Origin of the sequence: Pseudorhodobacter sp. E13 (genome assembly GCF_003991405.1) — a bacterium.
Classification (GTDB): Bacteria; Pseudomonadota; Alphaproteobacteria; order Rhodobacterales; family Rhodobacteraceae; genus Pseudorhodobacter.
Genome location: NZ_RPEN01000159.1, coordinates 1 through 112,127, shown reverse-complemented (window position 1 = coordinate 112,127; position 112,127 = coordinate 1). Strand labels below are relative to the sequence as shown.

Sequence of the window (112,127 nt, the reverse complement as noted above, 5' to 3'; positions counted from 1 at the left end):
GGGGTTCTGGAACAATATGCCCAAAAGGCCCAGCATCGCCTTGCGGTCCTTGGCCGGGTCCACACCGCCCACGGTGACTGACCCGGTGCTGGGCGCAATCAACCCCGCCAGCAGACGCAAGAAGGTGGTCTTGCCCGACCCATTGCGCCCGATAATGCCAATCCGCCGCTCGGTCAGATGCAGGTCCAGCCCTGACAGGATCACCCGCCCCGACAGCGCGAAACTAGCGTCGCGCAAGATCAGGCCCGGATCATCGGACAAGGGCGAGAGGTTGGGCATGGGCTACCTTGAAAGGCTGCAAAGTTGCGCGCTTCTACCGGGTTCACCTTGCCTTGCCAAGCAAACAGAAAAAAGCCGGGCCGCTCTCAGAGCGCCCGGCAGTTTGGGACACGGGGAAGTGTCGACAGGAACAGGGAGCGCAGCCTCAGCAGGCAGCGATAAAGCGTTCGCCGCGGCTGTTGCGGTAATAGCACTGGTTGTTGCCGGGCGCGGTGCCGATCAGGGTAGAGGCGGCAACACCAGCGGCAGCGCCGAGGGCGGCCCCGGCCAAACGGTCTTCTTTGCTGGACACAGCAGCCCCGATCACACCACCGGCTACGGCACCGGCGGCGGCGTTCTGATTGGCGGTCTGGCAACCGGCAAGGGCAAGGGCAGCAACGGGAAGGGCGAGCATGAACTGTTTCATTTGAACCTCTTTCTGGCGGTTTGCAGCGGTATTTCAATAGTAACGCAGAAAAGGCGCAAAGGGTTCCACAAATCGCAAAAGAAAAAGGGGGGCGACAGCGCCCCCCTTTGAATTGCTGTTATTGCGCCAGCTTACACTTTGCGCGCGGCGGCGACGGATTCCTCCAGAATCGTCATGGCTTCGGCGAAATGGTCGTCGGGGATGGTGATCGGAGCCAAAAAGCGGATCACGTTGCCGTAAACGCCGCAGGTCAGCAGAATCAGGTTCCGCTTCAGCGCCTCTTGCCGCACACGGTTGGTGAAATCGGCATCTGGTTCGTGTGTGTTCGGGTTGCCGAATTCCACCGCGACCATGAAACCGGGGCCGCGAATGTCGATCACCTCGGGCGTGATCGAGCGGATCGCCTCCAGCTTCTGGCGCAAGCGGCTGCCCAGTTCGTTGGCGCGATTGCACAGGTCTTCTTCCTCGATCACATCAAGCACCGCATTGGCGGCGGCGATGCCCAAGGGGTTGCCCGCGTAGGTGCCCCCCAAACCGCCGGGCTTGGCCGCATCCATCAGGTCGGCGCGGCCCGTCACAGCGGCAAGCGGCAAGCCACCGGCAAGCCCTTTGGCCATGCAGGTGATATCGGCGGCCACATCATAGCCATTCATCGCAAACATGGTGCCGGTGCGGGCAAAGCCGGTTTGCACCTCATCCGCGATCATCACGATTCCATGTTCATTGCAAAACGCGCGGATGCTGCGCAGCAAATCCGGCGGTGCAGGGTAGAAACCGCCTTCGCCTTGCACCGGTTCAAAGATGATGGCGGCCACGCGGTCCGGGTCCAGATCAGACTTGAACAGCTTGTTCAGCGAGGACATGGCATCCGCAGTGGAAACGCCATGAACATCCTGCGGGAAGGGCACGTGATAGACATCGGGCATCATCGCGCCGAAGCCCTTTTTGTAGGGTTCCACCTTACCTGTCAGCGACATGCCCATGAAAGTGCGGCCATGGAAGGCACCGCCAAAAGCCACAATCGCCGGGCGGCCCGTGCCTGCACGCGCGATCTTGATAGCGTTTTCAACGGCTTCGGCGCCCGTTGTTACAAAGATCGTCTTTTTCGGGAAATCGCCGGGCACCAGATCGTTCAGACGCTCGGCCAGACGGATATAGGGTTCATAGGGCATGACCTGATGGCAAGTATGGGTGAAACGGCCCAACTGCTCGGTCACGGCGGCCATGACCTTGGGGTGGCAATGGCCCGTGTTTACCACTGCAATGCCCGCCGCAAAGTCGATATAGCGGTTGCCTTCAATATCCCAAACTTCGGCATTCAAGGCGCGGTCGGCATAGATTTGCGTCATCATGCCCACGCCGCGCGAAATCGCGCTGTCCCGGCGCTTTGCCACATCTGCGTTTAACATCGTCATAACCCCGATTAGAAATTTGGGGGAGTTGACCTTTTTTTGGGCGCAGCTTCAACTGCTGATCGCGGCGATTTAGGGCGAATGACGACAGGAAGGCCGCAAGTTTGCGGTAACATGGAAGATTATTCTGCCAATACCGCGCCGGCGGGCAAAAGATCGTGGCAAAAACCGCTGAACGGGCGCGAAATCGCAACAAATTTGCGGCGCATCATGCCTCGGGCGGGGCGGCTTTCATCAAACGGTCGGCTTTTTTGCGCACCAGAACCGACCGCAAGTCGTGCATGGCCAGCAAAAGCGCGTCTGTCACCTGTTCCAACTGTTCGTCACTGGCGCGGGTTTGCACCCATTGCGTCGTCAGGTTCATGTGGTCGACCGCGCGCAAGATGTCATCCACCTCGCGCTCGGCCAGTTGATGCGAGCGATGGGCGATCCAGGCCTGAATCTCATCCAGATCCTCGGGTGAGAGGGTTCTGTCGCCATGCGGCTTCACTTCGCCGTTGCGGATGTTGATGGTGGCGATCTGGTCCATTTCAATGCGACGCTGGCGGTTTTCGGTATCAACCCGAAACACCAGCGCCCCGTTCTCACGGATTCGGAAATAGTAATCCGGCAGATCGCCCGCCATAAATCCCCCTCGTTACACCAGACCCGCGCAGAACTTCTGGATGCGCGTGCAGGCCTCTTTCAAGGCCGCGTCCGAGGTAGCGTAGCTGACGCGGAAGTTTGGCGAAAGCCCGAAGGCGGCCCCAAACACCACCGCAACGCCGGTTTCTTCCAGCAAAGCGGTTGCAAAGGCTTCATCATCCACGATTTTCGCGCCAGCAGCACTGGTCTTGCCGATGCAGCCCGAAATATCGGGATAGACATAAAACGCGCCTTCGGGCTTGGGGCAGGTGATGCCCTTGGCTTCGTTCAGCATGGAAACCACCAGATCGCGGCGGCGCTGGAACAGGGCTTTGTTTTCGGTCAGAAACTCTTGCGGGCCGTTCAAACCTTCAAGCGCTGCATATTGGCTGACCGAACAGGGGTTCGAGGTGGATTGCGATTGCACCGTTCCCATCGCCTTGATCAAGGCCACCGGCCCCGCTGCATAGCCAATACGCCAGCCCGTCATCGCATAGGCTTTGGACACGCCGTTACAGGTCAGCGTGCGGTCATAGAGGCCGGGTTCCACCTGCGCGGGGGTGCAAAATTCGAAATCATCGAACACCAGATGCTCATACATGTCATCGGTCATCACCCAGACATGCGGATGGCGCATCAGCACATCGGTCAGGGCTTTCAGCTCGTCGCGGGTATAGCCCGCCCCGGTGGGGTTGGAGGGCGAGTTGAAGATGAACCACTTGGTTTTCGGCGTGATTGCGGCTTCCAACTGCTCGGGCTGCAATTTGAACTGGGTTTCAATGCCTGCGGGCACGCAAACCGGGGTGCCGCCAGCCAGCAGCACCATATCGGGGTAAGACACCCAATAGGGGGCGGGGATAATCACCTCATCCCCCGGATTGCAGGTCGCAATCAGCGCATTATACAGAATCTGCTTGCCGCCAGTGCCAACCGTCACTTGGTTCGGCGCGTATTTCAGGCCGTTTTCCCGCTCAAACTTGGCGCAGATCGCCTTTTTCAATTCGGGCAAACCATCCACGGCGGTGTATTTGGTCTTGCCTGCATCAATCGCCGCCTTTGCCGCGTCCTTGATGTTTTGCGGGGTGTCGAAATCCGGCTCTCCGGCCCCAAGGCCGATGACATCCTTGCCTGCGGCCTTCAGCTCATTGGCTTTGGTGGTCACTGCAATGGTTGGAGAAGGTTTAACGCGGGCAAGGGTATCTGACAAAAAGGCCATGGGTGGCTCCGGTATAAAGGGGCGCATTGCCGCAGCGCCCCGGTTTGTATTTGGCGGCAGTTTGTCATAGGTTGCACTGGAAATGCGTTCAAGCATTAAGACGACCAAAAGGAAATTCCCGATGACCGATGAAAACAGCGCAGACTGGTATAGCGCCGATGCTGCAACCTTTGGCGACCGCGTTGCGGCCGCACGCGAGGCGGCGGGACTTACGGCGGCTGCCTTGGCGCGGCAACTCGGTGTGAAGCTGGAGACGGTGCAGAACTGGGAGAACGATCATTCCGAACCGCGCGCCAACAAGTTGCAGATGATGTCAGGGATGCTCAATGTTTCCATGCGTTGGTTGCTGACAGGCGAAGGCGACGGCATCGACAGCCCCAATGCGGGCTTCGACAACAGTGACTTGACCAAGGCGCTGGCCGATCTGGCGCGGATGCGCGCGCAGGCCTTGGCCTTGTCGCAAGACATGGGGCATCTGGAAAAGCGCTTGCGCGCTATGATCCGTGAAGGGGTGTTGTGATGGAAACCGCCGAGGCGCAACTGAAACGGATGGCGATGCGGTCATGGCGCCGGGGCACCAAGGAAATGGATATGATCCTTGGCCCCTATGCCGACCTGCATCTCAAGGATATGGATGCAGAGCGGCTGGCGCTGTATGACCGTTTGTTGTGGGAAAATGATCAGGATCTGTTGCCATGGGTGCTGGGTCAGGTGGCCCCCCCCGCCGATTATGCGACCCTGATCGCCGAGATCGGTGTTTTCGCCCGCGCGCGGCTGAAGGTCTGACCGGATCTGTCGGGGTTATGGCCCCGGCAAACGCTTTTTTGGCAAATTAGCGGCTAAACTGGTTCGAGTTTACGGAATGTTTGTGTTTTGTGCTGATTCTACCCCCATCTATTCCCGGGGCGGAGACGACAATGACAGTACACACGAATCTGATCGATGGCTCGCAAAAGGCACTGATGGCGAGCTATCTGGAAAGCCTTGCTTTGGTGGAACGATTGCACCGGCTGCTGCTGGATGTGGTGAAGGACGAATTCGAACGCTTGGGCATTCTTGAAATCAACTCGGTTCAGGCGCTGCTTTTGTTCAATATCGGTGAAAACGAGGTGACGGCGGGTGAGTTGAAATCGCGCGGCTATTACCAAGGCTCCAACGTCAGCTATAACCTGAAAAAGCTGGTGGAACTGGGCTATATGCACCACCAGCGGTCAGAGATTGATCGCCGCTCGGTGCGGGTGCGGTTGACCGAAAAGGGCCGGCACATCCGCACAGTGCTGAACGAACTTTTTGAACGGCATACCGAAGGGTTTGAAAAGCGCGGGATCATCAAGGCCGAAGGCATGGAAGACATCAATCAATCGCTCAAACGGATGGAGCGGTATTGGACGGATCAAATCCGCTACATCTACTAAGGTTGCTTTTGGCACGATAGGCTAGCGCCAAAGATGCGCGTGGCTTGCCAGTTTTCCTTGCAGTTTTGCCAGAAGGCGATGCGCAAGGGAGGGGCGTGGAATAGCCCCACTCCGCAATCTCTCCATCACCACTTCCACCGGGCAGGGCAAGCCGCTGACCGGGTCGAAATAGCGCGGATAGGCGATCAGCGTGGCATAGGCCAGCGCGAGTAGCGAGGGATCAAAGCGTCGGTTTTTGCGCCGGTCTGGAATGGGGCCAAGGTCTGTCGTCAGGCCCCAGCCTGCATAGAAGGGTGCGCCAAGGCAGGTCACGGATTTGCCACGCAACAGGGCCTCAAACCCCATAAGGGAAGTCATGGTCCAAACCGCATCGGCCGCGTCCAGCAAGGCGGCAGGGTCTGCTTTGCGGGCGATATGATCGACCAGCGGCGCCAGCTCGGCCTCTGGAATCTGGCCGGGGCGTAGGCCCGCCTCCACATCAGGGTGAGGCTTATAGATCAGCACAGCATCGGGATTGGCGGCGCGGGTCGCCTGAACCAAGGCCAGATTGGTCCGCACCGACCCAGCGCCGAGGCGGATAGAGGCATCATCCTCTACCTGACCGGGTATCAGAATCCGGCGGCCTTCGGGCAGGTTGGGCAGGCTGTTGCCGGACAGGTTGTATTTGGTGATCCGATCCGCGATCAGCGCGGCGATGACACGGCGCGCGCGGTCCTCCGCGCCTTCGGGCAAGGGGGCCATGATCAGGCTCTCAAGGCGGCTGGGGTGCGTCGGGTCGTAGTAAATCCCCAGATCATCGGACACAAGGCTCAGCGGCGGCACCAGTTCTGCCCCCAAACCGCGTGAGCGCAAAAAGCCATCCTCCACCCGTCGCAGCGGCGTTGGCCCTGCGGTGTCGGCCAGCGCGGCGGGCAGCTTTCCCGCCCAAACCAGCACACCCGCGCCAGACCGTTGCGCGCGGCGCAGCGCCTGTGTCGCATCCTCCTCAAACACCAGCGGTTTGATGCGGCCAAACACCGCTTGCAACCGCCCACGTTTCCACAACCGCATCCCCAGCGCCACATGGCCAAACCGATCTTCGCGGTAAGCGCGGGTTTCGGCTTCCAACTGGTCCACCGCTTCCTCAAAGCTGCACAGCCGGTCGCGGCAAGGGTCATACCAGACCGGAGCCAAGATCATCGCCGCCGCAAAAAGCTGTTCCGGCGACAGGTTGCGCCCCCGGCGGGGCAAGTTTGATGCATCCACCGTCAGTCCCCACCCGGCATAGAAAGGCTGGCCGAATACATGCGGGCGATGCCCTGCAAGGATCGCTTCAAACCCCATTTGGGACGACAGGGTATAGACCGCTGCCGCCCCTTCCAGCAAACGCCAGGGCGAGACGGGGGCGGTCAGCAATTCATAGGCCGCGCTGGGCACAAAATGCCCTTTGCGCAGGTTCAGGTTGGTTTCGGGATGGGATTTCACCACGATCCGCTTGCCCGGATGATTCCGTTGCGCCGCTTGCAACATCGTCTCAAACCCTGCTGCTCCGGCTCCGCTGCACCGCACCGAGGCATCACCCGCCGTTTGGTCAATCAGCAAGACATAGCCGGGTTCCGGGCAGGGCAGGGCAGAATCGTGGATGTTGTATTTTGACAAATCGGCGGCCTTCAGCCGTGCAATACCCGCCTTTGCGCGGGCCAACAGGTTCGGATCATCCAAGGGATGCGTTGCCAGCAGGGTTTCCAGACGCGAAGGCTCTGCGGCATCGAAATGCACACCTTGGCCGTCGATCAACAGGCCCAATGGGGCCTCGCCCGCACGGCCGGGCCGGACTGATCGCAAAAAGGCATCCTCGACCCGCACCAATGGCACGCCGCGTTTTCGCGCAATCGCTTCGCCTCGGGCGGCATAGGGGCTGCGACCCCAGACCACCACAGCATCGCCCGCGCGAGGAAGGCCGACCCGCAGATCATGGCCCGAAAGTGCCAAGATGCGCGCGATGCGGCGGTTCCGCAAAAAGCCTGCGGTGTAAAAGAAAAGCCGCCGGGGAAGGGCCCCGGCGGCGTCTTGGTCTGGGGCCTCTGCCACCATCCGAAGCTTATTCGGAAGAGGTCGCCGAAGACAGCGAGCTTGCCGCGCCCACGGTGCCGGTGACGGCCGAGATCGTCTTTTGCCACTGCACGAAAGGTGCTTCGGTCACATAGACCGTATCGCCATCCCGCACGAGGAAATCACGGGCTTCGAACATGCCGGTCGGCTGTGTCAGGTCCAGCACATAGACCATGCGCTGATCGCCTTTCAGGTCACTGCGGCCAAGCACCACATTCGCAATCTCGGCAGGCTCGTTGCGGAACACAAACACACCTGTCGGATCGGCGAGGCTGGTGTTCAAGCCACCGACCTGCGCAATCGCTTCAATCGCCGACAGGGTTTGCGTTTCAAACGGCACCCGGTTTTGCGAGCCTGTCGCGCCCAAAGCGACAAAGGCGCGGGTGTCGCGTTCAACCACGATGCGGTCACCGGGGCGCAGCGCGATATCAAGCGAGGGGTTAGCATAAAGGTCTTCGAGCCAGATCTGCCCGGTTTGCCCGCCGCGCGACACACGCACAATCGCAACCGCTGGTTCAATGGCCACACCACCCGCGCGGGCAATCATCGCGCTGAGCGTGCGTGTCGGGCGTTCGATCGGGTAGACACCTTGGCCGCCAACCATGCCCGAGACAGAAACGGTAGACCCATCGCCTGCCAGCCGCTGCACCGTCACCTGCGGATCGGGGGTCTGTGTGTCAAGCTTGCGGGTGATGGCCCGGCGCAGCCCTTCGGGGGTTTGTCCGGCAGCCTTGATCCGGCCCGCGTAAGGCACAAAGATATAGCCCGCGCCATCGACCTGCACCTGTTCCAACACCGAAACCCGCTGCCCGGTATTGCCCAGCAGCGGGTCATCCTTGACGTTTTCGAACACAGTCAGCCCCAGCGTATCACCCGGCGAAATAGTATCGGACCCCACAACGCCCGCGTTGCGGAAGTTGGAGCCAAAGCCAAGCGCAGGCGTGACCGAGGTTGCGCGGGTAACCCGGCTGTTGACCGAAACGACGAACGCGTCGCCCTCTTTCAGCACAGACCCTGCAAAGATTTCTTTTTTATTGGGGCCGGAACGCGGCAAACCGCAAGATGCCAAAGCCGTAACAAGAAGAACAAGGGCCAAGCCCTTGGCCCCTTTGATTGCCGTAATTTTCACTGCCCGGGCTCCTTTTTTGGATATTGCCTCAGATTTTTTTTTACAAAGTTACACAGGGGCCGCAGAAATTTCCAGTATTCCGGGCGTTTATCCTTTCACGAGTTGCAACTGTTGCCGTGGTGCCGCGCTTCCTTTGGTCAGCGCATCATAGGGATCGTCGGGCAAAAGCATCATATCTACTACCTGTCGTAGCAACTCGCGCCGCCCCCGCGACGAGTAGAAGCCACCCGGCACTTGGCTGGTTTCCAGCAAATAGTGGCGGTAATCGCGATAGGCGCGGCTGTCGGGCCGGGTTGGGCGGGCAAAAAACGCCTCCAAGGGCTGCGCCGAGACGAATTCCGGCTTGGCATAGACTGCCGCCCCGAACACTTTCAGCGGCAAGCCGCGCCACAGCACCTGCTGGGCGGCGGTGGAATTCACCGTGACGGCCGAGCGCGCATGATTGAGCAATCCGGCAAGCTTGCCCCCCCGAACGAAATGCACGCGGCCACTGACGCCATGCAGTTTGGCAAGGCGCCGGATCTCGCGTGCGACGGGCACGCGGCCATCCTCCAGCGGGTGGGCCTTGAACACCAGATGATGATGCGGCGAGGCACCTTTGGCAAAGCCTTCCATCACGATGGCCAGAAACTCTGTCATCGTTGAAAAGGGCGAGTGCATCTGAAAGCTGCTGTCATGTTCCAATTGCAGCAAGACAAGGTGATAGGGAAAGCCGCCGTGCTTGATGCGGAAACTGGCGAGCATCCGTTCCCAGCGGTGAAACGGCAGCAGGATCAGACGGCGGCAATAGAGCAGGAACTCTTGCCAGACGGTCAGCGCGCGATGCGGGCGATAGCGGCGATAATCCCAAAAGCCGGTCAGCACGAACCAGTGATAAATTGCGCCCCAGAACATATGCTGACGCATATCGCCCCAGCGGGCGGGGGCATCGGGCAGGTCCATATCCGAATGGGCCAGATCACTTTGCATTTGCGCCAGCGTCAGGTCCATCAGCCGCGAATTGCCGTTGGAACCGCCGCGTTCATAAGTGACCCAATGTGGCCGCAGATAGCCTTCTTCAAACACATGCACGGTAAGGCCCGCCTGTTTGGCAAGGCGCACGGCATGCGCGTGGATGGGCCGCGTATCGCCATAAAGCACGATATCGGTGATCTGCATCCGGCTGATCATGGCATCGAAGGTTGCGGGCCAATCTTCGACCCGGCCTTTATACGGGATATATCGGCGCGAGTCTGACCAGAAGGCCCGGTCGCCCCGGTTAAAGCCCACGCGCCAAACCTCGGCGCCGGCTTGCCCAAGCATCCGCCCCAACCGCTGAAAAAACGGGCCGTGCGGGCCTTGCAGAAACAGAAACCGCCGATTTGCACCTGAAACGCGCATAAACACCCTACTGATTACCCCGCACTGTTTTTTGCAGCACAGGGCCGAAGTTATACAGATCGCCATAACTCTGCCAGAGAAGACGGGCGAAAATAAGGCCGCCATTCGCCGTCTTGCCAGCACAGCACGAGGAGGATAGGCCTAATGTATTAAGAAAGGGGCCTCGCTATGTTTACGGGCATTGTCACGGATATCGGCACGGTGTTGGAGCTGGAGCAGAAGGGCGACCTGCGCGCCCGTATCGGCACCGGTTATGAGGTGGATGGGATCGACATCGGGGCCTCGATCGCTTGCGATGGGGTGTGCCTGACGGTGATCGCGCTGGGCCGCGCGCCGCAAAACTGGTTTGATGTGCAGATCAGCGCGGAAACCGTCAGCAAGACCAATCTGGCGGCATGGGTGCCGGGCAAACGGCTGAACCTTGAGCGGGCGCTGAAAGTGGGGGATGAGCTGGGCGGCCACATCGTTTCCGGCCATGTCGACGGTTTGGCCGAGGTGGTGGCGATGCGCCGCGAAGGTGACAGCACGCGCGTTACCTTCCGCGCGCCGCATACGCTGGCAGGGTTCATCGCGCCCAAAGGCTCGGTGGCGCTGAACGGCACGTCCCTGACGGTGAATGAGGTGGAGGGCACAGATTTTGGCATCAACTTCATCCCGCACACGCAGGCCGCAACCACTTGGGGCGCTGTGGCCGTGGGGGACCGCGTGAATCTGGAAATTGACACCATGGCCCGCTATGTCGCCCGTCTGCGCGATTGGGCGCAGCAGTGACGGCGATGATCGGCCATAATAACGGCCCCACCATGGAGCCGGGCCAGTCTTGGCGCAACCATTGCTGGGGGGCTGCGCGCAAGGCCCTTATGCCGCATTTACCGATTGAGGTGCTGCGCGGGCGGTTGAAACGCGCGGCTGAACTGGGGCTGGATTACAGCACCTATGCGGGCATCCGCGCGACCACGGGGCGTGATGTGGTGGCGGTGTTGTTTTCGTCAAATGCATTGGATCTGCGGCGGGGCCAGTTGGCGCTTGCCGCCGCCAAAGCCGCAAAGCTGGAACAGATGCAAGCGGATCGGCATGGGCTGGCAACTGCCCCTTTGGCGGCAGAGGTTTTGCTGGCAAACGCACCTTTGCACGCGGCCTTTCCCGCGCCACCGGCCTTTGCCGGTTTTGGCGCGCAGCGCACGGCCATTCGCGCGGCTCTTGGGCCCCATCTGCCCGACCAGACGATCCTTGTTGGCGCTTACAGCGCCGAGGCCGAATGGTGCGCGGCGGGGCGTCTGGCAGGCTATGTGCCCGCCGAAAGCTTTTTCCGCGTCGCCCCCTGAAGGCGACGTGCCGTCCCTTGCCCTTTGTCCGCTTGGTCAAAGAAACGGTTGACGCAGGGCAAGATTCTCGCCCAGTCTCAAACTTGTTACAAAACTGTCGCAAAACATAGACGTGATAGGCATAGATAAACCTATGTCCGACAGAACAAGGGAGGAAATTTAATGAAACATCTGATGCTTACGGCTGCGGCCATGGTGCTGTGCGCAGGGGCTGCGCAGGCGGAATTCACGCTGGATAGCCGCTACACCGATGCCGATGGCGATATGATCGCCGATATTCCCACCGATCCGGCGCAACTGGTGGACCCGGACACCCTGATTTTTGCCTATACCCCGGTCGAAGACCCGGCGGTTTATGCGACCGCTTGGTCTGATTTCCTGACCCATATGGAAAAGGAAACCGGCAAGAAGGTGCAATTCTTCCCGGTCGGCAACAACGCCGCCCAGATTGAGGCGATGCGCGCAGGCCGTCTGCATATCGCGGGCTTCAACACCGGGTCCAACCCGCTGGCCGTGGCCTGCGCGGGCTTCCGCCCCTTTACCATCATGGCCGCCAAGGATGGCTCTTTCGGCTATGAGATGGAGATCATCACCTATCCCGGTTCTGGGATTGAGGATGTGCCCGGCATCAAAGGCCGCAAGATGGCCTTTACCTCGGAAACCTCCAACTCTGGGTTCAAGGCCCCTTCGGCGCTGCTGAAGGCCGAGTTTGGCATGGAAGCGGGCAAGGATTTTGAGCCGGTCTTCTCGGGCAAGCACGATAACTCCATCCTTGGGGTCGCCAACAAAGACTATGATGCGGCGGCGATCGCGAATTCGGTGAAAACCCGGATGATTGACCGCGATGTGGTGAAGGCCGACCAGTTCAAGGTGTTGTATACCTCGCAAACCTTCCCGACGACGGGCTTTGGCGTGGCGCATAACCTGACGCCGGAATTGCAAAAGACCATCGAAAACGCCTTCTACAATTTCGACTGGGAAGGCACGACGCTGCAAACCGAGTTTTCCAAATCAGGTGAAGAATCCTTCATTCCGATCACCTTCAAGGACAATTGGGCCGTGATCCGCCAGATCGACGAGGCGAACGGCGTTTCCTACGCTTGCCAGTAAGTCTTTGACATCACGTTACAACCGGGGCCATTCGCTTGGCCCCGGCTGGATTTATTCTGTGGGGGTGCCATGCTGAACGTCGAACATCTGACCAAAACCTACAAGACGGGCGACAAGGCTTTGTCCGATGTCTCTTTCACCGTGGAAAAGGGGCAGGTGGTCGGGTTGATCGGGCCATCGGGGGCAGGGAAATCCTCGCTCATCCGCTGTGTGAACCGGTTGGTGGAACCCACGTCGGGGGCGATCAAGCTGAACGGGACGGATCTGGTGGGCCTTGGCGCCGGGGATTTGCGGCGCGCGCGGCGGCGCATTGGCATGATCTTTCAGGAATACGCCTTGGTCGAACGCCTGACCGTGATGGAAAACGTGCTGTCGGGGCGGTTGGGCTATGTGTCGTTCTGGCAAAGCTTTTCACGCCGCTATCCCGGCACCGATATCGAACGCGCCTACCGTTTGCTTGACCGGGTCGGGCTGATCGACCATGCCGACAAACGCGCTGATGCGCTGTCGGGTGGGCAGCGACAGCGGGTCGGCATTGCGCGCGCGCTGTCACAAGAGCCGGAGCTGCTTTTGGTCGATGAACCGACCGCCAGCCTCGATCCGAAAACCAGCCGCCAGATCATGCGCTTGCTGATCGAGATTTGTCAGGAACGCGATCTGCCCGCGATTGTGAACATCCATGACGTGCCGCTGGCCCAGCAGTTCATGCAGCGCATCATCGGCCTGCGCGCCGGGCAGGTGGTGTTTGACGGCACGCCCGACCAATTGACCGAAGACGTGCTGACCACGATTTACGGCGCCGAGGATTGGACCGCCATGCGCCAAGGCGCGCAAGAGGACGCGCAGGCAGAGCGTGACGCCGCCCGTGAAATGGCTAGGCTGGGCGCATGAGCAGCTATCCCACCACATGGAAACGCCCGCCGCAGATTTTCACGCATCGCGGTTGGCGCATCGGTTTGCAGATCGGGGTTCTGGTCTGGTTCGTGCTGGCCATCGGGTCGATTGACGCGAATTGGGAACGCATCATCGCCGGGGCGGAACGCGGGATGCGCTTTGTTCAGGGCTTCTTGCAGCCCAATTTCACCTCGCGCTGGTCGGATATCTATGGCGGCTTGATCGAAAGCCTGACGATGACCTTCACCTCGACCATCGTCGGCATCGCGATTTCGATTCCCATCGGCATCGGGGCCGCGCGCAACCTTGCGCCTGCGCCTGTCTATTACGTTTGCCGTGGCATCATCGCCGTCAGCCGCGCGCTGCAAGAGGTGATCGTGGCGATTTTCTTTGTGGCGATGTTCGGCTTTGGCCCCTTTGCGGGCTTTCTGACCCTGTCTTTCGCGACCATCGGCTTTATCGCCAAGCTGCTGGCCGAAGATATTGAAGATATTGACGAATCCCAGGCCGAGGCGATCCGGGCGACCGGGGCAAGCTGGTGGCAGCTTATCAATTACGCCGTGCAGCCGCAGGTGATGCCGCGCCTGATCGGCCTGTCGCTTTACCGCTTTGATATCAATTTCCGCGAAAGCGCGGTGATCGGGATCGTGGGGGCCGGCGGCATTGGCGCCACGCTGAACACGGCGATTGACCGCTATGAATATGACAGCGCGGGGGCGATTTTGCTGATCATCATCGGCATTGTTCTGGTCGCTGAATACGGCTCTTCTTACCTGCGGAAGTTTTTGCAATGACCGGTGATTTCCCGAAAGAGTGGCAGTATCGCACGCCGAAAACCAAACTGCTGATCTGGGCTTTCTGGCTGTGCATGGTGGCGGGCTTTGTCTATTGCTGGCAGGTGATGAACGAAGGCACGATCTGGTTTTTCGTGCAGGATGCGCCGAAACAGGCCGCCGATATTGGCGGGCGGATGTGGCCGCCGAAACTTTCTTATGTGCCGGAATTGATGCGCCCCTTGTGGGATACGCTGAACATGGCGACGCTGGGCACCATGCTGGGGGTTATTCTGGCGGTGCCGGTGGCCTTTCTGGCCGCGCGCAACACCACCCCTTCGGCGGCGATCTTGCGGCCCATTGCGCTGTTCATCATCGTGGCCTCCCGCTCCATCAACTCCTTGATCTGGGCGCTGTTGCTGGTGGCCATTCTGGGGCCGGGGATTTTGGCGGGCATCATTGCCATCGGCTTCCGCTCGGTCGGGTTTGTCGGCAAGCTGCTATACGAGGCGATTGAGGAAACCGATGTCACCCAGATAGAGGCGATCCGCGCCACCGGGGCCAGCCCGTCACAGGTGCTGAACTATGCCATCGTGCCGCAGGTTTTGCCCGCCTTCTGGGGGATCACGGTGTTTCGCTGGGATATCAACATCCGCGAAAGCGCCATTCTGGGGCTGGTCGGCGCGGGCGGGCTGGGGTTGAAGCTGCAAGCCTCGCTCAACGTGCTGGCATGGCCGCAGGTGACAACGATCCTGCTGTTGATCCTGTTGACCGTGGTGCTCTCGGAATGGGTTTCGGCCAAGGTGCGCACCGCGTTGATTTGACCGCTTAGCGCTTTGCGCGCGGTTGGCCTCTGGCATTTGGGTGCAAGGCGCGGTATGGGCAAGGCAACCACGCGTGAGGCTGCACATGACCGATACCGAATTCACCGCCGATATTTCTTCGATCGAAGAAATCATCGAAGATGCGCGCCAAGGCCGCATGTTCATTCTGGTCGATCATGAAGACCGCGAGAATGAAGGCGATCTGGTGATCCCCGCCTCCAAATGCACAGCGCAGCATATCAACTTCATGGCGACTCATGGCCGCGGGCTGATCTGCCTGACGCTGACCGAAAGCCGCATCGACGCGCTGGGCCTGACGCTGATGAGCCCCAAGAACTCCTCCCGCCACGAAACCGCCTTCACCACCTCGATTGAGGCGCGCGAAGGCGTCAGCACCGGGATTTCGGCCGCAGATCGCGCGTTGACGGTGGCCGTGGCGATTGACCCTGCCAAAGGCCCGCAGGATATCGCCACGCCGGGCCATGTGTTTCCGCTGCGCGCGCGCAATGGCGGCGTGTTGGTGCGCGCGGGCCATACCGAGGCTGCGGTGGATGTGTCGCGTCTTGCAGGTCTCGACCCGTCGGGCGTGATCTGCGAGGTCATGAACGATGATGGCACCATGGCGCGCTTGCCCGACCTGATCGGCTTTGCGAAAAAGCACCAGATGAAAATCGGCACCATTTCCGACCTGATCGCCTATCGCCGTCGCAACGATAACCTTGTGCGCGTCAGTTCGGAAACCACTGTCACCTCGGAATTCGGCGGCGACTGGGTGATGCGGATTTACACAGATGATACCGAGGGCGCCGAGCATGTCGTGCTGATCAAGGGTGATATTTCCACCCCCGACCCGGTTCTGGTGCGGATGCACACAATGGACCCGTTGTTGGATGTGGTCGGCCTTGGCCCCGCAGGCCGGACGGGCGAATTTGGCGATGCCATGCGACTGATCGCTGCCGAAGGGCGCGGGGTTCTGGTCTTGCTGCGTGATCTGCATTCCAAGATGGTATCCGATGCCGAGGTCAGCCCGCAAATCCTGCGTCAATACGGGCTGGGGGCACAAATCCTGTCCAGCCTCGGGATCAAGGATCTGGTGCTGCTCACCAACTCTCCCCGGCCCAAAGTTGTGGGGCTGGATGCTTACGGCCTGACCATCACCGGCACCCGTGCCATTCCGAAAGGATAAATCATGGCGAGTTCTGAGGCCCATTACACCCTGCCATTGCCAGAATTTGACAAGCCGGTGAAATTGCTGTTCGTCGTCGCCCCCTATTACCGGGCGATTGCCGACCAGTTGATCGCGGGGGCAACCGCCACCGCCGAGGCGTGCGGGGCCAGCTTTGAGGTGATCGAAGTCCCCGGCGCGCTGGAGGTTCCGACCGCCGTTGCCATGGCCGAGCGTCAAAGCAATTTTGATGGCTATGTTGCGCTGGGCTGCATCATTCGCGGCGAAACCACGCATTACGATACGGTCTGCAATGACAGCAGCCGCGCCTTGTCTTTGCTGGGTCTGCAAGGGGCCTGCATCGGCAACGGTATTCTGACCGTCGAAAACATGGAGCAGGCCGAGGCCCGCGCCAACCCTGCCAAACAGAACAAAGGTGGCGGTGCCGCCGCCGCCGCCCTTCACCTGATCGCCTTGTCGCGCCGCTGGTCCAGCGCCCGCAAAGGCATCGGCTTTCGCCCGTCCGAGGATAGCTTTCGCGCATGACCAAGACTGACCCCAGAAAAGACGAAAAGAAGCAGAAGAAATCTGCCGCGCGGCTCTATGCAGTGCAGGCGCTGTTTCAGATGGAAAGCTCTGGCCAGACGGTTGAGGCTATCCAGCGTGAGTTTGAAACCCACCGTTTCGGCGCGGTCTATGATGGCGACGAAATGGTCGAAGGCGATGTGACGCATTTCCGGCATCTGGTGAACCATGCGGTGAACCGGCAAGCGCGCATCGACCAGATGACCGACCGGGCGCTTGCCGTGGCTTGGCCGATTGACCGGATCGACCCGGTCCTGCGCGCGCTGTTCCGGGCCGCCGGTGCGGAACTGGTCGAACTGGCCACCCCGCCGAAAGTGGTCATCAACGAATTTGTAGATGTCGCCAAGGCGTTCTTTCCCGAAGGCAAAGAGTCGAAATTCGTGAATGCCGTGCTGGACCATATGGCGCGCGAGGCCAAGCCCGAGGCGTTCTGACCCGCGACAAATCACCCGCTGGAAACCGGGGCGGGGCGTGCTACACTTCCTCTATTCACACCGGAGGTCGCCATGCCCAAACTCATCCGCCTGTATATCGTCAACGTCGCCATCGGGTTCGCGCTGGCTTTGGCTTTTGTGTCTGCGGTGGTCTGGTTCGATGTCGGCGGATTGTGGCATCTGGTGACGGAAACCGAGATGGGCTGGCTGGCCTTCATCATGATGGTGGTGTTCAACGGCATCGTCTTCGCCGGGGTCCAGTTCGCCTATGCGGTGATGAGCCTGGCCGAGCCGGAGGACGGCCCCAAAGGCGGCAAAAAGCAAGGCGTGACTGCCCAGCTTGCCCCTGTGCATGTCGGCGCGAAAAAGCGGTAAAAGTGGCGGGAACCGCAGCAGCCGTGTTCGCGTGAATTTCCCGAGAGCCTGAGTTTTCAGGTGGTCGCCAGATACTTGGACCAGGATCCAGGCAGAGCCAGCTCCCTCGGAGATGCTTATGGGCCACTGGAAATGTGCGACGCACGAACCGAGCAGAACCCGCCACCCCAAAAGATAGGGCTCCTTTACCCCTAAAACAAGGGGCTGCAATCGCGCCGTGAATCGCGCGCGATTCATCCGCTAACAATCTGAAAACAAACAAACCCGCCTTAAAGATTTACCCAATCTTAACCCGCCCTGCCTGCTTTCTTTTCGGCAAAAATATCCTCAGGGGGGTCAGGGGGGCAGAATGCCCCCCGCGCGAGCCGTCACAGGCGCAGTTGCCAGCCCAACAGCGCGCGCAAGCACAACAGCGCAACAAGGCCAAAGGGCAGGGCGGCAGCACTGCTGGTAAGCGCGCCCGCAATCGCCCCTGCCGCCGCGCCAAGTGCTGCGGCGCTGGCCCAGCCAAACCAGCCATGCCGCAGCATGACCCATAGCAGCGGGGCTGCGACCAGCCATCCCACCCATGAAAACAGTGGTGAGAAGAACAACAGATACGTCCATCCATACAAGTAAAGCTGCGCCTCAGAGGACAGGAAGGGCTTGGCCATCGGGGCCAGTGCCGAAAACAGCCAGCCCAGCAGCAAAGGGGCCGCCCAAAGCGCCGCGATGCCGCCAAAGAACAGGGTCTTGGGCACAGGGTCTTGCGGCGCAGAGCGGAACAGCCGCATCACGCCGCCGAACCACCCACCGTCAGCCCGCCGATCAGCAGCGTGGGTTGACCCACGCCCACCGGCACCCATTGGCCTGCCTTGCCGCAATTGCCGATACCGGGGTCCATCGCCATATCATTGCCGATGGCGCGGATTTTTTGCAAGGCGGTGGCCCCATCCCCGATCAGCGTGGCGCCTTTGACCGGGGCGCCGATCTTGCCGTTCTGGACGCGGTAAGCCTCGGTGCAGGAAAACACGAATTTGCCATTGGTGATATCAACCTGCCCGCCGCCAAAGCCCACGGCATAAATCCCGTCTTTCAGGCTGGCCACGATTTCACCGGGGTCGGTGTTGCCGCCCAGCATATAGGTATTGGTCATGCGCGGCATCGGGATATGGGCATGGCTTTCGCGCCGCCCGTTGCCAGTGGGGGCCACGCCCATTAGCCGCGCGTTCTGGCGGTCTTGCATATAGCCCACCAGCTTGCCGTCCTCGATCAGCACATTCTTGGCCGAAGGCGTGCCTTCATCATCAAAGGAGATCGACCCGCGACGATCCGGGATGGTGCCATCATCCAGCACCGTGACCCCTTTGGCCGCGATCTGCTGGCCCATCAGCCCGGCAAAGGCCGATGTTTTCTTGCGGTTGAAGTCGCCTTCCAGCCCGTGGCCAATTGCCTCATGCAGCAAGATGCCGGGCCAGCCGGACCCCAGCACCACATCCATCACGCCTGCCGGGGCAGGCACCGCGTCGAGGTTCACCAAGGCGATTCGTAGCGCTTCGCGGGCAAGGCCTTGCCAATGCGCAGGCTCCATCAGCCGTGCGAGGCCATAGCGACCCCCGCCGCCCATGCCACCGGATTCGCGCCGCCCGTTCTGTTCCACGATGACCGAGATATTGAGCCGCGCCATCGGGCGGATATCGGACAGGCGCAGGCCTTCGGGGCGCAGAATTTCCACCTCTTGCAGACCTGCGGCGATGGTGGCGGAAACCTGAATGATGCGCGGGTCCAGCGCGCGGGTGAAGGTATCGATTTCCCGCAACAGGTCGATTTTCCCGGCAAAACTGGCATCGGCCATCGGGTCGGCATCGGTATACAGCTTTTGATTGGTGCCTTTTGGCGCATCGGCCATGCTGCCGCCGCCTGCACCCACGGCAAGGCGGGTTGTATCCAGCGCGCGGCGCAGGGCGGCTTCGGAGATTTCGGTGGAATGGGCATAGCCTGCCACCTCGCCCAGCACGGCGCGCAGGCCGAACCCTTCAGAGGCGTCATAGCTGGCGGTTTTCACACGGCCATCATCCAGCACGATCGCTTCAGAGCGTTTTCGCTCTAAAAACAGCTCTCCATCCTCGGCGCCATGGGTGGCTTGGCGCAGGATGGCAAGGGCTTGCGCCTCATCCAGATGAGTCTCAAAGGGGCGGAACGGCGCTTCGGTCATGAAAAGTCCTTGATTTACATCAAACGGCGTCGGTTTGCCGCAATGGTTTCTCTTGTCGTCTTGGCCTTAATATGGTTTCACCGGAACTGGAAACAACGGGATTCTGCCCTAGAGTCGGGTAAACCCAAACGCAGGCTGAAAAAGCCGCATAACGAACGGGATATGCAGATGCGCATCATGACAGGTTTTTCCGGCATCGCCGCTGGTTTTGCAACGCTGTTGGGGGCCGGAATGGCCGCCGCACAGGATTTGGAAGTGGTTGGCCGCCCGGTTCCGCGCGGCACCGGGTTTCAGCCCGCCGCAACCGAACTGGCACGGGATTTGCAGTGGCTGGATCACTTCATCCTGATCATCATCACGGTGATCACGATTTTCGTGACGGGGCTGCTGGCCTATGCGGCATGGCGGTTCAACGCCAAGCGCAACAAGGTTCCGGCAACCTTCACGCATAACAGCCCGCTGGAAGTGGCGTGGACCATCGTGCCGATTGTCATTCTGGTGTTCATCGGGGCTTTCTCGCTTCCGGTTCTGTTCAAGCAGCAGGAAATTCCGAAAGGCGACATCAATATCAAGGTCACGGGTTATCAGTGGTATTGGGGCTATGAATACACGGATGAAGAATTCGGGTTCGAAAGCTTCATGCTGGCCAAGGATGCGCTGGCTGAAAACGGCTATGACGAATCTGATTATCTGTTGGCCACCGATACTGCTGTTGTCGTCCCGGTTGGCAAGACGGTCGTGATGACGGTGACCGGCGCAGATGTGATCCATTCCTGGACGATCCCAGCCTTTGGCGTGAAGCAGGATGCCGTGCCGGGCCGTTTGGCGCAGCTTTGGTTCAATGCCGAGCGTGAGGGCGTTTATTTCGGTCAGTGTTCGGAGCTGTGTGGCAAGGACCATGCCTATATGCCGATCACGGTAAAGGTTGTGTCCGAAGCGGCTTATGCCGAGTGGCTGGCCGGAGCCAAGCAGGAATATGCCGGGATCGCGGCTGCCCCTGTGAAGGTTGCTGCTGCCGATTAAGGCGGATGACAGATGGTTGGGGCCAGTGCGCTGGTCCCGGCCTTTTTTCTTGAAGGACCAAGGCAATGCGTGACGCACAAGCAATCGGACAAAGCGGAGAGGCAGGATTTAGCGATTACGTCGCCCTGCTGAAACCGCGTGTCATGTCGCTGGTGGTGTTCACCGCTTTGGTGGGTGTTTTGGTGGCACCGGGGCAGGTGCATCCCTTTGTTGCCATGACCGCCATTTTGTTCATCGCGCTGGGGGCAGGGGCCTCGGGGGCGCTGAATATGTGGTGGGATGCCGATATCGACGTGATCATGAAGCGCACGGCCAAGCGGCCCATTCCTTCGGGCCGCGTGCAGCCCGGTGAGGCGTTGGGCTTTGGTCTGGCGCTGTCTGGCATTGCGGTGGTGATGCTGGCGCTGGCCACGAACGTGCTGGCGGCGGGGCTGCTGGCCTTTACCATCTTTTTCTATGCCGTTGTCTATTCGATGTGGCTGAAACGCTCGACCCCGCAGAACATCGTGATCGGGGGGGCGGCCGGTGCCTTCCCGCCGATGATCGGTTGGGTCGCGGTGACGGGCAGCGTTTCGATTGAGGCGGTGTTGATGTTCATGCTGATCTTCATGTGGACGCCGCCGCATTTCTGGGCCTTGGCCTTGTTCATGAACGAAGATTACAGCAAAGCGGGCGTGCCGATGCTGACGGTGACGCATGGCAAGAAAGTCACGCGGAACCATATCCTTGTCTATACGATCGCGCTGGTGCCGTTTGCGATTGGCGCAGGGTTCACCTCGATCGGGGGGCCGATTTATCTGGTGGTGTCGGCGCTGCTGAACGCTGGTTTCCTGTGGGGTGCGTGGCGCATCTGGCAGCGGGATGAGGCGCAGGCCGAGGCTGACAGCTATGCCGTTGAAAAGCAGGTGTTCAAGTTCTCCTTGCTGTATCTGTTCCTGCATTTCGGGGCATTCCTTGCCGAAGCGGCCATGAAACCTTACGGGTTGGGGGGCTGGTAAAATGGCATTTCGCGCAGAGCATGAAATTCACAAGCGCCGCCTTGGCCGCAACCTTGGCCTTGGTGCAGTGTTGGTCGCCTTTGTCGCCCTCGTCTTTGGGCTGACAGTGGTGAAGGTGACGAATGTCGGGCAGGTGCAGGGCTTTGACCATGTGGTCCGCCCCGAACTGGTGCCCGCAACGGATGGGGGCAAACCATGACGCCTATTCAGAAAACTGCGGCACAACTGGCTGGTGTGGCTGTGCTTATGGTCTCACTCTCTTTTGCCGCGGTGCCGTTTTACGACTGGTTCTGCCGTGTCACCGGGTTCGGTGGCACCACCTCGACGGCGGCTGCCGGATCAGACCAGATTTTGGACCAAACGATCACCATTCGCTTCGACGCCTCCAAGGAGCGCGATATGCCTTGGGAATTCAAACCCATGCAGCGCGAGATGGAAGTGCGTATCGGTGAAACCGGGCTTGCCTTTTATGAGGCTTATAACCCGACAGATCGCGCCGTGGGGGGCATGGCCAGCTATAACGTGACGCCGGATGCGGCGGGCGGCTATTTCACCAAGATCGCCTGTTTCTGCTTTACCGAGCAGGTCTTGCAACCGGGTGAACGGGTGCAAATGCCGGTGACATTCTATGTCGACCCCGAGATCGTGAAGGATCGCGAAGGCAAATTCGTCAAGGTGATCACGCTGTCTTACACCTTTTATGAAGCAGATATTCCGGTGGAACAGCAAGCAGGCCTTGCCCAGCCCACCGCCGAGACCGTAAACTAAGAGAAACCGCCGCGCTGTATCTGTGCGGCGTCGAAAAAAACGAGGGAATGACCACAATGGCCCACGCCAAGAACCACGACTACCATATCCTTCCGCCATCCATCTGGCCCTTCATGGGTTCGGTAGGGGCGTTTATCATGCTGTTTGGCGCGGTGCTGTGGATGCACGGCTCTGGCCCCTGGATGGGCCTGATCGGGCTTGCGATGGTGCTTTACGTCATGTTCGCATGGTGGTCCGAAGTGGTGCATGAAAGCCAGGTTGGCGATCATACCCCGGTGGTGCGGATTGGCCTGCGCTATGGCTTCATCATGTTCATCATGTCGGAGGTGATGTTCTTTGCGGCTTGGTTCTGGTCGTTCTTCAAGCACGCCATGTATCCGATGGGGCCGCTGTCGCCTGCGGTGGATGGCGTCTGGCCCCCCGCCGGGATTGAGACGTTTGACCCGTGGCATCTGCCGCTGATCAACACGCTGATCCTGCTGTGCTCGGGTGCGGCGGCGACTTGGGCGCATCACGCGCTGGCGCATGAGAACAACCGCAAGGATTTGAAGAACGGTCTTATTCTGGCAATCGTGCTGGGCGCGTTCTTTACCGTCTTGCAGGTGTATGAATATAGCCACGCGGCCTTTGGCTTTGCGGGCAACATCTATGGCGCCAACTTCTTCATGGCGACCGGCTTTCACGGCTTCCACGTTGTGATCGGCACGATCTTTCTGACCGTCTGTCTGATCCGCGCCTACAAGGGCCATTTCACCCCGGAAAAGCACATCGGGTTTGAGGCGGCAGCTTGGTATTGGCATTTCGTTGACGTGGTCTGGCTGTTCCTGTTCGCCGCGATCTATGTCTGGGGCCAATAAGCCCGATTAGGGGAATGCCCTGTTGAAATGAAGGGCGCGGGCCGCAATGGCTCGCGCCTTTGTCTTTGAGGCGGAGATGGAAAGCATATGACGCGGCGCATGATTATACCGCTATTGTTCGGGGTCGTCGGGGTGGCGATTTTGCTGTCGCTGGGCTTTTGGCAGGTGCAGCGTTTGCAGTGGAAAGAGGCGGTTCTGGCCGAGATTGACGCCCGCATCGGCGCGGCGGCGGTGGATTTGCCCAGCACCCCGGACCCGGTGGCCGACAAGTTCTTGCCGGTCAAGGCGACGGGCGTTTTGACGGGGGAGCAGTTGGATGTGCTGGTCAGCCGCAAGCAGATCGGTGCCGGCTATCGCGTGATCGCGGTGTTGGAGCTGATGGATGGGCGGCGCGTGCTGGTGGATCGCGGCTTTCTGATCGAGGCCGCGCGCGGATTGCCGCGCGAGGTGACAACGCTGAGCGTGGAGGGCAACCTGTTGTGGCCGGATGAGGTGGACGGGTTCACGCCTGCGCCGGATGCGGGCCGGGGCATCTGGTTTGCCCGCGATCTGCCCGCAATGGCGGCAGCGTTGAAGGCCGAGCCGCTGCTGATCGTGGCCCGGACCGAGACAGGCGACGGAATAGAGCCGATGCCGGTGGACAGTTCCGCCATTCCGAACGACCATTTGAATTATGCCGTGACGTGGTTTTTGCTTGCGGTGGTCTGGTCGGGGATGACAGTTCTGTTGCTGTGGCGTATGAGGCGCAAGGTGGAATAAAGGGGGCGGTTCATGCGCTATATCTCAACCCGGGGTCAGGCCCCAGTTCTCAGCTTTTCCGAAGCGATGATGACGGGGCTTGCGCGCGATGGCGGGCTGTATGTGCCGGAAAGCGTGCCGGTGATGCCGGCGGCCGATATCGCGGCGCTGGCGGGCCAGAGTTATGAAGAGGTGGCGTTTCAGGTGATGTGGCCGTTTCTGGGCGACACCTTCACCGAGGATGAGTTTCGCGGATTGATCGCGAAGGCCTATGCCGGTTTTGGCCATGCGGCGCGGGCGCCCTTGGTGCAGCTTGGCCCCAACCATTTCCTGCTGGAATTGTTTCACGGCCCGACCCTGGCGTTCAAGGATTTCGCCATGCAGTTGATCGGCCAGATGATGCAGGCCGCCTTGGCCAAATCGGGAGAGCGGATCACGATTGTCGGCGCGACCAGCGGTGATACCGGCTCGGCGGCGATGGAGGCGTTTCGCGGCTTGTCGAATGTGGATGTGTTCATCCTTTATCCGCATGGTCGGGTGTCCGAGGTGCAGCGTCGCCAGATGACAACGCCGGTGGAGCCGAATGTGCATGCGATTGCGATGGACGGTGATTTTGACGATTGCCAGGCCCGCGTGAAGGATATGTTCAACGATCTGGCGTTCCGCGATGGGGTGCGGTTGGCGGGGGTCAACAGCATCAACTGGGCGCGGGTTCTGGCGCAGGTTGTTTACTATTTCTCCTCGGCGGTCAGTCTTGGTGCACCGCATCGCAAGGTGAGTTTCACCGTGCCGACTGGCAATTTCGGAGATATTTTCGCGGGTTATATTGCGCGGGCCATGGGCTTGCCGATTGAAAAGCTGGTGATCGCCACCAACCAGAATGACATTCTGGACCGCGCGATGAAATCGGGGGAATATCGGACCGATGGGGTGAAGCCCTCGATCAGCCCCTCGATGGATATTCAGGTGTCGTCCAACTTTGAGCGTGTTCTGTTTGATGCCTATGGGCGCGATGGGGCGGCGGTTTCCAGTTTGATGGCAGAGTTGAAGGCGGGCGGGTTTGCGATTTCCCAAGGCGCGCTGGAGATGCTGCGCGAGCAATTCGCCTCGGGCCGCTGTTCCGAGGAGGAAACCCGCGCCACGATCAAGGCGGCCTATGCCGGAACGGGAGAGGTGTTGTGCCCCCATTCGGCAGTGGGAGTTTGGGTGGCAGCAGGCCATTTGGGCGCGACCCCGATGATCACGCTGGCCACGGCGCATCCCGCCAAATTCCCCGATGCGGTGGAGGCCGCGATGGGCACCCGGCCAAGCCTGCCGCCCCGCATGGCCGATCTGTTTGACCGCGATGAGCGTGTGACGCGCTTGCCCAATGACCTTGCCGCGCTGCAAGCCCATATCCGCAAAGGAATTGCCAATTGACCAGCCGCCTGACGACCTTGCCCAACGGCTTTCGCATTGTGACCGAGGCGATGCCCGGCCTGAAATCGGCGAGCGTGGGAATCTGGATCACGGCAGGCGGGCGGCACGAACGGCTGGAACAGAACGGCATCGCGCATTTTCTGGAGCATATGGCCTTCAAAGGCACCGAAAAGCGCAGCAGCTTGCAGATTGCCGAAGAAATCGAGGATGTTGGCGGCTATATCAACGCCTATACCAGCCGCGAGATGACGGCTTATTACGCGCGCGTGTTGGAAAATGACGTGGCGCTGGCGCTGGATGTGATTGGCGATATCGTGCTGAACCCGGTGTTTGACCCGAAAGAGATCGAGACAGAACGCCATGTGATCTTGCAGGAAATCGGGCAGGCGCTGGATACGCCGGATGATATCATCTTTGATTGGTTGCAAGAGGCCTGCTACCCCGATCAGCCCTTTGGCCGCACCATTCTTGGCCCGGCAGAACGCGTCAGCAGCTTTACCCGCGATGACCTGACCGGTTTTGTCGCCGAACATTACAGCCCCGACCGGATGATCCTGTCGGCGGCGGGTGCGGTGGATCATGACGCGATTGTCGCGCAGGCCGAGGCGCTGTTTGGCGCGCGCAAGGCGGTGGGCGGTGGGCTTATTCAACCCGCGACGTTCAAAGGCTCGGAGCGGCGCGAGGTCAAGACGCTGGAACAGGTGCATTTCGCGCTGGCCTTTGATGCGCCCAGCTATCTGGCCCCCAATGTCTATGATGCGCAGATTTATGCGATGGCCTTGGGCGGTGGCATGTCCAGCCGCCTGTTCCAGAAAATCCGTGAGGAGCGGGGGCTGTGCTATACCATCTTCGCGCAATCGGGTGCCTATGAGGATGCGGGCCAGATCACCATCTATGCCGGCACATCCGAGGCCGAGATTGCCGATCTGACCCGTCTGACGGTTGAGGAACTGAAGCGCGCCGCCGATGACATGTCCGAGGCGGAAGTGGCGCGGGCGCGGGTGCAGTTGAAGGCCGGGATGTTGATGGGGCTGGAAAGCCCATCCAGCCGCGCCGAACGACTGGCGCGTTTGCTGCATATCTGGGGCCGGGTGCCGACGCCCGAAGAAGCCGTGGCCAAGATTGACGCGGTTACGACCGCCGATGTGCGCGCCTATGCGGCGGAAATGGTGACGGCGGATGCGGCTGTGGCGCTTTACGGTCCTTTGGGCGATGCGCCGGGGCTGGAGGATATCCGCGCCGGGCTTGCCGCCTGATGCTGGGGTTTCGGCGGAAGGTCCGGATTGAGACGGAGCGGATGACGCTGCGCCTGCCGATGCATGGCGACTGGTGCGACTGGTCGTCCTTGCGGTCGGAAAGTGCCACCTTCCTGACCCCGTGGGAGCCGGTTTGGGCGCCTGACCATCTGTCGCGCCGTGCCTTTACCAACCGGGTCTATTGGGCCGCCCGCGCGCAGGTGCAGGGCACCGCTTTGCCGATGCTGATGATCCGGCGCGACGATCAGCAATTGGTGGGCGCGATCACGCTGGACAATATTCGCCGTGGTCCGGCACAGGCCGCCACCGTTGGCTATTGGATCGGTGCGCCCTTTGCGCGGCAAGGGCTGATGCGCGAGGCGATCCGGGCGATGGTGCATCACGCCTTCACCCATCTGGACCTGAGCCGGGTCGAGGCGGCCTGCCTTCCCGAAAACACTGCCTCTCGCGGGGTGTTGGAAAAGACCGGGTTCAAATACGAAGGCGTGGCGCAAAGCTATCTGCAAATTGCCGGGCGCTGGCGCAATCATGTGCTTTATGCCAATTTACGCGGCGATCGGCGCGGGCGCACGGATGTCGGCTAAACCTTGGGCGAAAAACCGCGTGACTTAGGGGCAAGCCGGGCTATCCTTTTTCAGATGAAAAAGGGGGCTGCCGATGATCCGCTTTGTTCTTCCGCTTTTGCTGTTTGCCGCGCCTGCACTGGCGCAAGACCGCGTGCCAAGCCATTGCATCGCTTTGGCAGATGCCGGGGTTCCGGTGCATCGGGTGGCCTTTTCAGACCCGGTTGCGGAAGGCGAGGTGCGCATCCGCTATCTGGACCACGCCAGTTTTGCGCTGCGCACGCCGCAGGGCAAGGTGTTGGTAACCGATTACACCGGCTTTATCGGGGGCGGTGAAACGGTGCCCGATGTGGTGACGATGAACAATTCCCACGGCACCCATTGGACGGCGAACCCCGATCCGCGCGTGCCGCATGTGTTGCAAGGCTGGGCCGCCGATGGCAGCCCGGCGGAACATCACCTTGATCTGGGCGAGGTTCTGGTGCGCAATGTGCCGACCGATGTGATGAACCGGGGCTTTCTGCGCGAGGATGGCAATTCTATTTTCATCTTTGAGGTGGCGGGCCTGTGCATCGGGCATCTGGGCCATTTGCATCATATTCCCGATGCGGCGCAATTTGCGGCCATCGGGCGGCTGGATGTGCTGATGGTGCCGGTGGATGGCGGCTATACGCTGGATTTGCCGTCGATGATGGCGGTGGTGCGGCGGTTGCGATCCTCGGTGGTGTTGCCGATGCATTGGTTTTCCGGTGCCTCGCTGGAGGTGTTTCTGGCCGAGATGGCCGGGGAGTTTGAGGTGGTGGAACCGGAGTTGAGCCAGATTGATCTGTCGCTGTCACGCTTGCCCAAACGCGCCACGATCATCGTCTTGCAGCCAGAGCTTTTGCCCTGAACCGGCTTTTCCCTTGGTCCCCTGCAGGCTATGACGGGGGCAGATGAAGGAGCCGCCATGCTGAACCCCGCTGATCCTGCTTTTCTGGAAACCTTGGCCGCAGCCTTGCCCGTGGGCAGTTTGATGCAGCCCACGCCGAACTATCTGGCCGACCCGCGTGGGCGTATCGGTGGGCAGGCGGCGGCGGTGGCGCGGCCCCGCACCGTGGCCGAGGTGTCCACCATTCTTGCGGCCTGTAACGCGGCAAAGGTGGGGGTGGTGCCCTTTGGCGGCGGCACGGGTTTGGTGCTGGGGCAGGTGATGGCCGAGGGGCCTTTGCCCTTGGTGCTGTCGCTGGAACGGATGCGCGCGGTGCGGGCGGTGTATCCTGCAGAAAACGTTTTGGTGGTAGAGGCGGGCGCCACCTTGGCCGAGGTGCAGGCCGCTGCCGAAGGGGCGGGGCGGCTGTTTCCCCTGTCGCTGGCCAGTCAGGGCACGGCCCGCATTGGTGGCAACCTTTCCACCAATGCGGGCGGGGTGAATGTGCTGCGCTATGGCAATACGCGCGATCTGTGTCTGGGGCTGGAGGCGGTGCTGCCCGATGGCACGATCTGGCACGGGCTGAAACGGTTGCGCAAGGATAACACCGGCTATGACCTGCGCAATCTGCTGATCGGGGCCGAAGGGACGCTGGGGGTGATTACTGCGGCCAGCCTGAAACTCGCGCCCATTCCGGCGGCCATGGCAACGGCCTTGCTAGTGGTGCCAAGCCCTGCGGCGGCGCTGGACTTGCTGGCGCTGGCGCAGGCGCGTCTGGGTGGCATGATCTCGGCGTTTGAGCTGATCTCAGGCATGGGGCTGGCTTTTCTGGCCGAAAAACTGCCCGAGCAGCGCCAACCCTTTGCCGAGGCCCCGGCGTGGATGGTGTTGGTTGATCTGGGCTTGCCCGAAGGCATCACCCCCGATGACGCGCTGGAGGGGGTGTTTGCGGCGGGGGCCGAGGCGGGGTGCGTGCTGGACGGTGTTATCGCGCAATCCCATGCACAGCGGGCCGAGTTCTGGGCGCTGCGTGAGAATATTCCCGAAGCCAACCGCCGTATCGGGGCGATTTCCAGCCATGATATCTCGCTGCCGCTGGGCGAGATTGCGGGATTCATCACCGAGGCAGGCCCCGCGCTGGCGGCTTTGGGGCAATGGCGCATCAATTGCTTTGGCCATCTGGGTGATGGCAACCTGCATTACAACGTCTTTCCCATCCCCGGTGAAACCCGCGCCCAACATGAACCCCGGCGCGAGGCGATCAAGACCCTGGTGCATGATATGGTCCATGCGCGCGGCGGCTCTGTCAGTGCCGAACATGGCATCGGGCGGCTGAAGGTGGATGATCTGGAAAAATACGGCGACCCGGCCAAACTGGCCGCGATGCGCGCGATCAAGGCCGCGCTGGACCCGAATGGCATCATGAACCCCGGCGCGGTGCTGCGCGGCCCCGCCTGATTTCATCTTGGCATAAATACCTGCCTGCTTTTGCCACAAGCCCCCATGCCAAAGATGCGAAAACCCCGCCGGGGTGAACCGGCGGGGCTGGGGGTTTGGGGTTGAGTGGTCACGTGTTTTGCAAGCAGCGACCGGTCATCCCGGTTCCTTCGTTCTAGAGTGATTCCGTTACCAAAAGGTTATCAGCAGCCAAACTTCGGCCCATCCGGTCAATGTCCGTCAAAGGCGCACAGCGCATGCACCTCCATCCCCATCTTTTCCAGTTTGGCGCGGCCGCCAAGGTCGGGCAGGTCCACCACAAAGGCGCAGCCGATGACCTGCGCGCCAAGGCGTTCGATCAGCTTGATACCGGCCTCGGCGGTGCCGCCTGTGGCCAGAAGGTCATCAACCAGCAACACTTTTTCGCCGGGTTGAAAGGCATCGTCATGCACCTCGACCACCGCCTCGCCATATTCCAGCTTGTAATCCTGCGCGATGGTGCGGCCCGGCAGCTTGCCTTTCTTGCGGATCGGCACGAAACCGGTGGACAGCTGATGCGCCACCGCGCCGCCCAGAATGAAGCCGCGCGCCTCTAGCCCCGTCACCTTGTCGATGCGCATCCCGGCATAGGGCGACAGCAACTGGTCAATCGCCATGCGAAAGCCGCGCGGGTCGGCAAAGAGCGTGGTGACATCGCGAAACAAGATCCCCTCATGCGGGAAATCGACGATGGTGCGGATGTAATCTTTGACGGTTTTGGTCATGGCGGGCCTTTCTAAAAGCCGAAACTGGGTTTCACGATCATCAGCCCATAGACCCCGACCAGCAGGCCAAAGGCAGGCCAGCCCAGCAGGAACCACAGGCGGAATTTGCGCTTTGCAAGGTCGGGAAGTGGGGTGCCTTCGTCAAGGGCGATTGCGGCAAGGTCGCGGATCTGGATTTGCAGAAACACCACGGGGAGCCAGCAGGCAAAGGCAAGGATATAGGCAAGATAGGTCAGCAGCAGCCACGGCTCGGCCAAGGAATAGCCGGCGGTATGGGCCAGCCAGACCCCGGTGACGGGCTGCAAAATTCCGGCAGGCGTGGTGAACAGCCAATCGGCCACAACCACGCCGGAGGCAACGGAATGCACGGTTTCCACCTTGCCGGTCTGCATGGCCCAGACCATCTGGAACGCCGTGCCGATGCCAGTGCCGAACAGAACAGTGGAACACAGGATATGCAGCCATTTCGCAAGGTGGTAGGCGTCCATCATCTTTCCTCGATCAAGGCGATATGGGTGGCGATCAGCATCAGGATCGGCAGGTTCTTAAGCAGCTCGCCAAAAGGGGCAAGCCATAGGGCCGGCAGCAGAACACTCAGCGCCAGCGTATAGCCTGTCACCATCGCCAATTGCGCCCAGCCAATAGCGCGCGGGGCGATGTTGCGCAGCAGCGCCCAGCCAAGCGCAAGGTCGATCAGCCCGGTGCCGCGCGCCAGCAGGGTCAGCGACACATCGGGCAGCGGCAATCCGGCGAACAGCGGGCTGAACGCCGCGACCGGCAGCAACAGGCCCAGCAGGCCAGAGGCCAGCCACATCACGGCAAGGGTCAGCCGGATCAGGGGTTTCAGAAGGTAAAGCCGGGCTTGCCACAGGTCTTGGGTGCCTGCGGGGCGGGCGTTGATAAACTGGCTGACGCCGCGCGGCCGCGTGGGCAGTTTGGCCAGCAAAGCCGCCGGATCGGCCAGAAGCGAATGGTTCAACTGCGCCACCGCCGTGGCCGATATGGGGCCAAGGCGCAGGGCATCCCCCAGCCGCCCCACCGCGCCCGCCAACTGGTTGGGCATGGCCCAAGTGCGCGTCTGTGGCAGGCCGAACCAGCGACGGAGCATCGCGATCAACTCTGCCTGACGGATCACCTCGGGGCCGCCAATCTCCCATGCGCCATTGGGGCGCGGGCCGGGGCCGGGTGGGGTGGCAAGGCAATCGGCGATCACTTGGGCAAGGTCTTGGGCGTGGATCGGGTTCACGGGCTGCTGGCCGCCACCGATCAGCGGTGTTACCATCGGCAAAACCGCCAAAGCCCTTAACAGCGAGGAACCACCGTAGGAGCTATCGGCCAGCACCAGCCCGGCGCGCAGGATGGTGGCGTTGTGGCGCTGCGCCACGGCCTCGCCCTCGCGGCGGAAGGCGGCAAAGCTGGTGTCGGCCTCTATCCCTACGGCTGACAGCAGCACCGATTGCCCGCCGTCCAGTGCGGCCATCGCGGCGTCTGGGGCCGCTATGTGAACCGCGCGGAAGGCGGCATCGCTGCCGGTCAGCAGGCCCGCCGCATTGACCAGATGCACGCCCGCCGCCAGATGCGGTGCCCAGAAGGCAGGCTGGTGGCAGGCGGGATCGGTCAGATCAACGGCAAGGGTTTTGAACCCCATCCGGGCAAGGCGCTGCGGCGCGCGGGCGCAAGCGGTCACGTCATAGCCTTGTTCGCGCAGGGCAAAGGCGATGTGCCGCCCGATAAAGCCATCGGCCCCAAGGATCAGAACCGCTTTGGTCACGCGCCCAAAACCCGGCCCAACACCCGGCCCGACACTACGTCCAGCTTTGCCAAGACCTCGGGGTCGCGGGCGGAAGGGGCTGTCATGATGGCATGGTCCAGCGCGCGGTCGCAGCCATGCGGGCACGGCGCGCGATCAGCACCCAGAAGGGCGGGCAGACCGGCGACCATGGTTTTGGCGTGGCCGGAATTGGCCGTCAGGGTTGCGATCACCTCGGCCACATCCACCGCGCCATGCGCCTCGTGCCAGCAGTCGTAATCTGTCACCATCGCGACAGAAGCATAGCACAGCTCTGCCTCGCGGGCGAGTTTGGCCTCGGGCATATTGGTCATGCCGATCACATCCGCGCCCCATTGCCGGTAAAGCCGCGATTCGGCGAGGGTGGAAAACTGCGGCCCTTCCATCGCCAGATAGGTGCCGCCCCGATGCACCCGCACCCCGGTTGCCGCCTGCGCGCAAGCCGCGCCCAGCCGGGGGCAGGTGGGATGGGCAACCGAAACATGCGCCACGCAGCCTGCGCCGAAAAAGCTTTTCTCGCGCGCGAAGGTGCGGTCGATGAACTGATCGACGATCACGAAATCCCCCGGCGCGTAATCTTCGCGCAACGACCCGCAGGCGGAAACAGAGATGACATCGGTGCAGCCCAGCCGTTTCAGCGCGTCGATATTGGCGCGGTAGGGCACATCGGTCGGCGACAACCGGTGGCCGCGCCCGTGGCGGGGCAAGAACGCCATCGGCACGCCGCCCAAGCGCCCGACCAGCACCTGATCTGACGGCGCGCCCCAAGGGGTTTTGACCTTGACCCAGGACGCGCCTTCCAGCCCGTCAATCTCATATAGGCCAGAGCCGCCAATCACGCCGATCATCGTTTTCATCATACTGCCCTTTGCGCGGCCCCGCTGCCGTTGTCGCAAGAATAGGGGGCAAGCCTTGGCGGTGAAAGGCTAAAAGCAGCTTTCTGCGCCGCTGCCCAATTAACCCTTGCAAGGATCGCGCCTGCATGTTTTTTGCAACTGGGATTCACGGAGGAGGCCGCCTTTGTATCGGTTGGACGAAGAAACCGAGGCCGACTGGTGGGAGGTCGAAGCACTGTATGACCTGTGTTTCGCGCCGGGTCGCACGGCTTTGTCGTCTTATCGTTTGCGCGAAGGGGTGCCGACGATTGCCGCCCTGTGCCTGCTGCTGCGGGATGAGGCCGGGGTGTTGGCCGCCGCCATCCGCTATTGGCCCGCCAAAGTGAATGGGCGCGATATTTTGCTGTTGGGGCCGGTTGCGGTGCACCCGACCCGGCAGGGCGAAGGGCTGGGGGCCTTGCTGATCACCGAAAGCCTGTCACGCGCGCGCGGGCTTGGCTGGGCGCGGGTTTTGCTGGTGGGGGATGCGCCCTATTACCGCCGCTTCGGCTTTGCCAAGCTGGACCATGTCGAGATGCCGCCCCCCACCAACCCCGACCGCGTGCTGGGCAAAGAGCTGCGGGCAGGCGCATGGGACGGTGTGACCGGAGAAGTGACGCGCGCTGTCGCCTGATGTGCCCGCGGGTGCTTGTTTTGTGGCCCTGCGCAGCTTACCTCTTGTTGCATGGAAGATGATGTCACGCACCCTTTGCCTGCGATCCTGCCCCCGACTGCCGGGCCAGAGATTGCTGCGCTGGCGGCACGGCAGATGCGGGCCAATGGGCCGCTGATGCGGATCATCAACAAATTTGGCGGCAAGATCGAAGATCAGATGGGGCATCTGCCCGATGGGCTGCGCAAGCAGATTGAGCGGATCACCTCTGACGCGTTGCAGCGCGCCGTCAATCTGGCCGATCATGGCCGCCATGCCCCCGATTTTGGCCCGCGCGGCGCACCGGCGCTGGCGGCGCTGACTGGGGCCGTGGGGGGCGCGGGCGGGCTGGCCACGGCTTTGGCGGAATTGCCTGTTACCATCACCGTGATCTTGCACGCCATTCTGCGCGCCGCCGAGGAGGAGGGGTTTGACACCCGCCTGCCCGAAGTGCGGGCCGAAGCCTTGCGGGTGCTGTCGGCAGGTGGGCCACTGGCCGAGGATGACGGCATCAACACCTCTTTCCTTGGCGCGCGGATGACCTTGACGGGGCCTGCACTGCACAAGCTGCTGGCCAAAATCGTGCCGGGCTTTGCCTCGGTGCTGACGCAAAAACTGGCGGCGCAAGCGGTGCCGGTGCTGGGGGCCGTGACGGGGGCGGGGTTGAACACCGCCTTTCTGACCCATTACCGCGAATTGGCGCATATCCGTTTCGGCCTGTTGCGATTGACGGTGCTGCATGGGGCGGAACCGGTGCGCAAGGCCTTTGAGGCGGAATTGAAGCTGCTGAAAATCGCGAAATAGGCGCGGGGGTCAGCCCTTTATCCCATAGCGGGCCATCTTGTCGGCAAGGGTGCGGCGCGGCACCCCAAGCGCCTGCGCCGCGCGTTCGACCGATTGGCCATAGCGATCCAGCGCGGCGGTGATTTCGCGCGCCTCATAATCGGCCATGCGTTCGGGCAGGGTTTCACCTTTGGGCAAATCGGCGGCAGGGCCGACGCCCAAGCCAAGGGCAAAGCGTTCGGCCATGGATTTCAGCTCTCGCACATTGCCGGGCCAGTCACGCCGCATCAGATCACGGCGCAGGCCGATGGTGATCTCGGGCGCATCGCGGCCATAGCGGCGGGCGGCAAGGCTGACATAATGCGCAAAGATCAAGGCGATATCGGGGCCAAGATTGCGCAGAGGCGGCAAGGCCACCTCAGCCCCGGCAAGGCGGTAGAACAGATCGGCGCGAAAGCGGCCTTCGGCGCAGGCCGCGCGCAGATCGGTTTTTGAGGTGGTCAGAATACGAATATCCAGCGGGCGCAGGTGGTTCTCGCCGATGCGTTCGACCTGCCGTTCCTGAAGTGCGCGCAGCAGCTTGCCTTGCAGCGGCAGTGGCATCGATTCCACCTCGTCCAGCACAAGGCTGCCGCCATTGGCCGCCTCCAGCTTGCCGGGTTTTTCCTGCGCGCCGGGAAAGGCGGCGGCAGCATGGCCAAAGACCTCCAGTTCGAACAGCGCCTCGGGCAGGGCGGCGCAGTTCAGTGCGACATAGGGGCCTTGCGCGCGTTTGGAGGCGGCATGCAGCGCGCGGGCCGCAAGTTCCTTGCCGGTGCCGGTTTCGCCCGTCAGGATCACATCCACATCCAAGGGCGCAAGCGCGGAAAGCCGTTCGTTCAGCGCGGTGATGGCGGGGCTTTCGCCAAGGATCGCGCCGGATTTCAGCGACAGTTCCTTTTGCAGCCGCGCCACTTCGGCCCGGGTGGCACGGGCGCGCAAGGCCCGCGCCAGAACCGACAGCAGATGCGCCGCGTCATAGGGTTTTTCCAGAAAATCCTCGGCCCCGGCTTGAATGGCGCGCACCGCTTGGGCCACATCGCCGTGGCCCGTCAGCATGATGACGGGGATGTCGCGCGCCTGTGTGGCAATCGCGGCCAGCAGGTCCATGCCATCCATCCCCGGCATCCGCAGATCGGTCAGGATGGCATCGGGCGGGGTTGCGGCGGCGGCCTCTACCGCGTCTTGCGCCCGTTCAAAGGCGCGCACGCTATGGCCGCCCACTTCGACCAGATCGGCCAGCGCGGCAAGGTGGTCGGCATCATCATCGACGATAAAGACAGTCATGCGGCGGTCTCTTCCTGGCTTTGCGGGGTTGGCAGCGCCAAGGTGACTTCGGTGCCTTGGCCGGGGGCAGAGGTGATGCGGATTTCCCCGCCGAATTCCGCGATGATCGCCTGTGAGATGGACAGGCCCAGCCCCAGCCCTTCGCCGCTGATTTTGGTGGAAAAGAAGGGTTCGGCCACGCGCGGCAGGTCTGCGGGGTCGATGCCTGTGCCGGTGTCACGCACGCGGATCAGCGTTTGGGTGTCGGTCGCCTCGCAGTGCACGGTGATGCTGGCGCCGTCGCAGCCTTCGACCGCGTCCAGCGCGTTCAGCAACAGGTTGACCAGAACCTGTTCCATGCGGATGGCCCCGGCGCGCAGGTGCAGCGGGGTTTCGGGGGGCGCGAATTGCGGCGTCACCCCCACGGCCTTGGCGCGGGGGGCGACCAGATCCATCGCGTTTTCCACGATCTGGGTGACGCTGACCAGTGAAAGCTGCCCCTGTTCCTTGCGGCTGAAGCTTTTGAGATGTTTGGTCGTGCGCTGCATACGACGCACAAGCCCGCGCACGGTTGCGATGCGGGTTTTGGTTTTTTCCTGACCCTTGGGCAAGGCAATTTCGGCGGCACCCAAGGTGGCCTCCATCGCGGCGAGGGGTTGGCTGATTTCATGCACGATGGCAGCAGACATGCGGCCAAGCGCGGCCATTTTTTCGGAATGGATCAGACCTTCTTGTGCGGCGCGCAATTCGGCCTCGGTCTGGCGGCGGGCCTGCACCTCATGCGCGAGATCGCGGGTGCGTTCGGCGACGCGGGTTTCCAGCAGGGCGTTCTGACGCAGGCGCAGGGCGACAAGCTGGCGGCGCTGATGCGCGATCTTGGCAAGCCCGGTGGCCAGCAGCGCCAGCAACGCCGCCCCCAGTGCCGAAAGCGTGGCCGTGGTGGCAACCGGGGCGATGGGGGCACCCGCCATCAGCATCCAGCCGTCATCGGTCAGGGGGCGCGCGCGGATCAGCATGGGGCCATGGGCCGACGCGGCACGGTCCGGGGCTGTGAGGATGGCATCGGCATCGACGAGTTCCACCCCGTCATAGGTGCGGGCCTCGCGGATGCGGGCCACGGTTTGCGGCGACAGGGCCGTGGTGGGCCGATAAAGCCATTCCGCAGCACCCGACAGAAAGGCCACGCCATCCTGGTCGATGATGGCGGTGGCAAGGCCCGCCTCCAGCCAGGTTGCCTGCAAGGGCCGCAGATCGACCTTGACCACCAGAACCCCGCGCACGCTGCCCATGGTGACAGGGGTGGACAGGAAATAGCCCGGCTCGCCCGTGGTGGTGCCGATGGCGTAATAGCGGCCGTTGATGCCTTGCATGGCCGCCTTGAAATAGGGGCGGAAATCGAAGTTCAGCCCGACGAGGTTCAGCGCGGTCTGATAGTTGGAGGCTGCCAAGGTGGTGCCATCGGGGGCAATCAGGAACAGCAGCGAGGCCCCGGACAAGGCGCTGAGTTTGGCGAGATATTGATTGGCGGCGTCAATATGGGCCGGGTTTTGCGGCGTGTTTACTGCGGCAAGGATGCGGGCATCCTGTGCGGCAATGGCAGGCAAGGAGCCAAAGCGCGCGATTTCGGTTTCCACGGCGCGGGCGGTCAGGATCAGGGATTGGTCCAGTTGCGAGCGCAGCGCCTCTTCGCCCGCGCGATAGGTCAGGTGATAGGTCAGCGCTGCGGCACAAAGTGCCAGTGCAATTGCTGCGATCAGGGTGCGAGGCCCGGTCATGCATCCCCCAGCAAACGGTCGACGATATGGGCGGCGATGGGAAGGGCCGAGGTGGCCGCCGGCGAAGGCGCGTTGCAGACATGCAGGCTGTGGCGGCTGTCGACAAACAGGAAATCATCAATGATGCGGCCATCGCGGGCCACGGCCTGTGCGCGGATGCCGGATTTATAGGGGGCGAGATCGGCCAGTTCGATGCGCGCGCAATAGCGTTGCACCTTTTTCAGATAGCGCTTGCGCGACAGGGCCGAGGCAAGCTCATCTGCCGCTGAGGCGGCATTCTTCGCCAGCAGTTTCCAGAACCCCGGATAGCTGAGCGCGGCGGCAAGGTCTGTCGGATTGAGGCTGGTTTTGGCATAGCCTTCGCGCGCGCCTGCCAGCACGGCAGAGGGGCCAACGGTGAAGCCCCCATTCATCTTGCGGGTGAGATGGACGCCAAGGAACGGGCGTTCCGGGTCCGGGATCGGGTAGATCAGGTGTTGCACCAGATCGGCGGGTTGGTTCTTGATGGCAAAGTAATCGCCGCGAAAGGGGATGATGCGAAAATCGACCTGTGCCCCGAAGCGGGCGGCCATGCGGTCGGCTTGCAGCCCCGCGCAGAACACGGCTTTGCCGGCCGAAATTGTGCCATGGGTGGTGTGCAAGGTGACGCCTTGGGCGGTTTCATCGCCGCCCGTGACTTGGGTGCCCAGTTGCAGCATCCCGCCGCGGCTGGTGAACAACGCGGCCATCTTGCGGGCCATTTCGGCGTAATCCACGATTCCGGTGCTGGGCGACAAAAGCGCGCCTATGGCCGAGATATTGGGCTCCAGTTTCCGCGCATCGGCGCCGGAAAGGCGTTCGATACGGATCCCATTGGCGCGGGCGCGGGATTCGAGGGTTTCCATGCGCGGCAGTTCAGAGGCGTCAGTGGCGACGATCAGCTTGCCGCAGGTTTGGGTGGCGATGCCATGTTCGGCGCAAAAGGCATTGGTGGCGGCCACGCCTTGCGCGCAGAACCGCGCCTTGAGGCTGCCAGGCGCATAATAGACCCCGGCATGAATGACGCCGGAGTTGCGCCCGGTCTGGTGCAGTGCGGGCTGGGGTTCCTTTTCCAGCAGGGTGATTTTGGCGCGGGGATGGCGGGATTGCAGATTAAGGGCGGTGGCAAGGCCGACAATACCGCCGCCGACAAGTGCGAAATCTGTGGTGGTTGCGTTTGTCATACGGGTCGCCTTTGCGTGGAAGGGGCGCGGGGGCTTTGCCCCCCTTGGCCTTGCGGCCAATTCCCCCCAGGATATTTTCACCGAAAAGAAAGCGGAAGTATTCAGGTTTTTGGGCAGGGTTTCAGGGTGATGGGTTTGCCTGCCGCTGTGCCGAGGTCCTGGCAGGTGCCATCTGCGCAAAGATGCCAGCCGCCGCCGGTGGCCCCTGAGGCGGCGAGGGTGAGGCTGGGCAGGGTTTGATTGGGGGACCAGACCCACCAGCCGTTTTCCAGCTTCGCGCTATCGGCGGGTTCCATGCCTGCGCCGGAGCCTTTGATCGCGGCGCGGGTCAGGGTGAGGGTTTGGCCCGTGATCTGGTAGGTTTCGACCCAGTCGATTTTCTCGACCGAATGGGTCCAGCGCAGGGTGAAGCTGGGTGAGGTGAGGGCGAGCAGCGCCGCCCCGACCATGAGGCAGGCGGTCATGCCGGGGCCTTTTTGCGCAGCCAGAGGGCGGCGGCGAAGGCAGCGACAAGGGCGAAGCCAATCTCATCGGTGATGGGCAGCGCGGCGATCAGCGTGCCTGCGGCGGCCACGGCCAACGCGCGTTCCCACAGGGCGAGCGGGCGGCCCAGCCAGCCGATGACCGCCGCGCCCCAGAGAGCAATCGCGATGCCTGCCTTGACCACGATATAGGCCACGGCAGGGGCAAAGCCGATCGCCTCGGCTAAGGCGCCGCCGGGTTGCAGCATCAGGGCGGGGGTATAGACGGCCATATAGGGAATGACGAAGCCTGCTGCGGCGATTTTCACCGCCTGCATCGAGATGCGCAGACCGCTATCCTTGGCAATCGGGGCGGCGGCGAAGCAGGCCAGTGCCACGGGCGGTGTCAGGTCGGCCAGAATGCCGAAGTAGAACACGAACATATGGCTGACGATCAGCGGCACGCCGAGTTCCAGCAGCGCGGGGCCAGCGATGGCCGAGGTGATGATGTAATTGGGGATGGTGGGGATGCCCATGCCAAGGATGATGCAGGTGATCATGGTCAGGATCAGCGACAGGATCAGGCTGTTTTGCCCGACCGAGACGATGAAGCTACCGAAGGTATTGGCAACCCCGGTCAGCGTCATGGTGCCGATGATGATGCCCACCAGCGCGCAGGCGATGCCCACGGGCAGGGCGGTTTTTGCGCCATCGGCCAGCGCGTCGCGGCAGATGGCCAGCGTTTCGCGCCCGCCTTTGTTCAGCGCATTCCATACGACCAATGCAATGATGGCGGACATCACGACCCAGATGCCCAGTTCAAAGAAAGCTGCTGCGATCAGGCCCAGACCGATCCAGAAGATCACGCGGATCACGCCTTCGGGCAGGTTCAGCACCGCCGAGGCCCCGAGGATCAGCATCACCGTCAGCGCCAGCCCGATGGTGCCCGCGAAAAGCGGCGTGTAGCCCGAAAACAGCAGGTAAACCAGCACCGCCAGCGGCAGGATCAGGTGCCAGCCTTCGCGGATCGCCTTGCGGGGGGAGGGGAGTTGATCTTTGGCCATGCCGACCAGATTGGCGCGGCCTGCCTCGAGATGCACCATCCAGAAGGCGGAGGCGAAATACAGGATGGCGGGGATGAGGGCGGCGGTGACCACCTCAAAATATTCGACCCCCAGCGTTTCGGCCATGATGAAGGCCACAGCGCCCATGACGGGGGGCATAAGCTGGCCGCCCATGGAGGCCGTTGCCTCCACCCCGCCAGCAAAGGCGGGGCGGTAGCCGAAGGATTTCATCAGCGGAATGGTGAATTGCCCGGTGGTCACGACATTGGCAACCCCAGAGCCAGAGATGGTGCCCATCAGGCCAGAAGACAGCACCGACACCTTGGCCGGGCCGCCTTGTTTATGGCCGACAAGGCCCAGCGAGACATCGGTGAACAGTTTGATCATCCCGGCTTTTTCCAGAAAGGAGCCGAAAAGGATGAACAGGAAGATATAGGTCGAGGAGACATAGATCGGGATGCCGTAGATGCCTTCGGTGCCAAAGGCCATATGGTCGACGACTTGGGAAAAGTCATAGCCGCGGTGGTTGAAGGGGCGGGGCAGGTGCTGGCCGAACAGGCAGTAAGACAGGAACAGGCCCGAGATGATGGGCAGCGCGGGGCCCATCAGCGCCCAAGCGGCGGCGAACACGGTGAACAGCGCGATGCAGCCGATGACGATATCGCTGGTCAGCGGGTCGCCTGCGCGCATGATCAGCGGCACATATTCCCACCATTGATAGCCTGCAACGATGACCCCAAGGGCGGCCATGATCCAGCCGATAATCCGCGCAGGGCGGGAGCCACCTTTCAAAATGGCGAGCAAGGGAAAGCCCAGCAGCGCCAGAAAGCCAAGGTGAAAGGCGCGGGTGATCTGGCTTGCGAAATCAATCAGATGCGCGGCGGTCGCGATTTGAAACACCGAAAAGGCGACGGCGATCCAGAACAGGATGCGCCCTTCCATGCCGGGGGGGAAACCAGAGGAGAGCGGATCATGATGCGCTGTGGCCTCGGCCGTGTTCGATAGATTGTCCTGCATGAATGACGCCCTCCCCTGCGGTCATGAAACGGGCGGCCCCCTTGGTCAGGGGCCGCCCTATTGGTCCGTCTGGCGGATTACTTGATCAGGCCGACTTCGCGGTAATAGCGCTCGGCGCCCGGATGCAGCGGGATCGGCATGCCAGTCAGCGCGGTGTCCAGCGTGATGTTTTCAGCCGATTTATGCGCGGCCACCAGCGTGGGCAGGTTTTCAAACATCAGTTTGGTCATCTGATAGGCGGTTTCTTCGGACACATCCTCATGCGTGACAAAGAAGTTCATCACGGCCACGGTCGCGACATCTTCGGTCTGGCCTTCATAGGTGCCCGCCGGAATCACACCCGGCACAAAGGGCGCGCCCAGCTTTTCCACCACATCGGCAGGAACCGAGACGATTTGCGTGGGCATGGCGGTTGCCAGATCCTTGATCGAGGCCACACCGATGCCCGCCGATTGCAGCGTGGCGTCAAGCTGACGGTTCTTTTGCAATTCGACCGATTCCGCGAAGGGCAGATATTCCACCTTCGCCATATCGTCATAGCTCATGCCTGCGGCTTCCAGAATGGCGCGGGCGTTCAGCTCGGTGCCGGATTTGGGCGCGCCGACCGACAGGCTTTTGCCTTTCAGATCGGCAAGGGTTTTTACGCCGCTGTCAGCGGTTGCCGCGATCTGGATATAGTTCGGATAGGCCGCCGCAATACCGCGCAGCTTTGCCAGCGGCTCTTTGAAACCGACATCGGCATTGCCTTCCCAAGCGAATTTCACCGAATCGCCAAGCGCCAGCGCCAGTTCGCCTTTGCCCTGTTGCAGCAGGTTCAGGTTTTCCACGCTGGCTTTGGTGGATTGCACCTGCGCCTGCACGTTCGGAATTTTCTCGCCGTAAAGCGTGGCGAGCGCCGAGCCGACCGGGTAGTAGACGCCGGATGTGCCGCCAGTCAGGACGTTGATGAATTCTTGCGCATGCGATGCAACGGGGGCCGTTGCGATCACGGCGCCAGCGAACAGCCCGCGCAGGGTTGCGGTCATTTTCGTCATAGGGTCCTCCTCCAAGGTGTATATGCCATGCTATTTTGCATGATCTGTGGAGGAGTTTGGGCGAGAGGGTCGCAATCCTCAACCCTTTTCGGGCCGGTCGCGGGCATTTAGCCTGCAAAGGGTCGCCAAACGGCTGGCGAAAACCTGCCAGAAGCGGGGTCAGCCTTGCTGGCGGGCAAAGAAATCCATCACGGCGGGGCGCACGGTTTCGGCCCCTTCGGCGCAGGCGCTTTCAATCACCTCGCGCAGCGCGGTCAGATCGGTGCGGCGGATCAGGCTTTTGACCGGACCAATGGAGGCGGGGCGCATCGACAGGCTGCGCAGGCCCATGGCGGCAAGGCACACGCCTTCCACCGGGCGGCCCGCGTCTTCGCCACAAAAGGACAGTGGCGTATCGGTTTCCGCGCAGCGCGCCACGATCTGACGGATGAAGCCAAGGAATGAGGCGTTCAGCGTATCATAGCGGCGGCGCACGCGTTCATTCTCGCGGTCGGCGGCAAAGAAGAATTGCTTGAGGTCATTGCCGCCGATCGAAATGAAATCCGCCGCCTCAAAGAAGGCGCGGGGGGCAAAGGCAAGGCTGGGGGTTTCCAGCATCGCACCGATTTCAAAATGGGCGGGAACGGTGTGCCCCATCGCCTTTTCGCGTTCATACTGGCCCATGACATGCGCGCGCGCGGCCACGAATTCCGCATGTTCGGCGATGAAGGGAAACATGATCGACAAGGGGCGGCCATTGGCCGCGCGCAGCAGCGCCTGCGCCTGCATCCGCAACACACCCGGCTTGTCCAGCCCCACGCGGATCGCACGCCAGCCCATCGCGGGGTTGGGTTCATCCTGCGGTTTCATATAGGGCAGCACCTTGTCCGACCCGATATCCAGCGTGCGGAAGGCGACGCGGCGGCCTTTGGCGGCATCCATCACGCGGGCGTAAAGCCGGGCCAGTTCATCCCGTTTGGGCATCTGGTTGCGGATCAGGAATTGCAATTCGGTGCGGAACAGGCCCACGCCTTCGGCCCCCGAGCCTTCAAGGCTGGGCAGGTCGGCCATCAGGCCCGCGTTCATTTGCAAGCTGATCGTGGTGCCACAGGTGGATTGGGCAGGTTTGTCGCGCAAGCCTGCATAGCGCTGCTGCGCCTCGGCCTGCATGGCGATCTTGTCGCGGAAAGCGGCGGCCACCGTTTCCTCGGGGCGTAGGTGTGCGATGCCCTGATCGCCATCCACAAGAATGGGATCGCCGTTCAGCGCCTCTTCGATGATGCCTTTGGCATTGATCACAAGCGGGATAGCCAAAGCCCGCGCCACAATCGCGGCATGAGAGCCGACAGAGCCTTCGGACAGCACAACGCCGCGCAGTTTCTTGCCGTAATCCAGCAATTCCGCCGGGCCGATGTTGCGGGCCACCAGCACCGGGTTTTCCGGCATCTCGGCCCCGGTGTCCTTGCCTTGCCCGGTCAGGATGCGCAGCAGTCGGTTCGACAGGTCATCCAGATCATGCAGGCGTTCGCGCAAATAGGCGTCCGGCACCTGGCCCAGCCGCACCCGCGCGGCGGATTGTTCCTTTTCCACAGCGGCTTCGGCCGACAGGCCCGCCTGAATATCCTCTTCCATCCGGCGCAGCCAGCCGCGCGAATGGGCAAACATCCGATACGCCTCCAGCACCTGCTTTTGGTCCTTATCAAGGCTTTGCGCCGCCAGCAGGTCATCGACCGAGACGCGCAATTCCCCTACGGCGGCGCGGATGCGTTCGATTTCGGCTTGCGGATCATCGGCCACGGGGTTGGTGACAACCACGCGGGCCTCATGCAGCCAGACATGGCCTTCGGCTGCGCCTTCCTGCCCGGTGCCGCCGCGAAACATCACCGGTTGCTTGTGCAGCGCGCCCAAAGCCTCCCCCTCGCCAAGGAAGGCGCCAAGTTCCGTCATCTCGGCCAGAACCATGGCGACGACTTCCAGCGCGTAGACCTCATCTTCGGAATATTGCCGCGCGGCTTTGGATTGCACCACCAAGACGCCCAGCTTTTCGCCAACGCGCTGGATCGGCACACCAAGGAAGGACGAAAAAATCTCCTCCCCGGTTTCGGGCATGAAGCGGAACCCTTTTTCCTTGGGCGCATCCGCAGAGTTGACGGGAATACCGGTGCGGGCAACGCGGCCCACAAGCCCTTCGCCCAGCCGCAGCCGGGTCTGGTGCACCGAGCCGGGCAACAGCCCTTCGGTCGCACAGAGTTCCAGCGTTTCGGCATCGCGGAAGAGATAGATAGAACACACCTCGGTGCCCATCGAATCCGCGATCAAACTGGTGATCCGGTCCAGCCGCTCCTGCCCCTCACCACGTTCGGCAAGGCTGTCGCGCAAGCGCTTCAAAAGCTTGCGACTGTCGCTTTCACTGCGTTCCGGCATGTTCCCCCGCTTGGGATAGGCGGGTCAGTCCGCCTTTTCCAATTCAAAGGCATCATGAAGCGCTTGCACCGCAAGTTCCATATATTTCCGGTCGATCAGCACAGAGATTTTGATCTCGGACGTGGAAATGACCTTAATATTCACATTTTCCGAGGAAAGCGCCTTAAACATAGTCGCCGCAACCCCCGCGTGTGACCGCATGCCAATGCCCACAACGGATACTTTGGCCACATCACTGTCGACGTTCAATTCGTCATAATTGATCTGGCCAGCCGCTTTGGCATCTTCCATCGCCTTGCGGGCGCGGGCCACCTGGTTGACCGGGCAAGAAAAGGTCATGTCGGTCACGGCGCCGGGGTGATCGTCATAATCCTTTTCAGAGATGTTCTGCACGATCATATCGACGTTCACACCTGCTTCGGACAGCGGGCCAAAGATGGCGGCGGCGATGCCGGGGCGATCCTCGACGGTGACGAGGGTGATCTTTGCCTCGTCCCGCGAATAGGCGACGCCAGAAACTACTTTCGATTCCATGATTTCATCCTCGTCACAGACAAGAGTGCCAGAGTTTTCATCCGTATCCTCGAAGGAGGACAGGACGCGCAGACGCACCTTATAGCGCATCGCCAATTCGACCGAGCGGGTTTGCAGAACCTTCGCCCCAAGGGACGCCAGTTCCAGCATTTCCTCAAACGCGATGCGGTCCAGTTTGCGCGCCTTGGAGGTGATGCGCGGGTCGGTGGTATAGATGCCATCGACATCGGTATAAATGTCACAACGCTCGGCCCCGAAGGCGGCGGCAAAGGCCACGGCTGTGGTATCCGACCCGCCGCGCCCCAGCGTGGTGATGCGGCCTTCGGGCGACACGCCCTGAAACCCTGCAACCACCGCCACCTTGAAGCCTTCGGCGAATTTCGCGTTGATATGGTCCGGCGGGATCGACACAAACCGCGCCGACGCATGGGCCGAGGTGGTGTTGATCGGCACTTGCCAACCTTGCCAGCTGCGGGCCGGGATATCCATTTCCTGCAAGGTCAGCGCCATCAGGCCTGCGGTCACATTTTCGCCGCTGGACACAACCGCGTCATATTCGCGGGCATCATACAGCGGCGAGGTGCTTTCGACCCAGCCGACCAGTTCATTGGTCTTGCCCGACATCGCGCTGACAATGACGATCACGTCATAGCCACGCTCTACCTCGCGCTTTACCTTCTGCGCGGCATTCTTGATGCGCGCCAGATCGGCAACCGAGGTTCCCCCAAATTTCATAACGAGAAGCGGCATGGATCCCTCCCACGGCCCCGAAGTTCGCGCGCTTCTTATGCGGCAAACCTTGCGGGCGCAAGAGGTGCATCATGCCGCAGGCGTTCTGATTTCATCTTGGTCTAAATACCTGATTCCAAGATCGCCTTCGCCGCGCGCTTTGGGGTTACAGCGCCCGCCAGCCAATATCGCGGCGGCAAAAGCCGCCCGGCCAGTCAATCGCATCGACCATGGCATAGGCGCGGGCCTGCGCCTCGGCCAGCGATGCGCCGCGTGAAGTGACGTTCAGCACGCGGCCGCCCGTGGCAATGACATCGCCATCGCGGGCCGCGGTGCCTGCATGAAAGACCATGTTGAAACTGTCTTCGGGCAGGGCGTCCAAGCCCTTGATCACGGTGCCTTTTTCTGGCGTGCCGGGGTAGCCGTTCGCCGCCATCACCACTGTCAGCGCATGATCCTCGGCCCAATTGGCCTGTGTGTCTGCCAATGCGCCTTTGGCGCAGGCCAGCAGCAGATCCAGCGCCTGCGCGCCAAGCCGCATCATCAGCACCTGACATTCCGGGTCGCCAAAGCGCACGTTATATTCCACCAGCCGCGCGTGGCCGTCCTTGATCATCAAACCGGCATAAAGCACGCCTTCAAACGGGGTGCCGCGGCGCGCCATTTCGGCCACGGTCGGGCGCACGATTTGATCCATCGCCTGCGCCAGCACCGCCTCTGACAGCACGGGTGCCGGGCTATAGGCCCCCATGCCGCCTGTGTTGGGGCCGGTATCGCCTTCGCCCACGCGCTTGTGGTCTTGCGCGGTGCCGATGGGCAATACATTGGTGCCATCGGACAGGATGAACAGGCTGGCTTCCTCGCCCTCCATGAACTCCTCGATCACCACTTCGGCCCCGGCAGCGCCGAAGGCCCCGCCGAAAATCTCGTCGATTCCGGCCAAGGCCTCGTCCAGCGTCATGCCCATGATGACGCCTTTACCCGCCGCCAGACCATCGGCCTTGATGACCAAAGGCGCGCCGTGTTCTGTCACATAGTCCCGCGCGGCCTGCGCATCGGTAAAGCGGGCATAGCCTGCGGTGGGGGCGGCGCAGGCGTCGCAAATCTCTTTGGTAAAGGCTTTGGAGGCTTCCAGCCGTGCCGCCGCAGCCGAAGGCCCGAAGGTCAGCAAGCCTGCGGCGCGGGTGGCATCGGCCACGCCTGCGGCCAAGGGTGCCTCGGGACCGACGACCACGAAATCTACGGCGTTTTCTTCGCAAAAGGCCACCACGGCGGCCCCGTCCATGATGTCGAAACTGGCACATTCGGCCAATTGGGCGATGCCCGCATTGCCCGGTGCCACGATCAGCCGGTCACATTTCGGGTTTTGCTTGATCGCCCATGCAAGGCTGTGTTCCCGCCCGCCGCTGCCCAAAATCAAGATATTCATCGCGCGCCCCCGCTTGGCCTTTGTTGGCAAGCGTCATAGTCTGTGCAAAGGGTCGCGACAACCGCTTAGACGCGACAAGAGGGCAGCAAAAGGAATTTGGATGAGCTTGACAGATGCGGCCCTGTGGAACCGTCTGATGGCGTTTCACTATGAAACGCCGGCGGCGGGTGGGCTGGTGGAACAGGTCACACAGGCGCTGGGCCTGACCAAGCGCGAGGCGCATTCGCGGGTAGAGGCCTATTTGCGGTTCATTTATTTGGTGGCCGTGTCGGATGAGGTTCTGGCCCCGTCAAAGCCAGTGGATGAGGTGTGGCACCTGCATCTGGAAGACGTAGCGCGCTATGAGGGCGCTTTTTGCCTGCTGCTTCTGGGCCGGGTTATCAACCACCACGAAGGCCGGCCAGCCCCTGCCAAAGACCCGGCCTACAGGCGCACCCTGGCCCGGTATCGCGCGGAATTCGGGGGCAAACCGCCGACCGCCCTGTGGCCTGCGCCGGCGCGGCCATCGGGCAAGCCGGTGGCGCTGATGGTCGGCGGGGTGGCTTGCCTTGCGGGCTCGGTTCTGGCGGCGGCGCCGATCTTGGCGCTGCTTGGGCTGTTGTTGCTGGTTGTGGGCTTTGTCTTGCTGCTGGACGGGTTCGGTGCGAAAAACGGCAAAGACAGCAGCGGTTGCGGCGGGTCCGGTTGTGGCGGGCGCGCGACATGCGCGTCAAACCACAGCGGGGGCGACAGCGGCGGTGACAGCGATGGCGGCGGCTGCGGCGGTGATTGAAAGGCTAAGGCATGAGTGACCTGTTCGAAGACGGCCCCGCAGGTGGTGCCAGTGGAAACTCCCCTGAATTCACGGTGTCTGAACTTTCAGGCGCGGTGAAGCGGGTGATCGAAGGGGAATTTGGCCTTGTCCGCGTGCGTGGCGAGATTGGGCGCGTGTCGCGGCCTGCCTCGGGGCATATGTATTTCGACCTGAAGGATGACCGTTCGGTCATCGCCGCGATTTCGTGGAAAGGGCAGGTTGCGAAAATGCAGGTCCGCCCGGAGGAGGGGATGGAAGTGGTGGCCACGGGCCGCATGACCACCTTTCCGGGTCAGTCGAAATATCAGTTGATCGTGGAAGATATCGCCCCAGCGGGTGCTGGTGCCTTGATGGCCATGCTGGAGGCGCGGCGAAAGGCACTGGCCGCCGAAGGCTTGTTTGATGCGGGGCGCAAACGGCCTTTGCCGTATTTGCCGAAGGTGATCGGGGTTGTCACCTCGCCTTCGGGTGCGGTGATCCGCGATATTCTGCACCGCCTGCGCGACCGTTTTCCGCGTCATGTGTTGGTGTGGCCGGTGGCTGTGCAGGGTCAAGCCTGCGCGCCCGAAGTGGCCGCCGCGATCCGTGGCTTCAACGCGATTGCGCCGGGGGGGCCGATCCCGCGGCCTGATCTGATTATCGTGGCGCGGGGCGGTGGGTCGCTTGAGGATCTGTGGGGCTTCAACGAGGAAATCGTGGTGCGGGCCGCGGCAGAAAGTGACATTCCGCTGATCTCGGCGGTGGGGCATGAAACCGATACCACGCTGATTGATTACGCCAGTGACCGCCGCGCGCCTACCCCTACGGCGGCGGCAGAAATGGCCGTGCCGGTGCGGATGGAATTGTTGGCGGCGCTGGACGGGCAAGGCGCGCGGCTGTCCCGCGCCATTGCGCAGATGGTGGGCCTGCGCGGTCAGCGCCTGCGCGATCTGGGCCGGGCCTTGCCCCGGTTGGACACGCTGACCCAAGCGTCTGCGCAGCGGTTTGATCTGTGGTCAGGCCGTTTGGGCGGTGCTTTGGTGATGGCTACCAGCACCAAACGCAGCGCGCTGGACCGGGTGGCCGCCCCGATGCGCCCGCGCCTGTTGCTGGATCTGGTGGCGCGGCGGCGTGACCGGCTGGACGAACGCGCCCGCGCCTTGGGAATGGCGCAAGCGCGGCGGGTCGAACGCGCGGGGGAGCGGCTGGACCTGCTTGCCGCCCGCCTGCCGCGCGCGTTGGACCGTGCCTTCGCCGATGCGGGGCGCGACATCGCCCGGTCGCGCGAAAAACTGACCGGGCTGGAGACGCGCCTGCAATCGGCCCAAAGCCTGCGCCTTGCCGACCTTACCAAACGGTTGGAGGCGCTGGACCGCACGCGGCAGACCTTGGGCTATGCTGAAACCTTGCGGCGCGGCTATGCCGTGGTGCGGGGCGAGGATGGGGTTGTCACCTCCAAAGCCATGGCAGAGCGGGCAGGGGCCTTGGAGATAGAGTTCCACGATGGCCGCCTTGGCCTGAAAACGGAGGCAAAGCCTGCCAAAGCCACGCCGCCCAAAACACCACCCGCCGGGCCAGACGGGCAGGGCCGTTTGTTCTGACGATGTTCGCTTTGTGATGTTTACTCGCAAAGCCCGCAGGGTTTTCCGGTGATAAATCGCGCAGCGCGCAGGGCGGATGTTGGGAAAGTGAAACTACACGCCCACATCCGGCCCGGTGCAGGCCAAAGGCTCATCGGTTTGGTTGACCTCTGACAGCTCGGTTCTGGGCGGGTCCGCGATGAAGCGCGCCTTCAGCTTGCCGTCGATCAGATGGAAGGTCCAGCATTGCGGGGTGGCATCATGTTCATAGACGAAACAGATTTCCTCGCCCTGTTCATACCAATGCCCGATGCGGCAGGTATCATCGACAAAGGCCCAGCGGACGCGCCGGTTGGATAGATATTGCTCTACCCCATACACCTCGCCGTTGGAGGCATAAGTCAGGGTTTTGCCGGTGGAATAGGCTTCAAATTCCGCCCCCGTCATCGGGTCTTCGCCCGCCAAAGCGGGAGAGGCGAGCAGCAAGGCAGACAGCAGAACAATGCGCATGAAACGGGCCTTTCGGGGTTCGCTTTGCCGCAGCATGTCGCAAAATCGCGCTGACTTCCAGTCACGCTTGCGTTGGTGGTGCTTTGGTTTGGGCGGTTGTGTGCCACTGGTCAAGGCGGCGGGTCATGACGCGTTTCCAGCGGCGCGGGGCAAGCGCCAATGTGCAGCAGATGGGCAGCGGATAGGGCAGGTAGGGGGCATCGCCGCGCGCGGGCAGGCGCAAGGCGGCATAGGGGCGCGAGGGATGGGCGTGATGATCGGAATGGCGCGGCGCGTTCAGCATCAGCGCCGAGGAGAACCAATGCGGCGCGTTCCAGCTATGCCGCTCGGACACGGGTTCAAGGCTGCCATCGGGGCGGGCATCGCGCAGCAAGCCATAGTGCTGAACGTAATCGGCCAGCAGCAACTGGCTGTGCCCATAGACGGCCAGCGCCAGCCAAGTGACAGCCCCGGCCCCCCCCGCCAGCGCAAAACCCAAAGCCAAGGATGCCAGCGAAATCGCGCCATATATCAGATAAGGGTGCAGCCCCGGCTTGCCCTGCCGCCGCGCCGTCTCTGCCAGCCAGCCCAGCCGGAAAGAGCCTGCCCAAGCCCGTGGCCAGAACTGGTAAAAACTCTCGCCCGCCCGCGCCGTGTTCGGATCGGCCAAGGAGGCTGCGTGGCGGTGGTGCACCAATCGGTGCGCCGAGGCGTGATGCCCGAACAGCATCGTCGCATAAAGCGTCACGCCCAGCCAATAGAGGCCCCGATTGCCACGGTGGATCAGCTCATGTGCGCAGGGGTTGGAAACCTGACCAAACCATTGCCCCGCCCCCAGCGCCAGCACCGCGCGTTCCCAGCCAGCCAAACCGCTTGGCCCCGCCACGGCCCAGACCACCAAGGGAAAAGCCACCAGATGCGCCAGCCCCAAGACCAGCAGCAAGGCATCGGCGGCGGGAAACTCGGTCCCCTCTGGCGCATCAAGGGCAACCATCGGGCTGAGTTGATCCAGAAGCGCCGTCAGCGCCCCCATATAAACCAGCGCGGCCAAGGCCCAGACTCCGCCAAACCCCGCGCCCAAGGCCAACAGGCCAAACGGGGCAAGGGCGGCCAAGGCAAAAAGGGGCATTTTGGGCATTGGTCATTTCCTGACAGGCGGCATTCGGCCATAACATAACCCTAACGGCGGTTCAGGCCAAAGGTTTAGGGGCAAGTGATGAATTTTGATTTGCTGCGTCACGATGTCATCCCATTGGGGCTGATCGCCGGGGCTTTGATCTGCTTTGTCGCCTATTGGCTGGTCTGGTCGGGGCGCGATACGGTCAGCCTGACGGGCGCTTGGGTGAAGGCGGGGGCGGCGGGCTTGGTGGCCCTGATGCTGTTGCTTGATGCGGCGCTGTTTTCCTCTCGGCTTCGGGCAGATGGTTTGCTTTGGCTCATGCCCTTGGGGTTGTTCTTCGGGGCGCTGGGCGATTTTGCCCTTGCCCGCCCTGCGGCGCGGGCCTTTCTGGCCGGCATGGCCGCCTTTGCGCTGGGCCATTTGCTGTATGCTTTCGCGCTGTGGCAGCGGACGGCTGATCTGAACGACCAGTTTGCCGCCTTGGGGGCGGCAGCACATGGGCTGTCCATCGGCCAAGGCCTTGCGCTTGCTGGTCTGCTTGGGCTTCTGATCTCTACCGAGTTTTGGCTTGCGCCCAAGACCGGCACATTGCGCTGGCCCGTGCGCGGCTATGTGCTGGTGATCGGCGTGATGGCGGCGGTTGCCATTCTGCTGGTGGAGTATCGGTTTGCAAGGGTCGTGCAAGCGGGGGCCGCGCTGTTTGTGCTGTCTGATCTTTTGCTGGCGCTGCGGCTGTTCGTGGTCGCCTCCCCCAAGGCAAAGCGGGTGCTGTCGTTGATGCTCTGGCCCGCCTATTGGTGTGGCCAGATGCTTTTGATGCTGGGGGCGCTGGGCTATTGGACCTTGCTCAAAGGCTAGGCCCTTTCATTAGCCGCCGGAATTGACTAGGTGAAGGAAAAGCATTCCCAAGCCGGAGGCCCGATGTCCTTTTTCAAAAAGCTGAAAGACCGGATGTTCCGATCCTCGGACAAAATCGGTGATGGGCTGGAGGCGCTGGTCAACACAGCCGGGGACCCGGTGGCCGAGGCACCGCCTGCCGCCAGTGCCCCCCCGCAAGCGGTTGAAATAGCGCCCCCTGCGGCGCCCAAAGCGGCACCCCCTGCTGCAAAACCCGATCCCAAACCCGGCATCCTTGGCCGCCTGATGGGCCAAACCCCAGCCGAGGCAAAGCGCGTCTTTGATGATGCCATGCTCGAAAGCCTTGAGGAATTGCTGATCGAGGCGGATATGGGCGTGGATACCGCCCTGCGCGTTACGGCCAATATCGCCGAAGGCCGCATGGGCAAACGCGTCAGCGCGACCGAGATCAAACAAGCGCTTGCCGCCGAAGTCACCCGGATCATGGACCCTGTGGCCAAGCCGATGCCGCTTTACGCCAAACGCCCGCAAGTGGTGCTGGTGGTGGGCGTCAATGGCTCTGGCAAGACCACGACCATCGGCAAGCTGGCCAGCCAGTTCAAAGCTGCGGGGAAATCGGTGGTGATCGCTGCGGGCGATACGTTCCGCGCCGCAGCGGTGGAGCAATTGCAGGTCTGGGGTCAGCGCGCTGGCGTGCCCGTCCTCACCGCGCCCGAAGGCTCTGACCCGGCCAGCCTTGCCTTTGATGCGATGACCAAGGCACAGGAAAGCGGCGCTGATCTGTTGATGATCGACACCGCAGGCCGCTTGCAAAACCGCGCCGATCTGATGGAAGAACTTACCAAGATCGTCCGCGTGATCCGCAAAAAAGACCCGGAGGCCCCGCATAACACGCTTTTGGTGCTGGATGCGACAACCGGCCAGAACGCGCTTAATCAGGTGGAGATTTTCCGAAAACTCGCCGATGTTTCGGGCCTTGTGATGACCAAGCTCGACGGCACGGCAAAGGGCGGCGTGCTGGTGGCTTTGGCCGATAAATTCGGCTTGCCGATCCATGCCATCGGTATCGGGGAACAAATCGACGATCTTGCCCCCTTCGACCCCGAAGAGTTTGCAGCGGCTTTGGTTGGCCTTGATGCGACCCCATAGGCGGGTCTGCCTGTTGGATACCGTTAAGGTTTACCGGATGTATCGCAGCCCCGCCCGCGCTACGGAATAGGCGAGCCGAAACGACACCGCATCATCGGCCACGCCCGCGCCGCCGCTTACGACATCTTCGATCAGGGTCGCCGCGACAATTGCCGCGGCGGTTGTCACCGCAACGCCCGCGACCAGCGTTCCGTTCTCCTGAAACCAGATTTCGATGCGATCCGCCATTGTCAAACTCTGCGCGGCACCCGCACTTGGTGGCCTGCTTTCGTTTTCAGGATCGACAGTGATCCGGCAAGAAGCGTCTATTCCCAACTCGCCAATCATGTGAAAGCCTTGGTAATGAAAGTCGACCATTTTGGGGGTAATATTCACCGTGAATGTTCCGTCTTTGCCGACGACAAACTTTGCTTTCCAACCCGTGCGCGCAATTTCACTGGTAAAAGACAGCTCTTTTACACCGAGCTTGTCGCATTTGATCGCGGTGGCAAAGGCCTCGGTTGCGATTGTGGCCTCTCGCTCATGTCGGCTATAGGCAAAGCCTGCCGGTAAAGAGCCGTCCTTGCGGACTTTGATCTTTCCCTTGAGAGCCACGCTGAGGACCGCAGTCACCCCACGTGCCCGGATGGTTGTGGTCGTGATGTTGCGCGACCCGCTAAAGAACATTTCGAGCGTTGGAAACCTGACCGTGCGCGCCGGACGCCGTGCATTCGCTGGCGCGCTGGCGGTCTTGATTGCTGGAACAAGGTCAAGGTCGGCAAGCGTGTCAATACTCGGAAGCGACAACCCTATTCCGGCAAGGATGAAGTTTCCATCTGACACCATAAAGGGGTTTTCGCTCTCAATCGCGGGCCAGTAGAAGCCACTGCCATAGTGCCGCTCGGCTATCTGCCAAATTGTTTCATCGGGCTTGACCTGATAGGTTTTTCCGCCCTTGCGATCGCGCCGAAAAGTAGCAGTGACCACGACCGTGGCATTCCACGAGCGCCCCTTCATCTTGTAGTTTACGGTCCAGTTGACCGTCGCTCCCCGCGCACCGCGACAGAACCGGGTCGTGGCGGCGTCCAAGGCCTCCTCATAAATGCGCAGAATGGGGCGGGGCGGCGTGCGGGTCGATTGCCCGGTTTCCGCGTCCACGCGCCGTTGAACTTCGCGGGTTTGGAGAGCGTTGGTCAAAAGTTCGGACGCATCGTCACAGAACTTGCTTTCGGCAGCAGCTATCAGCCGCTCAGCGGCAACAAAACGCATTTCAATACTCTCAATGAGAAGAATGGGCCGTGTCTGCGGACGATAATTCCTTGATGATATACTAGAGACTTGTCGATTCGCAATTGATTTGCATGTATGTCCAGCAGCGACGCTAGGGGCGAGATTTTGCTGGATTCCGGGCTGGATGCGGTGATCTGGCCCCGAATTGTGCCATTTCAACCCGCAACAAAGCCGTGTAAACGCCGTCCATAAGGGGCGTTCTGGCGTTTTGCCATGGCGGCGCTTCAGACCTATTGACCATTCGATCCGGGGTAAACATTGCAGATGGCCGAATGGCTGATCAATCTGGAAGGGTCAGAGGCGGGGCATGACCTTGCCTTGGGTCTGGCCTTGATGGCGGCTGTATTGCACGCGCTGTTCGGGGCCCTGCAAAAGGGCAAGCACGATCCCTGGATGTCGCGCACTGCGATAGATATTTCCTACGCCCTGATCGCCGCCCCCTTTGCCCTGTTCATCGTGCCATGGCCGGAACCGCATATGTGGCTGATCTTTCTCGGGGCGATGGTGATCCATGCAGGCTATAAATACCTGCAAGCCATGACCTATAGTCGCGGCGCTTATACGGTGGTCTATCCGGTGGTGCGCGGGACGGGGCCACTGTTTGCAGTGCTGGGCGCGATGCTGTGGTTTGACGAACATTTCACACCCGGGCAATGGCTGGGGCTTGCAACCTTGCTGGCGGGGATATTCGGTCTGGCGGCCTATAATCTGCGCTATGTGGTGGTGGCGCGGGAAACGCTGGTGCAGGCCTTGGTGCTGGCGGTGGCAACGGGATGCTTTGTCGCGCTTTACACCACTTATGACGCATACGGCATCCGCGCCACCTATGACCCCTTCACCTTCCTTGCGTGGTTTTTCATGCTGGATGGGTTTTTCATGCCGCTGGTGATGCGGCGCGAATTGGCGGCGTTAAGCTTTCAACAGGCGGTGCCGCTGTTCAAGCGCGGCATTCTGGGGGCCTTTGTTGCATTTTTCAGTTTCGGGTCCATCTTGATGGCAACCCGGCTGGACAAGGTCGGCGAAGCGGCGGTGTTGCGCGAAACCTCAACCGTCTTTGCCGCGCTGATTGGGTGGCTGGTGTTGAAAGAGCGGGTGACAAAGGTGCAACTGGGCCTGATGGCGCTTATCGCGGCGGGGGCCGTGATTGTGGAAATGATGGGATAGGCTATGGCGGAAAAGAAGATCAGCGGCGGGTTGAAGCTTTTGTTGGAACTGGGGCCGGTGGCTGCCTTTTTCATCGGCTATGTGAAGCTGAAAGATCAGGTTTTTACCATCGGCGGCACGGATTATGACGGTTTTATCGTTGTCACGGCGGCCTTCATTCCGTTGATGCTGCTGTCTACCGGTATCCTCTGGGCGCTGACGGGCAAACTGTCAAAGATGCAGGTGATGACGGTGGTGCTGGTCGTGGTGTTCGGCGGGCTGTCGGTCTGGCTCAACGATGAGCGGTTCTTCAAGATGAAGCCCACCATGATCTATGCGCTGTTCGCCGGTATTCTGGGCTTTGGCCTGCTGCGCGGCGAATCCTATCTGAAGGCCGTGATGGGAGAGTTGTTGCCCATGCATCCCGAAGGATGGCTGATCCTGACGCGCCGCCTGACCCTGTTTTTCATAGCCCTTGCCGTGTTGAATGAGGTGATCTGGCGCGGGTTTTCCACCGAGGCTTGGGTGAATTTCAAAACCTTCGGGCTGACGGCAGCGATGTTTCTGTTTTTCATGACGCAAAGCCGGGTCTTTGCCAAATACGCTTTGGAAGACCCGGCGCAGACCCCCGACAAAGACTAAGGCCCGGCGGCAGCCTTTACCGGCTGGCGGGGGCCGCCAGCGCGCCTTCTACTTCGGCGCGTTGTTTGACGCGGTCCAGCGGGGTTTCGTCGCGCACCAGATGGGTCTGAATCTCGAACGGAATATCGATGCCATTCGCCTCCAGCGCGGCTTTGACCTGCTTGAGCACGGCAACACGGGTGCCCAGCACCGGGCCGCCTTTTTTCACCCACCAGCGCAGCCGGATCGTGACCCAAGACGCATCCAGCGACCATGGCAGGGCTTGGGGCGCAGGGTCGGTTTCCACCCCATCAATCCCGGAAATGGCGTCCAGCATCACAGTGCAGGCGGTGTCGATATCATCATCATAGCCGATGCCGAAATCCATTTGCAGCCGTCGCGCATCATAGGCGGTGATGACCTGAACGACATCGGTGTAAAGTTCGGCATTGGGAATAATGACGCGCTGGCCGTCATAGGTGCGGATCAGGGTGGCGCGGCTTTCAATCCGCTCAACCGTGCCTTCATGGCTGCCCACGATGATATCATCGCCGACATCAAAAGGCTGGCGCAGCAGGATCAGCATTCCCGCCAACCAGTTTTGCAAAATATCCTTGAAGGCAAAACCAATCGCAACTGAGCCGATGCCAAGCCCCGCGACCAGATCGCCGGGTTTCAGGCTGGGCAAGACGATGGTCAGCGCAATCATCGCGCCAAAGGCAAAAACCGCCCAGCGGATAAACCCGCCAAACACATCGCCCAGATTATCGCGCCCCCGCGTGGCGGCGGTTCTGCGCACGAAATAGCCGACAACCCGCGCCACATACCACATCAGCACCGCAAAGATCAGCGCGACGATGATATTGGGCAGCAGGCGGGTTGTCGTGTCGAGCCAACTGTCAATCTGGGCCAGCGCTTTTTCGGGATTCAGGTCAATGGTTGCTGTGGTGTCGGTGGTTTCGCTGGCCATATTGTCGCTATTCGCTTTCCCGTTGATCGCTCGTGTTCCCCGAAGGGCCCCGAATTTGGGGTCTGCCTGTGCAACGCCCCGGCTTGCCGATGGGTTCCCAAAAAACTGCGGTAACTGCGGGCTGGTGCCGCGCCGGTTGCAATTTCGCCCTAGTGTCGCCCGATTTGGCTGGCACTTCCTGCGGTGGGGCGAAATGGAAAGGGAGGCACCGATGGGCGGGCGCATCTTGCTGACACTGCGCATTTTCGTGGCGTTGTTTGAAAATATTCCGATGATCGAGGCGCGCAGCATGTTGCCTTCGGCGGTGTTGCTGATCGCCTTTCCGGTGTTCAATGCCTTTTGGCCGGACACGCCGGAATTTGCCTTCGTCATGGCCTTCATCCTGTGCCAGATTGCTCGCTTTGCCCTGCGCTGGCGCGACCAGTTCGCGCGGGAGCAGCGGCGCGACGGCCCGATGGCCGGGCGCAAGCGGATTGTGGGGGCCTTGCTGATCCCCGGCGCGGTGCTTGTGGCGGCGCAGCATCCGCTGTTGTGCCAGCATGTGCCAAGCCTGATAAGCGCGGGCTTTGTGTTCCTGTTTGCCGTCGATGCGCTGGATGGCAGCCATTCCACCACGCGGGCCTATTGGCCGGGCAAGACCTTTGCCCCCTATGCCAAGGAATTGACGCAGGCGATGTTGGTTCTGCATCTGACCTATATTCTGTTGAATGAAACCATGATCAAAGCTGTCTCGCTTGAAGGGTGGATGGTCTACTACGCTTTCCTGCCCATCGTGCATCATGTGATCCTGACAGCGGTATTCCGCGCCGTGTTCTGGTTGACACCGGAGCCGGGAGAGCGGCAGCGTTGATGCCACCCTGCAGCCCCGCCTCCTTGTCGGGCGGGGTGTGCAAGGGGCGTTGACGTTTGGGCCTTTGGCGCGTAATTGGGGTGTCGTGGCGCTTTGTTACCGGATTGCGGGCCACGTTAAACAAACCGCTAAAGAGGGATCGGGATCAGCCCGGCACCTTTGGGTAGCCGGGTTTTTTAATGGGCTGTTTTGGGCAGCAAGGGGCCGAGCGCATGACGAAAGATTGGAAAACACGCACGCAACTGGTGCATGAGGGCAGCCGCCGCAGCCAGTATGGCGAGATGGCCGAGGCGATCTTTCTGACGCAGGGCTTTGCCTATGACAGCGCCGAACAGGCCGAGGCGCGCTTTATCCAAGCGGGCGCGGATGAGTTTATCTATGCCCGCTATGGAAACCCGACCGTGCGGATGTTCGAAGAGCGCATCGCCGCAATCGAAGGCACCGAAGACGCCTTTGCCACTGCCAGCGGCATGGCGGCGGTGTCGGGCGCGCTGACCTCGATGCTGCGGGCGGGGGATCATGTGGTTTCCAGCCGCGCGCTGTTCGGGTCTTGCCTGTATATTCTTGAAGAAATCCTGACCCGTTATGGCGTCAAGGTCACCTTTGTGGATGGGCCTGATCTGGCCGCATGGGAGGCGGCCTGCGTGCCCGGCACCAAGGCGGTGTTCTTTGAATCCATGTCCAACCCCACGCTGGAACTGATTGATATTGAGGCGGTTTCCGCGATTGCCCACAAGGTCGGCGCGCTGGTGGTGGTGGATAACGTCTTTGCCACGCCGATCTTTTCGCGGGCTGTGGCGCAGGGCGCAGATGTGATCGTCTATTCCACGACCAAGCATGTGGACGGGCAGGGCCGCGCACTGGGCGGGGTGATCTGTGGCACCAAGGCCTTTATCCGCAAGGTGGTGGAACCTTACATGAAACACACGGGCGGCTCCATGAGCCCCTTTACCGCTTGGATCATGCTGAACGGCATGGCCACGCTGGACCTGCGGTGCCGCGCGATGGCCGATAGCGCGGCCAAGGTCGCGGCGGCGCTGGAAGGCGATGCGCGGCTGGCGCGGGTGATCTATCCGGGGCTTTACAGCCACCCGCAGGCCGATCTGGCGGCGCGGCAGATGGGGTCCGGGGGCACCATGCTGGCCTTTGACATCAAAGGCGGCAAGGAGGCGGCGTTCCGCTTTATGAACGCGCTGGAAATCATCAAGATTTCCAACAATCTGGGCGATGCGAAAACCATTGCCACCCATCCGGCCACGACCACCCACCAACGCCTGCCCGATGATCAAAAGGCCAGCCTCGGCATTACGCCCGGTCTGATCCGCCTGTCCGTCGGGCTGGAAGACCCGGCCGATTTGATCGCTGATCTGCAAAGCGGGCTTGCTGCGGTATAAGGGCTGGGTGGCCCCTGCGGCGCGCGCCCGCTGGTTTGACAAAACGGAGGCGTGATGCCGGAACCGGAAATGACAGCCAAGCAAATCTCGGAGGATTTGCTGGACCGCAGCGGCAAAGGGTTGATGACAGGGAATTTCGACCTGTTCGCCCCCTGTTTCGCGCTGCCACACCGCGTTGTCAGCTTTGACGGGGAACGCGATCTGACCTCGGTGGACGAGCTGCGGCAGGTGTTTGACGGGGTGCGCAAGCATTTTGCCGAGCGGCAGGTCACGCTGTTGCATCGCACCTGTGTTTCGGCGGCCTTTCTTGATGCAGATACGGCGCAGGCCACCCATGAAACCCGTTTGATCGCGCGCACCACGATTGTGCAGCAGCCTTATCCGGTGCTGTCGATCCTGCGGCGGATCGGCGGCGTCTGGCAGGTGGCGCGCAGTGAATATGCGATTGTCGATGCACCAAGCCACAGCAAAACCCTTGGCACGGCCCATTGACCGATGCCCATGCCGTTGCGTCATTTCCCTTTGTGGTTTGCCCGTGTTATCGTAGCAAAGAAAAATGCTCTGCGGCGGCTGGCAGGGTTTGCTATTTGGCGGGAGCGCCTTAAATCGACCTTTGGTCAGGGAATTGCCGGGCCGCGACCCAGAGGGGCTAGCCATGAACATGCACACGCCAAAGACTGAATCCGCACCCAGCAAGGCCGAAGCCGAAGCGGCCTTGGCCGTCTTGCGCCGATGGGCGAATGCGGTGCCATCGGCGGATGCGGCACAAATGGGGGCCCAAGCAGTGCTGGAAAGCGCCTATCCCTTCCTGACCGATGAATACCCGGCGGATTTCAAGGCGGATGCGGCCTATAAGGCGGGCCTGCCCGATTTGCAGAACGGCCCGGCCAGCCTGATCCGGGGCGAAAAGGCGCTGATCCAGCATGTCGGCATTTCAAACTTCCGCCTGCCGATCCGCTATCACACCCGCGATGGGGCCGATGTGATGCTGGAAACCAGCGTCACCGGCACGGTCAGCCTTGAGGCGGAAAAGAAGGGCATCAACATGAGCCGCATCATGCGGTCATTCTATGCCCATGCCGAAAAATCCTTCAGCTACAAGGTGATCGAGCGTGCGCTGGAAGATTACAAGCGCGATCTGGACAGTTTTGATGCGCGTATCCAGATGCGGTTTTCCTTTCCGATGAAAATCGAAAGCCTGCGGTCGGGTCTGTCGGGTTGGCAGTATTATGACATCGCGTTGGAACTGGTCGATGTGGGCGGGCAGCGCAAATCCATCATGCATCTGGACTATGTCTATTCCAGCACCTGCCCCTGCTCGCTGGAACTTTCGGAACATGCGCGTCGGGTGCGCGGCCAGCTTGCAACGCCGCATAGTCAGCGGTCGGTCGCGCGGATTTCGGTGGTCTTGACCGGTGACACATGCCTGTGGTTCGAGGATCTGATTGATCTGGCCCGCGCCGCCGTGCCGACCGAAACGCAAGTGATGGTGAAGCGCGAGGATGAACAGGCTTTTGCCGAGTTGAACGCCGCGAATCCGATTTTCGTCGAAGATGCGGCCCGCAGCTTCTGCGCGCAATTGCAGGCCGATCCGCGCGTGGGCGATTTCAGAATCATCGCCAGCCATCAGGAAAGCCTGCACAGCCATGATGCGGTCAGCGTGCTGACCATCGGTGACACCTTTGCCGCTGACAGTCTGGACCCCAAGCTGTTCACGACTTTGTTTCATGTCGGTTAATTTCGGCGGTTAAGGGGCGTTTGAACCGGGGCTTCACAACCCCGATTGACGTTTCTGCGCCGCAGGATTACCGCTAGCGCCATCATGATCGACATACGCCCCGTTGCCTATGTGATCGGGCGTATCCTGATCGTGCTCGCCATTCTGATGATGGCGCCTGCCGTGGTTGATTTGCGCAGCGGGCTGGACAACGGCACCCATATTCTGGAATCCGCGCTGGCCACCGGCTTTGTCGGCCTGTGCATGATTCTGACCTCGCAGAACGCGTTGCGCGGCAACTTGTCGGTCAAGCAGGCTTATATCCTGACTGTTGGTATCTGGGTTTTCGTCCCCGGCTTCGGGGCGCTGCCGTTTTATCTGGGGGAGCCGCATCTGCAATTCTCGGATGCGTATTTTGAAGCGGTGTCGGGTATCACCACCACCGGGGCCACGGTGATCTACGGGCTGGATGATCTGCCGGCAGGCATGAACCTGTGGCGCGGCATGTTGAACTGGTTGGGGGGGCTGGGCATCGCCTTTATCGCGATGATCTTTCTGCCCGTGATGCGGGTGGGGGGGATGCAGTTTTTCCGCACCGAAGGGTTTGAAACCTTTGGCAAGGAACTGCCGCGCGCCACCGACCTCGCCTTTGAACTGGCGCGGGTCTATGTGCTGCTGACAGCGATCTGCATCCTGACCTATGGGTTGATCGGGATGTCGGCGTTGGATGCCATTGTGAACGGGGCCGCGACGATTGCCACAGGTGGGTTTTCCCCGTCCGATGTGTCGTTTGAGAAGTATTCGGGCATTGGTGAATATGTCGGCACGGTTTTCATGCTGGCAGGCTCATTGCCCTATTTGCGCTATGTGCAGATGTTGCATGGCGATGCAAAGCCGTTGTGGCGTGATGTGCAGGTGCGGGCCTATCTGTTGTGGCTAGGAACGGCGGTGGCGATGGTGACTTTGTGGCAGGTGGTGCGCACCGATATGCCGCTGGAACCGGCCTTTCGGCAAAGCCTGTTCAACCTTACGTCGATCATGTCCAGCACCGGGTTCTTCTCCGGGTCTTTTCCGGCTTGGGGCGGGTTCATGCTGATCGTGGCGTTTGTGATCGGGACGATCGGCGCCTGTTCGGGGTCATCGGCGGCAGGGCTTAGCGTGTTCCGGGTGCAGGTGGCGCTTTCGGCCCTGCGCGCGCATCTGACGCAAATCACCAGCCCGAACACGGTTGCCTTGGTCAAATATGATGGGCGAAGGGTAGAGGAGGACGTGCTGAACGGGCTGATCCTGTTCTTTACCGGCTACATTCTGCTGCTGGGGCTGATGACGGTTGCGGTGTCGCTGACCGGGGTGGATACAGTATCGGCCTTTTTCGCGATCTGGACCACGCTGGGCAATGTTGGCTATGGCTTTGGTCCGCTGGTCTTGCGCACCGGAACCTTCATCGACTTTCCGCAAGGGGCGATTGCCATCATGACGGTGGCGATGCTGCTGGGGCGCTTGGGCTTGCTGGCGATTTTGGTGATATTGCTGCCAGCCTTCTGGCGCCGCTGATGCCACAGCCTGCCACAGGGAGTTGACAGGCAGGCCCGCGCGCTTCAAGTCTGCGCCATGCTGAATATACGCCCTGTCGGATACATCATCGGTCTGCTGATCGCCACTTTGGGGGCGATGATGCTATTTCCGATGATGCTGGACTATCTGTCCGGCGATGACAATTGGATGGCCTTTCTGGAAGCGTCGGTTCTGACCTGCCTTGTCGGGGCGATGCTGTCGCTGGCCTGTGCCAACAGCACCGAGAAAGGGCAGGGGATCACGCTGCGGCAATCCTTTGTGCTGACCACGGGCACATGGGTTGCCTTGCCACTGTTCGGGGCCTTGCCGTTCATCTTCGGTGCGCCGGATGCCAGCCTGACCAATGCCGTGTTCGAGGCGGTTTCGGGAATGACCACCACCGGCACCACGGTGTTTTCCGGGTTGGATAGCTTGCCGCCGGGGGTGAACCTGTGGCGCGGCATCCTGCAATGGCTGGGCGGCTTGGGGATCGTGATCGTGGCCCTGATCTTTTTGCCGGTGATGAAGGTCGGCGGGATGCAGTTTTTCCGATCCGAGGGGTTCGACACCTTGGGCAAAATCCTGCCGCGCGCGCTGGATATCTCCTCGGCGCTGATCCAGATTTACATCATCCTGACAGTGGCCTGCGCTGCGGCCTATTTCGCCCTGGGGATGAGCGGGTTTGACGCGGTGGTCCATGCGCTGACCACGGTATCCACGGGCGGGTTTTCCAGTTCCGACATTTCCTTCGGCAAATTCCCACATTCGATGGAGGTGGTCGCCATCATCTTCATGTTGCTGGCCAGCTTGCCCTTTATCCGCTTTGTGCAGGTGGCGCAGGGCAATTTTGGCCCCTTGTGGCGCGATGCGCAGGTGCGGGCCTATGTGCGCTGGAACGCCTATGCCGCGCTCGCCGTGACGGCCTATGAGATGTATCACTTTGATCGCCCCTTTCTGGAATCGATCCGCGAAAGCAGCTTCAACATCGTATCCACCTTTTCCGGCACCGGCTTTGCCTCGGTCGATCTGTCAACTTGGGGGCCGTTTCCCTTTGTGGTGCTGATCATGGTGGGGTTGATCGGGGGCTGCACCTCCTCCACCGGCTGTTCGGTCAAGGTTTTCCGCTATCTGATCCTGTTTGAGGCGATCAAGGTGCAGGTGCGCCGCTTGCACAGCCCATCGGCCATGATCGACGTGCGCTATGAGGGGCGGCGCGTGGGGAATGATGTTATCAACTCGGTCATCGTGTTTTTCACGCTGTTCATCCTGACCTTTGGCGTCGTCGCGGTGGCGCTGTCTTTCACCGGGTTAGAGATGAAAACCGCCTTTACCGCCGCATGGACGGCGGTGGCCAATGTCGGCCCGGCCTTTGGGCCAGAGGTGGGGCCGACAGGTGCGGTGGATGGGTTTCCGGCGTTGGCGCGGTGGATCATGATCGCGGGGATGCTGGTCGGGCGGTTGGAACTGCTGTCGGTTTATGTGCTGTTCCTTGCCCGCTTCTGGCGCAGTTGATTGGCCTTCACGGTGCTGTGCGGGTCCGGGCGGGGTAACGGCCGCCCGAACCCAAAAGGCTTATTCCCAGCAGGATACCAGAACCGTCATCGAGGTGGCCAGATCGGTCAGATCCTCGGGCGGCAGCGCACCTTGGCGGCTGGCGGTGGCGGGGGTGATCCCGGCCTGACGCAGCAGCGCCGTGATGCTGCCCGCATTGGCAAGGAAGGACACTTCTGCCGGCAGCACGCGACCATCGGTTGCGGTGGCCGGGATCAACATGCCCAGCACCGCACCCGTGCCATCCACCACCGGCCCACCCGCATCACCGGGCAGCGAGGTCAGCGACAGCCGCGCGATGCCGGTTTCCCCGGCAAGGCCGGTTGTTGCCTCCAGCGCGCCAAAGGTCAGCGTGGGCGAGGGCAGCGCATCCTCATAGCTATAGCCCGCCAAGGCGACTTCGGTGCCGACCCGCAGGTCCTTCGCCTCAAAGGCGGCGACATGGCGCGGGGCGAGTTGCTTGTTGGGCGTCAGCAGGGCAAGGCCGCTGGCATCATCCTGCGCCGTGATCTTTGCCTCGATATCGCGGTCCAGTGTGATGCGGCTGCAATTTTGCAGCGCCTCGGTCGTTGTCAGCACGGCCCCATTGGCCGAGACAAAGAAACCGCTGCGCGACAGGCGGGGCTTGCGCACTTCCATCCCGGCCAGCAGGCTGCGGCGCTGCGCGTCATCCAGCGAGACAAGGCCCGGATCCAGCGCGCGCCCGCCGATGGTCTTGAAGCTGGCCTCGATCGCCGCCCGCGCCCGGCCCGCTTTGTCGGCGGCCTTGGGTTCCCAGATCAGGATATAGCCTTTGATCAACCCGCCGCTCAGCTCGGCAAAGCTGTGCGAGGCGATGCTGTCATTCGCCGCGTCGATGGTGAAACCCCGGTCTGTCAGGCTCCGTTCGCCTGCGGGGGGCACCACTTCCAGCGTTTGCAAGATGTCATACAGCCCGCGCAGCACCGCCCGGTCGCCGGGCTCGGAAATCAGCACGACCCGCATGCCCGACCCGTTCTTTTCAGCAAAATGCACGAAAGGCGGCTCGTAATGGTCGAATTCCACAAGGGCGAGGGGCAAGGTCACTTCGATGCCGGCTTCTTCCTCGGTGATGGGTTCCAAGCCCAGTTCCGCGATGATGGCATTCTTTTCGGCAAAGATCTGGTCGCGCTGCTTGGTGGTCATCACGCCTGTCGGCTCATGGCCTTTCGCCTCTTGCCAGGCAGACATGGAGGCACGGGTGCCCCTGCCAAAAGCACCATCAATCGCGCTGTTGTAAAAGCCGAACCATTGCAGCGCCTCTTGCAGGGCCATCCGCTCATCCCGGCTAAGGGCGGCTTCGGAACGCTGCGCTTCGGCAAGGGTTTCCTGCGGTTCCACAACGGGTTGCGGTTCAACGACAGGGGCCGGTTCGGTCACGGTTTCGGGGGTGGCTTCGGGCGCGGGTGCGTCAATCGCTGCGGTTTCCACCGGGGCCACGGTGGCATCGGTGGTGATATCGGGCGCGGCGCCCATCACCGGGGCTGCAGCGGGGTCAGCGCCCACCGGCCAGAAGGCTTGGCGGAACAGATCGCCGCCCGCGATAAAGCTGTCTGCCGGGATCAGATTGTCGCGCCGCAATTCGCCCAGCCGGGCCAGGGCCGCATCCGGCGTATAGGGGCCAAGCGCAATAGCATACCAGCCCGAACTCATCCGAAAGCCTGCAACATCGGTGAAGGCCGCCGCATAAGCGCGGGCACGTTCTTCGGCTTGGGCCAAGGTCGGCTGCGCCTCAATCTGGACCCATGCCCGCTCTTGCGCGCGTGCGCCCACCGGGGACAGAATAACCAACAGTAGGGCGAAAAGAGAAAGGTAATGTCGCATGCGGCTCCCGTTCCGGTGAAATCGTCAATGTATTCCCCTGCGAAACCACAATTTCTACTGATTTACCAGAGTGTGACGCATTTTTGACGGCATTTCTCGCGGCACAAGGGGGGCTGCGACGCCTTGGGTGCATTGACCCTTTGCTGCCCTTTGCCTATGGAATGGCCAACACGTCCAACGGACCAGCCCCAGAGGGACAGCATGACCCAGACGCCCACCGCCCCGCGCAGTTTTCAAGAGATCATCTTGCGGTTGATGACCTATTGGGCCTCCAAAGGCTGCGCCGTGATGCAACCCTATGACATGGAGGTGGGCGCAGGCACGTTCCACCCGGCCACCACGTTGCGGTCGCTTGGGGCAAAGCCTTGGGCTGCGGCCTATGTGCAGCCGTCGCGCCGCCCGACCGATGGGCGCTATGGCGAAAACCCGAACCGTTTGCAGCATTACTATCAGTATCAAGTGCTGATCAAACCCAGCCCGCCGGATTTGCAGGCGCTGTATCTGGGGTCGCTGGCGGCGATTGGCATTGATATGGAAATGCATGACATCCGCTTTGTCGAGGATGACTGGGAAAGCCCGACGCTGGGCGCTTGGGGGCTTGGCTGGGAAGTGTGGTGTGATGGCATGGAAGTCAGCCAGTTCACCTATTTCCAACAGGTCGGCGGCCATGATTGCCACCCCGTTTCGGGAGAGTTGACCTACGGGTTGGAGCGGTTGGCGATGTATATCCTTGGTGTCGATCATGTGATGGACATGCCGTTCAACGACCCGGATGCCCCGATTGCCCTGACCTATGGCGATGTGTTCCGCCAGACCGAACAGGAATACAGCCGCTGGAACTTTGATCAGGCCGATACCGACACGCTGCTGCAACATTTCAAGGATGCCGAGGCGGAATGTCTGCGCAGCCTGAACGCCCCGGTCAAGGACAGCGCGGGCCGGGCCATCATCATGGCCCACCCGGCCTATGACCAATGCATCAAGGCCAGCCATCTGTTCAACCTGCTGGACGCGCGCGGCGTGATTTCGGTGACCGAACGGCAGGCCTATATCGGCCGCGTGCGCGCCTTGGCCAAGGCCTGCGCCGATGCCTTCGTGCGCACCGAGGCAGCAGGGGGCACCCCCGAGGCCCCTATGGCTGAACTGGAAACGCTGTGATTGGCAAAATCTTTGTAGGTGTGATCGTGATCTCAGCTCTCTTGGCAGGCGCAGGCGTCTATTATCTTCAGGTATACGGCTATTACCGCGAAATCGCGGCCAATGCGCCCGCTGCCGAAATCCGCATGACCACGGTGGATGGCATCGCCGAACCCATCCTGATCGAAGGGTTTGAAGGGATTGACGCTGACAGCTCTCCCATCCGGTTCCGGGCTTGTTTCCGCACGCCGCAAAGCATGGCGATGCTGACCGAAACCTACAAGATTTATGATGAGGCGGTGCCGCTGAACGCGCCAAGCTGGTTTGGCTGCTTTGACGCACAAGCCATCGGGGCCGCGCTGGAAGAAGGGCGCGCCGTGGCCTATCTGGGCGAAGAAAACATCAGCTATGGCATCGACCGCGTGGTCGCCATCATGGATGATGGCCGCGCCTATGCCTGGCATCAGATCAACCATTGCGGCGCCGTTGTCTTTGACGGCAAACCCGCACCAGAAGGCTGCCCCACCCCGCCCGCAGCCGCGTCGGAGAAGTGACCCATGCCCGATCTTTTGCTTGAACTGTTTTCCGAGGAAATCCCCGCCCGCATGCAGGCCCGCGCCTGTGCGGATCTGAAAAAGCTTGTCACCGATGGGCTGGTGGAGGCGGGGCTGACCTATGCTTCCGCTGGCGCCTTTTCCACGCCGCGCCGTCTTGTGCTGACGGTAGAAGGGCTGCTGGCCGAATCCAAACCCGTGCGTGAGGAACGCAAAGGCCCCAAGGCCGATGCCCCCGACGCCGCCTTGCAGGGGTTTTTGCGCTCTACCGGTCTGACCAAGGACCAATTGGAACTGCGTGATGACAAAAAGGGGCAGGTCTATTTCGCGGTGATCGAAAAGCCGGGCCGTGCCGCCGCCGAGATTGTGGCCGAAGTGGTGGAAGCCACGATCCGCAATTTCCCGTGGCCAAAGTCGATGCGCTGGGGCGCGGGGGCTTTGCGCTGGGTGCGCCCGCTGCAATCCATCCTCTGCCTGCTGAATGACGAAGCCGGGGCCGAGGTTGTGCCCGTCACCGTCGATCACTTGACAGCGGGCAACACCACCGAAGGCCATCGTTTCATGGCGCCCTCGCGCTTTGCCGTCTCCAGCTTTGAAGATTACCGCGTCAAGCTGCGCCGCGCCCATGTGGTGCTGGATGCCGCCGAACGCGAAGCCGCCATCTGGCAGGACGCGCAAAATCAGGCCTTCGCGCAGGGGCTGGAAATTGTGCCGGATGCGGGCCTGCTGGCCGAAGTCGCGGGGCTGGTCGAATGGCCCGTGGTGCTGATGGGCAAGATCGGCGAGGCCTTTCTGGGCCTGCCGCCCGAGGTGCTGCAAACCTCGATGAAGGAACATCAAAAGTTCTTCTCGGTCCGCAACCCCAAGACGGGCCGGATTGAGGGCTTCGTGACTGTTGCCAATCGCGAAACAAAAGATCACGGCGCGACGATTCTGGCGGGCAATAACAAAGTGCTGTCGGCCCGGCTGTCAGATGCCAAATTCTTCTGGGAAAACGACCTGCGCATGGTGAAAACCGCAGGGCTGGAAGGCATGGGCGCAGGGCTTGCGAACGTCACCTTCCACAACAAGCTTGGCAGTCAGGCCGACCGCGTGAAACGGATCGAGGCGCTGGCCCGTGAAATCGCCCCCATGGTCGGCGCGAAACCCGATCTGGCCGCCGAGGCGGCGCGCATCTGCAAGGCTGATCTGCAATCGGCCATGGTCGGCGAATTTCCCGAACTCCAAGGCCTGATGGGCCGTTACTACGCGCAAGCCGCAGGCCATGACGATGGCGTGCCAGAGGCGTGTGAAATGCATTACAAACCCCTCGGCCCCACCGATGACGTGCCAACCGACCCTGTCTCCGTCGCCGTTGCGCTGGCCGACAAGATCGATACGCTGACGGGCTTCTGGGCAATTGATGAGAAGCCCACAGGGTCGAAAGACCCCTACGCCCTGCGCCGCGCGGCACTGGGGGTTATAAGGTTGGTGCTGGGGAATGGGGTTAGGATTCACGTTTTGAATCCAACAGCATTTGGTGTGGGCTGCCACGCTGCCACACGGCAGGGCTTTGACATTCGAGATCAAGCGCGGCAAGTGGCGCAATTTGCGGCGAGCATTGGAGAGCCAGTTTTCGCTCAAAAACTGCTGAAGGAGGCTTTTAAGGCTTCTGAGAACGAACTTTCTCCCGAAGTTGGGGCACTAACGGCTAGTATTTACGACCTCCTCGCTTTCTTCCACGACCGCCTAAAAGTCTTCCTGAAAGACGAAGGCATCCGCCATGACATCATCGACGCCTGCATCGCTATGCCCGGCAATGATGATCTGACTCTGCTGGTCAACCGCGCCCGCGCGCTCAATGCCTTTATCCAGTCCGAGGATGGCACCAACCTTCTGCAAGGTTTCAAACGCGCCAATAACATCCTGACCCAAGCCGAAACCAAGGACGGGGTGGAATATTCCTACGGCGCCGATATCAAATTCGCGGAAACCGATGCCGAACGCAGCCTGTTCGCCGCACTTGATGCCGCCGAATCCTCCATCGCCCCGGCCATGGCGACCGAGGATTTCGCAGGCGCCATGGCAGAACTCGCCAAGCTTCGCGCCCCGATTGATGCGTTTTTCGAAACAGTGCAGGTGAACGCGGACTCCGAAGTCATCCGCCGCAACCGCCTGAACCTTTTGCACCGCATCCGCGCCGCCTGCGCCCCTGTCGCAGACCTGACAAAGATCGAAGGCTGACCCCTTTCATCTATTTGAAAATATCCCACGGGGGTCCGGGGGTGTGAAACCCCCGGCGCAGAACATCCGCCCGGGGGCGTGATCCCCCCGACCCTTGGCCACACAAGACCATCGTAACGCTTGCGTGACTGCCCGATCCGCGTATGCTGCGCCTGAAAATACAAGGGTGCCGCAGTGCAGAAACTCCAGCCGATCACCGACTTCACCGAAATCAGCCCCTCGGCCAAAATCACAACCGAGTCGCATGGCTGGCGCGCGAAATGCCTGCAACGGCTGGTGCGGTTGGATATGCCGGTGCCGCGCACGGTGGCGCTTTCGGCGCAGACGGTGCAGGACATAGCGGCAGGGCGCAGCCTGGATTGCGAAGGGGTGCTGGCCTGTTTCGGCGCGGCCCCTTTGGTATCGGTCCGGCCCAGCCCGGCAGAGCCGGATTGGGGCGGCCCCTCGACCGTGCTCAATATCGGGATGAATGCCGCGCGACATGCCGAACTGGTCAAGACCCAAGGCCAAGCGGCGGCAGATTCGCTCTATCTTCGCTTTGTGCAAGGCTATGCCGTGCATGTCGCCCGGCTGGACCCCGATATGTTCGAAATTGCCGAACCTTCGGCAGAGGCCCTGCGCGATGCCCTGCGCGCCTACCGCGACGAAATGGACGAAGACTTCCCCGAAGACCCGGCCCGGCAACTGGCCGAGGTGCTGCGCTCCATGGCGCGGGCATGGGGGGGCACTTCGGCACGCCTGCTGCGCCAATCCAAAGGCGCGCCGGAAGATGCGGCCCTGGGGCTGGTGGTGCAGGAAATGGCGCAAGGCATCGGGCAAGGTATTTCCGGCAGCGGCGTCATTCAATTCATTGACCCCGTGACCGGGCTGGAACAAGTGACCGGGCGCTTTCTGGGCCAAAGCCAAGGGACCGAGATCAAGGATCGTGTGAAAGATGCGATCTACCTGACCCGCGATCCGCGCGGCCCCTCGCTGGAAGACCTCGCGCCCGAGATTTTCGAAAGCCTTGCCCGCCAAGGCAGCGCCTGCCGCACCAAGCTGCGCGAAGAGATGCAGATCGAATTTACCATTGATGACAGTAAGTTGGCGGTGATTGACGCGGTGCGCGTCCCGCGGTCCAGCCGGGCAGGGCTGCGAATCGCGGTCGATCTGGCCAAGGATGGCATCATCACCCGCGAAGAAGCACTGCTGCGGGTGGAGCCGCGCGCCTTGTCCGAACTTCTGCACCCGCAGGTGGACCCGCGCGGCCCTCGCGATGTGGTCGGGCGTGGTATTGCGGCCAGTCCGGGGGCGGCGACGGGGCGGATCGTGTTTTCCTCGGCGGCGGCGCAGGCCAGCGCCTCACGCGGGGAGCCGTGCATTCTGGTGCGCCGTGAAACCGCGCCTGAGGATATTCGCGGCATGCATTCCGCCGCCGGGGTTCTGACCGAACGCGGTGGCATGACCAGCCACGCGGCGGTGATCGGTCGCGGGCTGGGCCTGCCTTGCATCGTGGGGGCCTCGGACCTGAGCTTTGATGCCAAGGACCTGAAAGTCACCACCAAATCCGGGCGTGTGTTCAAGGAAGGCGATATCATCACCGTTGATGGCACCACCGGCGAGGTGCTGGCCGGCGCGGCGGAAATGTTGCCCCCGGCGCTGGATGATGCCTTCCGCACGCTGCTGTCCTGGGCCGATGATGTGCGCGATATCGGCATCCGCGCCAATGCCGATACGCCCGCCGACGCCCAGACCGCCCGCAATTTTGAGGCGCAGGGCATTGGGCTGTGTCGCACGGAACATATGTTCTTTGAAGAGGCGCGGCTGGTCGCCATGCGCGAGATGATCTTTGCCGACACACCTGAAGACCGGGCCACGGCGCTTGCGCGTCTGTTGCCGATGCAGCGCGCCGACTTTGTGCAACTGTTTGAAATCATGCAGGGTTTGCCGGTTTGTATTCGTTTGTTTGACCCGCCGCTGCATGAATTCCTGCCCCATTCCCGCGAAGGGATGCGCGAATTGGCCGAGGCGCTGGACAAGCCTTTGTCCGAGGTCATGCGCCGGGCCGAGGCGTTGGCCGAATTCAACCCGATGTTGGGGATGCGGGGCGTTCGCTTAGGCATTGTGCTGCCTGAAATCTATGACATGCAGGCGCAGGCGATTTTTGAGGCAGTGATCGAGGTGGCCCGGCGCGGCGGCTCTATTGTGCCGGAAATCATGATCCCGCTGGTGTCGGCCAAGCGCGAGGTGGAGCTGGTCAAGATGCGCATGGATGCGGTGGCCGCCAAGGTGCGTGCAGCCAAGGGGATGGATTTCGCCTTCAAGCTGGGGGTCATGGTGGAAACGCCGCGCGCGGCTTTGCGCGCTGGCGATATCGCGCAGCACGCGTCTTTCCTGTCTTTTGGCACCAATGACCTGACGCAGATGACTTATGGTCTGTCGCGCGATGATGCCGGGCGCTTTATGAACACCTATGTGCAGCAAGGCGTCTATCCCGAAGACCCCTTCCATATGCTGGATGTGGACGGGGTGGGCGAGTTGCTGTTGATCGGCGCCGAGCGTGGCCGCCAGATGCGCGAGAAACTGACCCTGTCGATCTGTGGCGAACATGGCGGCAACCCCGAATCAATCGCCTTTTGTCGCAAGGCGGGCTTTGACTATGTGTCCTGTTCCCCCTATCGGGTGCCCTTGGCACGGCTTGCCGCAGCACATTTGGCCCTGTTGGATCGCTTGGATGAAAGTGTCGATGAAACAATGCTTTAGCCTGTCTCGTGTGCAGGGCATCGGCGGAATTCGTCTCATTAATGTTGCATAAATATCACTATATGTAGACTCTCGGGAAATTTTCGTCTATGCGTTCGGCCTGTTACCCTTGGGGGGCTGGTGATCCGGCGCCGGGTAGACCGACGAAACAAACCGGGATTAAACCGAATGAATGCGCGATTAAGCTGGATGAGCAGCATTGTTTTGCTGCTTGCCATGAGTGGGGCCGTGGCTGCCGAAACGACGGTCAGCCGTTCCAACAACCCGACCGAGAAGCTTGGCTCTTTGATCGGGGCGGAACAGCGGGCACTGAATGCTTTGCCTGAATCGAAAATTGTTGCACAGCGCCCGAAGGCGAATGTTGTGCCCGTGGCTTACGACCGCAGCTTTATCTCCGGCCTGCCCTCGGCAACCGGTGGCGACCAATGGGCCTGTCTTGCCAAGGCGCTGTATTTCGAGGCGCGTGGCGAATCCGTGAAAGGGCAATTTGCCGTTGCCGAAGTGATCCTGAACCGGGTCGACAGCCGCAAATATCCGAATTCTGTCTGTGCGGTTGTCAATCAAGGCGCGCATCGCCGCAATGCGTGTCAGTTCTCCTTTGCCTGTGATGGCCGGGCCGATACGATCCGCGAAAAGGCGGCCTATGCCCGCGCGGCCAAGATTGCCCGCCTGATGCTGGACGGTGCGCCCCGCGAATTGACGGGCGGTGCCACGCATTTCCATACCACAGCCATTCGCCCGCGTTGGGCAAAGCGTTTTCCGAACACAGCAAAAATCGGTAGCCATTTGTTCTACCGTCAGCCGTCCTGATCGGGCGGCACGCGTCCCTTGTGCAAAGGGGCGCGAAACGGCTATGCACGGGACAAGTGCGATAAGCCGAGTGGAGCGCCATGACATCTGACCCTGAAACGGCCTTTGGGCATCCAGAGGAACGTGCTGCCGCGCTTGCGGGGGCAGACCCTCTCGACCGTATTTCGGTGCGCGACTATGTGGTCGAAGTGGAAATCGGGGCCTTCGCGCAAGAGCGGGGCCTGCGGCAGAAGGTGCGGTTCAACATTGTGGTCGAGGTGCTGCCAGTGCCGCAGCCCCTGAACGATGATGTCGATCTGATCCTGTCTTACGATCGTTTGACCGAGGCTGTCGGCCATGAATTGCAGGCAGAGCGGATCAACCTGCTGGAAACCCTTGCCGAACGTGTGGCCCTGCGGATCTTGCGAGAGCCGCAGGCGGTGCGGGCCTTTGTGCGGATCGAAAAGATTGATCGAGGCCCCTATGATCTGGGGGTGGAGATTGTCCGCTCCAAGGATGCTGTAACGCGGGCGCAGGCCAATGTGATGCCGCGCCCTCGGGTGGTGTTTCTGGGGGCGCAGGTCGATGTGGCGGCGTATTTGGCGCAGTTGGGGCAGGATGCCGCTTTGATCCTGACGGTGGCGGGACTGGGCCTGCCCGTTCCGCGCAGCAGCGATGCGGGAGCGCAGCGACGAATAGAGCTGTTGGCCATGGAGCAAGCAGCTTGGGCCGTTTCGGCGCAGGATGCGCGGTTCTTTGTGGTGGGCACCCGCACGGAGCTGGACTGGGCGATGCGCAACGGGCAGATCAGCGTCTGGGCACCGTCGCGGATGGTGATGGATTCCGTGCATCCGCCGCAGGGCGATGGCTTGGCGCTGGCGGTTTGGCTGGCCGAGGCGCTGCATGCGGTGGAACTGGTGGTGATCGGCGCGCCCCGGCCCGAAACCAAACTGCCGCTGCGCCTGATGGAGGCCTAGCCGATGGCGCGTGTTCTCGGCCCGGTTGCCCGCTTGGGGCAGGGCGCAGGCCTGCCTTTGGCGGGCAGTGCCTTTGCGTGGTTCGATACGGTGGTGCTGCGTGATGCAGGCGGTGCGACCGTCACCCAAGCAGCTGCAAAGCTTGCGACCGAGGATCAGGCGCGGCTCTCTGGCGCGCGCGCGCCTTTGTGTGGTTTGTCGCTGGACCGGCCCCGGATCATGGGCATCGTCAATGTCACGCCCGACAGTTTTTCGGATGGCGGCGATGTGACCAATGCCGCCGCCGCTGTGGCGCGGGCCAAGGCGATGGCGCGGGCCGATATTCTGGATATCGGCGGTGAAAGCACGCGACCGGGGGCCGACACGATTTCCATTGCCGAAGAAATCCGCCGCGTGGCCCCGGCCATCCGCGCCATTCGCGATGCCGGCATTACCACCCCGATCAGCATTGATACCCGCAAGGCCGCCGTGGCCGAAGCCGCGCTGGACGCCGGGGCGGATATTGTCAACGATGTTTCGGCCTTTGCCTATGACCCAGAGCTTGCCGATCTGGTGGCCGCGCGCGGGGTGCCCGTCTGCTTGATGCATGCCAAAGGCGACCCGGCCACGATGCAGCAAAATCCACAGTATGACGATGTGTTGCTAGAGGTTCTGGACCATCTGGCCGAACGCGTGGGCTTTGCCCTGTCACGCGGGGTGGCGCGGGATCGGTTGATCGTTGATCCCGGTATCGGCTTTGGCAAGACCCAAGCGCATAATCTGGCATTGCTGGCGGGCCTGCCCTTTCTGCATGATCTGGGCTTGCCAGTGTTGCTGGGCGTGTCGCGCAAGAAATTCATTGGCACGATTGGCGGGGCCGAGGCCGCGAAAGACCGCATGCCCGGGTCGCTTGCCGTGGCGCTGCATGGGGCGGCCATGGGCGCGCATATCCTGCGGGTGCATGATGTGGCCGAAACCGCGCAGGCGCTGGCCTTGTGGCAAGCGGTGCAGGGGCAGGTTTAGCGCGGCAATTTGGCTGCAATGCCCGGGTTTCTTGCGGCAAAGGGGTGTCTTGTTTAGGGCTTGTCCCTATGGTGTGGGCAACCAAAAAAACAGTGAGAGGTGGGCACAGTGCGCAGAAACGAACAACAAGAGCGGCAGGCGTGGACCCCTGATGTGCCGAAAGAGTTTCCGGCGCATTACGCCTTGGGCGGATATTCGGACCATCAGATCAGCCGCATCGCGCTTAAATATCTGGCGCGGACGGAAAACATCAAACGGGCTTGGGCGCGGATTCACCATCACTTCCCCGAAACCCTTTCAGGCGCGGCGCCGTTGGATATTCTGGAGCTTTCGACAGCGCATGGTGCCATGCTGGAGGTGTGGCGGCATTTTGGCCACCGGGTGCGGGGCACCGATTTCGGCGGCTGGTCCAAGGATTATAACAAGAACGCCAAGCGCCCGAAATTTCTGGATAAATTGACGGCCAAGTCGCATGACAACCCGCGCGGCGATAAGAACCTTGGCTGGATTTATCAGCCAATCATCGAAAGCCTTGGGCTGGAGGTGGATTTGTTCGATGCGGGCTGCCTTCCCTATCCTTACCCCGACAAATCCTTTGACGTTCTGTGCTGCTATCAGGCGATTGAGGCTTATGCCGCGCCGGAGCATTGGGGCACCATCGCGGATGAGTTTTGCCGGATCGCGCGGCAATCCATCGTGATCGGCTTCAACCCGCCCGCGATCAAGCTGCGTGAAGATGAGGCGCATATGGCCATTGTGCGCGAGGCGACAGAGGCGCTGCGGTCGTTCAACCGCAACGGGTTCAAATGCGTCTTTATGGAATTTGGCGAAACGCGCGCGGGCTTTCACCCGACGGCGGTCAAGCTGATGGCTTGCGCCCCCGCTGCGACAGGAAAAGCCCGGCCAAAATCAGCGCCAGCGCTGCCAAAAAACGTAGGGGCAGTTGTTCTCCCAAAAACAGACCCCCAAAAATGACGGACCAGACCGGAACCTGATAGCTGGTCAGCGTCATGAAGCCAGAGCCCGCGCTGCGAATGACCGACACCCGCAACAGCGCGGCAAGGGCGGTGGGCACAAGGCCCAGCAGGATGATGGCAAGGCCGGGTGTGCCGCCTTGCCAGTTCGGCCACCCTTCCAGCCACAGCATCATCGGCACCATCGGCACCGCGCCAATCACCAGACTGGTCGCGGCAAGGGTGATGGGGTCAATGGTCGGGCAGCGCCGCGTCAGGATCGAGGCGCAGGCATAGCACAGCGCCGCCGCAATACAGGCCAATCGCGGCAGCACCAAAGGCCCCCCGCTTAAAATATCCGGCCCCAGCAGGATCAGCGTGCCGATAAAGCCAAGGCCAAAGCCCATCGCCTTGTTGCGGCTCAGCGTCTCGCCCGCGAAAAGATAGGCAAGCGGCAGCACGAATAGCGGCACAGAGGCCATCGACAGGCCTGCAAAAGCCGAAGGCACATAGCTTTGCCCCCAGCTCAGCAATGAGAACGGCACGGCAGAGGACAGCAAGCCGATGGGCAGCAAATAACCCCAAAGCCTTGGGTCAAGGCGCGGCAGCTTGCGCCCCATCGCAATCGCAACGCAGGTCAGCGCCAGCGCGCCCAGAACCACGCGGGCCGCCGCCACCGTAACCGGGCCATAGCTGCGCAGCGCCAGTGACACCACCATGAATGTGCCGCCCCAGACCACGCCGAGAAACAGGATCGAAAGCCAATCGGCGCGGGTGGGTTGGGTCATGTTGTGCTTTGCGAGGTTGGGTTTTGGTCGGCTAACAGGGGCAATGCGGTGCGGCAAGTGTTTGTTTGCCCACAGCCGCGCCAAAGCCTGGTGCAAGGCCAACCTGTCGGTCGCGTGGGGTCGGGGCAGGGGCGTGCCAGATTTCACAGGCCAAAGGGGCGCCCCCCGCAAAAAAAACGGGGCGCGACCTTGTCGCGCCCCGTTTGGTTTTTGATCAGTTACGGGCCTTGTCGACCATCTTGCCCTTGGAGATCCACGGCATCATGTCGCGCAGCTTTTGACCGACGAGTTCGATCTGATGCTCATCATTGGAACGACGCGAGGCTTTGATCGTGGGCTGGCCAACAGCGTTTTCCAGCATGAAATCGCGCACGAATTTGCCGGACTGGATGTCGGACAGAACCGCTTTCATGCGGGCCTTGGTCTCATCATAGGGCAGAATACGCGGGCCGGAAACATACTGGCCGTATTCTGCGGTGTTGGAGATGGAGTAATCCATGTTGGCGATGCCGCCTTCATAGATCAGGTCAACGATCAGCTTCACTTCGTGCAGGCATTCGAAATACGCCATTTCAGGCTCATACCCGGCCTCAACCAGCGTTTCAAAGCCCATGCGGATCAGTTCGACCAAGCCACCGCAAAGCACGGCCTGTTCGCCGAACAGGTCGGTTTCACATTCCTGACGGAAGTTGGTTTCAATAATGCCGGAACGGCCGCCGCCGATGCCCGAGCAATAGGACAGACCGATTTCCATCGCCTTGCCGGTAGCGTCCTGATGCACCGCGACGAGGCAGGGCACGCCGCCGCCTTTGGTGTATTCGCCGCGCACAGTGTGGCCGGGGCCTTTGGGGGCCATCATGATGACGTCAACGCCGGGCTTCGGCTCAATCAGGCCAAAATGCACGTTCAACCCGTGAGCAAATGCGATGGCAGAGCCTTCTTTCAGATTGTCATGCACATATTTCTTGTAGGTTTCGGCCTGCAATTCGTCGGGCATGGTGAACATGATCAGATCGCACCAAGCCGCAGCTTCGGCAATACCCATGACCTTCAGGCCTTCGCCTTCCGCTTTCTTGGCCGAGGGCGAACCTTCGCGCAGGGCGACGACAAGGTTCTTGGCGCCAGAATCGCGCAGGTTCAGCGCATGGGCGTGGCCTTGCGAACCATAGCCGAGGATGGCGACTTTTTTGTCCTTGATCAGGTTGATATCGCAGTCACGATCATAATAGACGCGCATTGGTTTTTCCTTTTGGTTTGGGCTTTCGCCTTTGATGGGCGCAGGATAGGGGTTCTGCGCGGGTATCCCCTGCAAAATTTGACGAATTGCGGTTTATATCCTAAAAATCATTCGTGATATAATGCGTTGGTGAAATTTTCATGCAGATAGATGATACGGATCGGCGCATCTTGCGGCATTTGCTGGCCGATCCCGGCTTGCCCAACGCCCAATTGGCCGAGCGTGCCGGCGTGACCGGGGCGACCTGTTGGCGGCGGTTGGAGCGGATGCAGGCCGCAGGGTTGATTGCGCCGCCTGCCGCTGTGATCAACTGGCGGGCGATGGGGTATGAGGTGGAGGTGTCTTTGCGCTTTAACCTCGACAAGACCGAGCCGCGCGCCTTTGATGAATTTCTGGCGGCAGCGCGCGAGGTGCCCGAAGTGATCGCGATTGAAACCTTTCTGGGGCGGGTCGATGTGCGGCTGAATGTGATTGCCCGCGACATGGCGCAATACCAAGAGATCTATCGCAAGCGTATTCTGACGCTGCCGCATATTGCTGATATCGAAGCCCTGATGCTGATCGCCACGATCAAGGAAGAAAGTGCCTTGCCGCTATGATGGATCTTGATGACCTTGATCGCGCGCTGTTGCGCAGCCTTAGCCGCGATGCCACCACCAGCGCAGGCGAATTGGGCCGCCGCTTGGGTCTTAGCCAGCCTGCGGCTTGGCGGCGGGTCAAACGGCTGGAGGAAGCGGGAATCATCGCCGGGCGCCGCGTCGCGGTGGACCGCCCGGCGCTTGGCTTTGGCGTGACGGTGTTTCTGGGGGTCAAGCTGGCAACCAAGGGCCGGGTGAGCCTTGAGGATTTTGAGCGCGCGGTGACAGCCATCCCCGAGGTGCAGGTGGTGCAGCACGTTCTGGGCTTGTTTGATTACCGCCTGCGCGTGGTCGCCCGTGATATCGCGGATTTTGAACGCGTGCTGCGGCGGCGGATCATGACGCTGCCCGGCGTGGGACAGGTAGAGGCGAATGTGCTGTTGACCGAAGAGGCAAGACCGGGACCATTGGGGTGAGGTGATGCGCAAACAGATCAAGGAAATCGGGGCCAAGCTGCCCCCCGGCCACCCGCAGTATGCGCTTGTTCAGCAGGCCTATGCGGCGTTTCGCTGCGACAAACCGCAAGATACAGAGAGCTGCACCTGTTGCATGGACCCTGATATCCGGGCCGATTTCTTTGGCCCGGATATTGATGCGCTTCCGCTTTACTATGTTCAGGATTGGTATAGCGGGGCCTATGCCCCACCCCTGAGCCATGCGCTTTGGGCCTATCTGTTGCCGCGCGTGATGGAGGTTGTCTTGTGCGGCGAGGAGCCTTCCGGCATCGGGATTGAGGTCACGTTGCGCGGTGCTACGGGCGACCCAGCGCTATGGACGCAGGCGCAATGGCAGGTGCTGGATGCGTTTCAGCGCGCGGTATTTCAGATGCCGCCAAACGCCTATCAATGGTCACTGGATGCGCTGATCTGTGCCTTTGTGAGGGGTGGCTGGTCTGTTGAGGCGCTTTGGGCGCAGGTTTTGACCTGGCCGGATGCGGATCTGGTGCGCCGATTGCACCGGGATTGGTGTTGCAATGCCTATCTGTCGATTGGGGTGACGGCGTTTTGGGGGAAGGACATGCAGATGCACGCCCGCTACCGCGACCCGGCCCTTGCTGATCGGTTTGAGATGTTTGCCTATGCGTGTGACACGCCTGTGCTGGCCGATCAGGCGCTACAGGTGGTTGAGGCGATCCGGCGGGGGTAAGGCGGGGGCAGGGGGCATTCTGCCCCCTCTTTTCCGTGCGGAAAATTCACCCCCTGAGGATATTTGGACCGAAAAGAAAGCGGTTTGGGCCTTTTGCCTTAGTCGGTATGGCGTTCCAATGGGGCGGCGAGCCATTCCCGGCCTTTGAGCATGGCGTTCCAATACAGCCAGGGCAGGAAATTGGCCTTGAGTTGCCAACCGAGCCAGCGGGGTTTTGTGCTATCCCACGGGAAAGAGGGCAGAAGTTTGCCGCCATAGCCGAACTCGGCCACGATGGCGCGGCCGTGTTCCACCGTCAGCGGGCAGGAGCCGTAACCATCATAGGCATGGGTTGCCGGGGCGCCGTCCATAACCGAGAGCAGGTTCACGGCGACGATTGGCGCTTGTTTGCGTGCGGCGGCGGCGGTTTTGGAATTGGGTGTGTTGCAGCCATCGCCGATGCCAAAGATATTGCTGAAACGGGTGTGTTGCAGGGTCTTGGCGTTCACCTCGACAAAGCCGGTGGCATCGGCCAGCGGGCTTTTGGCAACAGCGTCAACCGCGCGCTGCGGTGGCGTGACGTGGAGCATGTCATATTCCAGTGTCACTTCTTGGGTGGTGCCATCGGCACCTGTCTGGGCGAAGGTTGCCTTTTGGTTCGGGCCATCCACTGCGATCAGTTTGCTGCCGAAATTCAGATGGGCGTTGTAGCGTTTGATATAGTCCATCAGCGGCGGCACATAGTCTTTCACGCCAAAGAGCGCGGGTCCGGCATTGTGGAACTGCACGTCGATATTGCCCAGAGCCCCTGCCTTTTCCCATAGCGAGCAGGACAGATACATCGCCTTTTGAGGTGCGCCGGGGCATTTGATCGGCATCGGCGGCTGGGTAAAGATGGCGCGGCCGGATTTCAGGTTTTGGGCCAGTTTGTAGGTATAGGGTGCCAGATCAAAGCGGTAGTTCGAGGTGACGCCGTTCTTGCCCAAGGCCTGCTCCAGCCCCGGTATGGCATCCCAGGCCGGGGCGATGCCGGTGGCGACGATCAGCATGTGATAGGTCACGCTGCGGCCATCTGACAGGGCGACTTGGTTTTCTTCGGGCTGGAAACTGGCAGCGGCGCCTTTGATATGGGTGACGCCTGCGGGCATCACGCTGGCGGTGCTGCGTCTTGTGGTCGGGGCTTGAAACACGCCGCCGCCGACCATAGTCCAGCCGGGTTGATAGAAGTGATCCTCGGATGGTTCGATGATTGCGATATCCAGGCCCTTCCGGCGCTTGAGCAAGCTGGCCGCTGTGGCGATACCTGCGGCACCGCCACCGACGATGACAATCTGATGTAGCGTCATGTTAGGTTCTTTCCCCTCCCTAAAAGATTGTCACATATGAATGTGTTTTATCGCTTGAAGTCACGCGGAATCTGCCGTGAAATTGCGAAAACCGCCATGAATTGGAGAGATTATGCCCGCTTTGCACCCCGAGATTGACCCGAACGGGTTGGAGGAATTCTCTGTCGTCTTCACGGATCGGTCGCTGAACCATATGTCTGCCAAGTTTCAGGCGGTGATGCGTGAGATTTCGACCACCCTGCGCGAGGTTTACGCAGCGGAGGCTGTGGCCGTGGTTCCGGGGGGCGGGACCTATGGCATGGAAGCCGTGGCGCGGCAGTTTGGCCGGGGTGCGCGGGTGCTGGTGGTGCGCAATGGCTGGTTTTCCTATCGTTGGAGCCAGATTTTTGAGGCTGGCGGCTTTGCAGCCCATGTCGATGTGGTGATGGCGCGGCAAACCGGGAATGACCCGCGTGCGCCTTATGCGCCGCCCCCTATTGCGGATGTGGTGGCGCGTATCCGCGAGGCCAAACCAGAGGTGGTTTTTGCCCCGCATGTGGAAACCAGCGCCGGGATCATTCTGCCCGATGACTATATCACCCAGATGGCACAGGCCGCGCATGAGGTTGGGGCCTTGATGGTGCTGGATTGCATCGCCTCGGGCTGTATCTGGGTGGATATGGCAGCCACAGGGGTGGATGTGCTGATTTCAGCGCCGCAAAAAGGGTGGTCGGCCAGCCCGGCGGCAGGATTGGTGATGATGTCAGCGGCGGCGCTGGCGCGGTTGGAGGCAACGGCATCGGACAGTTTCGCGCTGGACCTGAAGAAATGGCGCAGCATCATGGCGGCCTATGAGGGCGGTGGGCATGCCTATCATGCCACCATGCCGACGGATGCTTTGGTCGATTTTCTGGAGGCCGTGCGCGAAACCAAGGCTATGGGATTTGCCGAGGCGAAAGCCGCGCAATGGGCGCTGGGCGAGGCGGTGCGGGCGATGTTCGCGGCGCGGGGCGTGCGATCGGTCGCGGCGGAGGGTTTTGGCGCGCCGGGGGTTGTGGTCAGCTATACCGATGACCCTGCGGTGCAGAACGGGGCCAAATTCCGCGAGCAAGGGTTGCAGATTGCCGCAGGTGTGCCGTTGCAGGTGGGCGAAGGGGAGGCGTTCAAGACCTTCCGCATCGGCTTGTTCGGCTTGGACAAACTGGCCGATGTGCCGGGCACAGTCGCCCGGTTGGAGCGGGCTGTGGCGGCGGTGCTTTAGCCGCCCGGTGGCGCTGTGGTCTGCCGGGGGATCAGGTATTTTTGCCAAGATGAATGAGGGGCGTCACCGCAGGCCGAGCCCCGCTTTCATCAAGGTTTTGCGCACGGGGGCGGCTGAATACAGCGCGCCCAGCATGGAGGCGCGCAGGTCGCGCAGAACGGGGGCCGCGACCATCGAGGCCCGGTTCAGCGCGTCAATCCCGGCAACACGGGCCTGCACCTCGCGGTGGCGGGCCTTGTGATAGGCATCGAGCATTGCGGCAGAGCCAAGATCATCGGGGTTTTCAAGCGCAAGGCGGCGCAGGGCGGCAAGGTCGCCCAGGCTCATGTTCAGGCCTTGCGCACCGATGGGGGGCACAACATGTGCTGCTTCGGCCATCAAGGCGGTGCGCTCCCCGGCCATACGCTCGGCGATCTGGCTGATGATGGGCCAGATGGTCAGCGGGCTGATGCGCGACATCGGGCCAAGCTGGTGGCAGGCGCGCAGGCTCATCTCATGGTCGAACTCTGGCAGGGGCAGGGCTTGGAGGCGGGCGATCTCGGGCCCGGTTTCCATCCAGACCACGGCAGAGCAGGGCAGCCCCTCATGATCGGGCAGCGGAACCATGGTGAAGGGCCCGCCGGAGCGATGCACCTCGGTGGAGACATTGTCATGTGGGATGGGGTGCGTGGTGGTAAAGGCGAGTGCTTTTTGCCCGTAGCGAGTGGTTTTTACAGGTATGTCAAGCGCTTGGCGCACGGCGGAATTGCGGCCATCGGCACCGATCAACAGGCGCACGCGCCATGCACTGCCGTCTGACAGCGTGACAAGCGCCTCGGTGGAGCGGGTGGTGACGCGCGCGGTTGCCACACCGGGACGGAAGGTCACGCCCGGCAGGGTTTCGATCTCGGCCAGCATTTCGCGCCGCAGCAGCCAGTTGGGCAGGTTGAAGCCGAACGGGTGTTCGGAAATCTCGGCCGCGTTGAAATCGCGGGTAAGCCGCGCCTCACCCGGGGCGCCGCCTGCATCGACGATGCGCATGATTTGCAGCGCAGCGGCATGGGGGGCAAGCCTGTCCCACAGGCCGATCTCTTGCAGCAAGCCGACCGAGGGCATCAGGAAGGCCGTGCTGCGCAGATCGGCGCCAGCCGCACTGCGGTCGGTTACGGGGGCCGTAGGATCAACGCAGAGCACCGAAAAGCCAGCGCGACCAAAGGCGACGGCGGCACAGAGGCCGGCGACACCGCCGCCGGAAATAAGGATATCAATGCTGTCTCGTTGCATCACGGCCCCCTTTGTTGTGCTATAGATAGGGCGAAAGCGGCCCCGCGTCCAAGCGACAAAGCGCGCAGGCTTAGCCGCGTGTGATCATCAGCAACAGCACAAACATGATCGGCACCAGCGCCAGCGCCGACATGGCAAGGGCGACGAGGCCCCATGTCTTGACGGCCAGCACGACCACGGTGACAAAGATCATCAGGGCGTAGAAAATGCTATCCTTGTCGGTCGCGATGTCGCGGGCGATCCGGCCCAACAAGGGGATGGCATAAAGAACACGCAGGCCAAGCGGCGCGCGATTGGTTTGGGGTGTCATTGATATTCTCCATATTCGCATTGCTGCAAATAGGCGCTTTGCGGCGGCCAAACAGATGGCAGGGTGACGCGGCGTGACAGGCTGCCGCAGCTAGGCAATCAATTGCCGCAGAAAATCTGTCAGATCATCGGTATGATGGTGGATATGGGCCTCCGGCTCTGGTGCGGGGGCGACATGGACCGTGCGCATCCCCATCGCGTGGGGGGCGGCGAGGTTGCGGCTGTCATCCTCAAACATGGCGCCTTTGGTCGGGTCCAGCCCATCGGCGGCAAAGATGGTTTCAAAGGCCGCGCGTTCGGGTTTTGGGCGGAAACCGGCATGCTCCACCCCGTAAATCGCGTCAAACAGACCAGACAGGCCGCGCGCCGCCAGCACCCGTTCGGCATAGGGGGCCGAGCCGTTTGTGTAGACGATCCGCCGCCCCGGCAGCGCCCGGATATAGCTGGCAAGGGCGATATCTGGTTGCAACTGCTCCAGCGAAATATCGTGCACATCGGTCAGATAGGGGGCAGGGTCCACCCCATGTTCCTGCATCAACCCGGCCAGCGTGGTGCCATAGGTCGCCCAGTAATGACGGCGCAGATGGTCGGCTTGCGGGCGGTCCACGGACAGGGTTTGCATCACCCAATTGGTCATCCGCACCTCGATCTGGTCAAACAGGCGGGCCGAGGGCGGATAGAGCGTGTTATCAAGGTCAAAGACCCAAGCACGCACATGGGCAAAGGACTGTGCTGGCATGTTGCGACACCTAAACCTTTCCTCAGACGCGTGCTTTCGCGCGCCGCCTTGTTTTACAGCTTTCGCCTATGGGCTATAGGTCGCACTGCGGCGCTTGTCCATGCGATTGCGGTTGAGGTGCGCGGCCTTGCCCGCTAACCTTTGCGGCGGGACAAGACGAAAGGCCATCCGGTGCAGAAAGACGCTTATAGCCTGATCCTCGAGGCGATTGACGCCGGGGTTTACAAGCCCGGTGACAGGCTGGTGGAATCCGAATTGGCGGACCGTTTTGGCGTGTCACGCACCCCGGTGCGCGAGGCGTTGCAGCGTTTGGAAACCCAATCCATGCTGACCCGCGATGGTCGCAGCCTGATTGTCGCCTCGCTCGATCATAACCAATTGGCAGAGCTGTATGCCGTTCGGACAGAATTGGAAGGGCTTGCCGCGCGCTTGGCCGCGCGCCATGCCACCGAGGAGGAGATCCGCGTGTTGCGCGGAATGGTGGCGGAGGATTACGCGCTGCTGGGGGGCGATCCGCGCGCGCTGAGCCGGGCGAACAAGCGGTTCCACAAACAGATCCACCTTGCGTCTCACAACCGGTTTTTGGTGACTCAGTTGGATCTGGTGCATCGTTCCATGGCGCTGATGGCGACAACCTCTTTCGCTGCCGAAGGGCGCGATGCGGTGGGTCTGGCGGAACATGATGCCATCGTCCGTGCGATCGAGGCGCGGGATGGTGAAGCCGCCTATCAGGCGCTGCGCGGCCATATTTCCAAAGCGTTCGAAACCCGGCTGCGCATTGATGCCGGAGAGTTGAAAACGCGCTGACTGCGGCTTTTGGATTTGGCCTGCGCGGGCCCGCTATGGCCAAGCGCCTTAGTGATCGGCTTCGCTTGGGTCAAAATGCCCGTGGCTGGTTTTATCCCAATAGAACGGTTTGCTAACCATTTCCCAAGCCGCCTTGTAAGAGGCGAGCGCGCCGAGCGGAAAGTAGAAATGCAGCGTGCCAACCCAGAGCGGGTTGAGCTTGTGATTTGTCTTGCGCAGCCCGATCACGTTCAGCGTTATATTGATCACCTCGGTCAACAGATACAGCCCCATCAACCCCAGCATCACCACGGGCGGCAGCGCGGTTGCCAGCGGGTGGGGCACACCCAGCGGCACCAGCCAAAAGCTCCACAACACCGGGGCGAGCAGGAATTGAGAGAGGGTGCAGAGAAACAGGATCTGGAAGCCTATGAACTTGCGCGGGCCAAGTTGGCGCCAGAGCAACATCGGATCGCGCATATGCACCGCCCAAGTCATCATATACCCTTTGAGCCAGCGAGACCGTTGCCGCACCCAAGGCAGCGCGCGGCAATTCGCCTCTTCCTCGGTCACGGTGTCAATGATTTCGGCGCTATAGCCATAGCGGGCAAGGCGCATGCCCAGATCGGCGTCTTCGGTGACGTTGTGGGCATCCCAGCCGCCCAGTTCCTCTAGCGCGGCGCGGCGGAAAAACAGGGTCGTGCCACCCAAGGGAATCGCCATGCCCAGCTTTTGCAAGCCGGGCAGGATGACGCGGAACCATGCTGCATATTCCATGGTGAAACAGCGCGAAAGCCAGTTGGTGCGCGGGTTGTAAAAATCCAGCACACCTTGAAGGCAAGCCACATCGGCACCCCGTTGGTAAAACCGGTTCACGACCTTGTGGATCTGGTCGGGCTCTGGCGCGTCTTCGGCATCATAGACCCCGATGATCGAGCCCCGGCACAGATCCAGCCCGAAATTCAGCGCCCGGGGTTTGGTTTTCAACGGCCCATCGGGCACCACCACCACCCGCATCCAAGGCGGCAGATCGGCGGATTTCAAGGCATCACGGGTCAGATGGTCCTTTTCCTCGACGACCAGCAGAATATCGAGCAGATCGCGCGGGTAATCCAGCCTGCTCAGGCGGCGGATCAGGCGTGGGGCGATGTTGCCCTCTTTGAACAGGGCGACCATGATCGAGACGGTGGGCAGCCGCGCGATGATCGGGTCGGGGGGCGGGGGGGCGGTGTTGCGCAGGGCGGCAAAGACGGCCCCGGCCCGCAGCGCCGTGGAAAGCGCCAAAGTAAGCGTGGCCCAAAAGGTAAAGGCCAGCGCCATGAACGCGGGCGAGAGCCATAGGCCAAGGCCAAACACGCCAAGAATAAGCGCTACCTTCACTGCAAGGCCGTCACGCCCCCAGTCGCGGCAGCTTTCGGCCTCTGCAACGCGGTTCTCGGCGGCATGGTTCAGCGCAGCCGACCGCGCGCGCAACACAGCCGCCTCAATCTTGGATGCAGGCGCGATGGCCATGATCACCGTGCCGAAGGCCGCGCGAAGCCTGGGGTAATGGCTGGCGAATTCTTCGGGGTGGGCGGTGGCGACGACAACCGCTTTTCCCACCCTTTGCCAAGGGATCAACCCGTCGCGCAGGCAGGTAGCCGCGCCGATATCATCAATCAACCGGGGGTCTGCGGGCTGGTCCATAGGGTCCAGCAGCCGCACATTCCAATGCCGCGCCTGCGCCTTATACAGCGTTTCCTCTGCGACCATCTGGCGGGACAGAAGAATATCGCTCAACCGGCCGCGATGGCGTTTTTGCAGCGACAGCGCCGTCACCAGATCATGGGCAGACAAGGCCCCTTCGCGCAGCAGGGTGACGCCAAGGCTTCGGACCGAAGGCGCGGTGACGGAATAGCGCTTGCCGCCATTGGGTTTGGGGCTGGTTGCAACGGACGCGCCCTTGTCAACAGCCGCATCCGCAGGCTGCAACAGGTCAGGTGAAAGGAAAGGAGTTGATGCTGTCATGGGCCCCCCGCCGGATCAGGTTTGGCGGGTAAAGCTTAACAGTTGGTTAATATTGGATTTTTCTAAAACTTAGCAGGCGGTTTTCATAAAACGCGCCTTTTAAATGGTGGCCGCTGCGCACAGGGCCACCAGATATAGTGGAGGTCTATGGCGTTTCAGGCCGCGCGGCGGGCCTTCATCGCCTCTGCGAATCGCTCAAACAGGTAATAGCTGTCTTGCGGGCCGGGGCTGGCTTCGGGGTGGTATTGCACCGAAAACACCGGCTTGCCCGTCACCGCGATGCCGCAGTTAGAGCCGTCGAACAGGCTGACATGGGTTTCGCGCACGCCATCGGGCAGCGATTGCGCATCCACGGTAAAGCCGTGGTTCATCGAGGTGATTTCCACCTTGTTGGTGTCATAATCTTTGACCGGGTGGTTGGCACCGTGATGCCCGTGGTTCATCTTGATGGTCTTGCCGCCAAGGGCAAGGGCAAGCATCTGATGGCCAAGGCAAATCCCAAAGACGGGAAGATCAGCGGCCAGAACGCCCTTGATCATGTCAACGGCATATTCGCCAGTGGCCGCCGGGTCGCCCGGACCGTTGGACAGGAACACCCCTTCAGGGTTGAGGGCCAAAACATCCTCGGCGGTGGCGGTGGCGGGCAGCACGGTTACATCGCAACCGGCAGACGCCAGACAGCGCAGGATATTGCGTTTCGCCCCGAAATCGACCGCGACAACCCGCAGCCCCTCACCGGTGCGCTTGCTGTAGCCCGCAGGCCATGCCCAACGCATTTCATCCCAGCGATAGCTTTGTGCGCAGGTCACATCCTTGGCGAGGTCAAGCCCCTCCAGCCCGCGCCAGGCACGGGCGGCGGCAACGAGCGCCTCGATGTCGAAAACCCCATCCGGGTTATGCGCAAGCGCCACATGCGGCGCACCTTGCTGACGGATCGCGCGGGTCAGACGGCGCGTATCCAGCCCGCCGATACCGATGCGGCCCTTGGAGGTCAGCCATTCGGTCAACTCGGCCGTGGCGCGCCAGTTTGACGGATCAGTCGGGTCCCATTTCACCACCATACCAGCGGCAACCGGTTCGCCGGTTTCATCATCCTCGGGGGTGACGCCGGTGTTGCCGATATGCGGGAAGGTGAAAGTGACAACCTGCCCTGCATAAGACGGGTCTGTCATGATTTCCTGATAGCCGGTCATCGCGGTGTTGAACACCAGTTCGGCAACCGCTTCCCCGGTCGCGCCAAAACCGCGCCCGTAAAAGATTGTCCCATCAGCAAGCGCAAGGCAGGCGGTGGGTTTTGCGGTGGTCGGATCGATATGGGGCATGGTACGACTCTCTCTGGCCGGATTTCGCGGAGACTACGGGCCAAGCGCGCTGGGGTCAAGACGTAGGGTCAAATGGAATTTTTATACTTTTCAAGGGCTTGCAAATTTTACGCTTGGTTGCCTCGGCTTTCGCTTCGCGCTATTGTCGGCAGTTGCTGAAACTCTGGGGAAAGACAAGAAGATGGTATTGCGTGATCGGCTGCAAGCAGCCCTGAAAGATGCGATGCGGGCAAGAGAGGCGGAGCGGCTGTCGACGCTCCGTCTGATCAATGCTGCGATCAAGGACCGCGATATCGCCCAGCGGGGGGAAGGCGGCGAGGGTGTGGTGTCGGACAGCGATATCACGGCAATCCTGTCCAAGATGGTGAAACAGCGGCAGGAAAGCGCGCGTGTCTATGAAGAAGGCGGGCGGCTGGAACTGGCGGAAAAAGAACTCGACGAAATCAAGGTGATTGAAGAGTTTCTGCCGCGCCAGTTGGAAGGCGAGGAAGTGGATGCTGCGATCAAGGCTGCCATAACGGAGGCGGGCGCAAGCTCTATCCGTGATATGGGCAAGGTGATGGCGGTGCTAAAAGGCAAATACACCGGTCAGATGGATTTCGGTGCAGTTGGTCCGCGGGTCAAGGACTTGCTGGCCTGAAGCGGTTTGCACCAAATGGAAATAACGCCCTGCACCGCAGTGTGCAGGGCGTTTCTGTTTGAAAACAAGCATTTCAAAAAACCCGACGAACTTGGGGACAAAAAGGGCCCGCCGCAGCTTCGCTCTATGAGGGCAGTCTGGCCCGGTTGTGCGACAGTGGCGTGACGCTGCGCGCAAGGTTTTGTGACGGTTTCCGCGTGGATTACGTGCGCTGGTTATGGGCGCGCAGGGCCTGCCGCAATTCCGGGGCAAGTTGCTTGCGTTCCTCCTCGGACAGAAAGGCGCCCAATTCCACCGCGCGCGGGCCGCCGGCAAGGGTAATATATTCGGCCACGGGCCCACCGGTTTTATGTTGCTCGACCCGCACCCAATGCGGGTTTGCTTCCCATTCCTGCCGCTTGCCGCGCGGGCCGATACGGGCAAGGTGCAGACGGTTTTCGCTTAGGGTCAGAGTCTCGATGATTTCAGCGTCACGATAACTGCGTTCCAGCGCCCAATACATGCCAGAAACGGCCAGCACCAGAAAAGGCAACAAACCCCAAAACACCGGAGAGCCCATGACCGCAAGCAGCGGCACTGCGATCAGGCAGGCCGTGCCACCGATGAACCAGACAAACCCACGCCGCGGAAGCGAGCGATAGGGCCACAGATGCAGGGCTTTGATCTCGGTTGTGTCGGACCATTCGTAGGGCATGTCAGGCCTTTTGATGGGGTTTACAGGCAAAACCTAGCAAGGTTTTGTGATCGGGCAAGTGCGGAATGGCCTGAAATGCCAGCCCTGCAGATCACAGCAGCCCGCAACCGATGCGGGGCCTGCCATGAAAAAGGGCCCCGGCATTGCTGCGGGGCCCTTTGGGTTTGTTTCTGCTCGGCCTGCCGCTTAGTGGGCGTGGCCTTTGTCCCAGTCGGACTGCTTCGGCAGCTGCTCGAACGTGTGTTCGGGCGGCGGGCAAGGCAGGGTCCATTCCAGCGTATCCGCGTATTCGTTCCAGTAGTTCTTTTCGGTGACGCGCTTGCCTGCACGCAGGCTGTAGAAGATGACACCGATAAAGAACACGAACGAAGCGAAGGACAGGAAGGCACCAAGGCTCGACCAGAAGTTCCAGTAGGCGAATGCCTCGGGGTAGTCGATATAGCGGCGCGGCATGCCCTGACGGCCAAGGAAGTGCTGCGGGAAGAAGGTCAGGTTTGCACCGATGAACATCATCCAGAAGTGCAGCTTGCCTGCCCATTCAGGGTATTCGCGGCCCGACATCTTGCCGAACCAATAGTAGATCCCGGCGAAGATCCCGAACACCGCACCAAGGGACATCACATAGTGGAAGTGCGCCACGACGTAATAGGTGTCGTGATAGGCACGGTCCACGCCAGCCTGGCTGAGAACGATGCCGGTTACGCCGCCCACGGTGAAGAGAAACAGGAAACCAAAGGCCCAGAGCATCGGAGTCTTGAACTCGATGGAGCCGCCCCACATGGTCGCGATCCACGAGAACACTTTGATACCGGTTGGCACCGCGATGACCATCGTGGCCAGCATGAAGTAGGACTGCTGCGTCAGCGACATGCCAACGGTATACATATGGTGCGCCCAGACGACGAAGCCCAGAACACCAATGGCAACCATGGCGTAAACCATCGGCAGATAACCAAAGATCGGCTTGCGCGAGAAGGTTGCGATGACCTGAGAGATGATGCCGAAAGCGGGCAGAACGATGATATACACTTCCGGGTGGCCAAAGAACCACAGGATGTGCTGATACAGGATCGGATCACCGCCACCCGAAGGCTGGAAGAAGGTGGTGCCAAAGTTCCGGTCGGTCAGCAGCATGGTGATTGCCCCTGCCAGAACCGGCAGAGCCAGCAGGATTAGCCAAGAGGTGACAAAGATCGACCATGCGAACAGCGGCACTTTGTGCAGGGTCATCCCCGGTGCGCGCATGTTCAGGAAGGTCGTGATCATGTTGATCGCGCCAAGGATAGACGAGGCGCCCGACAGGTGAACCGCGAAGATCGCGAGGTCCATCGAATAGCCGCCTTCATTGGTCGACAGCGGCGGGTAAAGCACCCAGCCCACGCCAGAGCCAAGCTGGTCATTGCCACCCGGCGACAAAACCGATGCAACTGCCAGCGCGGTGCCCGCAACGAACATCCAGTAGGACAAGTTGTTCATGCGCGGGAAGGCCATATCCGGCGCGCCGATCTGCAATGGCATGAAATAGTTGCCGAAACCACCGAACAGGGCAGGGATGACGACAAAGAACATCATCAGGATGCCGTGGCCCGTGATCAACACGTTCCAGAGGTGACCGTTGGGCGTGCAAACATCGCCAGCAGCAGCGGCGGTAAAGCGCGCGCCTTCCATACACATGTATTGAACACCGGGGTGCATCAATTCCATGCGCATGTAAACGGTGAAGATAACCGAGATCAGCCCGACAAGGCCCCCGGTGAACAGGTATAGAATACCGATGTCTTTATGATTGGTCGACATGAACCAGCGGGTAAAGAACCCGCGTTCGTCATGTTCGTGGCCATGAATGGCTGCGTCGGCCATGCCTGCCTCCCGATTGCGTTTCCAGATTTCAGCGCACGGGAAAAGTAGATTCCCGCCGCCACTTGTATTCATGTTCTAGAATGCCCAAGCGGCGGCGGCAATCGGTGACTTTGACGCAGATCAAGAAAAACCGCGTCAAAGTCGTTTTTTAGTGGGTCAGTTCGCCGCAGGGACGACCGAAGCCAGATAGGCCGCAAGGTCTTCGCCGCCTTTCGAAAGTTTGAAGGACATCTTGGACTTGGCCGCAGCATCGCCCGTCGCTTCGATCAGGAAGGCTTTGGGGTCAGCGAGATAGGCGACAAGGTTCGCTTCATCCCAGACCACGCCAGCCGCGCCGGCCGCAACCAAGGAGTCGCCGTTCTTGAAATCGGTGGTGCCAGCAGCACGGCCGATGACGCCATAAAGGTTCGGGCCGGTTTTGCCGCCTTTGACAATCTCGGTGCCGTCATCGGCGATGATTGCGTGACAGGCTTTGCATTTCTTGAATTCCTTTTCACCTTTTTCAGCGTCACCAGCAAAGGCGGGTGCGGACAAAGTGAGAAGGGCAGCAGTGGCGATAAGGCTAAACTTCATTTTCTTTCCTCGTCTTTGAATCGTGTTGCCGCGGTCTGACCGTGATCGGCAGGTGCAACATCGCGCCTGCTTACCATATGTGCAGCGGCTGCGACATAACATAGGTCAAGCTGTCACGCTTTCTTTGCGGCAGTTTTTCCGCGGTTCGGGTCGGAGAGGTATCAAAACTGTAGCCTCCTCGCGTTATTTTGAGTCTCGAAGCCGGGTGGCGAAGCGCTTACGTTGGCTCAAAGCCAAGGTTGGGCGGCATCGGGACCCTTGGTGACATAAAAATGAAAAGGTTAAGTGTCATGGTCGATATGACATTCACAGAATTGCGGAATGCCGAGAAACTTCGGCAAGCGGCCCGTCTTGTTGAAGATGTGGCCTATGCACGCGCGGGCATCCATTCAAAAGAAAAAGTCGCGCATCTGATGCTGATCGCGGCCAGCCTTGAACGCGTCGCAGGCATTACCCCGGTGATGGGTGATACCGCCAACGATTGCTGATCTGACAAAACGACCCTTCGCGTCTTGATTGACCGGCGTATTCGTATACACTTTTTCGGTGTAATTTCGGGTGAGCCGATGTCTGTTTTGAAAGTGTTCGGGCAAAATCTGCGTGCCCTTGCAACAGAGCGTGGCACTCTGGCGCAGGCCAGTGGCGATCTTGGCTTATCCAAAATCCAGTTCCAACGCTTCTTGCGCGGCGAGAGCTTTCCGAAACCCCATATCCTTGAGCAGATATGCGCGTATTTTAACGTTGATGCCCGGATCGTCACCGAAGCCCTGACGCCCGCGCTTTTGTCGCGTATGCGCAACGAAACGGCGGCACCGACCGCAGGGCAAAGCAGCATGGTCGAAGCAATCCGCTTTGCCTGTGCCAGCCAAGATTACTTTGCCCGGGGTTACGATGATTTGCCCGATGGTTTTTATAGTATCCTGCGGCCTTCCATGGCGGTGATGGACAAGTTTGTCCGTTTCCCGGTGTTCATCAAGACCCATAAAGGCGCGCGGGTGGTGCGTGGGTTTGACGCGCCGGAAATCTATACACAGCAGGTGAAGCTGTTGCGGCGGGAATTCCGGGGCGTGCTGCACCACCATTCCGATGGGTTTTCGATCGTTTTCTATCACCAGCCGCCCGCGCAGAATGTCTCGCATCTTTTCATCAGCCCTTTGTCGATGATGAACAGTGTTTCCGGTTTCTTTGGCTTTGCCACGGTCGGGCGGGCAGAGGTGCCGGGACGGCGCCGGATGTGCCGCGTGTTCATGGAACATTTGCCCAACGGTTTTCGCGAGGCGCTGGCGCTGCGGCGTCAGCCCACCTTTGTCGGCGAGGGTGAGGTTGCGCTGCCGATCCGCCAGATGTTGAACCTGCCGTTGAACTAGCTGCGATCCGTCGGGCCGAATTGCTGTTCAAAGCTGCTGTGCAAGGCAACATCCAGATCATCCATCGTGACCGGAAGGCCCAGATCGACAAGGCTGGTGACGCCGTGGTCGGCAATGCCACAGGGGACGATCCCGGTGAAATGGCTCAGATCCGGTTCGACATTGATGGAAATGCCGTGAAAGCTGACCCATTTGCGCAATTTGACGCCAATCGCCGCAATCTTGTCCTCGGCAAGCTGCCCGTCGATACCGCGCCGATCGGGGCGCACCACCCAGACGCCGACACGCCCGGCCCGGTGCTCGCCCGTGACGTTGAAACTGGCCAGGGTCTGGATCACCCAGTTTTCCAGTGCGCAGACGAATTTGCGCACATCGCGCCCACGCCGGTTCAGATCCAGCATGACATAGGCCACACGCTGCCCCGGACCGTGATAGGTGTATTGCCCGCCCCGGCCCGCGACATGCACCGGAAAGCGCTCTGGCTCCACCAGATCGGCAGGTTGGGCGCTGGTGCCTGCGGTGTAAAGCGGCGGGTGTTCCAGCAACCAGACCGCTTCGGGGGCTGTGCCCGCCGCAATCTGGGCCACGCGCGCCTCCATCGCGGCAAGGGTTTCCGCATAGGGCGCCAGCCCATCCAGAACGCGCCATTCAACGGCGTGGCCGGTTGGGGGTGTGGGCGCTGGGGCAGGGCATGTTTGCGGCATGGGCGCGTCCTTCACGGCAGGAAAAACAAAGGGGCGGGACAGGCAGGAATAGCCTGCCGCCAAGTGAAAACGCTTAGCAACTTTGGCACAGCGTGCTAACCTTTCACATGGTTTGAGTCGATCTAATTATTCAGGACGGAGTTTTCAAATGCATTTCAAACGAATTGCAAGCACATGCGTTGCCGCCGCGTTGGTGTTTTCGCCGGTTCCCGCCTTGGCCGGGGACGCTTTGGTTGGTGGGATCATTGGCGGTATTATCGGCGGGGCCATCGTGAATGGTGCCAATAAACAAAAGCGCACGACCACCCGCAAAGCCGCGCCGCGCAAATCCACCAAGCCTTCGGTTTCGTCCAGCCAACGCGAAGCCAATCGCGAAGTGCAGGTTGCGCTGAATTACTTTGGCTTCCCTGTTGGCACGCCGGATGGGTCCATCGGGCCGAAGTCACGGGCGGCCATTTCGCAATATCAGGCGCTTTTGGGCTTTGCGCCAACGGGAAACCTGAACAGCTGGGAACAAGACCTGCTGGTGCAGGGCTATTACCGGGCGCAGGCGGGGGGCGCGATGACGCTGCAACAGGTCGCCAGCGATCCGCGCGGCACCAAGGCGTTGTTGTTCACCTATCGCGATGAAAAACTTGGTGTGCCCGCCGCCGGGGGGCAAATGGCCGCAGTGCAACCCGGTGTGCAACCCGGTGTGCCGCAACTTGGCTTTGCCGCCGGAACCAACCCTGTCGCAGCCGCTGTGCCGCAATTTGGTGCCGCCGCCACCGCAGCAACGGCTCTGCCGTCCTTCATGGGGCAGGGGGCGACACAAGCCTCGCTTGCCAGCCATTGCAACAAGGTGTCGTTGGTCACAAATTCCAACGGTGGTTTTGTCACGCAAGTCACGATGACAGACCCGGCCTTCACCTTGTCTGAACAATTCTGCCTTGCCCGGACCTATGCCATCGCGCAGGGCGAGGAGTTGGTGGCCAAGGTTGCAGGCTTTACCCCGCAGCAGATCGCCCAGCAATGCGAAGGGTTTGGCCCGGTGATGAAGGAACATGTCGCCGCGCTGTCGCTGAAATCCCGCGAAGAGGTGATGCAAGGCGTTTCTGGCTTCGTGCTGGGGTCTGGCATGGCACCTGCGCAATTGTCGGGCACTGCGCGCATCTGTCTTGGTGTCGGTTATGTCACCGATAACATGGATGTGGCCATCGGTTCTGCACTGATCCTGACCACGCTGGGCGAGGTGGCCTACGCTGAGTTGATGGGCCATCACTTGGCTTCGGGCATCGGGGCCGCACAGCGCAGTGATCTGTCTTTGCCGTGGTATGAGCATGCCTTCACCGCCGCCACTGATGGCAGCACCGAGGTTTTCGCACCCGGCATGGCGGACCGTGCCGCGCTGATCCGTCTGGCGGCCTATTCCGCTGCGGGGCGCAGTTTGCCGGGGTCCACGGTGCCTGGTGCCCCTGTACCGGCTTCGGCTCTGCCGTCCTTTGTGGTGCCGGGGAACTCGGCGAACCCGTAAGGGCCAGAGGCTGTTTTTCATCTCCGCCGCAGGGGGAAACCTTGCGGCGGTTTGTTTTTGGGCGCTTGCGCGATCCGTCGACTCTTTTCCTGCAAAATTAAACTTGAGGTCTGTCGCGGCCTTCGCTATGACCCCGCTGGTCAGGACTGTGCGGTCGTGGCGGAATTGGTAGACGCGCAGCGTTGAGGTCGCTGTTCTTTAACCGGAGTGGGGGTTCGAGTCCCCCCGACCGCACCACTTGGCCCTAGCCCCCGCAATGGGTCGTAGGCCGGAAAATCCCTACAAAATTAGATTTACCTGTGCGCTGCCGTCATCAAGGTCAGTTCGCGCCATTGCGTGCGTAAAACTGCGGTGTTTGCACGGGGCGTTATTTCCGAAGGCGCTGGGCTTTTCTGCAAATCAACCTAAGGCCGCTTTCCTGCGCGCGGCATCGCTGGATACTCTGGCTTGGGAGGTTTCACCCTGCGACGCCCTGTGACGAAACGGGCCGCAGCAGCAAGCCATTCCGCACCCTGTCAAGGCTTTCCGGCAAGCAGGGCACCGACGCTGAAGCGGCCCATTCTGGCACTTATGCCGAATGAACCGCCCAGCCTTTTGTCGGATGCCCCCGCGCGATATGCCGGGCCGGACAGTTCAGATCGGTTTCGTCAGATCAGCCCTGAAGCGTCCGCACCCCGATGCCTTCGCCCCGGGCTTTCATCGCGCTGACAGCGGCGATGGACCCTGCGGCGGTGGTGAAATAAGGGATCTTGTCGAACAGCGCGACTTTGCGGATGTCGCGACTGTCGTTCAGCGATTGGGCGCCTTCGGTTGTGTTCATCACCAAGGCGATATCGCCGTTTTTCAACCGGTCCACGATGTTCGGGCGGCCTTCATAAACCTTGTTCACTGCGGTTGCCTTGGCCCCAACCTGCTCCAGCCATGTGGCCGTGCCTTTGGTCGCCACGATTTCAAACCCCATGGTGATGAGATCACGCGCGGCGGCGGCCATGGCGTCGGTTTTGTCCATGTCCTTGATGGACAGAAACACGCGGCCCTCGGTCGGCAGGTCGTTGCCCGCACCCATCTGCGCCTTCAGGAAGGCCAGCGGGAAGCTACGGTCCCAGCCCATCACCTCACCGGTGGAGCGCATTTCCGGCCCGAGCAGCGGGTCAACACCGGGGAAGCGGGCAAAGGGCAGCACGGCCTCTTTGACGCTGAACCACGGTGTGATCGGGTTGGCCAGCGTCATCGGATCGGCCAGCGGCAGATCGGTATCGGGGCCAACATCGCTGGCATAGGGCGCGCGCATCGGGAAATTGCCCATCGGCTCGCCCGCCATCAGGCGCGCGGCGATAGAGGCAATCGCGCTATCGGTGGCTTTGGCAACGAAAGGCACGGTGCGAGACGCGCGCGGGTTCACCTCCAGCACATAAATATCATCACCTTTCAGCGCGAATTGCACGTTCATCAGGCCCACCACGTTCAAGGCGCGGGCCATGGCCACGGTTTGCGCCTTCAACTCCTCGATGATCGCGGGCGACAGCGAATGCGGCGGCAACGAACAGGCAGAATCGCCGGAATGGACACCCGCCTCCTCAATATGTTCCATGATACCCGCGACATGGACGTTATGCCCATCCGACAGCGCATCGACATCGACCTCAATCGCGCCGGACAGATAGCTGTCCAGCAGCACCGGGTTCTTGCCGGAAACCTGCACCGCCTCACGGATATAGCGTTCCAGTTGCGCGTCATCGCGGATGATTTCCATCGCACGGCCACCCAGAACGAACGACGGGCGGATCACCAGCGGGTAGCCCACTTCGGCAGCCACGGCAAAGGCCTCATCCCGGCTGCGCGCGGTGCCATTATGCGGCTGACGCAGGCCCAGCTTTTGCAAAAGCTGCTGGAACCGCTCACGGTCCTCGGCCAGATCAATTGCATCGGGGCTGGTGCCAAGGATCGGGATGCCTTCATCATGCAGCGCATTGGCCAGCTTTAGCGGCGTCTGGCCGCCGAATTGCACGATCACCCCGTGCAACGTGCCGTTTTCCTGCTCTACCCGCAGAATTTCCAGCACATGCTCCAACGTCAAAGGCTCAAAATACAACCGGTCAGAGGTGTCATAATCGGTCGACACGGTTTCGGGGTTGCAGTTGATCATGATGGTCTCGTAGCCCGCCGCCGTCAGGGCATAGCAGGCATGGCAGCAGCAATAATCAAACTCGATGCCTTGGCCGATGCGGTTCGGGCCACCGCCGAGAATCACCACTTTCTTGGCATTCGAAGGCCGCGCCTCACATTCCACATCGCCCATCACAGGGGATTCGTAGGTGGAATACATGTAAGGGGTCTGCGCCTCAAACTCGGCGGCGCAGGTGTCGATGCGTTTGAACACGGCGTTGACGCCAAGATTGCGGCGCGCGCGGCGCACTTGGCCTTCATCGCGCCCGGTCAGCGTGGCAAGACGCGCATCGGTGAAGCCAAACATCTTCAACCGGCGCAGGGCGTCCGGGTTGGTGGGCAGGCCATCGTGGCGGATGCTGGCCTCCACCTCAACGATTTCACGAATCCGGGCAAGGAACCACGGATCAAACGAAGTAGCCCCCTGAATTTCGTCATTGCTCAGCCCTTCGCGCATCGCTTGGGCGATCACGCGCAGACGGTCCGGGGTTTGCTGACCCAGCGCCTTGAAAATCGCGGCACGGTCCGGCGCACCGGGAATGGTAATCTCGTCAAAACCCGAAAGCCCGGTTTCCAAAGACGCCAGCGCCTTTTGCATGCTTTCGTGGATGGTCCGGCCAATCGCCATCACCTCACCCACCGATTTCATCGCGGTGGTCAGGTTCGGCTCTGACCCCGGAAACTTTTCAAAAGCGAACCTTGGGATCTTGGTGACCACATAATCTATAGAGGGTTCAAAGGACGCGGGTGTCACTTTTGTGATATCGTTGTCCAATTCGTCCAGCGTATAGCCCACCGCCAGTTTCGCCGCGACCTTGGCAATCGGGAAACCCGTTGCCTTCGACGCCAGCGCCGAGGATCGCGACACGCGCGGGTTCATCTCAATCACCACCATGCGGCCATCCACCGGGTTCACCGCCCATTGCACGTTGGACCCGCCGGTTTCCACCCCGATCTCGCGCAGCACAGCGATAGAGGCCGAGCGCATGATCTGATATTCCTTGTCCGTCAGCGTCAGGGCAGGGGCCACGGTGATGCTGTCCCCGGTATGCACGCCCATCGGGTCGACGTTTTCAATGGCGCAGATGATGATGGCGTTGTCGGCGGTATCGCGCACCACCTCCATCTCATATTCTTTCCACCCCAGCAGCGATTCATCGACCAGAATCTGCGCCATCGGGCTGGCTTCCAGACCGCTGCGGCAGATCGCCTCATAGTCGTCGCGGTTATAGGCCACACCACCGCCCGTGCCGCCCAGCGTGAAGGCAGGGCGGATGATGGCGGGCAGGCCCACATATTCAATCGCGGCCATCGCCTCGGCCACCCCGGCCTTGATGTCATATTTGCCGTTCACCTTGGGGGCGGCAATGATCGTCGCTTTCGGGTTTTCCAAGCCGATGCGGTCCATCGCCTCACGGAACAACTTGCGATCTTCTGCCATTTCGATGGCGGCGCGCTTGGCCCCGATCAGTTCAACATTATACTTTTCCAACACACCCATATCTGCCAGCGCCAAAGCGGTGTTCAGGCCCGTCTGTCCGCCCATCGTCGGCAGCAGCGCATCGGGGCGCTCTTTCTCGATGATCTTGGCAACCACCTCAGGGGTGATCGGCTCGATATAGGTCGCATCGGCAAGGCCCGGATCGGTCATGATGGTGGCCGGGTTGGAGTTGACGAGGATAACGCGGTAGCCTTCCTCGCGCAGCGCCTTGCAAGCCTGCGCACCGGAATAGTCAAACTCGCAGGCCTGACCAATGACGATGGGCCCTGCACCAATAATCATGATGGATTTGATGTCGGTTCTTTTCGGCATGGTCAGGCCCCCATCTGCGCAAAATTTTGTGGGTTATAACGGCCACGCGGCGGGGTGCAAGGGGCTATCGGGGCTACCTCTTGGGCAAAGGCCGTTCAGGCACGGCCCATCGCCCAGATGGCAATAAGGTAAAGCAACACCGTCACCGCGCAACCGGCCAAAAGCGCGGGCCAAAAGCCAATGCCGCGCCGCAACAGCGCCGGAATCAGCACAAACATCGGCAGAGAGGGAATCACATACCACAGCGTGGCCGCCGCATGATCGGCCAGCCGCACCGGGTCCCCGGTATCACGCCACAGCCAGATCATCCCCAGCAACGACACCAAGGGCAGAGAGGCAATCAAGGCCCCAAACCCCGCATGCCGCCGCGCGACCTCGGATGCCAGTGCAATCAACACCCCCGATATCGCCGCCTTGATGAAAAGATAGAACATCCGCCCCCCGACAGTCACCCAACACCACCTTACGGCTTTCATCTTGGCAAAAATACCTAAATCCCGCCCCAACCACCGACCCGCGATCCGGGCGCAGCCCCGCAGCTTGCCACCCGCGCCAAAGCCGCCCAAAGGGGCTCGATGCCCCTGCGGGCGGCACCCCCTCGCGGCCGTTCAAATCCTGCTTGGGCTTGACTTCACCGCCCGCGCGATGTGTATCAGCGGGACCGGAAAATAAGCCCTCTGAAAGGGGATGATGATGCACGCCTATCGCAGCCATACTTGCGCCCAACTCAACGCCTCGCATGTGGGGCAAGATATCCGCCTGTCCGGCTGGGTGCATCGGGTCCGCGATCATGGCGGTGTCTTGTTCATGGACCTGCGTGACCATTACGGCATCACGCAGGTTCTGGCCGACAGCGACAGCCCGGCCTTCAAAGACCTTGAAAAGGTCCGCGCCGAATGGGTGATCCGGATCGACGGCACGGTCAAGGCGCGCGATGCCAGCCTCGTGAACCCGAAACTCCCCACCGGTGAGATTGAGGTTTATGCCCGTGGCATGGAAGTGCTGGGTGCGGCGGATGAACTGCCGATGCCCGTCTTCGGAGAGGTGGACTACCCCGAAGAAACCCGCCTGACCTATCGCTTCCTCGACCTGCGCCGTGACAAGCTGCACGCCAATATGATGCTGCGTTCCAACGTCGTGCGTTCCATCCGCAACCGGATGTGGGACCAAGGTTTCAACGAATTCCAAACCCCGATCATTACCGCCTCCAGCCCCGAAGGTGCGCGGGATTTTCTGGTGCCCAGCCGTCTGCACCCCGGCAAATTCTATGCCCTGCCGCAGGCCCCGCAGCAGTTCAAGCAGTTGATCATGGTCTCGGGTTTCGACAAATATTTCCAAATCGCGCCTTGCTTCCGCGACGAAGACCCGCGCGCCGACCGGTCCCCGACGGATTTCTACCAGCTTGATATTGAAATGTCTTTCGTCAAGCAGGAAGACGTGTTCGCCGCCGTGCAGCCTGTCATTCAGGGTATTTTTGAAGAATTCGGGCGCGGCAAGAAGGTTGATACCGACTGGCCGCTGATCGCCTATAATGATGCGCTGAAATGGTATGGCTCTGACAAGCCCGACCTGCGCAACCCGATCAAGATGCAGGACGTGTCCGAGCATTTCCGCGGCTCCGGCTTTGCGATTTTCGCCAAGCTGCTGGAATCCGAAGGCAACGAGGTTCGCGCCATTCCCGCCCCCACAGGCGGTTCCCGCAAGTTCTGTGACCGCATGAACGCCTTTGCACAAAGCCAGGGCCTTCCCGGCATGGGCTATATCTTCTGGCGCAAAGCCGAAGATGGCAGCATGGAGGCCGCAGGCCCGCTTGCCAAGAACATCGGGCCGGAACGCACCGAGGCGATCCGCGTGCAGCTTGGCCTGAACGAAGGCGATGCTGCCTTCTTCCTTGGTGGCAAGCCCGAAACCTTTCAGGCCGTTGCCGGCCGCGCCCGCAACGAGATTGGCAATGAGCTTGGCCTGTCCGAAACTGATACGTTCCGCTTTGCCTGGATCGTTGATTTCCCGATGTTCGAAAAAGACGACGAAGGCAAGATCGATTTCTCGCACAACCCCTTCTCCATGCCCCAAGGCGGGATGGAGGCGCTGCAAGGTGATCCGCTGCAAGTCTATGCCTATCAGTATGATCTGGCCTGCAACGGCTATGAACTGATTTCCGGCGGCATCCGCAACCACAAGCCGGAAATCATGTATAAAGCGTTTGAAATCGCCGGTTACCCGAATGACGAGGTGAACAAGCGCTTTGGTGGCATGGTCAAGGCGTTCAAATACGGCGCCCCACCCCATGGCGGCTGTGCGGCAGGCATCGACCGGATCGTGATGCTGCTGGCGGATGAGGCCAATATCCGCGAGGTCATCATGTTCCCGATGAACCAGCGCGCCGAGGACCTGTTGATGAACGCGCCCTCTGACCCCACGAATGAACAGCTGCGCGAGTTGCATCTGCGCGTGATTCCAAAGGAATAAGCCGGTTTTGCCCCAAGTTTCACCGCTTGGGGCCACTGCTTTTGCACTTTGCGCTTGAAAATCGGCCCGCTTGGGCGCATATGCCCGCGAAAGCCCGCATGTTTTGCGGGCTCAACCTTATTGGAGTGACCATGGCCAAAGAAGACATTCTCGAATTCCCCGGTGTCGTCAAGGAACTCCTGCCGAATGCGACATTCAAGGTCGAACTTGAGAACGGCCATGAATTGATCGCGACAATGGCAGGCAAGATGCGCAAAAACCGCATCCGCGTGTTGGCAGGCGACAAGGTTCAGGTGGAAATGACCCCCTATGACCTGTCCAAAGGCCGTATCAACTACCGCTTCAAGTAAACCATGCGCCTGATTCTCGGCTCTGCCAGCCCGCGCAGGCTTGACCTGTTGGCGCAGATTGGTGTGGTGCCGGATGCGGTTTTGCCCCCTGATATCAACGAAGACCCGCTGAAGGCGGAACTTCCGCGCCCCTATTGCGCCCGGATCGCCAAGGCAAAGGCGATGGCGGTCGCGGCTGGGCCGGAAGATATTGTGCTTTGTGCCGATACCACGGTGGCGCTGGGCCGTCGGATCATGGGCAAGCCCGTGGATGCAGGGCAGGCGGCGGAGTTTCTGCTGGCCCTTGGCGGGCGCAGGCATTCGGTGATCACCGCTGTCGCCCTGCGGCGCGGCGCGCAAGTCTGGACGCGCGAAGTGGTGTCCGCCGTGAAAATGAAGCGGCTGTCGGACGCAGAGTTGAACGCCTATCTGGCCAGCAATGATTGGCGCGGCAAGGCGGGTGGCTATGGCATCCAAGGGCTTGCCGGGGCCTTTATCCCGTGGATTTCGGGCTCATTCACCGCAATCATGGGCCTTCCTGTGGCCGAAACCGCCGCAATGCTTGCCACCGCAGGATATCCGGTTTGGAAGGATACAGAATGAAGGGCCGGATTGTCGTTCTGGATGAGGTGCAGGGCAGGCCAGCCGCCGCGCTGCTTGTCGATGGCCAGTTGCAAGACCTGCTGGTCGATCCTGCGGGGGATGAGGCGCTGCCGGGGGCGATTTACCGCTGCGTCGCCGATCGTTTGATGAAAGGGCAGGGCGGCGTTTTCGTCAAACTGCCCGAAGGCAGCGGGTTCTTGCGCCAAACATCGGGCATAGCACCCGGGGCAAAGCTGTTGGTGCAGGTCACGGGACCGGCAGAGCCGGGCAAGGCCGTGCCCGTCACCACCCGGCTTTTGTTCAAAAGCCGCTATGCGATTGCGACACCGGGCGCGCCGGGGTGCAATATCTCGCGCCGGATCAAGGACGAAGGCTTGCGCGCCGCGTTGGAGGCGCTGGCTGTCGCAGGCATGGCCGGCGCGGCAGAGGGTTTGGGGCTGATCCTGCGCTCTGCCTGCGCCGATGTGGACAGCGATGAGATTGCCGCCGATGTCGCCGCTGTGCGCGCATTGGCCGAGGCTGTGCTGGCCGATACCGACGGCGGGCCGGAACTGCTGGTCGAAGGTGCTTCGGCGCAGGAAACCGCGTGGCGGGATTGGGCCGACCCCGCCCCTGATGAGGTGGTGGAGGGCGGTTTTGCCGATCTCGGTGTGCTGGAAATGATCGACGCAGTGCTGGAGCCGCGCGTCGATTTGCCCGGCGCAGGCCATATGATGATCGAACCCACCCGCGCCGTGCTGGCCGTGGATGTGAACACGGGCGGCGATACCAGCCCGGCGGCGGGGCTGAAGGCCAATATCGCCGCAGCCCGCGACCTGCCACGCCAGTTGCGCTTGCGCGGCCTTGGCGGCCAGATCGTGGTGGATTTTGCGCCAATGCCCAAACGCGACCGCGCCGTGCTGGACCAAGTGCTGCGCGCGGCCTTCAAAGGCGAATCTGCCGAGACAAATCTGGTCGGATGGACAACGCTGGGCCTTTACGAGCTGGTCCGCAAACGCGACCGTTTGAACCTGGCCGAGGTACTGGAGGTTGGCGCATGAGTTGCCCGATCTGCAAACGCGAGGCCGACCCGAAATACCGCCCCTTCTGCTCGCGCCGCTGCGCGGATGTGGATTTGGGCAAGTGGCTATCGGGGTCCTATGCCATTCCGGCAGAGGCCGTGGATGAGGATGACGACGACCTCAACCAGCCCCCCGCACCGCCGCGCCAGTAATTTGCATGGCACGCGGTTTTTTTGCGCAAACCCTCTGGACAGCCCCCGCGCCCTGTCCTAATACCGCGCTCACGTGCCCGGATAGCTCAGTTGGTAGAGCAGCGGATTGAAAATCCGCGTGTCGGCGGTTCAAATCCGTCTCCGGGCACCACTTAACTCTCTGCAATCATAAAGCTACCCATGCGATCGCCTTTGCATGCAATAGATTTCTGTGTTTCCGGACTACCTCTGGACTACTTTACGCAAATGTTTCTCTGGTTTGTGGTCGACACTATTTGCTTCGATGACAAAGATTCTTTGTCAAAAATCAAAATCCAAACGGCGGATTTTGCGAATCCTGTCTGTAGCAGGAATATCACCCCAATGAAGAAGTAAGCCGAGGATAAAAGATGACGAAACACTTCGAAACAGACAACATCTATTTCACAGTGGAAGAGGTCGCAGAGCGATATCGAGTATCCACCGCCACGATCTGGCGTTGGAAGCGTAGTGGGGATTTTCCTCGTGCGGTTAAAGTTGGCCTAGGGTGCACGCGGTGGCGGCTGAATGACATCATCGAGCAAGACAGCAAGTTGCAGACCTGCTTTATGACGCACGCAAGCTCCCTTTCTTGCTCAAAGTGAGAATACATTGCCACAACCATTACGTTGCGTGACCTGTCATGGGAAAAAGCTGACGTTTCCCGAACCGACGCCTCATCCCGTGTTTAGCAGTTTCCTCTAAGCCCGGTCGCGTTCGGAGTGATGCGTGGATCGCGACCGCCACTGATGACCCGGATGAACATAATCCAAGCCTTTTCATTCTCGGTCAGTTGGTCCCACGGTCCCGCTGGGGCCGTGGGCGATGTGAAGATGGCTTCGCTCATTTGCCGAATATTCCCCTGAGTGCAGCCCGCGAACGAGCCGTGAGACGCGGGTCGGTGTTGTCTGATGCATCTCGCAGTTCATCCGGCCAGCCGCGTTCATTTCGGGTTGCGGGCGTCCCGAAGATATCGGTGATCGCTTTTGCAGCCGTCGAACCCACTGCTTGGTCTAAAGCAAGACGCCACAGGTATGCAGGGTCCACTTCCAAAGCTCTGGCCAAGGACGGAACACAGTCCAGGGGCACCTTGTTCTTACCGTTCTTGAGGAAGGTCATCTTGTTGGTGTTGGCAAAAGTCGCATCGGACGCAATCTCAGCTTGGGTCTTGCGATGCGACAGGTCACGGATGCGGTCAGCGACAAGTTTTGCTGTCGCGGTGTTTTGGTATGGATTGGTCATGTTCTTCTCATGTGGTTGGTTACATGACTTATTTTACCGCGTTGCATCAGAACGGTCGGGTGGGAGTTTTCGTGGTCGCTTGGGACATGCGAAGTCCTAGGAAAAACATGACCTGTCGATGGGGATGCAGCCAGTGTCGGCAGATCGGGGTGGCTCAATCCTCCGCCCCCACACAGAGGAATGGTGAGGGAGGTAATAGCGCTGGATGTCCGCCTTCTTGGCGTGAATGACTGCGTTTGACGCTTACTGCTGGGATGAAAAAAATACAACTTGAAGGTGCTTCATCCACTTTGGAATGAAAAAGAGGAACGACCCAGACCTGTTGTCCATCGGCCGAAGTGATGCTGCGCTGCAACTGCTACACAACAGACTTCGGCGCTTGCCGCAGTGACTGTCAGGTTTTCAGCCTATCAATTGCCCCGAGGCGAATAGGCGACACAACGGCCGGGCTGCCAGATGACAACTGCACGCCCCCGCACGTTTGTCAGCCTGTGGACGGTTCTGGCCTTGGGTATATACTTGTGACAAGTTGCGCAGATGGAAGAACTGCACCGAACTATCAGGTTGCTCTATACCGGTCAAAGCCAGCGCGCCCGGCGGTTTCGATATGGGTTGATCATTATGATGCCTTAAGCATCGTCTATTTCATTGCCACAGCGGCCCTGCCTGCAACGCAGGTTTTGACAACGGTTAATACGGGGCTCGGCCTGCTCATACTGCTAGACCCCGTGGCGCGGTTCTGGATATCTGAAAACCTGCGCCGCGAATTGCTGCGCATTTATACCATTGCGGATTTGCTCGTCCTGCTATCCGTTTTGTTGGCCCCGCTCATCACCGGTAATTTTGCTTTCCTGCGCGTGCTGCGGGGCCTGCGACCGATCCACGCCTACCACCTGCTGCGTGACCTTCGGCGCGAAAGCCTATTCTTTCGCCGCCATGGAGACGCGATACTCGCCGCTGTCAACTTGTTCGTCTTCATCTTGTGACCACGTCGCTGGTGTTTGTGTTGGCCTTTGATGAGGGCGCTGGCATCGTTGGCTATGTTGACGCGCTTTACTTTACAGTGGCGACGCTGACGACGACAGGCTTTGGCGTCATCACCATCACAACCACAGGCGGCAAGCTGTTGTCGGTGTTCATCATGGTCGTTGGTGTGGCGCTTTCTTCAATTGGTGCGCGCGATTTTCCAACCTGCCAAGATAAAGCATAAATGCCCAGAATGTGGCCTGAACTGGCACGAAACAGACGCTATTCACTGCAAGCATTGTGGCGAAGTGTAGAAGATCGAGACCGAGGGCGACACCGGTATATGACTGCGCCGCAGATTCTGTTTCCCGGCCCCACACGACCCAATTGCATGGCGATCACGTCAAAAAAGGTTTGGCCGTTCACACATGAACCAAAGCGATTCAGGGATGATGGGATTTTTACCGTTCAAATGCAGATTGCTTTAGACACAGTCTTTAAGCACTTCTCTGAATCAAACTAGGCGACTTGAAGCGAAGTTTTACGTTTCCGCAGTAGGTTCCAAAGGCGCGCACCCTGCCTCTTTAATGGTCGCAACCCTTTGTCCTCAGTGTGGAATTCAGTATGGCAACCAACACTATGGAAGTGTTCTACCTCGGCACCTTCGCCGACATGGATACGAATGAAAACGACTATGTTGCAGAAAACGCTGGAAATTTGGTTGGCCAGAAGTTCGGTGGCTCCGGAGCCCCGCTTTATAACAATATCAAAAGCCTGACGACTACGGATGCAGATAACGATGGTGTCGTTCGCACCAACAGCGGTGGCCAAACCGGCGAACAACTGACCTATAACGGCGTTTCCTCCACGTTCGATTCCATTGTGGGCTATAACGCGACCATAACCTATAATGACGGCACGACTGGCAACGTTGTTGTCGTCGTCATGCAAGACGCAGCAGGCCGGACCTTTTTGGCGCCTTGGGTGGCAGGGCATGCCAACAACACCGCGCTGGGCATAAAGCCGATCCAGTCCATCAAATTGGACTCGATAAACGCGAACAATAACATCGGCTCTTCCATCAATCAGGAGAAAAACGCATTTCTTGATGGAACGGTCAACGGCACCTCTGGCAACGACACTATGGGGACCAGCTACACTGACGCTGATGGTACCAAGATGAATGCCTATGGCGGAAATGATACAGTTGATGCTGGCGCGGGCAATGATACCGTCGATACGGGCAGTGGCAATGACCTCGTTTATGGCGGCACGGGCAACGACAGCATTCACGGCGGGATGGGCAACGATACCATCTATGGCGGTGCCGATAACGATACGTTGGTTGGCGATGAAGGCGATGATGCGCTTTACGGTGATGCCGGCGCAGATCTTTTGTATGGGCAGGAAGGCAATGATGCACTCTATGGCGGCGATGGCAATGACACGCTTAGAGGAGAAGTCGGTAACGACACGCTTTACGGCGGCGGGGGCGATGACTCGTTGGTTGGCGGGACGGGCACTGACGTTTTGTATGGCGGTGATGGCAATGATCAGCTGTATGGCCAGGAAGATGCCGACAGCTTAGAGGGTGGCGCGGGTAACGACTATGTCAGTGGCGGCACAGGCAATGATACGGTCAAGGGTGATGCTGGCCACGATTCCGTCTATGGCGGCGATGGCGATGACAGCCTTTATGGCGGCATCGGCAACGATAGCCTATACGGTGGAACGGGCAATGACCGCCTCGATGGCGGCGATGATAGTGACTATTTCAAATTTGAAGATGGGTTCGGCGCAGACATTGTTGTCGGCGGTGAAGGCGGCATCGACTTTGACAAAATAGACCTGAGCCAGCTTTCAAACCCCGTTACCGTTTCCTATTCCGGGAATGAGGCAGGCGCGATCACTGGCAGCTCTGGGTCGATATCATTTTCCCAGATTGAGGCCATCACCACCACAAGCAAAGATGACTATTTTGATGGCACAATGTCACAAAATGGTGTCACGCTTGATCTGGGTGCAGGCAATGACACTGCGTTTGGCACCAATGGCAATGACAGCATTTTTGGCGGCGCGGGCGATGATTACATCGACAGTTGGGGCGGCACCGACACTGTCTATGGCGGTGCGGGCAATGACACTGTCTTAGGCGGCGCTGGTAATGATTTGCTGCATGGTGGCGACGGCAATGATGTCATGCAAGGCTGGACGGGTAACGACACGCTCTATGGCGGCGCGGGCAATGATACGCTTCAGTCTTGCGAAGGTAACGAGCTGATCGACGGCGGCAATGATGCCGACACTTTCCTGATCACCCAAAGTGGTGGCCAAGATACGATCCTCGGCGGTGGCGGCGGCACCGACGATGACACGCTGGATTTCAATGATGAAAACGCAACCAGCGGTGTCACGGTCACTTATTCAGCCAATGAACAAGGCACATATTCGTTCAGTAGCGCAAGCGGTTCTGGCTATTTCTACGACATTGAGGCCGTCAACGGCACCGAATTCGCGGACAATATCAACGCGTCGAATACGACCACAGGCACCGAGATCAATGCAGGTGCGGGCAATGATACCATTGTTGGCGGTGCAGGAAGTGACACGCTTTATGGCGGCTTAGGCGACGATAGCATTTACGGCGGGACCGGAACCGGTGGTTATGATGATCTCTATGGTGGCGACGGCAACGACAAAATCCACAGCTCGGATTCAGATGGCAACTACACATTCGGCGGTGCCGGAAACGATACGGTCTATGGTGGTTCAGGTTTCGACTCAGTCGAAGGTGGTGATGGCAACGACGTCCTGTATGGCGGTGGCGGCGGCGATATCCTGACTGGTGATCAAGGCGATGATACGATCGACGGTGGGGCCGGTAACGACGTCATCTTCGGTGGAGAGGGGAACGATAGCCTGACGGCAGGTGCCGGAGACGATGTCGTTTTGGGCGGAGGCGGTAATGATACTGTCAGCGGTGGCGATGGCGCTGATCAGCTTTTCGGTGAAGGTGGAAATGACCGTCTAACCGGCGGCGCGGGGTCCGATACTTTGACGGGTGGCGCAGGGCAAGATACCTTTGCCTTGGCGCAATCTGGCGGCGCAGACACGGTCACCGATTTTGACATGACGTTGGACCAAGGCCACACCGTCGATCAGTTGGATGTGTCCGATCTGCGCACGTTGTCTGGTGATCCGGTCAAGTGGCGCGACGTCGTGGTGACTGACACCAACGGCGATGGCACCGGCGACGCGATCCTGACCTTTCCCGAAGGTGAAACGGTTATTTTGCAAGGAATTTCGCCCAGCCAAGTGGAAGGCAAGCAAGCGATGGGGCAAATGGGCATCCCATGCTTTGTTGCGGGCACACAGATCCAGACGCCGACCGGCTGGTGCGCGGTTGAGGTCCTGACAGTGGGCGACATGGTGCAGACACAAGCCGGGCCCGCCCGCATTATCTGGGCCGGTGCTCGCAGTCTAAGCGTCGCAGATCTTGCCGCGCACCCCACAGACAAACCGATCCATTTTGACGCAGGCACCATTGGTAACACCACGCCGTTGCTCCTGTCGCCGCAGCATGCCGTCGCTTTGCAGCGGCCAGATGGAAATATCATGTTCGTGCGCGCGCGCCATTTGGCCGAGGCAAACATGCGAGGCGTGCGGGTCGCAAACGGCGTCAAAACCGTGCGCTACCACCACATTTTGCTGAACCATCATGGCGTGTTGTCTGCTGCGGGTGCTGCTGTCGAAAGCATGTATCCGGGGCCACAGGCCCTGCAGGTGTTACCCGTCGTTGAGAGGCTGCGGATAGCAGCTGCAATCAGGTCCTGTCGGCAAAGAGCATTCCTTGGCATTACCAACCTTGCTGATCTTTCAAACATCTATGGTAGCCGCGCATATCCGCTTGCGCGTCGCTCCGACTTGAAGTCCTCGAGACGAATGGGCCAATGGATACCGCTTGGAAAGCGGCCTTCGTTCGACGAAGCGCCGATAATCGCGGGTTGGCCTTAAGCAGAAACTTGGCTGCGCACCCAACTATTGCCACGGCTTTGGACTGACGCGTGTTCGGCCCAGAGTAGGTTCAGACCAAAAAGCTAAGGCATAAAAGTCTTCTTTCATCTTATCGTGTGGCAATATCAGACGTGCAGCGAACGGGAGCTCATCGCCCAACGTTCAGAACCTCACATACAAAGTTGCAGCTAAAATCCACCATCCCGACCAACAAAAGCGAATTTCTAACCTAAAGACTCAGTATGCTCACCGGAGACACAACCTGCTGACCCAAAAACGCCTGCGTGCTGTTCTGAATTATGAATAGCCCCTAGATTTGTCGACGCCTTGCTTGGTAATTTTGGAAGCCAGGAGGACGAGATGTCCGGAGCTAAATTCACAGACGAGTTCAAGCGCGATGCGGTCGCGCAGGTCGAGGATCGGGGCTACCCGGTGCGGGAGGTGGCTGAGCGATTGGGTGTCTGTTGCCCG

106 protein-coding genes, 2 tRNA genes, 1 pseudogene and 1 riboswitch (1 of these 110 running past the window's edge) are annotated in these 112,127 nt (G+C 60.9%); of the genes and pseudogenes, 66 read left to right on the top strand and 43 right to left on the bottom strand.

Features of this window, described 5'->3' with window-relative positions; translation table 11 throughout:
• From EGN72_RS16625 to EGN72_RS16605, 5 genes are all read right to left on the bottom strand, one after another.
• Window positions 1-279: the start of an energy-coupling factor ABC transporter ATP-binding protein gene (locus tag EGN72_RS16625; protein WP_127049622.1), read on the bottom strand. It extends 468 nt beyond the left edge of the window; 279 of the gene's 747 nt are visible here — the first part of the coding sequence; the start codon lies at window positions 277-279; its stop codon lies off the left edge, out of view.
• Window positions 280-424: 145 nt separating this feature from the next.
• A complete protein-coding gene (locus EGN72_RS16620; RefSeq protein ID WP_127049620.1) occupies window positions 425-685 on the bottom strand; it encodes a glycine zipper 2TM domain-containing protein in 261 nt (86 codons plus the stop codon).
• A gap of 131 nt (window positions 686-816) precedes the next feature.
• Window positions 817-2,094, bottom strand: coding sequence for a 4-aminobutyrate--2-oxoglutarate transaminase (locus EGN72_RS16615; protein WP_127049619.1), 1,278 nt, complete (start codon window positions 2,092-2,094; stop codon window positions 817-819).
• A 211-nt stretch (window positions 2,095-2,305) separates the two neighbouring features.
• Window positions 2,306-2,722 (bottom strand): hypothetical protein, encoded by a 417-nt coding sequence (locus EGN72_RS16610; protein ID WP_127049617.1) that lies wholly within the window; start codon window positions 2,720-2,722, stop codon window positions 2,306-2,308.
• Between the two features lie 12 nt (window positions 2,723-2,734).
• On the bottom strand, window positions 2,735-3,937 hold the full coding sequence (locus tag EGN72_RS16605; protein WP_127049615.1) for a pyridoxal phosphate-dependent aminotransferase: 1,203 nt from the start codon (window positions 3,935-3,937) through the stop codon (window positions 2,735-2,737).
• Window positions 3,938-4,058: 121 nt separating this feature from the next.
• On the opposite strand from EGN72_RS16605, the gene EGN72_RS16600 reads away from it, so the two are divergent.
• From EGN72_RS16600 to EGN72_RS16590, 3 genes are all read left to right on the top strand, one after another.
• On the top strand, window positions 4,059-4,457 hold the full coding sequence (locus tag EGN72_RS16600) for a helix-turn-helix domain-containing protein (RefSeq protein WP_127049613.1): 399 nt from the start codon (window positions 4,059-4,061) through the stop codon (window positions 4,455-4,457).
• Window positions 4,457-4,723, top strand: coding sequence for a succinate dehydrogenase assembly factor 2 (locus tag EGN72_RS16595; RefSeq protein ID WP_370323331.1), 267 nt, complete (start codon window positions 4,457-4,459; stop codon window positions 4,721-4,723). The genes EGN72_RS16600 and EGN72_RS16595 overlap by 1 nt, the downstream gene beginning before the upstream one ends.
• A 131-nt stretch (window positions 4,724-4,854) precedes the next feature.
• Window positions 4,855-5,352 carry a MarR family winged helix-turn-helix transcriptional regulator gene (locus tag EGN72_RS16590; protein ID WP_127049609.1) on the top strand — a complete coding sequence of 166 codons (498 nt, stop codon included), beginning with the start codon at window positions 4,855-4,857 and terminating at the stop codon, window positions 5,350-5,352.
• Window positions 5,353-5,373: 21 nt separating this feature from the next.
• Here the strand turns inward: EGN72_RS16590 and EGN72_RS16585 are convergent, their stop codons facing one another.
• From EGN72_RS16585 to EGN72_RS16575, 3 genes are all read right to left on the bottom strand, one after another.
• On the bottom strand, window positions 5,374-7,425 hold the full coding sequence (locus tag EGN72_RS16585) for a capsular polysaccharide biosynthesis protein (RefSeq protein WP_127049608.1): 2,052 nt from the start codon (window positions 7,423-7,425) through the stop codon (window positions 5,374-5,376).
• Window positions 7,426-7,432: 7 nt separating this feature from the next.
• Entirely contained in the window at window positions 7,433-8,572 is a 1,140-nt protein-coding gene (locus EGN72_RS16580) for a polysaccharide biosynthesis/export family protein (protein ID WP_127049606.1), read from the bottom strand.
• 87 nt (window positions 8,573-8,659) lie between these two features.
• Entirely contained in the window at window positions 8,660-9,952 is a 1,293-nt protein-coding gene (locus EGN72_RS16575) for a capsule biosynthesis protein (protein ID WP_127049604.1), read from the bottom strand.
• Window positions 9,953-10,120: 168 nt separating this feature from the next.
• Here EGN72_RS16575 and EGN72_RS16570 point away from each other — a divergent pair, with 168 nt between their 5' ends.
• The 10 genes from EGN72_RS16570 to EGN72_RS16525 all read left to right on the top strand — a co-directional run bounded on the left by EGN72_RS16570 (window position 10,121) and on the right by EGN72_RS16525 (window position 17,437).
• Window positions 10,121-10,723: a riboflavin synthase gene (locus EGN72_RS16570; protein WP_127049602.1), complete on the top strand. Its 603-nt coding sequence runs from the start codon at window positions 10,121-10,123 to the stop codon at window positions 10,721-10,723.
• Window positions 10,724-10,728: 5 nt separating this feature from the next.
• Window positions 10,729-11,277, top strand: a complete 549-nt coding sequence (locus tag EGN72_RS16565; protein WP_127050492.1) for a hypothetical protein — start codon at window positions 10,729-10,731, stop codon at window positions 11,275-11,277.
• 162 nt (window positions 11,278-11,439) lie between these two features.
• Entirely contained in the window at window positions 11,440-12,387 is a 948-nt protein-coding gene (gene phnD, locus EGN72_RS16560; RefSeq protein ID WP_127049600.1) for a phosphate/phosphite/phosphonate ABC transporter substrate-binding protein, read from the top strand.
• Between the two features lie 69 nt (window positions 12,388-12,456).
• Window positions 12,457-13,278 (top strand): phosphonate ABC transporter ATP-binding protein, encoded by an 822-nt coding sequence (gene phnC / locus EGN72_RS16555; RefSeq protein ID WP_127049598.1) that lies wholly within the window; start codon window positions 12,457-12,459, stop codon window positions 13,276-13,278.
• On the top strand, window positions 13,275-14,075 hold the full coding sequence (phnE, locus tag EGN72_RS16550) for a phosphonate ABC transporter, permease protein PhnE (protein ID WP_127049596.1): 801 nt from the start codon (window positions 13,275-13,277) through the stop codon (window positions 14,073-14,075). Before phnC ends, phnE (EGN72_RS16550) begins: the two co-directional genes overlap by 4 nt.
• The gene (gene phnE, locus EGN72_RS16545) at window positions 14,072-14,878 is read left to right on the top strand and encodes a phosphonate ABC transporter, permease protein PhnE (protein ID WP_127049594.1); all 807 of its coding nucleotides are present in this window, start codon (window positions 14,072-14,074) and stop codon (window positions 14,876-14,878) included. Before phnE (EGN72_RS16550) ends, phnE (EGN72_RS16545) begins: the two co-directional genes overlap by 4 nt.
• Before the next feature lie 85 nt (window positions 14,879-14,963).
• A complete protein-coding gene (ribB, locus tag EGN72_RS16540; protein WP_127049592.1) occupies window positions 14,964-16,064 on the top strand; it encodes a 3,4-dihydroxy-2-butanone-4-phosphate synthase in 1,101 nt (366 codons plus the stop codon).
• A 3-nt stretch (window positions 16,065-16,067) separates the two neighbouring features.
• Window positions 16,068-16,589, top strand: a complete 522-nt coding sequence (locus tag EGN72_RS16535) for a 6,7-dimethyl-8-ribityllumazine synthase (RefSeq protein WP_127049590.1) — start codon at window positions 16,068-16,070, stop codon at window positions 16,587-16,589.
• Window positions 16,586-17,062: a transcription antitermination factor NusB gene (nusB, locus tag EGN72_RS16530; RefSeq protein WP_127049588.1), complete on the top strand. Its 477-nt coding sequence runs from the start codon at window positions 16,586-16,588 to the stop codon at window positions 17,060-17,062. The genes EGN72_RS16535 and nusB overlap by 4 nt, the downstream gene beginning before the upstream one ends.
• Before the next feature lie 72 nt (window positions 17,063-17,134).
• A complete protein-coding gene (locus EGN72_RS16525; RefSeq protein WP_127049586.1) occupies window positions 17,135-17,437 on the top strand; it encodes a hypothetical protein in 303 nt (100 codons plus the stop codon).
• 368 nt (window positions 17,438-17,805) lie between these two features.
• Here EGN72_RS16525 and EGN72_RS16520 read toward each other — a convergent pair whose 3' ends face one another.
• On the bottom strand, window positions 17,806-18,210 hold the full coding sequence (locus EGN72_RS16520; protein WP_127049584.1) for a hypothetical protein: 405 nt from the start codon (window positions 18,208-18,210) through the stop codon (window positions 17,806-17,808).
• On the bottom strand, window positions 18,210-19,631 hold the full coding sequence (gene tldD / locus EGN72_RS16515; RefSeq protein WP_127049582.1) for a metalloprotease TldD: 1,422 nt from the start codon (window positions 19,629-19,631) through the stop codon (window positions 18,210-18,212). The genes EGN72_RS16520 and tldD overlap by 1 nt, the downstream gene beginning before the upstream one ends.
• A gap of 168 nt (window positions 19,632-19,799) precedes the next feature.
• Here tldD and coxB point away from each other — a divergent pair, with 168 nt between their 5' ends.
• The 11 genes from coxB (at window position 19,800) to EGN72_RS16460 (ending at window position 29,621) form a co-directional block, all read left to right on the top strand.
• Window positions 19,800-20,654, top strand: coding sequence for a cytochrome c oxidase subunit II (gene coxB, locus EGN72_RS16510; RefSeq protein WP_370323338.1), 855 nt, complete (start codon window positions 19,800-19,802; stop codon window positions 20,652-20,654).
• A gap of 65 nt (window positions 20,655-20,719) precedes the next feature.
• Entirely contained in the window at window positions 20,720-21,652 is a 933-nt protein-coding gene (gene cyoE / locus EGN72_RS16505; protein ID WP_127049580.1) for a heme o synthase, read from the top strand.
• A 1-nt stretch (window position 21,653) separates the two neighbouring features.
• A complete protein-coding gene (locus EGN72_RS16500) occupies window positions 21,654-21,851 on the top strand; it encodes a hypothetical protein (protein WP_127049578.1) in 198 nt (65 codons plus the stop codon).
• Window positions 21,848-22,420: a cytochrome c oxidase assembly protein gene (locus EGN72_RS16495; RefSeq protein ID WP_127049576.1), complete on the top strand. Its 573-nt coding sequence runs from the start codon at window positions 21,848-21,850 to the stop codon at window positions 22,418-22,420. Before EGN72_RS16500 ends, EGN72_RS16495 begins: the two co-directional genes overlap by 4 nt.
• Window positions 22,421-22,476: 56 nt before the next feature.
• Window positions 22,477-23,277, top strand: coding sequence for a cytochrome c oxidase subunit 3 (locus EGN72_RS16490; RefSeq protein WP_127050488.1), 801 nt, complete (start codon window positions 22,477-22,479; stop codon window positions 23,275-23,277).
• A gap of 87 nt (window positions 23,278-23,364) precedes the next feature.
• On the top strand, window positions 23,365-24,036 hold the full coding sequence (locus tag EGN72_RS16485) for an SURF1 family protein (protein ID WP_127049574.1): 672 nt from the start codon (window positions 23,365-23,367) through the stop codon (window positions 24,034-24,036).
• A 12-nt stretch (window positions 24,037-24,048) separates the two neighbouring features.
• Entirely contained in the window at window positions 24,049-25,434 is a 1,386-nt protein-coding gene (gene thrC, locus EGN72_RS16480; protein WP_127049572.1) for a threonine synthase, read from the top strand.
• Window positions 25,431-26,690: a pitrilysin family protein gene (locus EGN72_RS16475; RefSeq protein ID WP_127049570.1), complete on the top strand. Its 1,260-nt coding sequence runs from the start codon at window positions 25,431-25,433 to the stop codon at window positions 26,688-26,690. Before thrC ends, EGN72_RS16475 begins: the two co-directional genes overlap by 4 nt.
• Entirely contained in the window at window positions 26,690-27,274 is a 585-nt protein-coding gene (locus EGN72_RS16470) for a GNAT family N-acetyltransferase (RefSeq protein ID WP_127049568.1), read from the top strand. Before EGN72_RS16475 ends, EGN72_RS16470 begins: the two co-directional genes overlap by 1 nt.
• A 73-nt stretch (window positions 27,275-27,347) precedes the next feature.
• Window positions 27,348-28,145 carry an MBL fold metallo-hydrolase gene (locus EGN72_RS16465; RefSeq protein WP_127049566.1) on the top strand — a complete coding sequence of 266 codons (798 nt, stop codon included), beginning with the start codon at window positions 27,348-27,350 and terminating at the stop codon, window positions 28,143-28,145.
• 57 nt (window positions 28,146-28,202) lie between these two features.
• The gene (locus tag EGN72_RS16460) at window positions 28,203-29,621 is read left to right on the top strand and encodes an FAD-binding oxidoreductase (RefSeq protein WP_127049564.1); all 1,419 of its coding nucleotides are present in this window, start codon (window positions 28,203-28,205) and stop codon (window positions 29,619-29,621) included.
• A 209-nt stretch (window positions 29,622-29,830) separates the two neighbouring features.
• Here EGN72_RS16460 and EGN72_RS16455 read toward each other — a convergent pair whose 3' ends face one another.
• Genes EGN72_RS16455 through EGN72_RS16440 form a run of 4 tightly spaced genes read right to left on the bottom strand, consistent with a single transcriptional unit; the run spans window position 29,831 to window position 33,010 of the window.
• Window positions 29,831-30,364 (bottom strand): adenine phosphoribosyltransferase, encoded by a 534-nt coding sequence (locus EGN72_RS16455; RefSeq protein ID WP_127049562.1) that lies wholly within the window; start codon window positions 30,362-30,364, stop codon window positions 29,831-29,833.
• Between the two features lie 11 nt (window positions 30,365-30,375).
• Complete coding sequence (locus EGN72_RS16450) at window positions 30,376-30,855, bottom strand: DUF2269 domain-containing protein (protein ID WP_233587168.1); 480 nt, start codon at window positions 30,853-30,855, stop codon at window positions 30,376-30,378.
• Window positions 30,852-32,135, bottom strand: a complete 1,284-nt coding sequence (locus tag EGN72_RS16445) for an SDR family oxidoreductase (protein WP_158623214.1) — start codon at window positions 32,133-32,135, stop codon at window positions 30,852-30,854. Before EGN72_RS16445 ends, EGN72_RS16450 begins: the two co-directional genes overlap by 4 nt.
• Window positions 32,132-33,010, bottom strand: coding sequence for an S-methyl-5'-thioadenosine phosphorylase (locus EGN72_RS16440; RefSeq protein ID WP_127049556.1), 879 nt, complete (start codon window positions 33,008-33,010; stop codon window positions 32,132-32,134). The genes EGN72_RS16445 and EGN72_RS16440 overlap by 4 nt, the downstream gene beginning before the upstream one ends.
• A gap of 163 nt (window positions 33,011-33,173) precedes the next feature.
• Here EGN72_RS16440 and EGN72_RS16435 point away from each other — a divergent pair, with 163 nt between their 5' ends.
• Both EGN72_RS16435 and EGN72_RS16430 read left to right on the top strand, forming a co-directional pair.
• Window positions 33,174-33,662, top strand: a complete 489-nt coding sequence (locus EGN72_RS16435) for a GNAT family N-acetyltransferase (RefSeq protein ID WP_127049554.1) — start codon at window positions 33,174-33,176, stop codon at window positions 33,660-33,662.
• 51 nt (window positions 33,663-33,713) lie between these two features.
• The gene (locus EGN72_RS16430; RefSeq protein ID WP_127049552.1) at window positions 33,714-34,484 is read left to right on the top strand and encodes an EcsC family protein; all 771 of its coding nucleotides are present in this window, start codon (window positions 33,714-33,716) and stop codon (window positions 34,482-34,484) included.
• A 9-nt stretch (window positions 34,485-34,493) separates the two neighbouring features.
• On the opposite strand, the gene EGN72_RS16425 is transcribed toward EGN72_RS16430, so the two are convergent.
• The 9 genes from EGN72_RS16425 to purD form a co-directional block, all read right to left on the bottom strand.
• Window positions 34,494-35,789, bottom strand: a complete 1,296-nt coding sequence (locus EGN72_RS16425) for a sigma-54 dependent transcriptional regulator (protein ID WP_127049550.1) — start codon at window positions 35,787-35,789, stop codon at window positions 34,494-34,496.
• Entirely contained in the window at window positions 35,786-37,543 is a 1,758-nt protein-coding gene (locus EGN72_RS16420; protein WP_127049548.1) for an ATP-binding protein, read from the bottom strand. Before EGN72_RS16420 ends, EGN72_RS16425 begins: the two co-directional genes overlap by 4 nt.
• Entirely contained in the window at window positions 37,540-38,745 is a 1,206-nt protein-coding gene (lhgO, locus tag EGN72_RS16415) for an L-2-hydroxyglutarate oxidase (RefSeq protein ID WP_127049546.1), read from the bottom strand. Before lhgO ends, EGN72_RS16420 begins: the two co-directional genes overlap by 4 nt.
• A gap of 101 nt (window positions 38,746-38,846) precedes the next feature.
• On the bottom strand, window positions 38,847-39,209 hold the full coding sequence (locus EGN72_RS16410) for a DUF1850 domain-containing protein (RefSeq protein ID WP_127049544.1): 363 nt from the start codon (window positions 39,207-39,209) through the stop codon (window positions 38,847-38,849).
• Window positions 39,206-41,287 carry a TRAP transporter permease gene (locus EGN72_RS16405; RefSeq protein ID WP_127049542.1) on the bottom strand — a complete coding sequence of 694 codons (2,082 nt, stop codon included), beginning with the start codon at window positions 41,285-41,287 and terminating at the stop codon, window positions 39,206-39,208. The genes EGN72_RS16410 and EGN72_RS16405 overlap by 4 nt, the downstream gene beginning before the upstream one ends.
• Window positions 41,288-41,364: 77 nt before the next feature.
• Complete coding sequence (locus EGN72_RS16400; RefSeq protein ID WP_127049540.1) at window positions 41,365-42,321, bottom strand: TAXI family TRAP transporter solute-binding subunit; 957 nt, start codon at window positions 42,319-42,321, stop codon at window positions 41,365-41,367.
• A 159-nt stretch (window positions 42,322-42,480) separates the two neighbouring features.
• Window positions 42,481-44,724 (bottom strand): phosphoenolpyruvate--protein phosphotransferase, encoded by a 2,244-nt coding sequence (gene ptsP, locus EGN72_RS16395; protein ID WP_127049538.1) that lies wholly within the window; start codon window positions 44,722-44,724, stop codon window positions 42,481-42,483.
• Window positions 44,725-44,748: 24 nt separating this feature from the next.
• The gene (locus EGN72_RS16390) at window positions 44,749-46,008 is read right to left on the bottom strand and encodes an aspartate kinase (protein WP_127049536.1); all 1,260 of its coding nucleotides are present in this window, start codon (window positions 46,006-46,008) and stop codon (window positions 44,749-44,751) included.
• A gap of 145 nt (window positions 46,009-46,153) precedes the next feature.
• The gene (gene purD / locus EGN72_RS16385) at window positions 46,154-47,416 is read right to left on the bottom strand and encodes a phosphoribosylamine--glycine ligase (RefSeq protein ID WP_127049534.1); all 1,263 of its coding nucleotides are present in this window, start codon (window positions 47,414-47,416) and stop codon (window positions 46,154-46,156) included.
• Between the two features lie 100 nt (window positions 47,417-47,516).
• On the opposite strand from purD, the gene EGN72_RS16380 reads away from it, so the two are divergent.
• Window positions 47,517-48,188, top strand: coding sequence for a hypothetical protein (locus tag EGN72_RS16380; RefSeq protein ID WP_127049532.1), 672 nt, complete (start codon window positions 47,517-47,519; stop codon window positions 48,186-48,188).
• Between the two features lie 11 nt (window positions 48,189-48,199).
• On the top strand, window positions 48,200-49,789 hold the full coding sequence (gene xseA, locus EGN72_RS16375; RefSeq protein WP_127049530.1) for an exodeoxyribonuclease VII large subunit: 1,590 nt from the start codon (window positions 48,200-48,202) through the stop codon (window positions 49,787-49,789).
• Window positions 49,790-49,882: 93 nt separating this feature from the next.
• Here xseA and EGN72_RS16370 read toward each other — a convergent pair whose 3' ends face one another.
• Window positions 49,883-50,278, bottom strand: coding sequence for a hypothetical protein (locus tag EGN72_RS16370; RefSeq protein WP_127049528.1), 396 nt, complete (start codon window positions 50,276-50,278; stop codon window positions 49,883-49,885).
• A gap of 61 nt (window positions 50,279-50,339) precedes the next feature.
• Window positions 50,340-51,395 (bottom strand): alkane 1-monooxygenase, encoded by a 1,056-nt coding sequence (locus EGN72_RS16365; protein WP_370323330.1) that lies wholly within the window; start codon window positions 51,393-51,395, stop codon window positions 50,340-50,342.
• 78 nt (window positions 51,396-51,473) lie between these two features.
• Here EGN72_RS16365 and EGN72_RS16360 point away from each other — a divergent pair, with 78 nt between their 5' ends.
• Window positions 51,474-52,235 carry a lysoplasmalogenase family protein gene (locus EGN72_RS16360; protein WP_127049526.1) on the top strand — a complete coding sequence of 254 codons (762 nt, stop codon included), beginning with the start codon at window positions 51,474-51,476 and terminating at the stop codon, window positions 52,233-52,235.
• A gap of 63 nt (window positions 52,236-52,298) precedes the next feature.
• A complete protein-coding gene (gene ftsY, locus EGN72_RS16355; RefSeq protein ID WP_127049524.1) occupies window positions 52,299-53,384 on the top strand; it encodes a signal recognition particle-docking protein FtsY in 1,086 nt (361 codons plus the stop codon).
• A gap of 30 nt (window positions 53,385-53,414) precedes the next feature.
• On the opposite strand, the gene EGN72_RS16350 is transcribed toward ftsY, so the two are convergent.
• The gene (locus tag EGN72_RS16350; protein WP_127049522.1) at window positions 53,415-54,632 is read right to left on the bottom strand and encodes a LysM peptidoglycan-binding domain-containing protein; all 1,218 of its coding nucleotides are present in this window, start codon (window positions 54,630-54,632) and stop codon (window positions 53,415-53,417) included.
• 285 nt (window positions 54,633-54,917) lie between these two features.
• On the opposite strand from EGN72_RS16350, the gene EGN72_RS16345 reads away from it, so the two are divergent.
• A complete protein-coding gene (locus tag EGN72_RS16345; protein WP_127049520.1) occupies window positions 54,918-55,817 on the top strand; it encodes a DMT family transporter in 900 nt (299 codons plus the stop codon).
• A gap of 3 nt (window positions 55,818-55,820) precedes the next feature.
• Window positions 55,821-56,438 carry an inner membrane-spanning protein YciB gene (locus EGN72_RS16340; protein ID WP_127049519.1) on the top strand — a complete coding sequence of 206 codons (618 nt, stop codon included), beginning with the start codon at window positions 55,821-55,823 and terminating at the stop codon, window positions 56,436-56,438.
• 16 nt (window positions 56,439-56,454) lie between these two features.
• Here the strand turns inward: EGN72_RS16340 and EGN72_RS16335 are convergent, their stop codons facing one another.
• The gene (locus tag EGN72_RS16335; RefSeq protein ID WP_158623213.1) at window positions 56,455-57,387 is read right to left on the bottom strand and encodes a mechanosensitive ion channel family protein; all 933 of its coding nucleotides are present in this window, start codon (window positions 57,385-57,387) and stop codon (window positions 56,455-56,457) included.
• A 211-nt stretch (window positions 57,388-57,598) separates the two neighbouring features.
• Here EGN72_RS16335 and EGN72_RS16330 point away from each other — a divergent pair, with 211 nt between their 5' ends.
• The 6 genes from EGN72_RS16330 to EGN72_RS16305 all read left to right on the top strand — a co-directional run bounded on the left by EGN72_RS16330 (window position 57,599) and on the right by EGN72_RS16305 (window position 64,414).
• Window positions 57,599-58,237 carry a hypothetical protein gene (locus EGN72_RS16330; RefSeq protein WP_158623212.1) on the top strand — a complete coding sequence of 213 codons (639 nt, stop codon included), beginning with the start codon at window positions 57,599-57,601 and terminating at the stop codon, window positions 58,235-58,237.
• 75 nt (window positions 58,238-58,312) lie between these two features.
• A riboswitch (SAM riboswitch) is annotated at window positions 58,313-58,390 on the top strand.
• Between the two features lie 59 nt (window positions 58,391-58,449).
• Window positions 58,450-59,631 (top strand): O-succinylhomoserine sulfhydrylase, encoded by a 1,182-nt coding sequence (gene metZ / locus EGN72_RS16325; protein ID WP_127049510.1) that lies wholly within the window; start codon window positions 58,450-58,452, stop codon window positions 59,629-59,631.
• Window positions 59,632-59,685: 54 nt separating this feature from the next.
• Window positions 59,686-60,123: a hypothetical protein gene (locus tag EGN72_RS16320; RefSeq protein ID WP_127049508.1), complete on the top strand. Its 438-nt coding sequence runs from the start codon at window positions 59,686-59,688 to the stop codon at window positions 60,121-60,123.
• A gap of 163 nt (window positions 60,124-60,286) precedes the next feature.
• Window positions 60,287-61,369, top strand: a complete 1,083-nt coding sequence (folE2, locus tag EGN72_RS16315) for a GTP cyclohydrolase FolE2 (RefSeq protein WP_127049506.1) — start codon at window positions 60,287-60,289, stop codon at window positions 61,367-61,369.
• A gap of 84 nt (window positions 61,370-61,453) precedes the next feature.
• A complete protein-coding gene (locus EGN72_RS16310) occupies window positions 61,454-62,902 on the top strand; it encodes a TrkH family potassium uptake protein (RefSeq protein ID WP_127049504.1) in 1,449 nt (482 codons plus the stop codon).
• 57 nt (window positions 62,903-62,959) lie between these two features.
• Window positions 62,960-64,414: a TrkH family potassium uptake protein gene (locus tag EGN72_RS16305; protein ID WP_127049502.1), complete on the top strand. Its 1,455-nt coding sequence runs from the start codon at window positions 62,960-62,962 to the stop codon at window positions 64,412-64,414.
• A gap of 60 nt (window positions 64,415-64,474) precedes the next feature.
• On the opposite strand, the gene EGN72_RS16300 is transcribed toward EGN72_RS16305, so the two are convergent.
• Window positions 64,475-66,295 (bottom strand): serine protease, encoded by a 1,821-nt coding sequence (locus EGN72_RS16300; RefSeq protein WP_127049500.1) that lies wholly within the window; start codon window positions 66,293-66,295, stop codon window positions 64,475-64,477.
• 201 nt (window positions 66,296-66,496) lie between these two features.
• Here EGN72_RS16300 and EGN72_RS16295 point away from each other — a divergent pair, with 201 nt between their 5' ends.
• The 8 genes from EGN72_RS16295 to EGN72_RS16260 all read left to right on the top strand — a co-directional run bounded on the left by EGN72_RS16295 (window position 66,497) and on the right by EGN72_RS16260 (window position 76,694).
• Window positions 66,497-67,453 (top strand): glycine--tRNA ligase subunit alpha, encoded by a 957-nt coding sequence (locus EGN72_RS16295; protein ID WP_127049498.1) that lies wholly within the window; start codon window positions 66,497-66,499, stop codon window positions 67,451-67,453.
• Between the two features lie 20 nt (window positions 67,454-67,473).
• On the top strand, window positions 67,474-67,986 hold the full coding sequence (locus EGN72_RS16290; protein WP_233587167.1) for a DUF6446 family protein: 513 nt from the start codon (window positions 67,474-67,476) through the stop codon (window positions 67,984-67,986).
• A gap of 3 nt (window positions 67,987-67,989) precedes the next feature.
• Window positions 67,990-70,209: a glycine--tRNA ligase subunit beta gene (gene glyS, locus EGN72_RS16285; RefSeq protein ID WP_127049496.1), complete on the top strand. Its 2,220-nt coding sequence runs from the start codon at window positions 67,990-67,992 to the stop codon at window positions 70,207-70,209.
• Between the two features lie 174 nt (window positions 70,210-70,383).
• A complete protein-coding gene (locus EGN72_RS16280) occupies window positions 70,384-72,951 on the top strand; it encodes a putative PEP-binding protein (protein WP_127049494.1) in 2,568 nt (855 codons plus the stop codon).
• A 168-nt stretch (window positions 72,952-73,119) separates the two neighbouring features.
• Window positions 73,120-73,761: a cell wall hydrolase gene (locus tag EGN72_RS16275; protein ID WP_199743769.1), complete on the top strand. Its 642-nt coding sequence runs from the start codon at window positions 73,120-73,122 to the stop codon at window positions 73,759-73,761.
• A gap of 80 nt (window positions 73,762-73,841) precedes the next feature.
• Window positions 73,842-74,717 carry a dihydroneopterin aldolase gene (locus EGN72_RS16270; RefSeq protein ID WP_127049489.1) on the top strand — a complete coding sequence of 292 codons (876 nt, stop codon included), beginning with the start codon at window positions 73,842-73,844 and terminating at the stop codon, window positions 74,715-74,717.
• A 3-nt stretch (window positions 74,718-74,720) separates the two neighbouring features.
• Window positions 74,721-75,719, top strand: a complete 999-nt coding sequence (folP, locus tag EGN72_RS16265; RefSeq protein WP_127049487.1) for a dihydropteroate synthase — start codon at window positions 74,721-74,723, stop codon at window positions 75,717-75,719.
• 108 nt (window positions 75,720-75,827) lie between these two features.
• Window positions 75,828-76,694: a hypothetical protein gene (locus tag EGN72_RS16260; protein ID WP_127049485.1), complete on the top strand. Its 867-nt coding sequence runs from the start codon at window positions 75,828-75,830 to the stop codon at window positions 76,692-76,694.
• Here the strand turns inward: EGN72_RS16260 and EGN72_RS16255 are convergent.
• A complete protein-coding gene (locus EGN72_RS16255; protein ID WP_127049484.1) occupies window positions 76,579-77,460 on the bottom strand; it encodes a DMT family transporter in 882 nt (293 codons plus the stop codon). The two genes, EGN72_RS16260 and EGN72_RS16255, sit on opposite strands and share 116 nt — an antisense overlap.
• Window positions 77,461-77,674: 214 nt before the next feature.
• Window positions 77,675-78,697, bottom strand: coding sequence for a ketol-acid reductoisomerase (gene ilvC, locus EGN72_RS16250; RefSeq protein ID WP_127049483.1), 1,023 nt, complete (start codon window positions 78,695-78,697; stop codon window positions 77,675-77,677).
• Between the two features lie 140 nt (window positions 78,698-78,837).
• Between ilvC and EGN72_RS16245 the strand changes: the two genes are divergently transcribed.
• Genes EGN72_RS16245 through EGN72_RS16235 form a run of 3 tightly spaced genes read left to right on the top strand, consistent with a single transcriptional unit; the run spans window position 78,838 to window position 80,481 of the window.
• Window positions 78,838-79,296 (top strand): Lrp/AsnC family transcriptional regulator, encoded by a 459-nt coding sequence (locus EGN72_RS16245; protein ID WP_127049481.1) that lies wholly within the window; start codon window positions 78,838-78,840, stop codon window positions 79,294-79,296.
• Window positions 79,293-79,751: an Lrp/AsnC family transcriptional regulator gene (locus EGN72_RS16240; RefSeq protein ID WP_127049479.1), complete on the top strand. Its 459-nt coding sequence runs from the start codon at window positions 79,293-79,295 to the stop codon at window positions 79,749-79,751. Before EGN72_RS16245 ends, EGN72_RS16240 begins: the two co-directional genes overlap by 4 nt.
• A gap of 4 nt (window positions 79,752-79,755) precedes the next feature.
• Window positions 79,756-80,481 (top strand): hypothetical protein, encoded by a 726-nt coding sequence (locus tag EGN72_RS16235; protein ID WP_127049477.1) that lies wholly within the window; start codon window positions 79,756-79,758, stop codon window positions 80,479-80,481.
• A 98-nt stretch (window positions 80,482-80,579) separates the two neighbouring features.
• On the opposite strand, the gene EGN72_RS16230 is transcribed toward EGN72_RS16235, so the two are convergent.
• Window positions 80,580-81,806 (bottom strand): FAD/NAD(P)-binding oxidoreductase, encoded by a 1,227-nt coding sequence (locus tag EGN72_RS16230; RefSeq protein WP_127049475.1) that lies wholly within the window; start codon window positions 81,804-81,806, stop codon window positions 80,580-80,582.
• Between the two features lie 112 nt (window positions 81,807-81,918).
• Here EGN72_RS16230 and EGN72_RS16225 point away from each other — a divergent pair, with 112 nt between their 5' ends.
• Entirely contained in the window at window positions 81,919-83,046 is a 1,128-nt protein-coding gene (locus tag EGN72_RS16225; protein WP_127049474.1) for an aminotransferase class V-fold PLP-dependent enzyme, read from the top strand.
• A 63-nt stretch (window positions 83,047-83,109) separates the two neighbouring features.
• Here the strand turns inward: EGN72_RS16225 and EGN72_RS16220 are convergent, their stop codons facing one another.
• From EGN72_RS16220 to EGN72_RS16210, 3 genes are all read right to left on the bottom strand, one after another.
• Entirely contained in the window at window positions 83,110-84,309 is a 1,200-nt protein-coding gene (locus tag EGN72_RS16220) for a UbiH/UbiF family hydroxylase (protein ID WP_127049472.1), read from the bottom strand.
• A 70-nt stretch (window positions 84,310-84,379) separates the two neighbouring features.
• Window positions 84,380-84,619 carry a hypothetical protein gene (locus EGN72_RS16215; protein ID WP_127049470.1) on the bottom strand — a complete coding sequence of 80 codons (240 nt, stop codon included), beginning with the start codon at window positions 84,617-84,619 and terminating at the stop codon, window positions 84,380-84,382.
• A gap of 90 nt (window positions 84,620-84,709) precedes the next feature.
• Window positions 84,710-85,357 (bottom strand): pyrimidine 5'-nucleotidase, encoded by a 648-nt coding sequence (locus EGN72_RS16210; RefSeq protein WP_127049468.1) that lies wholly within the window; start codon window positions 85,355-85,357, stop codon window positions 84,710-84,712.
• A 171-nt stretch (window positions 85,358-85,528) separates the two neighbouring features.
• Between EGN72_RS16210 and EGN72_RS16205 the strand changes: the two genes are divergently transcribed.
• Window positions 85,529-86,164, top strand: coding sequence for a GntR family transcriptional regulator (locus EGN72_RS16205; protein WP_127049466.1), 636 nt, complete (start codon window positions 85,529-85,531; stop codon window positions 86,162-86,164).
• Between the two features lie 48 nt (window positions 86,165-86,212).
• Here the strand turns inward: EGN72_RS16205 and EGN72_RS16200 are convergent, their stop codons facing one another.
• Together EGN72_RS16200 and carA are read right to left on the bottom strand one after the other, a co-directional pair.
• Entirely contained in the window at window positions 86,213-88,150 is a 1,938-nt protein-coding gene (locus tag EGN72_RS16200; protein ID WP_127049464.1) for a glycosyltransferase family 2 protein, read from the bottom strand.
• 155 nt (window positions 88,151-88,305) lie between these two features.
• Window positions 88,306-89,472: a glutamine-hydrolyzing carbamoyl-phosphate synthase small subunit gene (carA, locus tag EGN72_RS16195; RefSeq protein ID WP_127049462.1), complete on the bottom strand. Its 1,167-nt coding sequence runs from the start codon at window positions 89,470-89,472 to the stop codon at window positions 88,306-88,308.
• 181 nt (window positions 89,473-89,653) lie between these two features.
• On the opposite strand from carA, the gene EGN72_RS16190 reads away from it, so the two are divergent.
• Window positions 89,654-90,112, top strand: a complete 459-nt coding sequence (locus EGN72_RS16190) for a GatB/YqeY domain-containing protein (protein ID WP_127049460.1) — start codon at window positions 89,654-89,656, stop codon at window positions 90,110-90,112.
• 202 nt (window positions 90,113-90,314) lie between these two features.
• Here the strand turns inward: EGN72_RS16190 and EGN72_RS16185 are convergent, their stop codons facing one another.
• From EGN72_RS16185 to EGN72_RS16175, 3 genes are all read right to left on the bottom strand, one after another.
• Window positions 90,315-90,806, bottom strand: a complete 492-nt coding sequence (locus EGN72_RS16185; RefSeq protein ID WP_127049458.1) for a DUF2244 domain-containing protein — start codon at window positions 90,804-90,806, stop codon at window positions 90,315-90,317.
• A gap of 186 nt (window positions 90,807-90,992) precedes the next feature.
• Window positions 90,993-92,666 (bottom strand): cytochrome c oxidase subunit I, encoded by a 1,674-nt coding sequence (ctaD, locus tag EGN72_RS16180; RefSeq protein WP_127049457.1) that lies wholly within the window; start codon window positions 92,664-92,666, stop codon window positions 90,993-90,995.
• A 156-nt stretch (window positions 92,667-92,822) separates the two neighbouring features.
• Window positions 92,823-93,239, bottom strand: a complete 417-nt coding sequence (locus EGN72_RS16175; RefSeq protein ID WP_127049455.1) for a cytochrome c family protein — start codon at window positions 93,237-93,239, stop codon at window positions 92,823-92,825.
• A gap of 299 nt (window positions 93,240-93,538) precedes the next feature.
• Between EGN72_RS16175 and EGN72_RS16170 the strand changes: the two genes are divergently transcribed.
• Both EGN72_RS16170 and EGN72_RS16165 read left to right on the top strand, forming a co-directional pair.
• Window positions 93,539-93,727, top strand: coding sequence for a hypothetical protein (locus EGN72_RS16170; RefSeq protein WP_233587166.1), 189 nt, complete (start codon window positions 93,539-93,541; stop codon window positions 93,725-93,727).
• A gap of 78 nt (window positions 93,728-93,805) precedes the next feature.
• Window positions 93,806-94,606: a helix-turn-helix domain-containing protein gene (locus EGN72_RS16165; RefSeq protein ID WP_127049451.1), complete on the top strand. Its 801-nt coding sequence runs from the start codon at window positions 93,806-93,808 to the stop codon at window positions 94,604-94,606.
• On the opposite strand, the gene lipB is transcribed toward EGN72_RS16165, so the two are convergent.
• Window positions 94,603-95,310: a lipoyl(octanoyl) transferase LipB gene (gene lipB / locus EGN72_RS16160; protein WP_127049449.1), complete on the bottom strand. Its 708-nt coding sequence runs from the start codon at window positions 95,308-95,310 to the stop codon at window positions 94,603-94,605. The genes EGN72_RS16165 and lipB overlap by 4 nt on opposite strands.
• Window positions 95,311-95,458: 148 nt before the next feature.
• Between lipB and EGN72_RS16155 the strand changes: the two genes are divergently transcribed.
• Both EGN72_RS16155 and EGN72_RS16150 read left to right on the top strand, forming a co-directional pair.
• The gene (locus EGN72_RS16155; RefSeq protein ID WP_127049447.1) at window positions 95,459-96,823 is read left to right on the top strand and encodes a peptidoglycan-binding domain-containing protein; all 1,365 of its coding nucleotides are present in this window, start codon (window positions 95,459-95,461) and stop codon (window positions 96,821-96,823) included.
• A 150-nt stretch (window positions 96,824-96,973) separates the two neighbouring features.
• Window positions 96,974-97,060: transfer RNA gene (locus EGN72_RS16150), tRNA-Leu, on the top strand.
• A 415-nt stretch (window positions 97,061-97,475) separates the two neighbouring features.
• Here the strand turns inward: EGN72_RS16150 and carB are convergent.
• Window positions 97,476-100,802: a carbamoyl-phosphate synthase large subunit gene (carB, locus tag EGN72_RS16145; protein WP_127049445.1), complete on the bottom strand. Its 3,327-nt coding sequence runs from the start codon at window positions 100,800-100,802 to the stop codon at window positions 97,476-97,478.
• Between the two features lie 95 nt (window positions 100,803-100,897).
• On the bottom strand, window positions 100,898-101,236 hold the full coding sequence (locus EGN72_RS16140; RefSeq protein ID WP_127049443.1) for a DUF3147 family protein: 339 nt from the start codon (window positions 101,234-101,236) through the stop codon (window positions 100,898-100,900).
• Between the two features lie 259 nt (window positions 101,237-101,495).
• On the opposite strand from EGN72_RS16140, the gene aspS reads away from it, so the two are divergent.
• From aspS to EGN72_RS16105, 7 genes are all read left to right on the top strand, one after another.
• Window positions 101,496-103,271 carry an aspartate--tRNA ligase gene (gene aspS / locus EGN72_RS16135; protein WP_127049441.1) on the top strand — a complete coding sequence of 592 codons (1,776 nt, stop codon included), beginning with the start codon at window positions 101,496-101,498 and terminating at the stop codon, window positions 103,269-103,271.
• A 131-nt stretch (window positions 103,272-103,402) separates the two neighbouring features.
• On the top strand, window positions 103,403-103,621 hold the full coding sequence (gene infA, locus EGN72_RS16130; protein ID WP_050527196.1) for a translation initiation factor IF-1: 219 nt from the start codon (window positions 103,403-103,405) through the stop codon (window positions 103,619-103,621).
• Window positions 103,622-103,624: 3 nt separating this feature from the next.
• Window positions 103,625-104,203: a nucleoside triphosphate pyrophosphatase gene (locus EGN72_RS16125; RefSeq protein ID WP_127049439.1), complete on the top strand. Its 579-nt coding sequence runs from the start codon at window positions 103,625-103,627 to the stop codon at window positions 104,201-104,203.
• Entirely contained in the window at window positions 104,200-105,243 is a 1,044-nt protein-coding gene (locus EGN72_RS16120) for a ribonuclease E/G (RefSeq protein ID WP_127049437.1), read from the top strand. Before EGN72_RS16125 ends, EGN72_RS16120 begins: the two co-directional genes overlap by 4 nt.
• Window positions 105,240-105,416: a DNA gyrase inhibitor YacG gene (locus EGN72_RS16115; RefSeq protein ID WP_127049435.1), complete on the top strand. Its 177-nt coding sequence runs from the start codon at window positions 105,240-105,242 to the stop codon at window positions 105,414-105,416. Before EGN72_RS16120 ends, EGN72_RS16115 begins: the two co-directional genes overlap by 4 nt.
• A 75-nt stretch (window positions 105,417-105,491) precedes the next feature.
• A tRNA-Phe gene (locus EGN72_RS16110) sits at window positions 105,492-105,567 on the top strand.
• A 238-nt stretch (window positions 105,568-105,805) separates the two neighbouring features.
• The gene (locus EGN72_RS16105) at window positions 105,806-106,039 is read left to right on the top strand and encodes an AlpA family transcriptional regulator (RefSeq protein ID WP_127049433.1); all 234 of its coding nucleotides are present in this window, start codon (window positions 105,806-105,808) and stop codon (window positions 106,037-106,039) included.
• Window positions 106,040-106,277: 238 nt separating this feature from the next.
• Here EGN72_RS16105 and EGN72_RS16100 read toward each other — a convergent pair whose 3' ends face one another.
• A complete protein-coding gene (locus EGN72_RS16100) occupies window positions 106,278-106,676 on the bottom strand; it encodes an XRE family transcriptional regulator (protein ID WP_127049430.1) in 399 nt (132 codons plus the stop codon).
• A gap of 537 nt (window positions 106,677-107,213) precedes the next feature.
• Between EGN72_RS16100 and EGN72_RS16095 the strand changes: the two are divergent.
• The 3 genes and pseudogenes from EGN72_RS16095 to EGN72_RS16085 form a co-directional block, all read left to right on the top strand.
• A pseudogene (locus EGN72_RS16095) lies at window positions 107,214-107,956 on the top strand (potassium channel family protein).
• A 325-nt stretch (window positions 107,957-108,281) separates the two neighbouring features.
• The gene (locus EGN72_RS16090; RefSeq protein WP_158623211.1) at window positions 108,282-111,656 is read left to right on the top strand and encodes a Hint domain-containing protein; all 3,375 of its coding nucleotides are present in this window, start codon (window positions 108,282-108,284) and stop codon (window positions 111,654-111,656) included.
• A gap of 360 nt (window positions 111,657-112,016) precedes the next feature.
• A partial coding sequence (locus tag EGN72_RS16085) for a transposase (RefSeq protein WP_148114235.1) occupies window positions 112,017-112,127 on the top strand: 111 nt, incomplete at its 3' end.

Bases quoted from the DNA above. Each gene is read 5' to 3' on its own strand.
- EGN72_RS16620 (WP_127049620.1), bottom strand. From the start codon at position 685: ATGAAACAGTTCATGCTCGCCCTTCCCGTTGCTGCCCTTGCCCTTGCC.
- EGN72_RS16615 (WP_127049619.1), bottom strand. From the start codon at position 2,094: ATGTTAAACGCAGATGTGGCAAAGCGCCGGGACAGCGCGATTTCGCGC.
- EGN72_RS16610 (WP_127049617.1), bottom strand. From the start codon at position 2,722: ATGGCGGGCGATCTGCCGGATTACTATTTCCGAATCCGTGAGAACGGG.
- EGN72_RS16605 (WP_127049615.1), bottom strand. From the start codon at position 3,937: ATGGCCTTTTTGTCAGATACCCTTGCCCGCGTTAAACCTTCTCCAACC.
- EGN72_RS16600 (WP_127049613.1), top strand. From the start codon at position 4,059: ATGACCGATGAAAACAGCGCAGACTGGTATAGCGCCGATGCTGCAACC.
- EGN72_RS16595 (WP_370323331.1), top strand. From the start codon at position 4,457: ATGGAAACCGCCGAGGCGCAACTGAAACGGATGGCGATGCGGTCATGG.
- EGN72_RS16590 (WP_127049609.1), top strand. From the start codon at position 4,855: ATGACAGTACACACGAATCTGATCGATGGCTCGCAAAAGGCACTGATG.
- EGN72_RS16585 (WP_127049608.1), bottom strand. From the start codon at position 7,425: ATGGTGGCAGAGGCCCCAGACCAAGACGCCGCCGGGGCCCTTCCCCGG.
- EGN72_RS16575 (WP_127049604.1), bottom strand. From the start codon at position 9,952: ATGCGCGTTTCAGGTGCAAATCGGCGGTTTCTGTTTCTGCAAGGCCCG.
- EGN72_RS16570 (WP_127049602.1), top strand. From the start codon at position 10,121: ATGTTTACGGGCATTGTCACGGATATCGGCACGGTGTTGGAGCTGGAG.
- EGN72_RS16565 (WP_127050492.1), top strand. From the start codon at position 10,729: ATGATCGGCCATAATAACGGCCCCACCATGGAGCCGGGCCAGTCTTGG.
- phnD (WP_127049600.1), top strand. From the start codon at position 11,440: ATGAAACATCTGATGCTTACGGCTGCGGCCATGGTGCTGTGCGCAGGG.
- phnC (WP_127049598.1), top strand. From the start codon at position 12,457: ATGCTGAACGTCGAACATCTGACCAAAACCTACAAGACGGGCGACAAG.
- phnE (WP_127049596.1), top strand. From the start codon at position 13,275: ATGAGCAGCTATCCCACCACATGGAAACGCCCGCCGCAGATTTTCACG.
- phnE (WP_127049594.1), top strand. From the start codon at position 14,072: ATGACCGGTGATTTCCCGAAAGAGTGGCAGTATCGCACGCCGAAAACC.
- ribB (WP_127049592.1), top strand. From the start codon at position 14,964: ATGACCGATACCGAATTCACCGCCGATATTTCTTCGATCGAAGAAATC.
- EGN72_RS16535 (WP_127049590.1), top strand. From the start codon at position 16,068: ATGGCGAGTTCTGAGGCCCATTACACCCTGCCATTGCCAGAATTTGAC.
- nusB (WP_127049588.1), top strand. From the start codon at position 16,586: ATGACCAAGACTGACCCCAGAAAAGACGAAAAGAAGCAGAAGAAATCT.
- EGN72_RS16525 (WP_127049586.1), top strand. From the start codon at position 17,135: ATGCCCAAACTCATCCGCCTGTATATCGTCAACGTCGCCATCGGGTTC.
- EGN72_RS16520 (WP_127049584.1), bottom strand. From the start codon at position 18,210: ATGCGGCTGTTCCGCTCTGCGCCGCAAGACCCTGTGCCCAAGACCCTG.
- tldD (WP_127049582.1), bottom strand. From the start codon at position 19,631: ATGACCGAAGCGCCGTTCCGCCCCTTTGAGACTCATCTGGATGAGGCG.
- coxB (WP_370323338.1), top strand. From the start codon at position 19,800: ATGCGCATCATGACAGGTTTTTCCGGCATCGCCGCTGGTTTTGCAACG.
- cyoE (WP_127049580.1), top strand. From the start codon at position 20,720: ATGCGTGACGCACAAGCAATCGGACAAAGCGGAGAGGCAGGATTTAGC.
- EGN72_RS16500 (WP_127049578.1), top strand. From the start codon at position 21,654: ATGGCATTTCGCGCAGAGCATGAAATTCACAAGCGCCGCCTTGGCCGC.
- EGN72_RS16495 (WP_127049576.1), top strand. From the start codon at position 21,848: ATGACGCCTATTCAGAAAACTGCGGCACAACTGGCTGGTGTGGCTGTG.
- EGN72_RS16490 (WP_127050488.1), top strand. From the start codon at position 22,477: ATGGCCCACGCCAAGAACCACGACTACCATATCCTTCCGCCATCCATC.
- EGN72_RS16485 (WP_127049574.1), top strand. From the start codon at position 23,365: ATGACGCGGCGCATGATTATACCGCTATTGTTCGGGGTCGTCGGGGTG.
- thrC (WP_127049572.1), top strand. From the start codon at position 24,049: ATGCGCTATATCTCAACCCGGGGTCAGGCCCCAGTTCTCAGCTTTTCC.
- EGN72_RS16470 (WP_127049568.1), top strand. From the start codon at position 26,690: ATGCTGGGGTTTCGGCGGAAGGTCCGGATTGAGACGGAGCGGATGACG.
- EGN72_RS16465 (WP_127049566.1), top strand. From the start codon at position 27,348: ATGATCCGCTTTGTTCTTCCGCTTTTGCTGTTTGCCGCGCCTGCACTG.
- EGN72_RS16460 (WP_127049564.1), top strand. From the start codon at position 28,203: ATGCTGAACCCCGCTGATCCTGCTTTTCTGGAAACCTTGGCCGCAGCC.
- EGN72_RS16455 (WP_127049562.1), bottom strand. From the start codon at position 30,364: ATGACCAAAACCGTCAAAGATTACATCCGCACCATCGTCGATTTCCCG.
- EGN72_RS16450 (WP_233587168.1), bottom strand. From the start codon at position 30,855: ATGATGGACGCCTACCACCTTGCGAAATGGCTGCATATCCTGTGTTCC.
- EGN72_RS16440 (WP_127049556.1), bottom strand. From the start codon at position 33,010: ATGAAAACGATGATCGGCGTGATTGGCGGCTCTGGCCTATATGAGATT.
- EGN72_RS16430 (WP_127049552.1), top strand. From the start codon at position 33,714: ATGGAAGATGATGTCACGCACCCTTTGCCTGCGATCCTGCCCCCGACT.
- EGN72_RS16425 (WP_127049550.1), bottom strand. From the start codon at position 35,789: ATGACTGTCTTTATCGTCGATGATGATGCCGACCACCTTGCCGCGCTG.
- EGN72_RS16420 (WP_127049548.1), bottom strand. From the start codon at position 37,543: ATGACCGGGCCTCGCACCCTGATCGCAGCAATTGCACTGGCACTTTGT.
- lhgO (WP_127049546.1), bottom strand. From the start codon at position 38,745: ATGACAAACGCAACCACCACAGATTTCGCACTTGTCGGCGGCGGTATT.
- EGN72_RS16410 (WP_127049544.1), bottom strand. From the start codon at position 39,209: ATGACCGCCTGCCTCATGGTCGGGGCGGCGCTGCTCGCCCTCACCTCA.
- EGN72_RS16405 (WP_127049542.1), bottom strand. From the start codon at position 41,287: ATGCAGGACAATCTATCGAACACGGCCGAGGCCACAGCGCATCATGAT.
- EGN72_RS16400 (WP_127049540.1), bottom strand. From the start codon at position 42,321: ATGACGAAAATGACCGCAACCCTGCGCGGGCTGTTCGCTGGCGCCGTG.
- ptsP (WP_127049538.1), bottom strand. From the start codon at position 44,724: ATGCCGGAACGCAGTGAAAGCGACAGTCGCAAGCTTTTGAAGCGCTTG.
- EGN72_RS16390 (WP_127049536.1), bottom strand. From the start codon at position 46,008: ATGCCGCTTCTCGTTATGAAATTTGGGGGAACCTCGGTTGCCGATCTG.
- purD (WP_127049534.1), bottom strand. From the start codon at position 47,416: ATGAATATCTTGATTTTGGGCAGCGGCGGGCGGGAACACAGCCTTGCA.
- EGN72_RS16380 (WP_127049532.1), top strand. From the start codon at position 47,517: ATGAGCTTGACAGATGCGGCCCTGTGGAACCGTCTGATGGCGTTTCAC.
- xseA (WP_127049530.1), top strand. From the start codon at position 48,200: ATGAGTGACCTGTTCGAAGACGGCCCCGCAGGTGGTGCCAGTGGAAAC.
- EGN72_RS16370 (WP_127049528.1), bottom strand. From the start codon at position 50,278: ATGCGCATTGTTCTGCTGTCTGCCTTGCTGCTCGCCTCTCCCGCTTTG.
- EGN72_RS16365 (WP_370323330.1), bottom strand. From the start codon at position 51,395: ATGCCCAAAATGCCCCTTTTTGCCTTGGCCGCCCTTGCCCCGTTTGGC.
- EGN72_RS16360 (WP_127049526.1), top strand. From the start codon at position 51,474: ATGAATTTTGATTTGCTGCGTCACGATGTCATCCCATTGGGGCTGATC.
- ftsY (WP_127049524.1), top strand. From the start codon at position 52,299: ATGTCCTTTTTCAAAAAGCTGAAAGACCGGATGTTCCGATCCTCGGAC.
- EGN72_RS16350 (WP_127049522.1), bottom strand. From the start codon at position 54,632: ATGCGTTTTGTTGCCGCTGAGCGGCTGATAGCTGCTGCCGAAAGCAAG.
- EGN72_RS16345 (WP_127049520.1), top strand. From the start codon at position 54,918: ATGGCCGAATGGCTGATCAATCTGGAAGGGTCAGAGGCGGGGCATGAC.
- EGN72_RS16340 (WP_127049519.1), top strand. From the start codon at position 55,821: ATGGCGGAAAAGAAGATCAGCGGCGGGTTGAAGCTTTTGTTGGAACTG.
- EGN72_RS16335 (WP_158623213.1), bottom strand. From the start codon at position 57,387: ATGGCCAGCGAAACCACCGACACCACAGCAACCATTGACCTGAATCCC.
- EGN72_RS16330 (WP_158623212.1), top strand. From the start codon at position 57,599: ATGGGCGGGCGCATCTTGCTGACACTGCGCATTTTCGTGGCGTTGTTT.
- metZ (WP_127049510.1), top strand. From the start codon at position 58,450: ATGACGAAAGATTGGAAAACACGCACGCAACTGGTGCATGAGGGCAGC.
- EGN72_RS16320 (WP_127049508.1), top strand. From the start codon at position 59,686: ATGCCGGAACCGGAAATGACAGCCAAGCAAATCTCGGAGGATTTGCTG.
- folE2 (WP_127049506.1), top strand. From the start codon at position 60,287: ATGAACATGCACACGCCAAAGACTGAATCCGCACCCAGCAAGGCCGAA.
- EGN72_RS16310 (WP_127049504.1), top strand. From the start codon at position 61,454: ATGATCGACATACGCCCCGTTGCCTATGTGATCGGGCGTATCCTGATC.
- EGN72_RS16305 (WP_127049502.1), top strand. From the start codon at position 62,960: ATGCTGAATATACGCCCTGTCGGATACATCATCGGTCTGCTGATCGCC.
- EGN72_RS16300 (WP_127049500.1), bottom strand. From the start codon at position 66,295: ATGCGACATTACCTTTCTCTTTTCGCCCTACTGTTGGTTATTCTGTCC.
- EGN72_RS16295 (WP_127049498.1), top strand. From the start codon at position 66,497: ATGACCCAGACGCCCACCGCCCCGCGCAGTTTTCAAGAGATCATCTTG.
- glyS (WP_127049496.1), top strand. From the start codon at position 67,990: ATGCCCGATCTTTTGCTTGAACTGTTTTCCGAGGAAATCCCCGCCCGC.
- EGN72_RS16275 (WP_199743769.1), top strand. From the start codon at position 73,120: ATGAATGCGCGATTAAGCTGGATGAGCAGCATTGTTTTGCTGCTTGCC.
- EGN72_RS16270 (WP_127049489.1), top strand. From the start codon at position 73,842: ATGACATCTGACCCTGAAACGGCCTTTGGGCATCCAGAGGAACGTGCT.
- folP (WP_127049487.1), top strand. From the start codon at position 74,721: ATGGCGCGTGTTCTCGGCCCGGTTGCCCGCTTGGGGCAGGGCGCAGGC.
- EGN72_RS16255 (WP_127049484.1), bottom strand. From the start codon at position 77,460: ATGACCCAACCCACCCGCGCCGATTGGCTTTCGATCCTGTTTCTCGGC.
- ilvC (WP_127049483.1), bottom strand. From the start codon at position 78,697: ATGCGCGTCTATTATGATCGTGACTGCGATATCAACCTGATCAAGGAC.
- EGN72_RS16245 (WP_127049481.1), top strand. From the start codon at position 78,838: ATGCAGATAGATGATACGGATCGGCGCATCTTGCGGCATTTGCTGGCC.
- EGN72_RS16240 (WP_127049479.1), top strand. From the start codon at position 79,293: ATGATGGATCTTGATGACCTTGATCGCGCGCTGTTGCGCAGCCTTAGC.
- EGN72_RS16235 (WP_127049477.1), top strand. From the start codon at position 79,756: ATGCGCAAACAGATCAAGGAAATCGGGGCCAAGCTGCCCCCCGGCCAC.
- EGN72_RS16230 (WP_127049475.1), bottom strand. From the start codon at position 81,806: ATGACGCTACATCAGATTGTCATCGTCGGTGGCGGTGCCGCAGGTATC.
- EGN72_RS16225 (WP_127049474.1), top strand. From the start codon at position 81,919: ATGCCCGCTTTGCACCCCGAGATTGACCCGAACGGGTTGGAGGAATTC.
- EGN72_RS16220 (WP_127049472.1), bottom strand. From the start codon at position 84,309: ATGCAACGAGACAGCATTGATATCCTTATTTCCGGCGGCGGTGTCGCC.
- EGN72_RS16215 (WP_127049470.1), bottom strand. From the start codon at position 84,619: ATGACACCCCAAACCAATCGCGCGCCGCTTGGCCTGCGTGTTCTTTAT.
- EGN72_RS16210 (WP_127049468.1), bottom strand. From the start codon at position 85,357: ATGCCAGCACAGTCCTTTGCCCATGTGCGTGCTTGGGTCTTTGACCTT.
- EGN72_RS16200 (WP_127049464.1), bottom strand. From the start codon at position 88,150: ATGACAGCATCAACTCCTTTCCTTTCACCTGACCTGTTGCAGCCTGCG.
- carA (WP_127049462.1), bottom strand. From the start codon at position 89,472: ATGCCCCATATCGATCCGACCACCGCAAAACCCACCGCCTGCCTTGCG.
- EGN72_RS16190 (WP_127049460.1), top strand. From the start codon at position 89,654: ATGGTATTGCGTGATCGGCTGCAAGCAGCCCTGAAAGATGCGATGCGG.
- EGN72_RS16185 (WP_127049458.1), bottom strand. From the start codon at position 90,806: ATGCCCTACGAATGGTCCGACACAACCGAGATCAAAGCCCTGCATCTG.
- ctaD (WP_127049457.1), bottom strand. From the start codon at position 92,666: ATGGCCGACGCAGCCATTCATGGCCACGAACATGACGAACGCGGGTTC.
- EGN72_RS16175 (WP_127049455.1), bottom strand. From the start codon at position 93,239: ATGAAGTTTAGCCTTATCGCCACTGCTGCCCTTCTCACTTTGTCCGCA.
- EGN72_RS16170 (WP_233587166.1), top strand. From the start codon at position 93,539: ATGACATTCACAGAATTGCGGAATGCCGAGAAACTTCGGCAAGCGGCC.
- EGN72_RS16165 (WP_127049451.1), top strand. From the start codon at position 93,806: ATGTCTGTTTTGAAAGTGTTCGGGCAAAATCTGCGTGCCCTTGCAACA.
- lipB (WP_127049449.1), bottom strand. From the start codon at position 95,310: ATGCCGCAAACATGCCCTGCCCCAGCGCCCACACCCCCAACCGGCCAC.
- EGN72_RS16155 (WP_127049447.1), top strand. From the start codon at position 95,459: ATGCATTTCAAACGAATTGCAAGCACATGCGTTGCCGCCGCGTTGGTG.
- carB (WP_127049445.1), bottom strand. From the start codon at position 100,802: ATGCCGAAAAGAACCGACATCAAATCCATCATGATTATTGGTGCAGGG.
- EGN72_RS16140 (WP_127049443.1), bottom strand. From the start codon at position 101,236: ATGTTCTATCTTTTCATCAAGGCGGCGATATCGGGGGTGTTGATTGCA.
- aspS (WP_127049441.1), top strand. From the start codon at position 101,496: ATGCACGCCTATCGCAGCCATACTTGCGCCCAACTCAACGCCTCGCAT.
- infA (WP_050527196.1), top strand. From the start codon at position 103,403: ATGGCCAAAGAAGACATTCTCGAATTCCCCGGTGTCGTCAAGGAACTC.
- EGN72_RS16125 (WP_127049439.1), top strand. From the start codon at position 103,625: ATGCGCCTGATTCTCGGCTCTGCCAGCCCGCGCAGGCTTGACCTGTTG.
- EGN72_RS16120 (WP_127049437.1), top strand. From the start codon at position 104,200: ATGAAGGGCCGGATTGTCGTTCTGGATGAGGTGCAGGGCAGGCCAGCC.
- EGN72_RS16115 (WP_127049435.1), top strand. From the start codon at position 105,240: ATGAGTTGCCCGATCTGCAAACGCGAGGCCGACCCGAAATACCGCCCC.
- EGN72_RS16105 (WP_127049433.1), top strand. From the start codon at position 105,806: ATGACGAAACACTTCGAAACAGACAACATCTATTTCACAGTGGAAGAG.
- EGN72_RS16100 (WP_127049430.1), bottom strand. From the start codon at position 106,676: ATGACCAATCCATACCAAAACACCGCGACAGCAAAACTTGTCGCTGAC.
- EGN72_RS16090 (WP_158623211.1), top strand. From the start codon at position 108,282: ATGGAAGTGTTCTACCTCGGCACCTTCGCCGACATGGATACGAATGAA.